Raw genomic sequence first — 115,343 nt, 5'->3', positions numbered from 1 at the left:
CGTTGTAGCTGTCGACCAGCGCCTTCTTGCCACGGCTCTCGAACCAGTCGACGGTGGCGCGCAGCAGCCGGCGGGACTCGGTGTCGAGGTGGGCGGGGTCGTAGGTGCGCGGGTTGAGCAGCGGGTCGGCCATGGGGGTCCCTTCGGCGAGGTGGGGGTCAGCGGTCGAGGTCGCGCAGGGTGGTGAGGACGTCGTCGAGCCAGGCCAGCACCATCCGCTCGTAGGCGATGCCGCCGCGCAGCACGACGTGCTGGAGCGACGCCACCGGGTCGGCGGGGCGGGGGGCGGGGAAGTCGCGTCGCTCGCCGGTGAGGTAGCTGGCGAGCACGGCCTCGTGGTCGGCGCGGTAGCGCTCGACCTCGGCGACCAGCGCCGCGCGGCCCGCCCGGTCGGTGAAGGCGGCCCCGCGGATCTTGACGGCCAGCTCGTGGCGGACCGCCTCGGGCTGCACGGGCGCGCGCAGCCAGTCGGCGAGGGCGGTCCGGCCGGGGGCCGCCGCCGACCAGCACCGCTTGTCGGGGCGGCCGTCCTGCCCGACCTCCTCGGCGGTGACCCAGCCGTCGGCCTCCATCCGCTTGAGCACGCGGTAGATCTGCTGGTGGGTGGCGGTCCAGAACCGGCCGATGGACCGGTCGAAGCGACGGGCCAGCTCGTATCCGGACGCCGGCCGCTCCAGCAGGGAGACCAGGATCGCGTGTTCGAGGGCCATGCGGGCATCTTGCTATGCAACGAGTTGCATAGCAAGGGCGGACGTCACGCCGGCAGGTGCTCGCGCAGGGCGGCGTACTCCTCGACGGTCAGCCAGGACGGGTTCGCTCCCTGCGGCTGGCGGAGCACCTCCACGCCGGCCAACCGGTGGTCGGCGCGGAGCACCTCCCGGGGCACCCGGTCGCCCACCGGCAGCACGGTCAGCTCCAGCGGCACCGTCCAGGGCTCGCCGGGCCCGCCCGGCACCGGCGCGGCGGCGACCCGGCCCACCCCCCAGATCCCGTACGGCAGCCGGCGACGGCTGCCGCTGGCCCAGAGCAGCACCGGCTGGCCGGCGCGCATCAGCCGGGTCCGGTAACCGGGGCGGACGCACCAACTGGTCACCTCCGGGTCGGCGGCGAAGCGGGCGGCCAGGTCGACCGCGTCGGCGTTGCCCTTCACCAGCCAGGCGCCCAGCGCTTCCGGGGTCACTCGTCGCTGCGTCATCCGACCAGGGTGCCCGCGGTGGGCGGGTCGAACCCGCACAGTGGCGTTGGCCACTCCGACCAGGGGTTTAGCGGGTGCGTGGGTGGAGACTTTCTCCTCTGCACCGACCGAGGGAGACACCGTGTCCGAGACCGACCGACCGCAGCCGCGTGACGCGGGCATCGCGCCCGCCGGAGTGACCGACCCGCTGCTGTGGCGGCTCGCCGTCGACGTGGTCGACGCGCACCAGCCGGACGCGACCGGGCGCTGCGACAACCTGCTCTGCGGCCACCAGGAGTGGCCGTGCGACGCGGCGCGCAACGGCCGGCGGGCCCTGGAGCTCTCCGGCGGCGCGCCGGAGGAGAGCGCCGCCCCGCGTCGGGACGACCCGCGGGAGTCGCTGCCGGGCCTGCCGGGCCGCCGCCCCCGGCCGGCCGCTGAGGCCGCCTAGCCTGCTCCCGCGCTCGCCTCCCGCAGCTCCTCCTCCGAGACGCCGCGCCGCCAGTAGCCGGCGAAGGTCACCCGCCGCCGGTCCAGGCCACGTTCGGCGACCAGGTGCCGGCGGACCGCGCGCACCGTCGCGGACTCGCCGGCGATCCAGGCGTACGGGACGCCGGCGGGCAGCCGGGCCGCCCGGACCGCCTCGACCAGCGGGCCGCTGCCCGGCGGGGTGCTCCCCCGGACCAGCCAGCGCAGCTCGGCGCTCGCCCGCGTGGGCAGTTCCCGGATGTCGGCGGCCGCCGGCACCTCCAGCCACGCCCGGACGGTGGTGCCGGCGGGCAGCCAGGCCAGGATGCCGGCCGCCGCGGGCAGCGCCGTCTCGTCGGCGGCGAGCAGCACGTGCTCGGTGCCGGGCGGTGGCCGGAAGCAGACGCTGCGGTTGTCCGCCACCGCCGGGCCGAGCAGCACCACCCGGTCCCCCGGCCGCGCCCGGCTAGCCCAGCGGGAGGCCGGACCGGTGTCCCCGTGGTGGACGAAGTCGATGTCCACCTCGGAGCGCTCCGGCCGCTGTCCGCTGATGGTGTAGGACCGCATCACCGCGCGGACCGCCGGGTCGGCGGCCCGCCAGTGGGCGTACCAGTCCTCGCCGGCGTCGAGCGGGAGGACCGGCTCGGGCTGCCCGGGGTGGGGCAGGAAGAGCGAGACGCTCTGGTCCCGGCCGCCACCGGCGAAGCCGGCCAACTCCTCCCCGCCGAAGGTGACCCGGATCAGCGAGGCGCCGATCCGCCGGGCCGCCAGGACCCGGGCGCGGTAGAAGCGGTAGCGCAGGGCGGGGGCGACGGTCGCGGTCGTCACCGGCGTCAGCCGAGCCGCTTGGCGGAGCGGATGGCCGCGGCGAGGTTCTCCAGCAGCGGCGCCGCGCCGGCGTACGAGAAGCGGGGCACCGCGTCCCAGCCGGTGACCTGGTTGGCGCGCACGGCCGGGAGCTGCTGCCAGGTGGGCTTGGCGGCGAGGTCCTTCGGCTGCAACGCGGTGGCGCGGTTGTCCAGCAGGATCAGGTCGGCGGGGAACTTGCCGGCGTTCTCCCAGCTCAGGCTCTCGAAGTAGTCGCCGGAGGCGAGCTTGTTCGGCACCACGATGTCGACGCCGAGTTCGGCGAAGTACATCAGGTCGGTGCTGACCTTGGGGTTGGAGACGTAGAACAGGTCGGGGCTGCCGGAGGCGGCCAGCACCCGGATGCCGGGGTTGGCCTTGACCGCCTGGCGGACCGACTCGGCGGCGGCGTCGAAGCGGGCCTTGGCGTCGGTGACCTTCTTCGCGGTCAGGTCGGCACCGAGCGAGCGGGCCAGCTCGGCGTAGCGCTCGATCGGCCGGGTCATCGGCACCCGGGCGGTGGTGACGGTGACGCTGGGCGCCAGGGCGAGGATCTTGTCGCGGCTCTCGTCGGGGACGTACCAGAGGGCGCCGGGGTCGTACATGTGGGTGACCAGCAGCTCGGGGCGGAGGCCGGCGTACTTCTCGACGTTGAACTCGCCCCAGACGTTGCCGAGGACGGTGACCTGGTCGACGTCGAGGTCGCCGGCCTGCGGGTCGGCCGCGCCGCCCGGGCGGGTGGTCTCCCCGAACACCCCGACGATCTGCTTGTCGAGTCCGAAGTCGACCAGGGCGGCGGCCACCCCGGTGAAGGCCACCACCCGGGTCGGCGCGCTCGCCGCGTCGACCTTCCGGCCGCGGTCGTCGGTGAACGACCAGGGGCCGGAGGACGCCCGCGGAGCTGCCGCGTCCTCGGTGTCGCCGCACGCGGCGAGGAGGGTGGTCAGGGCGGCGGCACCGCCGACGGCGAAGAGGCCCCGGCGGGTGAGGCGGAACGGGGTGGAGGAGGAAGCAGGCATGGATGGCGTCTTTCGATCAGGCCCGGACCGCGATGATCCGCGACGGCTGGGTTAGGTTAACCTAACCTAAGACGCTGTCAACCGGCGGCGCGTCGTTTCGCACCAGAGTGGAGCCGACACTGTCCGTCACCACGCCCACCGCCACGGCGCCCCCGGTCACCCCCGCCCGCCACCGGGACGCCGCCCGCGCCGCCGGCCTGTTCGCCGCCGTACTGCTGCTGGCCGCCGTCGCCGGCCTGAGCATCGCGGTCGGCGCCAAGCAGCTCTCCCCCGTCGAGGTCTGGCACGGCCTGGTCTCCGCCACCTCCCCCGACCACGCGGTGGTGCACCGGATGCGGCTGCCCCGCACGCTGCTCGGCCTGCTCGCCGGCGCCGCGCTCGGCGTGGCCGGGACCCTGATGCAGGCGCTGACCCGCAACCCGCTCGCCGACCCCGGGCTGCTCGGCATCAACGCCGGCGCGTCCGCCGCCGTCGCCACCGCCACCGCGCTGCTCGGTGTCGGCACCGTCCAGGGCTGGCTGTGGTTCGCCCTGCTCGGCGCGGCCACCGTCGCCGCCCTGGTGTACGCCGTCGGCGGCGGCCGCCGCGCCACCCCGGAACGCCTGGCGCTGGCCGGCGCGGCGCTGAACGCGGTGCTCTACTCCTACGTCAGCGCGGTGATGCTGCTCGACGCCGCCTCGCTGGACCGGCTGCGGTTCTGGACGGTCGGCTCACTGGCCGGCGCCGAGTTCGCCACCGTCCGCGCCGTGGCGCCCTTCATCGCCGCCGGACTGCTGGTCGGGCTGGCGGCCGCACGCCCGCTCAACGCGCTGGCCCTCGGCGACGACGCCGCGCGGGCGCTCGGCGCCCGACCCACCCTGCTCCGCGCGGCGGGCATCGTCGCCGTCACGCTGCTCTGCGGAGCCGCCACCGCCGCCTGCGGCCCGATCGTCTTCGTCGGGCTGCTGGTGCCGCACCTGGTCCGCGCGCTGACCGGCCCGGACCTGCGCTGGCTGCTGCCCGCCAGCGCGGTGCTCGCGCCGGTCCTGCTGCTCGGCGCCGACGTCCTGGGCCGGGTGCTCGGCCGGCCCGGCGAACTCCAGGTCGGCCTGGTCACCGCCGTGCTCGGCGGCCCGCTCTTCCTGCGGCTGGTGGTCCGGCGATGACCGTACTGCGCACCCCCGGCGGGCTCTCCCTGCGCTGGCGCGCCCGGTCGCTCGCCGTCGGCGCCCTCGGCACGCTGCTCGTCCTCACCCTCGCGGTGCTCGCCGTCGGCGGCGGCGACTACCCGATGAGCCCGGCCGACGTGCTGCGCACCCTCACCGGGCAGGGCAGCCCCGCCGAGACGTTCATCGTCCGCGAGCTGCGACTGCCTCGGCTGGCCACCGCCCTCGGCGCCGGCGCGGCGCTGGCGCTGGCCGGGGCGGTCGTCCAGTCCCTGCTGCGCAACCCGCTCGGCAGCCCCGACGTGCTCGGCATCACCCAGGGGGCGGCCACCGGCGCGCTCGTCGTGGTGGTGGCCGGCGGCAGCAGCCTCGCGCTCTCCGGCGCGGCGGTGGCCGGCGGCGTCGCCAGCGGACTGCTGATCCGGGCCGTCGCCGGCCGGCACGGACTCGCCGGCCACCGGCTGGTCCTCGTCGGCATCGGGGTCATGGCGATGCTCACCGGCGTCAACGGCTGGCTGCTCACCCGGGCGCCCCTGATGGACGCCGCGCGGGCGGTGCTCTGGCTAACCGGCAGCCTCGACGGGCGCGGCTGGGCCCAGGCCGGGCCGCTGCTGGCCGTCCTCGCGGCGCTGACGCCGGTGGTCCTGCTCGGCGGCCGGGCACTGTCGACCATCGAGCTGGGCGACGACTCGGCCACCGCGCTCGGGGTGCCCGTGTCCCGGGTCCGGCAGCTGCTGCTCGGCACGGCGGTGCTGCTCGCCGCGGCGGCGGCCGCCGCCGCCGGGCCGGTGTCGTTCGTGGCGCTCACCGCGCCGCACCTGGCCCGGCGGCTGACCCGCGCGCCCGGCCCGAACCTGGTGGCCTCCGCGCTGACCGGGGCGGCACTGCTGCTCGCAGCCGACCTGGTCGCCCAGCGCGCGATCGCCGGGCAGCAGCTGCCGGTCGGCGTGGTGACCGGCGCGCTGGGCGGGGCGTACCTGGTGTGGCTGCTCGCCGCGCAGCGGCGCGCGGGACGGATCTGAGGAGGGGCACGTGTCCGGAGGAACGCGGCTGGGCGGGGTCGACCTGACCCTGGCGTACGAGCGGCGCACCGTCGCCGAGGGGCTGACGGTCGACGTGCCGGACCGGTCCTTCACGGTGGTCATCGGGCCGAACGCCTGCGGCAAGTCCACCCTGCTGCGCGCCCTGGCGCGGACGCTGCGCCCGCACGCCGGCACGGTGCTGCTGGACGGGCGGGACATCCACGCGCTGCCGTCGCGGGCGGTGGCCCGTACCCTCGGGCTGCTGCCGCAGTCGGCGACCGCGCCGGACGGCATCACCGTGGCCGACCTCGTCGCCCGGGGCCGGTACCCGCACCAGGGGCTGCTGCGGCAGTGGTCCCGCGAGGACGAACGGGTGGTGGCGGAGTCGATGGCCGCCACCGGCGTCGCCGCGCTGGCCGGCCGGCCGGTCGACGAACTCTCCGGCGGCCAGCGGCAGCGGGCCTGGATCGCGATGGCGCTGGCCCAGCAGACGCCCCTGCTGCTGCTCGACGAGCCCACCACCTGGCTGGACATCGCCCACCAGATCGAGGTGCTGGAGCTCTGCGCCCGGCTGCACTCGGAGCAGGACCGCACGGTGGTGGCGGTCCTGCACGACCTGCACCACGCGGCCCGGTACGCCACCCACCTGATCGCCATGCGCGACGGCCGGGTGGTCGCCGCCGGTGACCCGAAGCAGGTCGTCACCGCGGCGCTGGTCGAGGAGGTGTTCGGGCTGGCCTGCCGGATCGTCGAGGACCCGGAGACCGGCACCCCGCTGGTGGTGCCCGCCGCCCGGCGCTCCGGTGACCGGCTTCACCAGGCCGACCGCGCCGGGTAGGTCGGCGGCCGGGCGGCGCACGGACCGCCGCTGAACCGTGCGCGCCCCGCCGCCGTGTCTATGATCGACGCCCCCCGACGGTGCACCCGCACCGCGGGGCGTACGGTCCGCTGCCCGGCCAGATGAGGAGAGAACTCCCCGTGACCCGCGACGCCCGCGCCTTCTGGCTGCGCTCCCCGGGTCTCGGTGAGATCCGGTCGGTGACGCTGCCCGAGCCCGGCCCCGACGAGGTGCTGGTCCGCACCCTGCACAGCGGGGTCAGCCGGGGCACCGAGACGCTGGTCTTCACCGGTGGCGTGCCGGAGAGCCAGCACGCCGTGATGCGCGCCCCGTTCCAGGAGGGCGACTTCCCCGCCCCGGTCAAGTACGGCTACCTCAACGTCGGGGTGGTCGAGGCGGGCCCGGCGCGGCTGCGCGGGCGGACCGTCTTCTGCCTGTACCCGCACCAGACCCGGTACGTCGTACCGGCGGAGGCGGTGACGCCGGTGCCCGACGGGGTGCCGGCGGCGCGGGCGGTGCTGGCCGGCACCGTGGAGACCGCGGTGAACGCGCTCTGGGACGCCGCGCCGATGGTCGGCGACCGGATCAGCGTGGTCGGCGGCGGCATGGTGGGCTGCGCCGTCGCGGCGCTGCTCGCCCGCTTCCCCGGGGTGCGCGTCGAGCTGGTCGACACCGACCCGGCCCGGGCGGCGGTGGCCGCGGCGCTGGGCGTGGGCTTCGCGCCGCCCGACGCCGCGACCGGCGGACGGGACCTGGTGGTGCACGCCAGCGCCACCGCCGCCGGGTTGCAGCGGTCGCTGGAACTGCTCGCCCCGGAGGGCACCGTGGTCGAGCTGAGCTGGTACGGCGACCGGCCGGTGGAGCTCTCCCTGGGCGGGGCGTTCCACTCCGGACGGCTGACCGTCCGGGGCAGCCAGGTCGGCACCGTCTCGCCGGCCCGGGCCCGGCGCAGCTTCGCCGACCGGCTGTCGCTCGCCCTGGAGCTGCTCGCCGACCCGGCGTACGACGCGCTGCTCACCGGGGAGTCCCGCTTCGCGGAGCTGCCCGACGTGCTCGACCGACTGGCCACGGGGACCCTCCCCGCGCTCTGCCACCTGATCACCTACGACGGGGAGTGACGTGATGTTCAGCGTGACCGTACGGGACCACATGATGATCGCCCACAGCTTCCGGGGCGAGGTGTTCGGGCCGGCGCAACGGCTGCACGGGGCGACCTTCGTCGTCGACGCCACGTTCCGCCGGCCCGACCTGGACGCCGACGGCATCGTGGTCGACATCGGCCGGGCCACCGAGGAGCTGAAGGCCGTCCTCGCCGCGCTGACCTACCGCAACCTCGACGAGGAACCCGACTTCGCCGGCGTCAACACCACCACCGAGGTGCTGGCCCGCGCGGTCGCCGACCGGCTGGCCGAGCGGGTGCGCGCCGGCGGGCTCGGCGAGGGCGCCCGCGGCCTGACCGGGATCACCGTCACGCTGCACGAGTCGCACATCGCCTGGGCCAGCTACGAACGGTCGCTGTAGACCGTGCCGGTGGTGCACGTCGTCCTGCCGGGCGACATCGACGACCCGGCGACGCCCAGCGGCGGCAACCGCTACGACCGCCGGGTCTGCGCCGGGCTCGCCGAGGCCGGGTGGACGGTGCGCGAGCACGGCGTACCCGGGGACTGGCCGCGCCCCGACGGACCGGCGCGGACCCACCTCGCCGGGGTGCTGGCGGCCCTGCCGGACGGCACGGTGGTGCTGCTCGACGGGCTGGTCGCCTCGGTCGTGCCGGAGGTGCTGGCGGCGCACGCCGGCCGGCTGCGGCTGGTCGTGCTGGTGCACCTGCCCCGGGAGGACGCTGCCGAGGGCGCCGCGCTGGCCGGCGCCGCCGCGGTGGTGACCACCAGCGGGTGGACCCGGCAGCGGCTGCTGGAGACGTACCCGCTGCGCCCGGAGCGGGTGCACGTGGCTCGGCCCGGCGTGGACCGGGCCGAGCCGGCGCCCGGGTCGCCGGGCGGCGCGGCGCTGCTCTGCGTCGCGGCGGTCACCCGGCACAAGGGACACGACGTGCTGCTGCGCGCCCTCGGCGCGGTGGCCGACCTGCCGTGGACGCTGGACTGCGTCGGCGCGCTCACCCGCGACCCCGACTTCGTGGCCGGGCTGCGCCGGCAGGTGGACCGGGCGGGGCTGGCCGCCCGGGTCCGGCTCCGCGGCCCGCGCACCGGCACGGCGCTCGACGCCGCCTACGCCGCCGCCGACCTGCTGGTGCTCGCCTCGCGCGCCGAGACGTACGGGATGGTGGTCACCGAGGCCCTCGCCCGGGGCGTCCCGGTGCTGGGCACCGGGGTGGGTGGGCTGCCCGAGGCGCTGGGGCGGGCGCCCGACGGCGCGCGGCCCGGCCTGCTGGTGCCCGCCGACGACCCGGCCGCGCTGGCCGGGGCGCTGCGCCGCTGGCTCGGTGAGCCCGCCCTGCGGGACCGGCTGCGCCGCGCGGCGCGGGACCGGCGCGGCGAACTGACCGGCTGGCCGGCCACCTGCACGTTGATCGCCCACGTCCTGGACGGAGTGAGGGTATGACCACGCACGCGACCGACCCGTTCGCCGACTGGCTGCGGCTGCGCGAGCCCGCCGACGCCGCCGCCCGCGCCGGCGACCTCGTCGACCGGCTCCGCGTCCGGCTGCCCGCCGGCCGGCCACTGGTGGTCCACGACCTGGGCAGCGGCACCGGGTCGATGGCACGCTGGCTGGCCCCCCGACTGCCCGGCCCGCAGCACTGGGTCCTCTACGACCGGGACGCCGGCCTGCTGGCGCGGGCGGGCGCGCGACCGCCCGTCGCGGCCGACGGCAGCCCGGTGACCATCCGGACCCGGCGGTGCGACATCACCCGGCTGACCGACGCCGACCTGGCCGACGCCGACCTGGTCACCGCGTCGGCGCTGCTGGACATGCTGACCGCCGAGGAGATCGACCGGATCGTGGCGGCCTGCGTCGGCGCCGGCCGGCCGGTCCTGTTCACCCTCTCCGTGGTGGGGCGGGTGACGCTCGCCCCCGCCTACCCGCTGGACGCGGCGGTCGCGGCGGCCTTCGACGCGCACCAGCGCCGCACCGTCGACGATCGGACCCTGCTCGGGCCGGACGCCGCGGCCGCCTGCGCGGCGGCGTTCCCCCGGCACGGGGTGCCGGTCACCGTCCGGTCCAGCCCGTGGCGGCTCGGCCCGGAGCAGGGCGAGCTGATCGCCGAGTGGTTCACCGGTTGGCTCGACGCCGCCGTCGAGCAGGATCCCACGCTGGCCGACCGGGCGACCGAGTACGGCCGCCGCCGGCTGGCCGAGGCGGCGGCCGGTGAGCTGACGGTGACCGTCGGGCACGACGACCTGCTCGCCGGGGTGGAATGAACCGGCGGGCCGGCCGCTACGTGGAAGAGGATGACGATCTTCTCGAGGAGGCTCCGCGTGCCAGAGGCTGCCGGCGACCCGCCGCCCGCCCGCTCGGCCTGGTCCTGGGTGAACAACCTCGGCGGGGTCGCCCTGGTGGCGGCGCTGCTGTGGTGGCTGGGCACCGGCCCGTTCGTCGACGGGCTGCGCCGCATCGACGCCCCGGCGGTGCTGGCCGCGTTGGCGCTCGGCGCGCTCAGCACGATCTGCTGCGCCTGGCGCTGGCGGCTGGTCGCCGAGGGACTCGGGGTACGGCTGCCGCTCGGCGTCGCGGTCGCCCACTGCTACCGGGCGACCTTCCTCAACGCGACCCTGCCCGGCGGGCTGCTCGGCGACGTGCACCGGGCGGTGCGGCACGGCCGCGACGCCGGTGACGTGGGCCGGGGCATCCGCGCGGTGGTCTGGGAACGCGCCGCCGGCCAGGTGGTGCTGGTCGCCCTCGCCGTGGTGATCCTGCTGGCGCTGCCGTCCCCGGTGCGGCCGTACCTGCCGGCGGCGATCGCGCTGGCGGTGGCGGCGGGGGTCGTGGTGGTGGCGCTGGCCCGGGTGCTGCCCCGGTCGGGGCCGTCCCGGCGGGCGCGCGCCCTGCGGGCCGCCGCCGCCGACGTCCGGGCCGGTCTGCTGCACCGGCGCACCGGGCTGGGCGTGCTGCTGACCTCGGTCGTCGCGGTGCTGGGCCACCTGGCGACGTTCGTGCTCGCCGCCCGCGTCGCGGGCGCCACCGCGGCGCTGTCCACGGTGCTGCCGCTGACCCTGCTGGCGCTGCTGGCGATGGCGCTGCCCGCCAACGTGGCCGGTTTCGGACCGCGCGAGGGGGTGGCCGCGTGGGCGTTCGGAGCCGCCGGCCTGGGCGCCGCCCAGGGGGTTTCCACGGCGCTGGTGTACGGGGCGTTGGTGCTGGTCGCCGCGCTGCCGGGGGCCGCCGTGCTGGTGATCGGCCGACGTCCGGTCCGGGCCACCGCACGGTCGGCCCGTACGGTGGACCACCGTGGTTCCGCCGCGGTACCCGCTGCCGGGCTGGCCGGCGGCGCCTGACCGAGGAGACAAGTTGTACGAATCACTGCCGGTGGCGACGGTCCGCACGCAGGTCACGGTCCCGCTGCGCTTCCCCGACGGGTACGCCACGACAGCCCGGGTCTTCACCTTCCACGGGCTGGTCGACGGTCGGGAACACCTCGCGTTCGGGCTCGGCGACTGGGCGGCCGCGCAGCGCCGCGGCGCGGCGGGTGGGGCCGCGCCGCTGGTCCGTCCGCACAGCGAGTGCCTGACCGGGGACGTCTTCGGCAGCCAGCGCTGCGACTGCGGGCCGCAGCTGCGCGAGGCGGTGCAGCGCATCGCCGAGGCCGGCGGTTTCCTGCTCTACCTGCGACAGGAGGGGCGCGGCATCGGCCTCTACCCGAAGCTGGACGCGTACGCGCTCCAGGACGCCGGTCTGGACACCTACGAGGCGAACGTGGCCCTCGGGCACGGGGAGGACGAGCGGGACTACCGGGCCGCCGCGCAGATGCTGGCGGTGCTCGGGGTCGAGCGGCTGGCGCTGCTGAGCAACAACCCGGAGAAGGTCGAGCAGCTGGACCGGCTCGGGGTGACGGTGACCGAGGTGGTGCCGACCGGGGTGTACGTCTCCGCGGCCAACGCGGACTACCTGGCCGCGAAGGCCGACCGGGCCGCCACCCGCACCGCCGACCAGCCGTCGCTGACGTGACGGGCGGGTCGGCTCCCCCGCCCGCCGGGACGGGCGGCGCCCGCCCGTACGTGCTGCTCAGCTGCGCCACCTCGATCGACGGGTACATCGACGACGTCAGCGACCAGCGGCTGCTGCTGTCCAACGCCGAGGACCTGGACCGGGTCGACGGGGTCCGGGCCGGCTGCGACGCGATCCTGGTCGGCGCGGGCACGGTCCGCCGGGACGATCCGCGGCTGCTGGTCCGGGCGGAGTCGTCGCGGCGGGCCCGGGTGGCGCGCGGGCTGCCCCCGTCGCCGGTGAAGGTGACGCTGACCGTGCAGGGCGACCTGGATCCGGCAGCGCGGTTCTTCACCGCCGGCGACGCGGAGAAGATCGTGTACTGCGCCCGCCCGGCGGTGGAGAAGACCGCCGAGCTGCTCGACGGGCTGGCCACCGTGGTCGACGCCGGTGACCCGCCGGATCTCCACCGGGTACTGGCGGACCTGGCCGGCCGCGGGGTGCGGCGGTTGATGGTGGAGGGCGGCGGGACGGTGCACGCGCAGTTCCTCACCGCCGGCCTCGCCGACGAGCTGCACCTGGTGGTCGCGCCCTTCTTCGTCGGCGACCGTCGGGCGCCCCGGTTCGTCGGCGACGGCCCCTTCCCGTGGCATCCGGGCCGCCGGGCCCGGGTGGTCGAGGTACGCCAGATCGGCGACGTGGTGCTGGCCCGCTACGCCCTCTCGGAGCGCTGCCCCGAAGCGTGACCGTTGAACCGCGCGCCGTGTCGGGCCGTACCACCGGCCGAGACGAAAGAGCCGCCACCACGACCCGTCGTGGCGGGCGGGTGCCGGGACGGCGAGGAGGACGTGGTGGACCGGAACGACGCGCAGATCAACGCCTGGGCGCTCGCCGCCGGGCGGGGCGACCCGTTGGCGCTGGCCGCGTTCGTCCGGGCCACCCAGGCGCCGACCTGGCGGTTCCTGCGGCATCTGCTGACCGACGCCGAGACCGACGACCTGGTGCAGGAGACGTACCTGCGGGCGATCCGCGCGCTGCCCCGGTTCGCCGGTCGGTCCTCGGCGCGGACCTGGCTCTTCGCCATCGCCCGGCGGGTCGCCGCCGACCACCTCCGGTCGCGCCGGGCCGGGCCGGTGGCCGCGCCCCTGGACGTTTGGGACCCGCCGGCCACCGGCCGCTTCGAGAACACCGTCGTGCTCGACGCGCTGCTGCGGCAACTGCCGCCCGAGCGGCGGGAGGCGTTCCTCGCCACCCAGCTGCTCGGCCTCTCCTACGCCGAGGCCGCGCGGGTCTGCGACTGCCCGGTCGGCACCATCCGGTCCCGGGTGGCGCGGGCCCGGGCGGACCTGGTCGAGGCGATGGCGGAGCGGGTCTCCGCCCGGGCGGGCTGACTCCCTTTTGGAAGGCGGTGCTCCGGGGCGGGACGTAAGGGGATCGCAAGCTTCGCGGCGCCGCGCCGGCGGCGACCCGCCGCTACGCTGACCGGCACGAGGGGGAGGTCCGCGTGGCGCAACGGGTGCTGGTCGTCGACGACGACCGGACGGTCAGCGACGTCGTCTGCCGCTATCTGGCACACGCCGGCTACCTGGTGGACCACGTCTCCGACGGGGCCGCCGCGCTCGCCGCCGTCGCCGCGGCGCCGCCGCAGCTGGTGGTGCTGGACCTGATGCTGCCGGTGCTGGACGGGTTGGAGGTGTGCCGGCGGCTGCGGGAACGGCCGGACGGCGTACCCATCGTGATGTTGACCGCGCGCGGCGACGAGGCCGACCGGATCCTCGGCCTGCAACTGGGCGCGGACGACTACCTGAGCAAGCCCTTCTCCCCGCGTGAGCTGGTGCTGCGGGTCCGGTCGGTGCTGCGCCGGGCCGGCGGCGAGCCGGCCGCGGTGGACACCGAGGTGCTCACCGACGGTGGGCTCACCCTGCGGACCGGCCCGCGGGTGGCCCGGCTGCACGGCCGCGAGCTGGCCCTCACCCTGCGCGAGTTCGACCTGCTCGCCCACCTGATGCGCCACCCGGCCCGGGCGTTCCGCCGGGCCGAGCTGCTGGAACGGGTCTGGGGCTGGCACTTCGGGGACCAGTCCACGGTGACCGTCCACGTGCGCCGGCTGCGGGAGAAGGTCGAGACCGACCCGGCCACGCCCCGCCGGATCGTCACGGTCTGGGGCGTGGGCTACCGGTACGAGCCGGTCGATGGCTGACCTCGCACTGATCTTCGGCGCGGCGCTCGCCGCCGCGTGCTGCGTCGGGCTGCTCGGCGCGGCGGCGCTGCGGCTGCTGCGCGGCCGGTCGATCACCGTGCACATCGCCGTGCTGCTGGCCACGACGGTGGCCGCCGTGGCGGCCGGCGTCGCGGTGGTCGCCGAGGCGATGTTCCTCTCCCCGCACGACCTGGAGGTGGTGCTGATCACCGTCGCCGCGGCGGCGGTGGTCAGCCTCGCCGTCGGCTGGCTCTTCGGCCGCCGGCTCGCGGCCGCGGCGGTCTGGGCCGACCAGGCCCGGGAGCGGGAACGCCGGATCGAGAAGGGCCGCCGGGACCTGGTCGCCTGGGTGTCGCACGACCTGCGCACGCCGTTGGCGGGGCTGCGCGCCATGGCCGAGGCGCTGGAGGACCGGGTGGTCGCCGACCCGGAGACGGTCGGCGAGTACCACCGCCGGATCCGGGTGGAGACCGACCGGATGACCCGCCTCGTGGACGACCTGTTCGAGCTGTCCCGGATCAACGCGGGAGCGTTGCGACTGTCGCTGTCGGCCGTGCCGCTGGGCGACGTCGTCTCCGACGCCCTGGCGGGCACCGCGCCGGTGGCCGCGGCCCGCCGGATCCGACTGGTCGCCGCCGACTCAGGCTGGCCGACGGTGACCGCCAGCGAGCCGGAGCTGAGCCGGGTGGTGGGAAACCTGCTGCTCAACGCCGTCCGCTACACCCCGGAGGACGGCACCGTCCGGGTCGACGCCGGCCGCGACGGCGACCAGGCGTGGCTGGCCGTCGCCGACACCTGCGGCGGCATCCCCGAGTCGGACCTGCCGCGCCTGTTCGACGTGGCCTTCCGCGGTGAGCCGGCCCGCACCCCCCGGCCCGGCAACGGCGGCGACGAGGGCTCCGGCGGGCTCGGCCTGGCCATCGTGCGGGGGCTGGTCGAGGCGCACGGCGGTCGGGTCGAGGTACGCAACGTCGCCGACGGCTGCCGGTTCGTGGTGCGGCTGCCCCTGGCCGACGCGCAGCAGCGGCGGACCGCTACGGCGTGACGAGTTCGGCGAACCAGCGCCGGCCGGAGCGGAACACCTCGCCGACGACGAGGCCCGCCGGTGCGGCCCGCTCGTGCACCGCCCGGGTGTCCAGCCGCGCCCACCGGAAGGCCGGACCCCGGTGGCGCCCGGAGACCACGTGCGCCTGCCCCTGCCAGGCGCCGGTGCCCGGCGCGTCGAGTTCGACCAGGACGGTGCCCCGGGCGCGGAGCAGCGTCCGGCACCGGCGCAGCAGCGCCACCGGGTCACCGCCGATGCCGATGTTGCCGTCGAGCAGCACCACGTGCGCCCACCGCCCCTCCGCCGGGAGCGGGTCGAACAGGTCGGCCCGGACGGCGACCGCGCCGCGCGCCCGGGTCAGGTCGACCGCACGGGCCGACACGTCGACGCCCACGGTGGTCAGCCCGGCGCGGGCGAGCGCCACGGTGAGCCGGCCGGGGCCACACCCGAGGTCCAGCGTCGGGCCGGCGCACCGCGCGACGACCGCCTCGGCCGCCGGCTCGGCCGGCCCGTGCCACCGGTCCACCGGCAGCCGGCTGCGCGCCCCGTCGGCGTGCACCAGCCAGTGGGCGCCGACATCCCGGTCGCGCAGCGTCGTGCCGAAGGCGTCGGGGATCACCGCCGGCCCCCGACGACGAGACCGCGCCGGACCGCGGCGACCTCCCGGGCGAAACGGCCGCCCGGCACGGCCCGGGCCACCGCGCCGGCATCGGCCCAGTCGTCCACGTCGCGCAGCAGCGGCAGCGGCGCGACCCGCAGGCCGCGCTCGGTGAGCGCCAGCCAGGTGAGCCGGCCCGTGTCGGCGGTGGACATGGGCACCGCGCGCAGCGCGGCGGCGTGCCGGGGATCGCGCAGGCCCAGCGCCCACCAGCCGCCGTCGGCGGCCCGGCCCAGCACCGCGTCGGCCACCCCGAGCCGGCGTACGGCCGCGGCGAGCCGCACCGCGGTCAGCTGCGGGGTGTCCATCCCGACCTGGAGGACGGGCCGGCCGGGGTAGGCCGCCGCGACGTCGGCGTGGGCGTGGGCGAGCCGGGCGGCGAAGTCGGCGCCCCGCTGCGGCAGGACCGGCCAGCCGGCGACGGCGGCGGTCAGGTCGGTGGCGTCCTCGGCGTCGCCGAGGAGTCCGGCCAGCGCCAGCACCGGGGTCACGCCGGGGGTGGCGCGGACCGCGTCGAGGGTGTCGAGCAACGCGGCGGCGGCGATCCGGGCGGCCTGCTCCGGCGTGGCGGGCGGGCAGAGCCGGGTCTTGACCGCCCCGGGCACCGGCGCCTTCGCCACCACCAGCAGCACGGTCATCGCCGGCCGTCCACGGTGCGCAGCACGGCGGCGAAGTCGCGGGTGGCGCGCAGCGTGCCGCGTACCGAGCCGGAGACCTTGGAGCGGGTGCCGGCAGCGCGCGGCGCGTACGCCACGTCGTGCTCGTGGATCCGCCAGCCGGCGGCGGCGGCGCGGATCAGCAGCTCCAGCGGATAGCCGAAGGCCCGGTCGGCCACCCCGAGGGCGAGCAGCTCCTCCCGCCGCGCCACCCGGATCGGGCTGAGGTCCCGCAGCGGTACCCCCCGGTGCCGCAGCAGCGCGGCGACCAGGGCGGTGCCGGCCCGGGCGTGCCACGGCCAGACCCCCGCGCCGACCGGCCGGCGCCGGCCGACGGCGAGGTCGGCGCTGCCGTCGGCGACCGGGGCGAGCAGGGCGGGCAGCTCCCCCGGGTCGAACGAGCCGTCGGCGTCGAGCACGCAGACCAGCTCGGCGTCGGCGGCCTCGATCCCGGTGTGCACGGCGGAGCCGTAGCCGCGGCGGGGCTCGTGGACCACCCGGGCGCCGTGCCGGGCGGCCACCTCCGGCGAGCCGTCCCGCGACCCGTTGTCCACCACGATCGCCCGGTATCCGGGCGGCAGCGCGGTCAGCACGCCGGGCAGGGCGGCGGCCTCGTCCAGGCACGGCAGCACCACGTCGATCTGTGTCGGCATACCGCCGACGCTAGGTCCGCGGGGCGTGGCGCAGACCCCGTTCGGCCTTACGGAAACCTTACCGAGCAGGCATTTCTTACCGTCCGATGACAGAACGGCGGTTCGCCGGACGGGGGGCGGGCACGGCCCGTACCGTCCGGTCGTCATGAGACCCGCAACCACCGTGCCCCGCTCACCCGCCACGGACCGGGTCCCGGTCCGGGACCGGGGCGACCTGGTCGTGCTCGGCGTGGAGGCGGCGCTGCTCGCCGCGGCCGTCGCGGTCGGGGCGGTGCTCAACCGGCGGGGGGTCGGCCTGCACGCCGACGCCGCTCCCGTCTACGCCACCTGGCGGCCGCACGTCGGCTGGGGCACCCCGGCCGCCCTGCTGGTGGCCGTCGTCGTGCTCGGCCCCGGCTGGCGCTGGGCGCGGACCGCGCGGTGGGGCCCGCTGCTGGCCGCCGGCTGGCTGGCCGCGGTGGCCTGGACGCTCGCCCTGGCCCTGGTGGACGGCGGGTCGGCGGGGCTGACCCGGCGGCTCACCACACAGGCGGAGTACCTGCACGAGGTGCCCCGGGTGGTCGACGTCCGGCAGATGCTGGCCGGGTTCGCCGACCGGATCATCGACTTCCAACCCGACTCGTGGTCCACCCACACCGCCGGCCATCCGCCGGGCGCGCTGCTGGTCTTCGTGGGGCTGGACCGGGTCGGCCTCGGTGGGGGGACGGCGGCAGCGCTGACCTGCGTGCTGGTGGGGGCGACGGTGGCGGTGTCCGTCCCGGTCGCGCTGCGGGCGCTGGGCGCCCCCGACGCGGCCCGGGCCGTGCTGCCGTTCCTGGTGCTGCTGCCCGGCGCGGTCTGGGTGGGCGCCTCGGCCGACGGCATCTTCACCGGCGTGGTCGCCGCCGGGCTGGCACTGCTCGCGGTCCGGGGACCGGGGACGGCGCTGGTCGGCGGGCTGCTGCTCGGCTTCGCGCTCTACCTGTCGTACGGGTTCGTGCTGGTCGGTCCGCTGGCGCTGGTGGTGCTGGCGCTGCGTCGGGACCGCCGGGCGACCGCCCTGCTCGCCGGCGCCGCCGGGGTCGCCGCCGTGGCGGCCGTGTTCACCCTCGCCGGCTTCCAATGGTGGGAGGGGTACGACCGGGTGGTGGAGCGCTACTACCAGGGTTGGGCGGCCGACCGCCCGTACGGCTACTGGGTCTGGGCGAACCTGGCCGCGCTGCTGCTCTCAGCCGGTCCGGTGCTCGGGCCGGCCCTGCGCCGCACGCTGGTCGCCGCCCGCGCGGGCTGGCGGTCGACGGGGCCGGTTGCGCTGGCCCGGGCGACGGGGCCGGGTGCGCTGGTCCAGGCGACGTTGTCAGGCCGGGCGGCGGGGCCGGATCCGGCAGCGGCGGCGGGCCAGGCGGCGGCGCTCGCTGGACGGGTCCGGGGCCTCGGAGCGGTGGTGCTGCTACCGGCGGCCGCCGCGCTGGCGGTGGTCGCCGCCGACCTGTCCGGGCTGAGCAAGGCCGAGGTGGAGCGGATCTGGCTGCCGTTCGTGGTCTGGCTCCTGGTCGCCGCCGCCCACCTGCCCGCGCCGGCCCGGCGCTGGTGGCTGGGCGGGCAGGCGCTGACCGCCCTCGCCGTCAACCACCTGCTGTTCACGGTCTCCTGACCGTCAGCTGATAACGCAGCGTAACGTCCGTCCACCCGGATGTCGCGACGAGCGTGATGACTCTGAGGTATCAACATGCCTCACAGTCATCACGCTCGTTTTGAAATCCGCCCGGCGGGCGACACCGCTCCCGGGCTGCAGGCCGACCGGCGCTCACGCCCGCTCTCCGCCCGACGGCGGGGCGGCGGGCGGCGGTCAGACCGCCAGGGCGGCGGGCTCCCGCAGCGGATCGGTGGCGAAGGCGGTCACCCCGTCGACGAAGCGCACCCGCGCCGCGTAGCCCAGCAGTTCCCGCGCCCGGCCGGGGTCGGCGACGACGTGTCGTACGTCGGCCGCCCGGGCCCCGCCCACCACCTCCGGTTCCGGGCCGCCCATCGCGCGGGCCAGCGCCTCCGCCAGGTCGCCGACGGTGTGCGGTTCACCGGAGCAGACGTTCACCGGCACGAAGGCGTCCGGAGCGGGCGAGGCCAGCGCCAGCAGGTTCGCCCGGGCCACGTCGGTGACGTGCACGAAGTCCCGTCGCTGCCGGCCGTCCTCGTACACCCGGGGCGGCCGGCCGTCGGCCAGTGCCGACCGGAAGATCGACGCCACCCCGGCGTACGGGGTGTCGCGGGGCATCCGGGGGCCGTAGACGTTGTGGTAGCGCAGCGCCCACACCCCGCCCCCGGTCTGCCGGGCCCAGGCGGCGGCCAGGTGCTCCTGGGCGAGCTTCGTCGCCGCGTACGTGCTGCGCGGCTCCAGCGGGGCGTCCTCCGGGACGAGGGTGGGGGTGAGCGTGCCGGAGCAGTCCGGGCAGGTCGGGTCGTACCGGCCGGCGGCCAGGTCGGCGGCGCGTCGGGGGGCGGGCCGGACGACGCCGTGCCGGGCGCACTCGTAGCGACCCTCGCCGTAGACCACCATGCTGCTGGCCAGCACCAGGCGGGACACCCCGGCCCGGTGCATCGCGGCGAGCAGCACCGCCGTGCCGTAGTCGTTGTGGCTGGCGTACCCGGGGGCGTCCGACGGGTCCAGCCCGTGGCCCACCATGGCGGCCTGGTGGCAGACCGCGTCCACACCGGAGAGCAGCCGGTCGAGCAGCTCCGGGTCCCGCACGTCGCCGATCACCGGATCGTGCCGGCGCACCCACCCGGGCAGTTCCCCTCCGTGTGCCTGCGGCAGCAGCGCGTCCAGGCCGACCACCTCGTGTCCCTCGGCCGCCAGCAGGTCGGCGACCTGCGATCCGATGAAACCGGCCGCGCCGGTGAGCAGTACCCGCATTCCCGTCACGCTAGGACAACCCGGGACGCCCGCGGGCCGGTTCGGCTCGGACGTCAGCACTCCGTAAGGGGCCGGCGGTAAGCCTTCGGTAATGCGGCGAAGCGGACGCCCCGGAGGCGTCGGCGGCTAGCGTCCTGCACGAGGGCCCCGCCGCGCGGACCGTTCCGCCCGGCGCCCGGCCGGCCGCCGTCGTCCACAGGAGGTTCCGTGCCCGCCAGTTCCCCGCCGCCCCCGGCGGGCGATTCGACGCCCGTCCCGGCGCGGCTGTGGCGGGGACTGGACCGGCGCCGGCCACCCGGCGTCGACGCGGTCGCGGGCGCCTGGCGCAGCCCGGTCCGTGGCCCGTGGCTGACCTCGGTGTTCGGTGTGGCGCTGCTCGCCACGCTGCCCCTGGTGATCGTCACCGGCCTGTTGGACTGGATCGCCTACGGTCCCCGGTTCGGCCAGTCCTTCCCGCGCGACGTGGGCTGGCTGCGGCCGCCCGTGCCGGACTGGCCGACCCGACCTGCCTGGCTGTTCCGGGTCACCCAGGGTCTGCACGTCACGCTCGGCATCGTGCTGGTCCCGGTGGTGCTGGCGAAGCTCTGGTCAGTGGTGCCGAAGCTCTTCGACTGGCCGCCGGCCCGCTCGGCCGCCCAGGTGCTGGAACGGCTGTCGCTGCTGCTGCTGGTCGGCGGGATCCTCTTCCAGACCGTCACCGGCCTGCTCAACATCCAGTACGCCTACCTGTTCGGCTTCGACTTCTACACCGCCCACTGGTACGGCTCCTGGGTCTTCACCGCCGCCCTGGTCACCCACGTCTCGATCAAGCTGCCCCGGGTGTTCACCGCGCTGCGGGGGCCCGGCCACGCGCGTACCCCGCTGGAGCGGACCCGTCCGGAGCCGCCGGATCCGGACGGCCTGGTGGCCCGGCGGCCCGGCCCGGCCACCATCAGCCGGCGCGGGGTGCTGGCCCTGACCGGCGGGGGCGCGCTGCTGCTGGCGGCGCTGACCGTCGGGCAGAGCATCGACGCGCTGCGCCGCACGGCGCTGCTGCTGCCCCGGGGCCGGCAGCCCGGCGGCGGGCCGAACGGCTTCCCGGTCAACCGCACCGCCGCCGCGGCCGGCATCGCGCCCGCCGAGACCGGGCCGGACTGGCGGCTGACCGTTCGCGGCGCGCGGCGCACCGTCGAACTGGACCGGGCCGCGCTGCTCGCCCTGGCCCAGCACACCGCCCGGCTGCCGATCGCCTGCGTGGAGGGCTGGTCCACGTCGCAGACCTGGACGGGGGTCCGGCTGCGGGACCTCGCCGCCATGGTGGGGACACCCGACCCGGCGTCGGCACGGGTCCGGTCGCTGGAGCGGGCCGGCCAGTTCAACCAGGCGGCCCTCCAGGCCAACCAGGTACGCGACGGCGACTCGCTGCTCGCCCTGCGGGTCAACGGCGTCGACCTCTCCCCCGACCACGGCTGGCCGGCCCGGATCATCGTCCCGGCACTGCCCGGGGTGCACTGCACCAAGTGGGTCCGGGAGATCGTCTTCGAGGAGCGGTCCGGTGGCTGAACTCCGCCGCCGCTACGGCGCCGCCCCCTGGCACCTGCTGCTCCTGATGGGCTGCTTCACGGTGACCGGGTGGATCGTGCTGCGGCTGGCCGGCGAGCCGACGGCCGTCCGGATGCTGCTCTGGTTCCTCGGCGCGGTGATCGCCCACGACCTCGTCCTCTTTCCGGCGTACGCCGCCGTCGACCGGGGGCTGCGCGCCGCCCTGGTCCACCGGGACCGGACCGCCGCGGGCCGCCCGCCGGTCCCGTCGGCGCTGAACCACGTCCGGGTCCCCGCGCTCGCCGCCGGGCTGCTCCTGCTGGTCCACCTCCCCGGCGTGCTGGGTCTGGGCGACGACACCTACGAGGCGGCGACCGGCCTGGCGCCCCGGCCGCTGCTCGGTCGCTGGCTCGCGGTGACCGGGGTGCTCTTCGCCGCCAGCGCGCTCCTCTACGGCCTGCGCCGGCTGCGACGCGCCGGCGCCCCCACCCGCCCCCGCGGCTGACGTCCGGTCACCCGGGCCGGCCACCACGGGATGCGGCAGGTCGCAGCCGTCCACCCGCCCGGACACCCCGACCTGCCGCATCCCGGTGGATCAGGCGGTCAGGAACCCACCCGCGCCGGCTCGGCGGCCGGCCGGTCGCCGACGCTCGCGGCGTCGTCGGCGGTCGGGGCATCGTCGGCGCCGTGGTCGTCGTCGACCATCGTGGTCTCGTCGAAGGGACGCTCGCCGGCCAGCACCGCCCGCGCCTGCTCCCGGTCGAACTCGCCGGTCCAGGTGCCGACCAGGACGGTGGCCACCGCGTTGCCGGCGAAGTTGGTCAGCGCCCGGGCCTCGGACATGAACCGGTCGATGCCGACGATCAGCCCGACCCCGTCGACCAGGTCGGGCCGGTGCGACTGGAGACCACCGGCGAGGGTGGCCAGGCCGGCGCCGGTGATGCCGGCGGCGCCCTTCGAGGCGATGATCATGAAGACCAGCAGCGACACCTGCTCGCCCACGGAGAGCGGGTCACCCATCGCGGAGGCGATGAAGAGCGAGGCCATGGTCAGGTAGATCGCGGTGCCGTCCAGGTTGAAGGAGTACCCGGTGGGCACGGTGATGCCGACGACCGGCCGGCTCACCCCGACGTGCTCCATCTTCGCGATGAGCCGGGGCAGCGCCGACTCCGACGACGAGGTGGAGACGATCAACAGGAACTCCCGGCCCAGGTAGCGCAGCAGCGAGAAGATCGAGATCTTGGCGACCAGCCGGAGCAGGAGACCGAGCACCACCACGACGAAGACCAGGCAGGTGGCGTAGAAGCCGAGCATGATCTGGACGAGGCTCTTGAGCGCGTCCAGGCCGGTCGCGCCCACCACGGCGGCGATCGCGCCGAACGCCCCGATCGGGGCCAGCCACATGATCATGGCGAGGATCTTGAAGACCAGCCGCTGGATCACGCCGACCGCGCGCAGCACCGGCTCACCCCGGCTGCCCATGCCCTGCACCGCGAAGCCGACCAGCAGGGCGACCAGCAGCGTCTGGAGCACCTCCCCGCCGGTGAGCGAGGAGAGCAGCGACGTCGGGATGACACCGAGGAGGAAGTCCACCGTCCCCTCGCTCGACCCGCCGGCCGCCTCCTGTCCCGCCCCGGCCAGCTCGGCGTTGAGCCGCAGGCCGGCCCCGGGGTGGATCAGGTTGCCGACGACCAGCCCGATCGCGAGCGCGACCGTGGACATGACCAGGAAGTAGCCGAGCGCGAGGCCGCCGACCTTGCCGACCTTGGCCGCCTGCCGTACCGAGCCGACGCCGAGCACGATGGTGCAGAAGATGATCGGGCTGATCATCATCTTGATCAGCGCGACGAACCCGGTGCCGAGGGGCTTGAGCTCCTTGGCCAGCTCCGGGACGGCGAAGCCGACCACGATGCCGGCGAGGACCGCGACGATCACCGCGAGATACAGGTAGTGGGTGCGGTCCCGGCGGGGCCGCACGGCAGGTGTGGTGGTGGAGGTCTGCATGGGTGAGACTGTGGCCCAGGTCTCAGCCGGAAGCAGCCTTGCGTTCATTCTGTTCACCGCAGTGAAGTGTCGACGTGACGACGACCTGATCAGAGGGGACATGACCGCACGGAAGTGGAGCATCGCGGCACAGCTCTTCGCCCTGCAGGCGCTGGTCGTCACCCTGCTCGTCGCCGCCGGCGCGGTCGGCGCCGCCCTCCTCGCCCGCGCCGACGCCCGGGAGGCCGCCACGGACGAGGTGCTCGCGGTGGCCGAGACGGTCGCCCGGTCGCCCGAGGTGATCGCCGCGCTGCGCGCCCCCGACCCGGCGGCCACGCTCCAGCCGTACGCCGAATCGGTGCGGACCGGGACGGGCACGGACTTCGTGGTGGTGATGGCACCGAACCGGACCCGGTACTCCCACCCGGACCCGGCCCGGGTCGGCCAGCCGTTCATCGGCGACATCGGCCCGGCCCTGGCCGGCCGCCCGCACACGGTGGTCAACACCGGCACCCTCGGCGAGTCGGTGCGCGCAGTGGTGCCGGTACGCGGCACGGACGGCGCGGTGACCGGGCTGGTCTCGGTCGGCATCACCACCGAGTCGATCAATCAGAGGCTGCTGGGTCGGGCGCCCGCCCTGCTCGCCGTCACGGCGGTGGTGCTGGCCCTGGCGGGGCTGAGCTCCTGGCTGCTGAGCCGGCGACTACGGCGGCAGACCCACGGCCTCGGCCCGGCCCAGATGACCCGGATGTACGAGTACTACGACGCCGTCCTGCACTCGGTCGGCGAGGGACTGGTGGTCGTCGACGCCGGTGGGCGGATCGCCCTGGTCAACGACGAGGGGCGCCGCCTGCTGGGGATCGACCCGGACGCGTCGGTGGTCGACCGGCCGCTCACCGGCCTGGGCCTGCCCCCGGCGCTGGTCGAGCTGGTCACCTCCGGCCGGGCGGCACACGACGAGCTGATCCTCACCGGCGACCGGGCGCTGGTCGCCAACCAGCGTCCGACCGCGCTCGACGGCCACGCCCAGGGCAGTGTGCTGACCCTGCGCGACCACACCGAGCTGCGCGCGCTCAGCAGCGAGCTGGACTCGGTGCGCGGGCTCACCGAGGCGCTGCGCGCCCAGGCGCACGAGGCCGCCAACCGGCTGCACACCGTGCTCACCCTGGTCGAGCTGGGGCGGACCGACGAGGCCGTCCGGCTGGCCACCGAGGAGCTGGCCCTGGCCCAGCAGCTCACCGACCAGGTGGTCGGGGCGATCGCCGAGCCGGCGCTCGCCGCGCTGCTGCTCGGCAAGTCCGCCCAGGCGGCGGAGCGGGGCGTCGAGCTGAGCGTCGACCCGCAGTCCCGGCTCGACGTGGGCGCGCTGCCCACCGCCGACCTGCTCACCGTCGTGGGCAACCTGGTCGACAACGCCCTGGAGGCGGTCGCCACGGCGGAACCACCCCGCCGGGTACGCGTCCGCGTGGTCGCCACCGACGGGGAGGTCGTCGTGGAGGTGGCCGACAACGGTCCCGGACTGCCCCCGGGCCAGGTCGCCGACGCGTTCCGCCGCGGCTGGTCGACCAAGCGCGCCGGCCGAGGGCTGGGGCTGGCCCTGGTCGGGCAGGTCGTCGCCCGGCACGGCGGCCGGTACGAGGTGGGCCCCGCGCCGGAGGGCGGCACCGTCTTCCGCATCCGGCTGCCGGTGCGGCTGGAGACCCCGGCATGAGCGACGAGATCCGGGTGCTGATCGTGGAGGACGAGGAGCTGATCGCGCAGGCGCACCGGGTGTACACCGAGCGGATCCCCGGGTTCCGGGTGGTGGCGGTGGTGCCGACCGCCAGCGCGGCGATGAGCGTGCTGCGCTCCGGCGACCAGGTGGACCTGGTGCTCCTCGACTTCAACCTGCCGGACCTGCACGGGCTGGAGGTGTGCCGGGCGATGCGGGCCGCGGGCAGCTCCGCCGACGTCCTCGCGGTCACCTCGGCCCGGGACCTGAGCATGGTCCGCGCGGCGGTCGCCCTCGGGGTGACGCACTACCTGCTCAAGCCGTTCACCTTCGCCGCCTTCCGCGACAAGCTGGAACGGTACGCCGCGTACCGGGCGCAGGCGTCGGGCGGTGGCGCGGTGGCGGCGCAGCACGAGGTGGACCGGATGCTCGCCACGCTGCGCGGGACCGCGCCGGGCACCCTGCCCAAGGGGCTCGTCGCGCCGACCCTCGACGCGGTGCTGGAGGCGCTGCGCAGCCGTCCCGGGCAGTCGGCGTCGGAGGTGGCCGAGCGGACCGGCATGTCCCGGGTCACCGCCCGGCGTTATCTGGAGCACCTGGCCGACACCGGCCGGGTGGTCCGGAGCCCCCGCTACGGGACGCCGGGACGCCCGGAGGTCGAGTACCGGCCGATCTGACCGGCGTCGCCTCAGCGCTGGCCGGGCGTGAGTCGGACCCGGCGCAGCAGTTGCGCGTTGAGCGCCACCACGATGGTGGAGGCGGACATCAGCACCGCCCCGACGGCCGGGGAGAGGGTGATCCCGGCCCAGGCCAGCGCGCCGGCCGCGAGCGGGATCGCCACCACGTTGTACCCGGCCGCCCAGGCCAGGTTCTGCACCATCTTCCGGTACGACGCCCGGGACAGCCGGATCACCGCGGTGACCCCGCGCGGGTCGGAGGAGGCCAGGACGACCCCGGCCGACTCGATCGCCACGTCGGTGCCGGCGCCGATGGCCAGACCGACGTCGGCGCGGGCCAGGGCGGGTGCGTCGTTGACCCCGTCCCCGACCATCGCCACGGTCAGCCCCCGGGCCCGCAGGTCGGCGACCACCCGGTCCTTGTCGGCGGGGAGGACCTCGGCGAAGACCTCGTCGACGCCGGGGCGGAAGCCCAGGTCGGCGGCGACCGCCTCGGCGACCGGCCGGGCGTCCCCGGTGATCATGGCGATCGTCCGGACGCCCTGCGCGCGCAGCTCGGCAATGGCCGCGCGGGCCTCGGGACGTACCTCGTCCTCCAGCGCGAAGGCGCCGACCGCGGTGGGCCGTCCGGTCTCCGGCCGGCGGACCAGGTGCAGCACCACCGCGCCCCGGGCCGACCAGTCCCGGGTGACGCCGGCCAGCTCGTCGCCGACGGTGGCGTCCAGTTCCCGCAGCAGGGCGGGGCCGCCCACCGCCCACGTGGTGCCGTCGACGACGGCCTGTACGCCCCGGCCGGTCAGGGACCGGAAGTCCCGGGCGACCGCCCGCAGTCCCCGGTCGTGCGCGACCGTCGTCAGGGCCTTGGCGAGGGGGTGTTCGCTGTCGGCCTCGACGGCGCCAGCGACGCGCAGCACCTCCTCCTCGCTGACGCCCCGGGCCGCGGCGGTCCCGGTGACGGTGTGCCGGCCCAGGGTCAGGGTGCCGGTCTTGTCGAAGAGCACCGCGTCCACGGTGCGCATCCGCTCCAGGGCGAGCCGGTCCTTGACCAGGATGCCGGCCCGCGCCGACAGCGCGGTGGAGAGCGCGATGACCAGCGGGATGGCCAGCCCGAGGGCGTGCGGGCAGGCGATCACCAGCACCGTCACGGTGCGGACCACGGACTGGTCCGGGTCGCCCAGCGCCCACCACAGCCCGAAGGTGACCAGCGCGGCGGCCGCGGCGACGTAGAAGAGGGTCGCGGCGAACCGGTCGGCGAGCACCTGGGCGCGTCCGCTGGAGGCCTGCGCCTGGGCGACGAGCCTCCCGATGCCGGCCAGGGCGGTCTCCTCGCCGACGGCGTCGACGCGTACCCGCAGCGAGGAGTCGGTGGCCACGGTGCCGGCCACCACCCGGTCCCCGACGGCCCGCGGCACCGGGCGGGACTCCCCCGTGATCATCGACTCGTCCAGCTCGGCGCCGCCGTCGACGATCACGCCGTCGGCCGGCACCCGGCCACCGGGACGGACCAGCACCACGTCGCCGACCCGCAGCTCGGCGACCGGCACCCGGTGCACGCCGCCGTCCTCGGCGATTCGTTCGGCGTCGTCGGGCAGCAGGGCGGCCAGCGCGGCGAGCGCGCCGTGGGCCTGGCCGAGGGCCTTCATCTCCTGCCAGTGGCCCAGCAGCATGATGGTCACCAGGGCGGCCAGCTCCCACCAGAAGTCCAGGTCGAAGGCGCCGACGCTGGTCGCCAGCGAGGCGAGCCAGGCCACGGTGATGGCCATCGAGACCAGCAGCATCATGCCCGGGGCGCGGTCCCGCACCTCGCGGACGCCGCCGACCAGGAACGGCCATCCGCCGTAGCAGAAGACGACCGAGCCGAGGACCGGGCCGACCAGGTCGACTCCCGGGAAGTCGAGGGAGTAACCGAACCAGTCCATCACCATGTGACTGGTCGCGATGATCGGCAGGGTGAGGGCCAGGCTCAGCCAGAACTTGCGACGGAACTGCTCGGGGTCGTGACCGGCGTGCTTGTCGTGCCCGGCGGGTTCGTGTCCCATGCCGTCCACCTCCGCCGCCGCCGTCCACCCCCCGAGGGGGGTAAGGGATCGCACACCCGCCCGCTCATGATGCTGCGCCCCGCCGGCCGGCACGGCGGAATCGGCGCGGACGACCCCGGCGGCGGTGCTCAGGCCCGGCTCGGGGCGAAGCGGGCGAGGGGGTTGACCAGGGTGCCGACGAGTTGCAGGGCGCCGGCCGGGTCGGCGAGGTCGACCATCTGCTGGTTGTCCCGCAGCTGGAGCCGGTTGAGGCAGGAGAGCGCGAACTCCGGGGCGAACAGGTCGTACCGGCGCAGCCGGTCGGCCAGGTGCGGCACCCGGTCGGCGTAGTCGGCCGCGCACCCGGCGACCGTCCGCCAGAAGGCCTCCTCGTCCAGGACGCCCTCGGTAACCAGGATGGCGCCGAGGTGGCGCAGGAAGCCGTCGAGGACGTCGGTGAAGATCGACAGCAGCTTCATCTCCTCGGGGACGTCGGCCCGGATCCGTCGCACCGGCGGGGGCAGGTCGGCCTGCGGGTCCATCACCACGATCTCCTCGGCGATGTCCTTGAAGATCGCCCGCTCCACCGTCGCGCCGTCGAGGACCAGGATGACGTTCTCGCCGTGCGGCATGAAGGCCAGGTCGTGGGCGTAGAAGCTGTGCAGCAGCGGGGTGAGGTAGGCGTCGAGGTAGCGGCGCAGCCACGCCTCGGGGGTCAGCCCCGACCGGGCGATCAGCGCGGCGGCCAGCGACCGGCCGTCGGCGTCCGCGTGCAGCAGGGCGGCCATGCTGGCCAGCCGCCGGCCCGGCGCCAGGCCGGGGACCGGACTCTCCCGCCACAACGCGGCCAGCATCTTCCGGTACGGGGAGTACCGGTCGGTCGCCGCCTCGTACTGCCGGTGCCGGTAGCCGATGGCGGCCCGCTCCCGGATGATCGTCAACCCGGTCTCCCGGAGCACCTCGTCGCCGGCGATCAGCGCGGCGAGCCAGTCGTTGATCGCCGGGGTGGCCTCCATGTACGCGGCGGAGAGCCCGCGCATGAAGCCCATGTTCAGCACGGAGAGGGCGGTCTTGACGTAGTGCCGGGTCGGGTCGGTCAGGTTGAAGAAGGTGCGGATGGACTGCTGGGCGAGGTGTTCGTCCGGGCCGGGGCCGAGGCAGACCAGCCGGCGCTGCGCCACCTCGGCGGCGAAGGTGACGGCGAGCTTGTTCTCCCACTGCCACGGGTGCACCGGGAGGAACAGGTAGTCGGCGGGGTCGAGGCCGAGCCCGGTGAGGGTGTCGGTGAAGCCGGCGACGGTGTCGGCGCCGAGTTCGCCGCGGATCAGGCTGTCGTGGTCGAGCTCCGGCGAGCAGGTGAAGGTGGTGTGGTCGCGGTGGGCGGCCAGCCAGACGAGGCGTACCGGGTGGGCCGCCTCCGGGGCGTACCGGTGGTAGTCGTGCAGGCCGAAGCCGATCCGGCCGTTGTTGGCGACGAAGCCCGGATGACCCTCGGTCAGCCGCGTCTCGATGGTCTGGAAGTCGGCGCGGGCCAGGTCGGCGGCGGCCACCGCCGGCCGGGCCAGCTTGTACGCGGTGCTGGCGAGGGTGGAGCTGATCTCCTCCAGGTAGACGGGGAGGACCCGGTCGCCGAGGCCCAGCGCGCCGCGCAGCTCGACGCAGAGGTCGAGGGCGTCCAACGGCAGCTCGGTGTCGCCCCGGTGGCGGGTGATGCTGTCGGCGTCGATCCACCAGTGGTCCAGGGCCAGCAGCCGGGCGGCGAACCGGTACGCGACCGTGCCGTCGTCGCTGCGTACCTGGTAGCGGCGCTGCTCCGGCGGCGGGCCGGACGGCTCCGGGGCCAGCGGTTCGGGGGTGAGCAGCCGCTCGTGGGCGAACTCGGCGAGGGCCTTGCGGACCAGCAGCCGGTTGACCCGGGCCCAGGTCTCCGGCGTCAGGTGGTCGAGGGGTGCGAGCGGGTTCACGCGGGTACGTCTCCTCGGGTGGCGGCGTGAAACTGGTCCCGGGTGCAGACGCTGAGCAGCGCGTCCTTCTCGGGCTTGGCGACGGTGCCGACGACGGTGAAGCCGACGGCGGCGTTGAGCCGGTGCACGGCGGTGTTGCGGACGTCCGGCTCGACCACCACGCGACGGGTCGCCAGGTCGGCGAAGAGCCACGCCACGACGGTGGTGATCACGGCCCGGGTGAAGCCGTGCGCCGGGGTGTCGGTGGGCGCGCAGAGGAAGTGCATGCCCACGTCCCCGGGGCGGGCGTCGTGGAGTCCGACCAGCTCGACGTGCGCGGGGTCGTAGCGCTCGGCGAGGAAGGCCGGTCGGCCGCGCCAGAGCCCGACGAAGGCGTCGTGGTGCGGGTGGGCGGCGATCCGCCGGTACTCCTCGGCGACCCGGGCCACGTCGGCGTCGCCCATCAGCCAGAACGCGGCCTTCGGGTGGGTCACCCAGCCGTGCAGCAGCGCGGCGTCGGCGTCCGGGTCGAGGGTACGCAGGGCGAACTCGCCGAGCCGGTCGTCGACCCGGCGGTGGACGGTGGCGGTCACGAGGCGGCTCCCACCGGCGCGCCGAACTCCTGGAAGGTGATGCTCTTCTCGATCGGGTAGTACTCCCGGCCGAGCAGCTCGCGGATGATCCACGAGTTGCGGTACGGGCCCATGCCCAGGTCGGGTGAGGTGATGCTGTGCGTGTGGGTGCCAGCGTTCTGGAGGAAGATGCCCCGCCCGGTGTGGTCGATGCTGTAGTTGCGGGCCACGTCGAACCGGCCGCGCGAGTCCCAGCGGATCCGGTCGCGGACCGGGGCGAGGAACTCGGGCACCCGGTAGCGGTAGCCGGTGGCCAGGACGAGTCCCTCGGTCTCCAAAATGAAGTCGCGGCCCTGCTCGACGTGGCGCAGCCCCAGCGTGTACGTCCCGCGGGCCGCGTCGTGGGCAGCGCTGGTCAGCGCCGTGCCGGTCAGCAGCCGGGTCGGCACCGGGCCGTGCACGCTGCGGGCGTAGAGCAGGTCGTAGATGTCGTTGATCAGGTCGGCGTTGATCCCCTTGAACAGCGGCTTCTGCGCGGACTCCAGCTCGTAGCGGGTCGCCTCGGGCAGGGCGTGGAAGTAGTCCACGTAGTCCGGCGAGGTCATCTCCAGGGTGAGCTTGGTGTATTCGAGGGGGAAGAAGCGCGGTGAGCGGGTGACCCAGTTCAGCTGGTAGCCGTGGGCGTCGATGTCGGCGAGCAGGTCGTGGTAGATCTCGGCCGCGCTCTGCCCGCTGCCGACCACGGTGATGCTCCGCTTCGCCCGCAGCGCGGCCCGGTGCTCCCGGTACCGCGAGTTGTGCAGCACGTCGCCGCCGAGCCCCCGACACGCGTCGGGCACGTGCGGCGGGGTGCCGGTGCCGAGCACCAGGTGCCGGGCCCGGTGGGTGACCGGCTCCCCGGCGACCGTGGCGTGCACGACGTACCGGTCGTCGGCCGGGTCGTGCACGACGGCGGTGACCTGGTGGCCGAAGCGCACGGTGGGCAGCTTCGCGGCGGCCCACCGGCAGTAGTCGTTGTACTCGCCGCGCAGCGGGAAGAAGCTCTCCCGGATGTAGAACGGGTAGAGCCGTCCGGTCTCCTTCAGGTAGCTCAGGAAGGAGTACGGGGAGGTGGGGTCGGCGAGGCTGACCAGGTCGGCGATGAACGGTGTCTGCAGCCGGGTCGACTCCAGCAGCATGCCGGGGTGCCAGTCGAACTCGGCCCGGGCCTCCAGGAAGAGGCCGTCGAGGTCGTCGACCGGCGCGGTCAGGCAGGCCAGCCCGAGGTTGTACGGGCCCAGCCCGATCGCGATGAAGTCGTGCGTCGACACGGAGTTCTCCATGGTGCTCAGGCGACCGGGCAGGACAGCTCGGCGGCGGTCCGGGTGCGCACGTACCGGCTCGCGTGCCCGGCGATCAGGTCGAGGACGTGGGCCACGTCGTCGAGAGTGGTCTCGGGGTTGAGCAGGGTCAGCTTCAGGTGGTGGGCGCCGTCCACCCGGGTCCCGGCGACCAGGGCGGCGCCGGAGGCGGCCAGCGCCTCCCGGGCGTACAGGTTGGCCTCGTCGGCGAGGAGCCGTCCCGGCCCCGCCGGCAGGTAGCGGAAGACCACCGTGCTCAGCGGCGACCGGGTCACCACCTCGAAGCGGGGATCCTCGGTGAGCAGCCGCCAGACGTCGGCCGCCCGGTCCAGGACCTCGTCGAAGAGCGCGCCGACCGCGTCCGGCCCCATGACCCGCAGGGTGAGCCAGAGCTTCAGGGCGTCGAAGCGCCGGGTGGTCTGAATGCTCTTGTCGACCTGGTTGGGGATCCGCTGGGTGACCGCCCGGGCCGGGTTGAGGTAGTCGGCGTGCCAGGTGGCGTGCCGCAGCACCCGCCGGTCGCGGACCAGCAGGGCGCTGGAGCTGACCGGCTGGAAGAAGGACTTGTGGTAGTCGACGGTCACCGAGTCGGCCCGCTCGATGCCGTCGAGCAGGTGCCGCCGGGTCGGCGACACCAGCAGCCCGCAGCCGTACGCCGCGTCGACGTGCAGCCACACGCCGGCGGCGGCGCAGCGCTCGGCGATCGGCGGCAGCGGGTCGACGGTGCCGAAGTCGGTGGTGCCGGCGGTGGCGACCACGGCCATCACCAGCAGGCCGTCGCGCCGGCACCGGTCGAGCTCCCGGCTCAGTTCGGCGACGTCCATCCGCCGGTCGGCGTCGGTGGGCACGGTGACGACCGCGTCCGCGCCGAGACCGAGCAGCTTCGCCGCCTTCTGGACGCTGAAGTGCCCGGCCGCCGAGGTGAGGATCCGCAGCCGGGAGAGCAGCTGCGGGCGGGTCGGCCGGGCGCCCGGGGCGCCGGCGGCCCGGGCACAGGCCTCCTCGCGGGCCAGCAGCATCGCCTGGAGGTTCGACTGGGTCCCGCCGCTGGTGAAGATTCCGTCCGCGTCGGGTCCGAGGCCGATCCGCTCGGCCGTCCAGTCGACCAGCCGCCGCTCGATCAGCGTGGCGCCGGCGCTCTGGTCCCAGGTGTCCAGCGAGGAGTTCACGGCGCTGAGCACCGCCTCGCCGAGCAGGGCGGGGATCACCACCGGACAGTTCAGGTGCGCCAGGTAGCGGGGATGGTGGAAGTAGACGGCGTCGCGCAGGTAGACGTCCTGGAGTTCGTCGAGGGCCGCCTCGGTCCCGCCCAGCGGCTCGTCCAGGTCGATCCCGGCGATCCGCGGGGCCAGCTCGTCCGGGGTGACGCCGGTGAACGGCCGGTCCGCGCCGGCCACCCGGGTCGCCACCCGCTCGATCCCGTCGGCGAGCACCCGCCGGTACCGCTCGACCGAGCCGCTGGTGAACAGGTGGGCGCGGGCGGACGACCCGGGTGTCACCCGGGTCGGAGGTGTGTCGACGGTGCTGCCGGGCAGGCTCATGGCGGTCCTCATCGGTCGGGAGTGGACACAGTGGACGGCGTCCTCGGCTCGAACGATCGAGCCAAGTTAGGTTAGCCTAACCTACGGAAGCGGGTGTCATCGCCGCGCCGATCGCGGGAACCAAACCGCCGGTACGCGCCTCAGCGCGGGCCCGAGTTGCGCAGCACGATGCGCAGGTTCTCGCCGATGTCCTGGGTGAGCGGATCACCCGGGCCGAACCTGCCCACCGCCGCCTGGTAGGCCGGTTCGAGGATGTCCAGGGCGGTCGGCACGTCGCCGACCATGAAGAGCGAGACACCGAGGGTCTTGGCGGTGGCCAGGGTGTCCGGGTGGGCCGCGCCGAGCTTGCGGCGCTTGCGGGCCACGGTGTCCCGGAGGACCGCGAGCCCCTCGTCCCACTGATGTGCCACGGCGAGCGCGCAGCCGAGGTTGTGGGCGTACATCAGCGTCGCGGGATGGTTGCGGCCGAACGCGTCGACCGCCCGGCGGTGCGCCCGGCGGTGCTGGTCGGCCGACTCGCCGAGCCGGCGCAGCCGGAACAGGGCGGACCCGAGCCGGTCCAGGGTGGTGATCGTCTCCGGATGGTCGGGGCCGAGTTCGCGCTCGCAGTCGACCAGCAACGCCCGCCAGGCCCGTTCGGCGGGCGCGTACTGGCCCGCGTCGAACAGCGCCAGCGCGCCGCGTGCGCGCCGGTCGAGGTCGGCGGGCAGGGGTCTGGGCCGGGGCCTCGGAAACCTCATCGGACCGTCCCTCCGGGTTGTCGGACCTACACGGGACCGGCCTTGCCGAGCCGGTCGTCCAGTGCCCGCCCCTCGGCCACGCTCATCTCGGCCCCGGCCACCGGCAGTCCGAGCGCCGCGGCGAGGTCGCGCAGTCGCAGGTCGATGGCGGACTCGATCAGCTCGGCCAACTCGGCGAGCGTGTCGCGGGCGCGTCGCCAGGCCGTGAGCAGCATGCCGGCCCCGACGAGCAGTGCCGGCCACCACCGCGCGCCGAGCGCCAGGTAGAGCGTCGCCCAGCCGACCAGCGTGACCGCCTCGGTGTACCGGGTCCGCGCGTCGCTGATCGGCCGGCGCGCGTCCTCGTCGAGGAGCAGCCACAGCCGTGGCCACACCAGCGCCGCGCTGACGTGGTACTGCGCCCGCACGCGCGCCTCGACCAGCCGGACGCGGTCGCCCAGCCACGTCGGCCGCTGCGGCAGGTACGCGGCGACGGCCGGCACGTCCGCGCGGCGGGCGGCGGCGAGCAGGCGGGAGCGGCGCGACCACCGGGAGCGGGTGATCAACTGACCGGTCAGGAACCGCTCGCGCAGCCACCACCGCTGTGCCAGCCGCCCGAGTCCGGTCGCGGCGGTCCCGGCCAGGCCGGCGGCGGCGACGACCGCGGCGACGGCCACCACCAGCCGTCCCGGTCGCGCCGCGAGGGCCCGGCCGGCGCGGTCGGCCGCCGCCGCGAGGTGTTCGAGGTCGAACGCCCGGGCGTGACCGAGCGCCACGGCGACGGCGGCGACGGCGACCAGGAGCAGGCCCGGCAGGAGGATCGCGGTCACCCAACGGCCACTGACGCGCTTGCCGACCTCGGTGAGGACTCCGATCATGCGGGCCGCATCGGCGCGTCGAAGGCGGTGCACCGGGGCGGGTGCCCCTGTTCGTCGCGGAACCCACGGCGCGGGCACCGCTCCTGCGGGCAGGTGTACTCCCCCGCGCCGACGCCCGGCGGTCGGCTTGTCCCAGGGAGTCCGGCCAGCCCGACGGTGGGCCGGTCGGACCAGCCGCGGTGGTGGACGTCGGACTCGGGGGGCCACCACTTGAGCAGGGCCCGCCGCGCCGACCCGCCGGCCCGGACCCGGTCGGCGTCGCGGTCGAGCCGGTCGAGAACCCCGTTGCTGCGGGCCTGGTCGCGCAGCGCGGGCAGCACGGTGCACCACGCGGCCAGAATGTCGGCTTCGGTCTCCACCTGCGCGGCCTCCAGGTCCTCGGCGGGCCCTCGATTGTATCGACCATCCTCTACTGTGGGTGCCGGGCCGACCACCGGGAGGTGTCGACGTGTTCAGGCGGCATCGGGGGCCGAGGACCACCGACGACCGGGTCGGCGCGGTGCTGCGGGAGGTCCGAGGGTGGCTCGCGCACCACGACGAGTCCGGCGAAGTGGCCAGCCTCGACGAAGCGGTCGCCGCGGGCCACCACGCGCTGGCGCTCTGCGGCGCCGACGCGCCGGAACGGTTCGCGGCCCTGCTGGTGCTCGGCGAGGCGCTGGCCCTGCGCGCTGAGGCCAGCGGCTCTTCGCAGGACCTCGCGGAGAGCGTCGAGGCCTACCGGGAACTGGCCCGGCTGGCGCCGACCGAGCAGCCCGACATGACGGGATCCGCCCTGCGCGCCTTCGCCGGCCTGTCCCTGCGGCTCGGCCTCGTCACGGGCGTCCAACGGCACGTGGTGGAGGCCGTGCTCGCGGCCCGGGAGCTCCACGACCTCGGCTCGTCGACCGGTGCCGCCGTGCTCCACTCCGCCGCCGCGGAGCTCCTCGGGCACGCGGTCCTCCTGCTGCCGCCCGACCACGCCGACCGCGCCGCGCTGGCCGCCCTGCGCGGCGCCGCCCTGATCAAGTGGACGGAGCTGACCGGGGACCCGGCGCGGCTCGACGAGGCGACCGAGGAGGTGGAGCGGGCCGTCCGGCTGTGCCCGTCCGACGACCCCAACCGCCGGCACTTCCTGGCCCTGCTCAGCGAGGTCCGCCGGTTCCGGTACGAACGCGACGGCACCCTCGACGCGCTCGACGCGGCGCTGGCGGCCGCGCGTGACGTGCTCGACCTCTTTCCGGCGGGCCATCCCGTGTCGACGGCCATGCTCCACAACCTCGGCCTGCTGCACCGGGACCGCCATGACCTGACCGCCGACATGGCCGACCTCGATACCGCCACGCGGTACCTGCGGCTGGCCGCCGATACCGCCGCGGACCCGGCGACGCGGGCCTCCGCCGAGCACGCCCTGGCGGTGGTGGCCGACCTGCGTGGCCCGCTTCCGCCGGTCCACGTCCCACCCGGCCTCGAATTCGTCGCCGGGCCGGGCACGATTCCGCGCCGGCCCCCGGCCGAGGTCGGCGACGACGTGAACGAGCTGGCCCGACACGCCGCCGCCCTCTCCGACCTGCTCGAGGAGTACGAAAGCAACGGGGACCCCGCGGTGCTGGAGCGGATCCGCGACGACGGGCACACCCTGCTGGCCCGGCTGCCCGCCGGGCACCCCGGTCGGTGGATGGTCGGCATCCCGCTCGGTCCCGCGCTGATGCGCCGTTTCGAGACCCACGGGCAGGCGGCCGACCTGGACGAGGCGATCGAGCTGCTCCGGGAAGCGCTCGGACGCCCCGTCCTCAGCCCCGCCCACCTCGACGGCGAGCTGGTGAACCTGGCCGCGGCCCTGATCAACCGGTTCCTGCGGGACCGCAGCGGCGCCGACCTGGACGAGGCGATCGCCCACACCCGTCGCGCCGTCGAGCTGACCGACGGGGACGAGCCGGAACACGCCCGCTACCTGCTCACCCTGGGCAGCGCGCTGGTCTACCGGTTCCAGCATTACGGGCGACGGTTCGACCTCGACGAGGCGATCGGGGTCGGGCAGGCGGCGCTCGAGTCGGCCGGCACGGCGGCCGACGCCACCCTCGCCCGGGCGAACCTCGGCAACCGGCTGCGCGAACGCTTCCTCCTCGACCGCGACCCGGCCACCCTGGACGCGGCCGTGGCGCACCTGCGCGCGGCCGTGACCGTCGACGGCGGCCCGTCCCTGCGGCTCAACCTGGCCCTGGCCCTGCGCGACCGCGGGACCGGGCCGGGGAGCGTCGACGATCTGGTCGACGCGGTCGCGCAGTACCGGGTGGTGCTCGCCACGGCACCGGAGCGGTCGCCGGTCCAGGTGACCGCCCGGTTGGGCCTGGCCCAGGTGCTCGCCGACCTCGACCGGGTCCACGAGGCCCTCGACGTGCTCGACGGGGTCGCCGGGAGCGGTGCGGGTCGGTCCTTTGAGCGGATGGACGCGCTGGTGATGCGGGCCGGGCTGCGGGCCGAAGTCGCCGCCGGCGGTCGCGGCGACTGGAGCGCCGCGGCCGGGGCCTACGCCGACGCGGTGGACCAGTTGCAGCTGACCGTGTGGCGCGGGCTGGACGCCGCCGACCGGGACCGGCTGGTCGGCCGGTGGGCGAACGTGGCGTGCGACGCGGCGGCGGCGGCCGTGGCGGCGGGCCGACCGGAACGCGCCGTGGAACTGCTCGACCACGGCCGGTCCCTGTGGTGGGGGCAGGTGCTCGACACCCGGGGCGACCTGACCGCGCTGCAGGTGGCACACCCCGACCTCGCCGAGCGGCTGGCCGCCCTGCGGACGGCACCCGACCCGCCGGCGTCGTCCGACGCGCGGGGAGCCGCCGAGCGCAGGCGGCGGCAGGCCGAGGAGTGGGACGAGGTCGTCGCGGCCGTCCGCGCCCGGCCCGGCTTCGCGCACTTCCTCCGGCCCACCCCGTTCGCCGACCTGGCCGCGATGGCGGCGGACGGGCCGGTGGCGCTGGTGAACGTCAGCCGCCACCGGTGTGACGCGCTGGTCCTCACCGCCGCGGGCGTACGCGTCGTGCCGCTGCCCGACCTGACCGTGGAGCAGGCGTACGAACGGACCCGGGGGTACCTCGACGCGGTGGCCCGGGCCGGCGTGGGTGGCGCCTCGTCGGGGCCACGCGAGCAGCTGCTCCTGGCCTACCTGGAGTGGCTGTGGGAGGTGGTGGCGGCGCCCGTGCTCGCCGCGGTCCCGACCGGCGGGCGGCTGTGGTGGTGCCCGACCGGGCCGCTCGCCCTGGCCCCGCTGCACGCGGCCGGCTACCACGACCCGGAGGACGCGCCCGCCGGGCGTGCCGTACTCGACCGCGTGGTGTCCTCGACGACCCCGACGCTGCGGGCCCTGCGGCACGCCCGCCGCCCCTCGACCGCCCGGGTGCACCGGCCGCTCGTGGTCGCCTGCGACCAGCGGCCCGGCTACGTGGCCGGGTTGCCCGACCTGCCCTCCGCGGCCCGGGAGGCCGCTCTGCTACGCGCCCGCTTCCCCGACGCCACCACGGTGACCGGGTCGTCGGCGACCAGGGCGCGGGTCATGGAGCTGCTGGCCGGGCGGAGCTGCGTCCACTTCGCCTGCCACGGTGAGACCGGGGCGGGGGGCCGGGCCGCGCTGTATCTCGCCGACGCCCCGCTGACCATGACCGACCTCAGCCGGCTCGACCTCGGCGGCGGCCATCTGGCGGTCCTCCTCGCCTGCCACACCGCCATGGGCGGCCACGATCTGCCCGACGAGGCCGGTCACCTCGCCGCCGCGCTACAGATCGCCGGCTTCCGGCACGTCGTGTCGACCCTCTGGGCCGTCGGCGACGAGACCGCCGCCGCCGTCGCCGACGACCTGTACCGGGAGATGACCGCACCCGACGGCGCCCTCGACCCGTCCCGGGCGGCGGACGCGCTGCACGCCGTCACGCGGGACCTGCGGCGGCGGCACCCCTACCAGCCCAGCAGGTGGGCGCCGTTCGTCCACCACGGGTGACCCTCGACGCCGGTCCGCCGGTGGTCGGCCGTGCGCCGGGTCGTCCGCCTCCTCCCTCGGTAGGAGATGCGCTCCGACCGCCGGCCGCGACCGGGGCCTCCGGTCGGACGCGGCCGGGCGGGCGGCTCAGCAGCATCTACAGATATGACTACCGCACTGCACCGGGCGGCACACTGGCACCGCCCACTGATGCTCCTCGTCGCGGCGATGGCGGTGCTCGCCGTCGTCTGCGCGGTCGGCCTCGTCGCCGACCCGCGCGTCCTCACCAGCGCGCCGATCTGGCTCAAGCCGTTCAAGTTCTCCGTCTCCTTCGTGCTGTACGGCGCCACCCTCGCCTGGATGCTCGCCCTGCTGCCCCGGCGCAGCCGGATCGCGGAGTGGGCGGGCACCGTCATCGTCGCGTCGTCGCTGATCGAGATGGTGGTGATCGTCGGGCAGGTGCTGCGCGGCACGACCAGCCACTTCAACGGGACGACCCCGCTGAACGCCGCCCTGTTCACGGCGATGGGTGCGTCGATCGCCGTGCTGTTCGTCGCGCACCTGGTCATCGGGATCGTGGTGTTGCGACGGCGGATCGCGGACCGGGTCGCCGCGCACGCGATCGGGTGGGGGCTCGGCCTGTCCCTGCTGGGCATGCTGGCGGCGGTGCCGATGGTGCTGCCCGCCCAGGAGCCCGGGATCGATGGGATCAGCGGGGCGCACAGCGTGGGCGTACCGGACGGCGGACCCGGGCTGTCGCTGGTCGGCTGGAGCACCACCGGCGGGGACCTGCGGATCGGGCACTTCGTGGGACTGCACGCGCTGCAGGCGCTGCCGATCCTGGCGATCCTGTTGAGCCGGTTCCTCGGCACCCGGCTGGACGAGCGCACCCGGGTACGGCTGCTGGGCGTCGCGGGCGGCGCCTACGGCGTACTCACGGTGCTGTTGACCTGGCAGGCCCTGCGCGGGCAGCCGCTGCTGCGTCCGGACGCGGTCACGCTGGCCGCCGGGGCGGCCCTGGTGGTCGCGACGGCGACCGCCACGGGCGCGGTGCTGGCCCGGCGGCGCAGGCCGGAACTGGCGCTGGCCGCATGACCGCCGCGCTGTTCTCGCTGACCTTCACGCTGGCGGCACCGTTCTGGGCGCTGATGATCGTGCTGCCGCGCTGGTCCTGGACCGCCCGGATCGTCTCCTCCCCGCTGATCGTGCTGCCGGTCCTGGCGATCTACGCGCTGCTGGTGGTTCCGGCGTTCGACGAGGTGCTGCCGGTCGTCACGGCGCCGACCCTGGTGGGCGTGCGCGACCTGCTCGGCACCGCGGACGGCGCGGCGGCGGCCTGGGCGCACATGCTCGCGTTCGACCTGTTCGCCGGTCGGTGGGCGTGGCTCGACAGCCGGGAACGGGGGGTGCCGGCGCTGGTCATGGCCCCCGTGCTGGTGCTGACGATCCTGCTCGGGCCGCTCGGCCTGGCCGCCTACCTGGGAGTCCGGACCTGGTGGGTCCGCCCGGCGGTGGCTCCTGCCGCCGAGCCGCAGCGCCTAGGCTGACCGGCGTGGGGTGGACGGGGCGGCTGTTCGACGCGCGCGACACGTTCGTGCGGATGCTGCTGCTCGACCTCAGCGGCGTCGGCTACCTGGTCTTCAACGTCCACGAGGGACGCGGAGCGACGACGACGCAGTGGGTCCTCGCGACGGTCGCGTTCGCCGCCGCCCTGGTCCTGCACCGCCGGCCGCTGGTCAACCTGGTGGCGCAGGCCGCGCTGCTGGCGGTCGCGATCGCCCTGATCGACGACACCACGATCAACCAGGTGGGCGCCAGCTGGGCGTTGCTGGAGCTGACCATGTGGGCGCGCCGGCCACGGACCATCTGGCTGGCCGCCGGACTGCTGGCCACGGTCGACCTCGCCGACTCGATCGGCGATCCGTTCCGACGGTTCGCCTCCGGCGTCTTCGGGCTGACCGTGGAGGTCGGCCTGCCGCTGCTGCTCGGCATGGTCATCCGGACCACCCGGGAGCTCGGCCGTCAGGCCGAGCAGCGGGCCGCGGAGGAGCAGCGGCGGCGCGAGTCGGAGAGCCGCGCCGCGCGCGCCGACGAACGCAGCGCCATCGCCCGCGAGCTGCACGACGTGGTCGCGCACCACGTGGCGTCGATGGTGCTGCGCGTCGGCGTGGCCCGGCACGTGCTGACCGGCCTCGACCCGCGGGTGGGCGAGGTCTTCGACGACGTGCACGGCACCGGGACCGCGGCCCTGGCGGACCTACGCCGGCTGGTCGCGGTCCTGCGCGACCCCGACGGGGTACGCGGCGACGCGGCGTTGACCGCGATCGAGCCGGCGGCGTTGCCGGCGGCGCTCGGCGCGGCGGTCGACCGGGCCCGTCAGGCCGGGGTCACGGTGGAGGCCGACATCGACCCGGCGGTCGGTGCGCTCGACGCGGTCCGGGGGCTGGCGGTGCTGCGCCTGACCCAGGAGGCGCTGACCAACGTGGCCAAGCACGCGGGTACGTCCGCACGGGCCCGCCTGACGGTCGCCGTAATGGACGGGGACGTCCACTGGGAGGTCTCGGACGACGGGCGCGGCTCGGTGTCGGTGGCGGTACCGCCCGGCGGCGGTCACGGCCTCACCGGCATGCGCGAGCGCGTCGAGGTGCTCGGCGGTCGACTGGAGGCCGGCCCGGCCGGCGCGGGTTGGCGGGTCCGCACCGTCCTGCCGTCCGGGGTCCGCGGGTCCGACCCGGCGCTGGCGGCCGCCCCGCCGGCACCCCGCGCCGGCGCGGCCACGGCCGCGCCGCACCCGCCGGAGCTGCGATGATCCGCGTCCTGCTGGTCGACGACCAGCACCTCATCCGGGCGGGCCTGCGGATGCTCTGCGACGCCCAGCCCGACCTCGAGGTCGTCGGCGAGGCCGACAACGGGCGGGACGCGATCAGCCTCGCCGCGCGGCTCGTCCCCGACGTCGTCGTCATGGACCTGCGGATGCCCGGCGTCGACGGGATCACCGCGACCAGCCGCATCCTCGCCGACCGGCCCGCCACCCGCGTCCTGGTGCTGACCACGTTCGGCGACGACGACCACCTCTATCCGGCGCTGACCGCCGGCGCCTGCGGTTTCCTGCTCAAGGACGCACCCCCCGCCGACCTGCTCGACGGCATCCGCCGGGCCGCCGCCGGTGACAGCCCCTTCAGTCAGGAGGTGCTGCGACGGCTGGTCCAGCGCGCGGTGCACGCCCGCGTCGAGGCGCCGCGACCGGCCCCGGGACTGACCGCCCGCGAACAGGACGTGCTGAACCTGGTCGCCGAGGGGCTGTCCAACACGGAGATCGCCGACCGGCTCCACATCGGCGTCACCACGGTCAAGACCCACATCACCAGCCTGATGACCAAGACCAACAGCCCCAACCGGGTACGCCTGGCCCTGTTCGCCCGGGGTGCCTGAACGGCGCGGTCTCCGTCGGGTCAGGCGGCCACGGTGCGGGCCTCGCGGTCCTCAACCTTCGTCGCGGCCAGCCGCCGCGCCCGTTCCTGGGCGCCGATCAGGTCGTCGGGCAGCGAATCGGGCACCTCCGTGTCGAATCGACGCAGCGCCCGGATCAGGAACCCGCCGCCGGTGATCAGCGCGAGCACGGACCCGAACACCAGGTACGCGAACCCGATGCCCCGTCCGGGGCCGACCCCGATGACCGCGCCGACCGAGCCGGCGAGCGTTCCGCCGGGGGCGAGCATCGGCTCGAACCACACCGTCGCCATCGGCGCGAGCAGCGCGAACCCGACCGGCAGGGTCGACCAGGAGATGGTCTGGTTCAGCGCGAACACCCGTCCGTGATAGCGCTGCGGCACCTTGACCTGCACGATGGTGGCGTAGATGTCCTGCGCCGTGGCCATCGCCATGGTCATCAGGAACAGCCCGACCGTGACCACGACGATCGAGGGTCGGACGCCGACCAGCGCGCAGCCCACGGCGGTGCCGAGGTTGCCGATCAGCACCCCGATCATCCGGTGCCGCCTCGGGCCGCCCCAGACCGTCATCAACGTGCCGCCCGCGATGGCGCCGAGCGCCTGCGCGACGGCGACCTGGGCCACCTGGGTCACCGTCCCGAAGGACAGCACCAGTGGGGTCGCCAGCACCAGCGCCGGCGCCAGGAAGACGTTGCCGAGCGCGAAGTAGCCCAGCATCAGCCGGAACCCGCGATGGTTCCACGAGTAGCGCAGCCCGTTGACGATGGCCACCGGCAGCGGTTCCCTGGGCCGCCAGCCCAGCGTGTCGGGGAACCGGACGCAGAGCAGGGTCAGCACCGCGACCAGGTAGCTCGCCACGTCGATCAGCAGGATGCCCTTGAGCTCGATCGCGGCGAGCAGGCCGGCCGCGAGCACCGGCATCAGCAGCAGCGCGAAGCCGTTGCTCAGCTGGGTGATGCCCATCGCGTGGCCGAGGTAGCGCTTCGGCACCAGCTGGGGCACCGCCGACTGCAACGCGATCCGCTGGAACGCGGCGGCCACCTGGCTCAGCGCCACCAGCGCGTAGATCTGCCAGAGCGCGAGCTGCCCGGACCAGAGCAGCCCGGCCAGGATCAGCTGGAGGGCGCCGGCGACGCAGCTCGCGGCCAGCATGATCCGTCGCCGGTCGACCCGGTCGACCAGCGCGCCGGCCAGCGGCAGGGTGAGCACCCCGCAGAGCAGCGCCAGCGCCCAGAGCAGGCCGAGGTCGGCGACGGACCCGGTGCGGGTGTAGAGCCAGATCGGCAGCGCGAAACTGGTCAACGCCGAGCCGGTGGTCGAGACGAGCTGACCGAGGGAGACGGCCAGGAACCGGCCCATGCTCGGCGTGACGGTCGGCGCGACCCGGTCGGCGTCGGGGCGCTGCCAGTCGCGCAGCGCCCAGGCGGCGTCCGCCCCGCGCGCCTCCGGTTCCAGCGCCGTGGTGTCGCCGGCCAGCGCCGGGTGGGTCGCGGTGACGATCTCGGCGAGTTCGTCGGCCCGGTGCTTGAGGAAGAAGTGACCGGCCTCGTCCAGCACCACCAGGGCGACGGTGTCGCTGAGGAACTGCCATTCCGCGTACCGCTCGGCGTGGTACTCGGTGACCGGGTCCGCCGAACCGACCACCGAGACGATCGGCGCCCGCAGCTTCGCCACCCGCCGGTCCAGCAGCCCGGTGAAGTACTCCTCGGAGGCCCGTGAGTCGGCCCGCATGTTGCTGATGATCCGGTCGGCCTGCTCGGGGTCCAGTTCGTCGGTGTCGACGCCCATGCCCTTCAGCCAGCTCGCGAAGTGCTTGTTGCTCCGCCACGCCTCCAGCCGGGAACGCAGCGCCGCGAAGGCGCCCCGGGGGCGGGCGAACGGGAACATCGCGCCGATGTACACCGCTTCCAGGTCCCGGCCGGCCGCCTCGACCTTGCGGGCGACCTCGGCCACGATCGCGCTGCCGACGCCGCAGTGCCCGTAGAGCACGAGTGGACCGGGGATCCGCTCCAGCACCTCCGCCGCGATCCGACCGGTCAGCTCGGCCAGGGGCACCGCGTCCTCGTCGAGGCCGACGTCGTGCCCGGGGATGGCCACCGAGTAGAGCGCGACGCCGTCGGGCAGCGCGTCGGCCAGCGGCTGGTAGACGATGGCGCTGCCGCCGCCGTAGGGCACGCAGACGTAGGTCAGCGTGCGCCGGTCCGGCGGGGCCGGCCTGGTCAGCTCGTAGAGCAGCCGGCGCGGCCCGTCGTCCTGCGCCGGTCCGTCGACGAATCCGGCGAGGTCGCGGATCGTCCGGTGCTGGAACAGGTCCATCACGCCGACCGGGCGGCCGGCGAGCGCGGCCTTGCGGATCCGCGCGACGACCTGGGTGGCCAGCATCGAGTGCCCGCCCAGGTCGAAGAAGTCGTCGTCGATGCCGAGCGTCGGCACGCCGAGCAGGTCCGACCAGATCCCGGCCAGCGTCCGTTCCGTCGCGGTCCGGGGCTCGACGAGCGCCACCTCCGCCGCGCGGGCGGCCACCGGGGCGGGCAGTGCCCGGCGGTCGAGCTTGCCGTTCGAGGTCAGCGGCAGCGCGTCCAGCGACACGAAGGCCGCCGGGACCATGTACTCCGGCAGCCGCCGCTTCAGCGCCGCCTTCAGGTCGGTGGCCGACGCCGGACCCACCAGGTAGGCGGCCAGCCGTTTGTCGCCCGGGGTGTCCTCGCGGACCACCACCGCGGCCTCGTCGACGCCGTCCTGCTCGCGCAGCGCGCTCTCGATCTCGCCGAGCTCGATCCGCAGGCCGCGCAGCTTGACCTGGTGGTCGATCCGGCCGAGGAACTCGATCACCCCGGCGGCCGGGCCGTCGGCGTCCGCCGGGGACGCCCCGGCCGGACCGGTGGGCGGCCGCCAGCGGACCAGGTCGCCGGTCCGGTACAGCCGGGCTCCCGGCGTCGGGCCGAACGGGTCCGGGACGAACCGCTCGGCGGTCAGCGCGGGCCGGCGGTGATAGCCCCGGGCCACCCCGACCCCACCGATGTACAGCTCACCGCTGACCCCGGGTGGCACCGGGTCGAGCCGGTCGTCGAGCACGTACAGGCGCAGGTTGGCGATCGGGCCCCCGATCGGCACGCTGGTCAGCCCGGCCAGCTCCGCCGGCCGGCAGTGCCACCGGCTGACGTCGATCGCCGCCTCGGTCGGCCCGTACAGGTTGTGCAGTTCGCAGTCGGGGAACCGGTCGGTGAACTCGACGGCCGAGGCCAGCGGCAGCTCCTCGCCGCTGCAGATCACCCGGCGCAGGCCGGTGCACGCCTCGACGCCCTCCTCGGCGAGGAAGGCGGTCAGCATCGACGGCACGAAGTGGGTGGTGGTGACCCGCTCGGTTACCAGCAGGTCGCGCAGGTAGCCGGCGTCCTTGTGCCCGCCGGGCCGGGCCAGCACCAGCCGGGCGCCGGTCTGCAGCGGCCAGAAGAACTCCCACACCGACACGTCGAAGCTGGCCGGGGTCTTCTGCAGCACCGCGTCGTCCGCGCCGAGCCGGTACGTCCGCTGCATCCAGTCCAGCCGGTTGACGACGCCCCGGTGGGTGTTGGCGACGCCCTTCGGCCGCCCGGTGGAGCCGGAGGTGTAGATCACGTAGGCGACGTCCCCGGCGGTGGCGGTGGGCGACGGGTCGTCCCCGGCCGCACCGCGCCACTCCGATTCGTCGTCGAGCGCCAGCACCGTCGCGCCGGTCTCCGGCAGCACGCCGCGCAGCAGGTCCTGGACCAGCACCACCGGCGCGGCGGCGTCGGCGAGCATGAACGCCAGCCGGTCGGCCGGGTACTCGGGGTCCAGCGGCAGGTAGGCGGCGCCGGCCTTGAGCACCCCGAGCAGCGCCGCGACCAGCTCGACCGACCGCTGGGCACAGACCCCGACGAGGGTTTCCCGCCCCACCCCGGCCCGGCGCAGCCGGTGCGCGATCCGGTTGGCCATCGTGTTCAGCTCGGCGTAGGACACCGAACGGCCGTCGAAGCGGACCGCGACGGCGTCCGGCGTCCGGGCGACCTGCTCCTCGACCAGCCCGTGCAGCGTCGCCTGATCGGGAAAGGGGGTGGCGGTGGCGTTCCAGGTGTCGAGCACGAGTGTGCGCTCGCCGTCGGCCAGCACGTCCAGCCCGGAGACCGGCGACTGCGGCGCGGCGACGGCGGAGCGCAGCAGCGCGCCGAACCGGGCGGCCATTTGCTCCACCGTGGACCGATGGAACAGGTCGGTGTTGAAGACCAGCTTGCCCCAGAGGCCGCTGCCCACCTCGACCAGGTGCAGTTCGATGTCGAACCGGGTGGCCGGCAGCTCCATCGGGGTCCAGTCGAACGCCACGTCGGCCCGGCCGGAGGCCGCCTCGAACCGCCCCATCTCGTAGTTCTGCAACACGAACATCGCCTGGAACACCGGCGAGCGGCTGACGTCGCGCGGCACACCCAGCTCCTGCACCACCCGGGCGAACGGCACGTCGGCGTGCTCGAAGGCGTCGAGCACGGCCGGGCGGGTCCGGGCGAGCAGCTCGCCGAAGGTCGGGTCGCCGGCCAGCTCGGCCCGCATCGGCAGCATGTTGATGAACATGCCCACCACGTTCTCCAGCTCCGGGGCGGAGCGGCCGGCGACCGAGACGCCGACCGCGAAGTCCTCCTGGCCGCTGTGCCGGGCAAGCAGGACCTGGTACGCGGCCAGCAGCGCCATGAACAGCGTCCCGCCGGCGCGACGGGCCAGGGCGGACAGTCCGTCGACCACCTCCCGGTCCACCCGGAACTCCACGACGTCGCCGTGGTAGGTCTGGGTGGCCGGGCGGGGGGCGTCCAGCGGCAACTCCAGGGCGGGCACCCCGGCCAGCCGCCCGGTCCAGTAGTCGAGGTGCCGCCGCACCTGCGGGCCGGCCACCGTCCGGGCCTGCCAGTACGCGAAGTCGCCGTACTGGACCGGCAGCTCGGGCAGCCGCGCCGAGCCGTGGTACAGGGTGATCAGGTCACGCAGCAGCACGTCGACCGACCAGCCGTCGGAGGTGATGTGGTGCTGGGTCAGCAGCAGCACGTGGTCGTCGACGGCCACCCGGACCAGCAGGGCCCGCAGCAGCGGGCCGGTGGCCAGGTCGAAGGGTTCCACCGCGAACCGGTCGACCAGGGCCTGCGCGGCGCTCTCGTCGGCCGCCTCGACGATCCGCAGCGGCACCTCGACGGCGTCGCCGACGAGCGCCAGCGGACGGCCGTCGGCGTCGGACGGGAACCGGGTACGCAGCGACTCGTGCCGCCGGATGAGGCCGTCCAGCGCCGCGCGCAGCCGGTCGGTGTCGAGCGGGCCGCGCACCCGCAGCGGCACGGCCATCAGGTACGCCGCCTCGCCCGGGGCGATCTGCTCCATGAACCACACCCGCTCCTGCGCGAACGACAGCGGCGGGTCGGCACCGTCGGGCCGGCGGGGAATCGCGACGGCGGGTGCGGCCCCGCGACGGCGCAGTCGCCGGGCGATCAACGCTTCGCGGCCGGCGTTGCGGTCGGCGGCCTCGGTCCCGGCGGTCATCGGCTCGGCCCCTCCTCGGCGAGCAGCGTGGCCACCTCGGCGTCGGAGAGGTCGTCCACCTCGGCGGCGATCAGCTCCTCGATGCGGGCCGCCAGGTCGGCGACGACCGGGTGGCTGAACAGCGACCGCATCGGCACGTCGAGGTCGACCTCGGAGCGGATCCGGGCCATCGCCCGCATCCCGCGCAGCGAGTTGCCGCCCAGGGCGAAGAAGTCGTCCCGCGCGCCGACCTTCTCCACTGCGAGGATGTCGGCGAAGACCTCGGCCACCAGCGCCTCGGCGTCGGTGCGCGGCGCGACGTAGGCCGAGCCGACCTGCTCCGGCGCCGGCAGCCGGTCCCGGTCGAGCTTGCCGTTCGGGGTCAGCGGCAGCTCGTCGAGCACGACGATGGCCGCCGGCACCAGGGGGGCGGGCAGGGTCCGGGCCAGGTCGGCGGTGAGGACGTCCCGCTCGGCGGCGCCGACGACGTAGCCCACCAGGTACGGCTCGCCCTGGTCGTCGTCGCGGACGGCCACCACCGCCTGCCGCACGTCCGGCCGGGCCAGCAGGACCGACTCGATCTCGCCGAGCTCGATCCGGTGGCCGCGTACCTTCACCTGACGGTCGGTGCGGCCGAGGTACTCGATGGTGCCGTCCGCCCGCCACCGGGCCCGGTCGCCGGTGGCGTACATCCGTCGACCTGGCGCGCCGAACGGGCAGGGCAGGAAGCGCTCCGCGGTCAGCGCCGGCCGGCGCAGGTAGCCGCGGGCCATCTGGTCGCCCGCGACGTACAACTCGCCGGGCACCCCGATCGGAACCGGCCGTAGCGTCGGGTCGAGCAGGTACACCTGGACGTTCCACCCGGGCCGGCCGATGGCGACCGGGCCGCCCGGCAGCGGCTCACCGGGCGGGATCCGGGCGGCGACGCAGCCGACGGTGGCCTCGGTCGGCCCGTACTCGTTGGTCACCGTGACCCCGGGGTGCGCGGCCCGCCAGGCGGCGAGCGGCTCGCCGGCCAGCGCCTCACCGCCGATCACCAGGTCAACGGTCGGTGACAGCTCGCCGTCGAGCAGCGGCAGGTGGCTCGGGGTCACCTTCAGGAAGGTGGGGCGGCCGCCGGCCCGGGCGGCGGGGGCGTCGATCGCGGCCAGCCGGATGGCGCCACCGGCGGTCAGCGGGCCGAGCAGCCCGGTCACGCTGAGGTCGAAGGAGATCGGCGAGGGCAGCAGGGCGTTGCCGGCCAGGCCGGGATAGCTGTGCCGGGCCCAGGCCAGGTAGGCGGCGACCGACCGGTGTTCCACCACCACACCCTTCGGCCGGCCGGTCGACCCGGAGGTGTGGATGACGTACGCCGGGTGCGCCGGTCGCAGCGGCGCGAGGCGCTCGGCGTCGGTCACCCGCGCCCGGTCGGCGCCGGTCGGCGCCGCGTCGAGGTCCGCGGCGCCGGGCAGCACCAGCGCGTCGCCGGGGACCAGCGCGGCGGTGGCCGCCGTGGCCAGCACCAGCGCCGGCGCGGCGTCGGCGAGCAGGGAGGCGATCCGCTCGGCCGGGTGGTCGGTGTCGATCGGCAGGTACGCCGCGCCGGCCTTGAGCACCGCCAGCACCGCCACCACCAGCTCCGCGGAACGCGGCAGCGCCAACGCCACCAGCGACTCCGGGCAGGCGCCCCGGGCGATCAGCGTCCGGGCGAGCCGGTCGGCCCGCGCGTCGAGCTGCGCGTACGTCAGGGTGACGCCGTCGCAGACCAGCGCGGTCGCCTCCGGCGTACGGTCGACCTGCTCCTCGATCAGGGCGGTGACGGTGCGCTCGGCGGTCGGGTGCGCGGTGCGGTTCCACTCGCTGACCACCTGCTCCCGCTCCGCCCCGGTGAGCAGCGGCAGCTCGGAGACCCGCAGCCCCGGGTCGGCGACCGCGGCCCGGAGCAGCCGGACGTACCGGTCCACGATCGTCTCGGCGGTGGACCGGTCGAACAGCGCGGTCCGGTAGAGCAGCCGGCTGACGTCGGTGGCCAGGTCGAACGCGAGATCGTCCTTGGTGGTGCCGAGCGGCACCCGATCGAAGCCGGTGTCGGGCACGTAGTTGATCGCCGCCTGGAAGATCGGCTGCACCGCGGGGTCCCGCACCGGCGCGACCGCCTGGACCACCAGCTGGAACGGGGTCTGGCCGTGCTCCATCGCGTCCACCACCGCGTCTCGGACCCGGCCGAGCAGCTCGGCGAAGGTGGGATCCCCGGCGAGGTCGCAGCGCAGCGCGACCGGGTTGACGAACATCCCGATCAGCGGGATCAGCTCGGGCCGGTCCCGGCCGGTGGTGGAGACGCCGACCACCACGTCGGGGCTGCCGGAGAGCCGGGACAGCAGGGCGCAGAACGCGGTCAGCAGCACCATGAACGGGGTGGCGGACGCCCCCCGGCCGAGCGCCGAGACCCGGTCGAGCAGCCCGTCCGGGAGGGTGAAGTGGACCTCGTCGCCGGCGAAGCCGAGGGCGGCCGGCCGGGGGCGGTCCAGCGGGAGGTCCAGCACCGGCGGGACGTCGGCGAGCCGGTCCCGCCAGAAGGCGAGCCGGCTCTCCAGCTCGGCGCCGGTCAACTGCTCGCGCTGCCAGGCCGCGTAGTCGGCGTACTGGATGGGCAGCTCGGGCAGCACGGCCGTGGTGCCGGAGAGCGCGGCGCGGGACAGGGCGTCCATCTCGCTCCGGAAGACGGTCACCGAGTGCGCGTCGAAGACCGCGTGGTGCAGCACCAGCAGCAACCGCCACGCGGTGTCGCCCAGCCGCAGCAGCCGGGCCCGCCACAGCGGCGGCCGGTCCAGCGGGATCGGGGTCCGGGCCAGCTCCCCGGCGAGCTCCGCGGCCCGGCCGGCCCGCTCACCGTCGGGCAGCCCGCGCAGGTCGTCGACCGGCAGCGCGATCGGCTCGACCGCCCGCACCACCTGCCGCAGGGCGCCGTCGTCCAGGCGCAGGCAGGTACGCAGCGCCTCGTGCCGGGCGACGACCTCGGCGAACACCGCGGTGACCTGCTCCCGGGTCAGGCCGTCGGGGAAGGTCCACGGGCTGGACACGTTGTGCACCGGTGAACCGACGTCGTGCTGGTTGGCGAACCAGACCCGTTCCTGGGCGTACGAGGCCGGGAAGCTCCACTCACGGGTCTCGCTCATCGGGTCGACTCACGCAGCGACCGCGGACGCATGTCCGTCCACACCTCGTCCACGTGTGCCAGGCAGTCGGCCCGGGGGCCGGTGAACCCGGCGTCGTACCAGCCGGCCGGTAGTTCGCGGTCGGCCGGCCAGATCGAGTACTGCTCCTCGTCGTTGCGCACCACGACGAAGCGGTCTTCGGCCATCACTGCTCCCGCTGTTCGATCGGATCCTGCTGGTGGGTGGGGCGGTACGGCTCGGCCATCGCGACCGCGATCCGGCGGGGCCCGGTGAACGGTTCCCGGCCGTGCGCGACGGTCATGTTGTCGACCACCAGGACGTCGTCCGCCCGGTAGTCGAAGCGCACCGTGGCGGCCCGGTAGGCGGCCCGGAGGTGATCCATCACGTCGGTGGGGATCGGTTCGCCGTCGCCGTAGTAGGTGTTGGTCGGCAGTCCCTCCTCGCCGAACATCGCCAGCAGGGCCTCCTGGAGGTCCTTGGCCAGCGTGGACACGTGGAAGAACGTCGCGTGGTTGAACCAGCTCGGCACGTCGCTGCCGGGCCGGTGGTGCACGGCGTCGCGGACGGACCGGGTGCGCAGGCCGTCCCGGCCGACCCACTGCGCCTCGATCCCGTTCGCCGCGCAGTAACGCGCCACCTCGTCCCGGTCGTCGGTGTCGAAGACCTGCCGCCAGGAGGTGCCGAAGTCGCCGTGGAAGTTGCGGACCAGCATCCAGCGCCGCCGTTCGAACTCGACCCGGACCGCCGGGTCGATCTCCCGGTACACCCGGCGGACGTCGGCCAGCGGCGTCGCCCCCAGCGACGTCGGCGGCCGGACGCAGTGGAAGAAGAGGGTCAGCGGCCAGCTCGCCTGGTACGAGTTCTCGTTGTGCAGGAAGATCTCCTCGTCCGCGGGATAGTCGGTCGACGTGTAGACCCGTCCCTTGATGGTGCTGCGCGGCGACGAGCGCTCGGTGTAGGTGAGCGGTTCGCCCGCCAGCGCCCGCACCACCCGGTCGAACCCGTCGACGCCGCCGACGTCGAAGCCACGCAGCAGCAGCGCGCCGTGTGCGACCAGGGCCGCACGCAGCTCCGCGCGTCGGGTCTCGACCAGCTCCACGAGGGGCGTGCCGTCGTTCTCGATCGTCACCGGCAGCCCGGCTGCGGCCGGATCGGTCACCTGGTCCTCCTCCTGTGCGCTCATCCGCGGGGCAGCCGCGGGATGGTGGTGGCCGCCGGCTCGGCGGCGGGAGTCTGCGGGGCCGCCGGCTCGGCGGCGGGAGTCTGCGGGGGCGCCTGGGCCCGCAACTGTTCGACCAGCGCGGCCAGCCCGGCGACGGTGGGCCGTTCGAAGAGGCTGCGCATCGGCAGCCGCACCCCGACCGCCTTGCGCATCGCGGCGATCAGCTGGACGGCCACCAGCGAGTTGCCGCCGAGTTCGAAGAAGTCGTCGTCCACCCCGATGTCGTCCACGCCGAGGTTGTCCCGCCACACCGCGGCGATGGCGGCCTCCAGCCCTCCGCCCGGGCCGGCCGGGCCGCCACCTGCGGCGGCCGGCGCGCCGGCGGTGTCCGGCTGGTCCGGGTCGACGTCGGTGGCCCGCTGCCGGGTCCGGCGCAGGATGTCCTCCACCGGCCGGGTGGTGATCACCACCTGCGGTCCGAGGCCCGCGGCCAGGCTCCGGCGGAACGCCTCGGCCCCGTCGGCCGGCCGGATCTCCGGCGACGGGCCGGCCGGCGCCGGGTCCGTCCGCTCGGTCGTCGTCGCGGCGGCCGGCGCGGCGAGGTCGCCGGTCACCGCCGCCTGGTCCACCCGGCGCAGGACGAACTCGCTGATCGCGACGAGTTCCCGACCGTCGAGGTCGACCAGCGACAGGTCGGCCACGACGAGGTCGTCGGTGGTGGTGCCCCGGTGCCGCAGGTGGCTGTAGAAGGTGGCCGGCAGGTCGCCGCGCACCACCACCCGGCCGTAGGACAGCGGCAGGTAGCTGCCCTCGCCCCGGCCGCGACCGAACGCGGTGGCCACGTCCAGCAGCGCCGGGTGGAGCCCCCATCCCGGCCCGTCACCGGCGGCCCGCTCGGCCGCCTCGATCCGGGCCAGTTCCTCGCCGTCGCCCACGTGGTGCTCGCGCAGCACGTCCCAGCGCGGACCGAAGCTGACCATCCCGGTCCGGGGCTCCGGCCGGCCGTCGTCGACCCGCCGGCACCGGGCGATCACCGCCGCGAGGTCCAGCACCGGGGCGTCGCCCGCCGCGGTCCAGCCGGCCGATCCGCGTACGTGGGTGCGCGCCCGGCCGCCGGCCAGGCTGCGGATCTGGAACGTCCCGTCTGCGGTGGAGAGTTCGACCCGGTACTGCGCCACCGAGCCGTCCGGCACCGCGAAGGGCTCCAGGAAGGCCACGTCGGTCAGCTCGACCACCTGCCCGGCGCCCGGCGCCGGAACAGCGTTGGCGACGGCGGCGCGGGCGCACTCCAGGTGTCCGGTGCCCGGCACGACCGGTACGGCACCGATCCGGTGCTCGTCGAGCATCCAGTGGGTGGCGGCCGAGACCACCCCGTGCACGACGATCCGCTCCCCGGCGCTGACCCGGGTGGTCAGCACCGGGTGGTCGACCGGCCCGGTGACGCTCTGCCCGCCCGTCGGGCGGAGGGTGGCCGGGGTGGTCTCGACGGCCATCCCGAGCTCCGCCCAGCCGCCCCAGTTCTGCGCCACCACCGGGGCGCGCCACCCCAGCCCGGCCCGGGCGTACGCGTCGAGGGCGGCGTTGGCCGCGCAGTAGTCGACCTGGCCGAACCCGCCGGCCAGCGAGGTGACCGACGAGCAGAGCGCGACGAAGTCCAGCGGCAGGTCACCGAAGACCTGGGCCAGCGCGAGGGTGCCGGCGAGCTTCGGCGCCAGCACCCGCTCGGCCTCGGCCCGCTGCTTGATCTCGACCACCCCGCCACCCGGCAGCCCGGCGGCGTGCACGACGCCGTCCAGCCCACCGAAGGTCGCCTCGGCCGCGTCGCGTACCCGGCGCAGGTCGGTCGGGTCGGTCACGTCGCCGGCCAGCACCAGCACCTCGGCCCCGCCGCTCTCCATCCGGCGGATCGCGGCGATCGCCCGCCCCACCCGGTCGGCGGGGTCGCTGCCGTACACCGCCAGGTGGCTGTCCCACTCCTCGCGCGCCGGCAGCCCGGAGCGGGTCAGCAGGACCAGCCGGGCCCGCAGCCGCGCGGCGAGATCCTCGGCCAGGGTGATGCCGATCCCACCGAGCCCACCGGTGATCAGATAGCGGCCGCCCTCGCGCAGCACCCCGGGCTGCGCCGCACCGTCCAGGCTGACCTGCTCGAAGCCGGTGACCCAGCGGCGTGCCCCGCGCAGCGTCACCTCGGCGGGCCCGCCGTCGGCCGGCCGGCACAGCTCGCCCAGCAGCGCCGCCGGGTCGGTGGCGGCCGGGTCGGCGTCGACCAGCCGGACGTGCAGCCCGGGCTGCTCCACCGGCAGCACCCGAGCCAGCCCGGCCAGGGTGGCGTGCTCGGGGCGGACCAGGTCGCCGCCGGCGGGATCGCCGACGCCCGAGGCGACCAGGTCCAGCCGGAGCGGCCCGACGCTCCCCTCACCGGCGGTCAGCCCCGCCCCGGCGAGCGCCTGGACCAGGTGCAGCACACCGAAGAAGCCGCGGTCCTGGGCGGCCCAGGCGGCGGCGATGTCGGTGCCGGCGGGTTCGCCGTCCAACGCCCAGGCGTGCACGATCCGCGCCGGCACACCGGCCGCGGACACCGCGGCGAGAAGGGCGTCGTGGTCCTCGCGGACGTCCGGCCGCAGTTGGTAGCCGGACGGGGTGGGACCGAAGGCCGGCCCCGGCCGCACCCGCACCACGTCGGCGCCGGCGTCGCCCAGCGCAGCGGCCAGCGCGTCGCCGCGGGGCCCGTCGACGAAGGCCAGGCACCGGCCGATCGGCCCGGTACGCGGATCGGGCGCGGCCTGGCGCCAGGTCGGCACCGCGAACCACTCCGCGAGCCGGCGGGGCCCGCCGGGCGGGACGAGCGCCGCGGCCGGCTGCTCCGGGTCCGGCTCCACCCAGTAGCGCCGGCGCTCGAACGGGTGGACCGGCAGCGGCACCCGGAACAGCGCGGGCGGGCCGTCCCCGGGCTCGCCGCCGTCGTCGCCGGGCAGCGGGCGTACCGGCACGCCGCGCACCCAGAGGGCACCCATCGCGCCGGAGAGGGTGGCCACGTCGCCGGTCGACTCGGCCGGCCCGGGCAGGCTCGCCAGCGGGGTGAGCGCCCGCTGCGCCGGCGCGGCGGCCCGGGCCACCTGCATCCGCGCCAGGCCGGCCAGCTGCCGACCGGGACCGCACTCGACCAGCGACCAGCGTCCCTCGGCCAACAGGGTGGCGACGCAGGTGCCGAAGCGGACCGGCTGGCGCAGGTGCGTCGCCCAGTACCCGGGGTCGGTGGCCTGCTCGTCGGTGATCCAGGTGCCGGTGACGTTGGACAGGAACCGCATCCGCGGCCGGCCGAGCGGGACCCCGGCCACCACCTGGGTGAACTCGGCCAGGATCGGATCCATCATCGGGGAGTGGAACGCGTGCGAGGTCCGCAGCACCTTGCTCTTGCCGGGCAGGCTCTCGGCGAACGCCGCGATCGCCGCGGTCGTACCGGCCACCACGCAGGCGCCCGGCCCGTTCACCGTGGCGATGGTGACCCCGTCCGGTAGCAGGGCGGCCACCTCGGACTCGTCGGAGGCGACGGCGAGCATCGCACCGGCCGGCATCGACTGCATCAGCCGGCCCCGGGTGGCGACCACCCGCAGCGCGTCGGGCAGGGTGAAAACACCGGCCAGGGTGGCCGCGACGTACTCGCCGACGGAGTGCCCGATCATCGCCGCCGGGCGTACGCCGAGCAGCTCCCAGGTGGCCGCCAGCGCGTACTCGACCGCGAACAGCGCCGGCTGGGTGTAGCGGGTCTCGGTCAGCCTCTCCTCGACCCCTGGGTCCCGGCCGAGGACCAGGTCGCGGAGGTCCAGGCCCAGGTGCGGTGCGAGCAGCTCCGCGCAGTCGTCCAGCACCCGGGCGTAGGCGGGCTCCTCGGCGTACAGCTGGGCGCCCATGCCGGCGTACTGGGCGCCCTGGCCGGAGAAGAGGAACGCCACCGGCGGCGCGGCCCCGTCGACGACCCCGGACTGCCGGCGGCGCCGGTCCCGCAGGGCGGCGGCCGCCTCCGGCAGGTCGTCGGCGACCACGCTGATCCGGTGCGGATACTCCGGGCGCCCGACGCGCAGCGTGTGGGCCACGTCGGCGAGGTGTCCGGGAGGTGCGTCGGTGACCGTCTCCAGGTGTTCGGCGAGTTGGTCGGCGGCGCGCTCCAGCGCGGTCGCCGTCCGCGCCGAGACCCGCACCGACCGGGTACGGCGGACCGGCCGCCGGGCGACGGGCGCCGGCTCGGGCGCCTCCTGGAGGATCACGTGGGCGTTGGTGCCGCCGATGCCGAACGAGCTGACCCCGGCCCGTCGGGGCACCCCGTCGGTGTCCCACTTCGCCAGGGCGTTGGCCACGTGGAACGGCGTGTCGGCGAAGTCGATTGCCGGGTTGGGCCGCTCGTAGTTGATGGTCGGTGGGATCAGCCGGTGTTCCATCGCCAGCACCGTCTTGATCACTCCGACGATGCCGGAGGGCTGGCTCAGATGGCCGATGTTGGACTTCACCGAACCGATCGCGCACCACCCCCGATCGCCGGTGTGCTGCCCGTACACGGCGGAGAGCGCGGCCACCTCGATCGGGTCGCCCATCGCGGTGCCGGTCCCGTGCGCCTCGACGTACGTGATGGTCCTCGGGTCGATCCCCGCCGTGCCGACCGCCTGGGCGACGGCCGCCATCTGTCCGTCCACGCTGGGGGCGGTGAAGCCGGCCTTCTGCGCGCCGTCGTTGTTGATCGCGTTACCGAGCACCAGCGCCCGGATCGTGTCGCCGTCGGCGACCGCGTCGGCGAGCCGCTTGACCAGGGTGACCCCGACCCCGCTGCCCCACACCGTGCCGTTCGCCCCGGCGTCGAACGGACGGCAGTGCCCGTCGGGGGAGGTGAAACCGTCCATGCCCAGGTAGCCGATGCCGTGCGGCATCTCCAGGTTGACCCCACCGGCCAGGGCCATGTCGCACTCCCCGTTGCGCAACGCCTCGCAGGCCAGGTGGAAGGCGACCAGGGAGGTCGAGCACGCGGTCTGCACGGTCAGGCTGGGACCGCGCAGGTCCAGGCGGTACGAGGGGGTGGTGGTCACGTAGTTCGGCGAGTTGCCGGTGTTGATGGAGACCACGCTGCTCGGAGACCCACTGACCCGGCGGTTGCGGAAGATGTTGTCCCGCAGGTAGTTCTGGCTGCCGGTGCCGGCGTACACACCGATCGACCCGGCGTAGCGGGCCGGGTCGTAGCCGGCGTCCTGCAACGCGGCGTAGCACGACTCCAGGAAGAGCCGGTGCTGCGGGTCCATCACCTCGGCTTCCCGGGCCGTCACCCCGAACAGCCCGGCGTCGAACTGGTCGAACCCCTCGATGATCGGCGCCCGGGACACCCAGCCCGGATCGTCCACCTCGGTGAGCTTCGCGCCCCGGGCCAGCTGCTCCTCCCGGCTGAACGAGGTGACCGACTCGACCCCGTCCACGAGGTTGCGCCAGAACTGCCGGACGTCGTCGGCGCCGGGCACCCGGGCGGCCAGCCCGACGATGGCCAGCGGTTCGACCCCGTCCTCGGGCAGGATGTCGGAGCGGTACTGGAGGACCACGCTGACTCCTCTATCTCGCGGTGCCGCTGACGCGGCGGGACGATGGACGACGGTTGTCGGGGGCCCGGGCCGGCGGGGCGGAGGCGGTCACGGGTCCGCCCGCCCGGAGGCGCCGGTGGGCCGCCGCTGCTGACGGCCGCGCGAGCGGGCCCGACGATCGGCGGCCCGCCGCAGGGCCAGGTCGATCGCGTCGCTGTTCTCCGCGCCGTCCAGGAACGCGGCCAGGGCCCGGATGTTGGCGTGCCGGAACAGGTCCACCAGGGCGATCTCACGCCCGGTCGCCTCGGCGAGCCGGTGCTGCGCCTCGGCCATGGCGATCGAGTGCCCGCCGAGGTCGAAGAAGCTGTCGGTGGCACCCACCCGGTCGACGCCCAACGTCTCCCGCCACACCCGGGCCACCAGCTCCTCGGTCGGCCCGGTCGGCGCGGCCGGGCCGGCGCCGGTCGCCGGGGCGGCCGGGGCGCGGCCCGGCGGCGGGGTCGACGGAACCGCGCCCGCCCGGGCTCGCGCCAGCGCGGCGGGCGCCGCGACGGCCTCCGCCGGCCGGGTGGGCGCGGCGGTCAGCGCGTCGAGCACCGCCAGGTACCCGTCGAGCAGGTCGGCGATCCGGGCGGCGGCGAAGAGGTCCGGGTTGTAGACCGCGTCCAGCGCCAGCACGCCGCCGCGCTCGACCAGGTAGAGCGTCAGGTCGAACGGCGAACCCGGCAGACCCGCCGGCACCCGCTCGGCGACCAGGTCCGGCAGCGCCAACGACGGCTCGGCGAAGTTGAAGACGTTGAACAGGACCTGCACCAGCGGTGGGCGGGCCGGGTCGCGCGGCACCGACAGCTCCTGGACGATCCGCTCCAGCGGCGCGTGCGGATGGGCCAGCACGTCGAGCAGCTCCTGCCGGCAGGCCAGCACCTGCTCGGTGAAGCTGCGCGCACCATCGGGGCGCAGCCGGACCGGCATGACGTCCACGAAGAACCCGACGAGGTCCGCGACGGCGGCCAGCCGGCGATCGGCGACCACGACGCCCATCACGTGGTCGGTGCGGTCGACCAGTCGACGCAGCACCTCACCGAAGGCCGCCAGCAGGACGGTGGACGGCGTCGCGCCGAGCCGGGCCGCCAGCTCGCGTACCCGGGCGTCGAGCCGCGGCGGGAACGGCGCGCCGGCGAACTCGCCGCGGTAGGTCTGCGCGGCCGGGCGTACCCGGTCGGCGGGCAGCTCCAGCACGGTCGGGGCGCCGGCCAGGTGGGCGGTCCACCAGGCCAGGTCGTCCGGCCCGTGCCGCCGGTCCCGGGCGGCCCGCCAGACCGCGTAGTCGGCGTAGGTCGCCGGGAGCGGGCCCAGCGCGGCCGCACCGTCGCGGGCCGCCCGGTAGGCGGCGGCCAGCTGGTCGTACAGCACCGCCTGCGACCAGCCGTCGAACACGGCGTGGTGGAACGTCAGCGCCAGGACGTGCTCGTCGGCGTCCAGCCGGTACAGCTCGGCCCGCCACACCGGCCCGGTGGCCAGGTCGAACCGGGTCGCGGCGCCGGCCTGCAGCCGGGCCCGCAGGGCGGTCTCCCGGTCCGCCGGGTCCACGCCGGACAGGTCGACGACGGTCAACGGCACGTCACCGGGCGGTTCACAGCTGACCTGCGGGGCGCCGGCGACCCGGGTGATCCGCCAGCGCAGCACCTCGTGCCGGTCGGCGACGGCCCGCAGCGCGGCGCGCAGCGCGGCCGGTGCCAGTGGGCCGCGCAACCGCTCCGCCATGGCGGTGTTGTAGGCCGCCGAGTCGGGGGCGAGCTGGTCCAGGAACCACAGCCGGCGCTGCGACGGCGACAGGGTCGGTGGCTGGCCCGGGGTCAGTTCCGGCTCGGTGAGCCGGTCTGCGGCTGCCACCCGGGCGGCGAGACCGCCGAGGGTACGGCCGTCGAAGACGTCCTCCACGGAGACGTCGCGCCGCAGCTCGGCGCGGAGCACGGCGACCAGGCGCATCGCCGAGAGCGAGGTGCCTCCGACGGCGAAGAAGTCGTCGGCCGGGCCCGCCGCCGGCACGCCGAGGACCCGCCGCCAGACGTCGGCGACCACAGTTTCGTCGGGGGTGCCGGTGGCACCGGCGCTGCCGTCGGCTCCGCCGGCCGGCGGACCGTCGAGCCGCGTGCCGGGGGACGACATCGCGCCGGACGGTCCGGAGGACGTCCCACCGGACCGGCCGGCCGGCGCGGCGAAGGCGGCCACGGCCAGCTCGGCGAGCCGCGCCTGGTCGCGCTTGCCGGACGGGGTGAGCGGGAACTGGTCCAGCCGGAGCAGCCGCCGGGGCACCATCGCGTCCGGCAGTCGCTGCCGCAGGAGTTCGACCAGCTCCCCGTCCGGCGGCGACTGGGCCGGCGTCACGACCGCGACCAGTTCGGTGCCGGCCGGACCGTCGACCGGCACGACGGCGACGTGCCGGACCCGCGGGTGCTCGCCCAGCACCGCCTCCACCTCGCCGAGCTCGACCCGCTGGCCACGGACCTTGACCTGGCGGTCGATCCGGCCCAGGAAGAGCAGCTGCCGGTCGGGCAGCCAGACGGCGCGGTCGCCGGTGCGGTACAACCGCGCGCCCGGCTCGCCGGAGAACGGGTCGGGGACGAAGCGCTCGGCGGTCAGCCCCGGCCGGCCCAGATAGCCGCGCGCCAGGCCGACGCCGCCGATCAGCACCTCGCCGGGCGTACCGGGCGGCACCGGGTCGCCGTCGGCGTCGACCAGGTGGATCCGGTGGTTGGCCAACGGCCGGCCCATCGGCACCGGGCCGTCCCAGGAGCCGCTCGCCAGGTAGCCGGTGACGCAGACGGTGGCCTCGGTGGGGCCGTAGCCGTTGGAGAACCAGCGGGTCGGGCGCTCCGCCGGCCCGGCCCAGCGCTCGACCTGTTCGGGAGCGGGCGCCTCGATCCCGGTGAACACCGTCCGCCAGTGCGGCAGCCGGTCGGGTTCCAGCAGCGGCAGCAGCGCGGCCGGCAGGCAGCCCCAGGTCACCCGGTGCGCCTCGGCGAACCGCTGGAGCCGGACCGGGTCGACCCGGTCGGCGTCCGGGACCAGGGCGATCTCGCCACCGGCGGCCAGCGGGATGAACAGGTCCTGCACCGACGCGTCGAAGCCGAGCGGGGCGAACCCGAAGGCCCGGCAGTTCTCGTCCGCGCCGCTGTACGCCCCGAACGCCGTCACGTGCGCGACGACGCTGCGGTGACTGACCACCACACCCTTGGGCCGGCCGGTCGAACCTGAGGTGTAGAGCACGTACGCGGCGTTGTCCGGCCGGGCCGGGCAGGTCACGGCGGCCGGCGGCGGGCCGACCGACCCGGTGGCGAGGTCCACCAGCCGCAGGTCCAGCTCCGGCAGCGCCTCGCGGCCGGCCTTGTCGACCACCACGACGGACAGCCCCGCGTCCCGGGCGATCTCCCGGGTCCGCCGGTGCGGGTGGGCCCGGTCCAGCGGCACGTAGCACCCGCCGGCCAGCAGCACCCCGAGCACCGCGACGAGCAGCTCCGGCCGCCGTTCGGCGCAGATGCCGACCCGGCTCTCCGGGCCGACGCCGTGGCCGCGCAGGGTGGCCGCCAGCGCCCCGGCCCGGTCGACCAGTTCGGCGTAGCTGAGCACCTCGTGCCACTGTCGTACAGCGACCGCCGGGCCGCGGCGGGCGGCGGCGGCGAGGACGAGGTCGGCCAGGGTGGTCTCCGGGTAGTCGCGGTCCGGTCCGACGGCGTACGTCGGCACGCCGTCCGGACGGGGGGCGGCGGTGCTCGCCTCGGGCACCGTCATCGGGTCACCTCCGTCGTCGCGGGCAGCGCCGGATCGACCACCTGGATCCGCAGCTCCGACTGGTACCGGCGGCCCTGGCCGTCGGGCACCCAGGCCTGTTCCGGGCCGGGCAGCGCCTCGCTGACCACGATCGCCGCCGCGCCGCCGGCCCGCTGTCGGGCCGCGCGGACCATCGCGCAGAGCGACGACGCGTAGAGCGTGCTGGACAGGTCGACGTAGCACGGCTTCGTCTCGGTGGTCAGCTTCACGTAGACGCGCTCCGGCAGCCCCAGCGAGCGGCGCCAGCGCCGCGCGGCGAGGTAGCGGCCGAGGTTGCCGGTGGCGTCGGCCAGGCCGGACTCGTCGATGCTCGTCCGCCAGGTCTCCCGCACGGCGACCAGCCGGTCGATCACGATCCGAGGGGTGTGCGGGCGGGCGGTGACCAGCTTGAACCCGTCGGCCGCGTGCATCGAGAGCAGTTCGCTGAAGACCTCCAGCAGCGGCCAGGGCCCGTGCCCGGCCCCGTCGACCACCAGCTGTCCGCCGCTCGGGCGCACCCGCAGGGCGGTGATCGGCACGCACCGCGGCTCGGCGCCCGGCGCCGGCACGAAGGCGAGCTGGACGTCCGTGCGGTGCCGCAGGCCGAAGGTCACCCGGGCGGTGTGCCGGGGCATCGACGGCGGGAAGAGCAGCCGTACCCGGCCGGGGCCGAGGTCGGCGGCGAGCTGCTCGGCCAGCCGCCCGGGCGCGTCGTGGCCGGCGGCGAAGACGGCGTTGTCCAGGGTGGACCAGGCGGTGTGCAGCTCGCCGAGCACGGCAACCGCCGCACCCCGGTCGATCTCCTCGACGTCGGCGGCACAGATCTGCAGGTCCGGGCTGTGGATCCGGCCCGCCGACCAGCCGGGCCGCTCGGCCGGGAAGATGTCGTCGACCCGGGCGGCCAGCTCGACGGCGGACAGCCGCACCGGCCCGGTGTCCCCGCTCGGGTGGTCGTCCAGCCCGGTCAACCGGGCGAACCGGGCCGCGAGTTCGGCCGAGACCGCGTCGATGGGCCGCTCCACGGTGCCGAAGAGCGGCCCCTGGGCCAGGTACCAGAAGTCGGCGAAGGCCACCTCGGGGTCACCCGTCTCGGCGGCGAGCTCCTCGTAGAGGGCACGGAACGCCGCCCCGTACGCCTCGGCGATCGCCACGGTCAACCAGCGGGCCGCGCGCAGCAGCACGTCGAGCGGCGCGGCCACGGTGTCCAGCACGGCCGACCCCAGCACCACGTCGAGGTCCCGGACGGTGTCCTCGTAGCAGACCGTCCGGCCGGCGTACGTCTCCCCCGGCCGGTGCGTGGCGGGCTGACCGGTCAGCTCGGTGAACTCGGCGTGCAGCGACCGCAGCGCCCGGTGCAGCCGGTCCGGGTCGCCGGCCGCCGCCGCGACCTCGTCCCGCGCCGCACACAGCCGGGCGAGGTCCGCCTCGACCGACCGCCGCAGGTCCGCCTCCCCGATCCCGCCGATCACCTCGCGGAGTCGCTCCTCCGCCGCGCCGCTCATCGGCAGGGAGACGCCCCACCAGACCAGGGCGCGGTCGACCAGCCGGTCCAGCACCAGGTGGACGGAGTCCTCGTTGCGCAGTCCGCGCTGCGCGGTCGGCTCCTCCGCCACCAGGCGCCGGGCGACCTCGACCACCGGCGTGCGGCCGTCCAGCCGGGCGACCACCGCCGCCTCGGCCGGGCTGAGCACGACCGGGGGTGCGGCGGGGCGCGACACCCGCCGCTCGGCGGTGAGCCGGAACGGCGCGTGCAGCCCGGCCGGCAACCAGCGGCGCACGGCCGGGTCACCGGCGATCCGGTCGCCGAACGCCGACAGCGCCCGCCATTCGAAGGCGACCATCCGACGCCGGACCAGCGCCGGGCCGGCCGTGACGGTGGTCGTCGGGGTGCGCCGGGTGAGGGTCGCCCAGCAGATCGGCCCGAAGAAGCCGATGGTGTCGTTCTTCGCCGTGTACCGCTGCCAGTACCGGCCGATCACCTGCTCGCGGGCCCGCCGCTTGTCGTGGCTGCGCTCGTCCGGGCCGCCCCGGCGCACCGCGTCCAGCGCGGTCAGCGCGTTGAGGTTCTGCCAGGTCACCGCCTCCCGGAACAGCGGATCGCCGGCCAGCGAGTAGACCGTCCTGCTGGTCTCGGCGACGGCGGCGGCCAGCACCGGCAGGAGGTCGGCCTCGGTCACGGCGCCGTCCAGGTGGGCGTCGGCCACCGCCGCCAGCTCCGGCGCGGCCAGCCGCAGCACACCGTCGGCCGGGAAGCCGGCGGCGCGCAGCACCCCCTCGTGCCACACCCGCCAACCGCCGCTGCCCAGCGGGACCAGGTGCCCGGCCGTCGTCGCGGGGCGGGCCGTCGTCGTGGCGCCGGTCGCGGTGAGCAGGTCGGCGCCGACCAGCGCGGCCACCTTGGCGGCCCGCTCGGTGACGAACAGGTGTCCCCCCTGGACCGTGCGCAGGGTGCAGCCGAGCGCGGTGTGCGGTGCCCAGTGCGCCATCGTCGCCGGGCCGGCGTCCCGGTCGCCGGCGCCGGCCAGGCAGACCAGCGGCACCGGCACCGGCTCCTCCGGCCGGAACCGGTACCGGTTGAGCCAGTCGAAGTCGGCGCGCAGCGCCGGGAGGATCAGCTCCAGCAGTTCGGGCACCTCACGAAGGCCCGGCGGCAGGCCGCCCAGCTCGGCGATCCGGGCCAGGAACTCCTCGTCGGGCAGGTCGGCGATCCGGGCCAGGGCGTCCGGCAGCTGCGGCGGCCGGCTCCCGCCCAGATAGAGCCGGACCGGCAGCCGGGCCCCCCGGCGGCGCAGTTCGCGGACCACCTCGAAGGCGAGCAGGCCGCCCATGCTGTGCCCGTACATCGCGTACGGCCGGTCGGCCCGCCGCCGGACCGCCTCGACCACCTGGTCGAGGTGGAAGGCCGGTGGTTCGGTGATCCGCGCCTCCCGCCCGGGCAGGGCCAGCACGGCGAGCCCCACCCGCGGGGGCAGGGCCGCGGGCCAGTCCCGGAAGCTGCTCGGGCCGGCGCCGGCGGGCGGCAGGCAGAGCAGCAGCGGTCCGGCGTCGACCGCGCGGCGCAGGTCGACGAACCACTGTGCCGACCGGGCCGCCGGGCGGCCCGTCGTCCCGGTCGGGGCGTCGGCGCGGTTCATCGCCGGCTCCCGGGTGGCTCGATCCAGTGCCGGTCGCGTTGGAACGGGTAACCGGGCAGCGGCGTCCGCCGCCCGGCGGTCGCCGGCACCGCGCCGCCGCGCCGCCACCCGGCGGCCTGATCGCGCAGCTCGTCGGGGGCGTCCCCGGGCACCGGCCGGGCGCCCTCGGACTCCGGCCCGCCGGCCACCGAGCGCAGCGCCGCCACCGCCTGGGACAGGTCCCGGGCCACCACGGCGGCGCGGTGCGGCAGCCGAGCCCGGCCGGTGGCCAGGGTGTACGCCGCGTCGGTCAGCGAGGTGCCGGCCCGGCTGTCGAGGTGCTCGGCCAGTCGTCCGGCGAGCTGCCGCAGCGCCCGAGGGTCGGCCGCGCTCAGCGGCAGCAGCGCCCAGGGTGGCTCCGCGTCCACCACCGGGCGCACCGGCGGCTCCTCGACCAACACGTGCGCGTTGGTGCCGCCCAACCCGAAGGAGCTGACCCCGGCCCGCCGGGGACCGGCCCACTTCTGCTCGGTGGCGGTGACCACGAACGGGGTGGCCGCCAGGTCGATGTCCCGGTGGGGACGCCGGAAGTGCAGCGTGCCGGGGATGACCCCGTGCCGTACGGCGAGCACCGCCTTGATCAGGCCGACCACTCCGGCCGCGGCGTCCAGGTTTCCGACGCCGGACTTCACCGAGCCGAGCACGCAGTACCCGGACCGGTCGGTCCGCATCCGGTAGGCCCGGGTCAGGGACTCGATCTCCAGCGCGTCGCCGATCGCGGTGCCACTGCCGTGCCCCTCGACGAAGCCGACGTCGGCGGGCTGCCAGTCGGCCGCGGCGAGCGCCTCGGCCACCACGGCCGCCTGACCGGTGAAGCCCGGTGCGGTGAACCCGGCCCGGTCGGCGCCGTCGTTGTTCACCGCCCAACCGGCCAGCACCCCGTGGATGTGGTCGTCGTCGGCGACCGCGTCGGCGAGCCGCTTGAGCAGCACCGCTCCGGCGCCGTTGCCGAAGACCTGGCCGGAGGCGTCCGCGTCGTACGGCCGGCAGGCGCCGTCGGCGGCGAGCGTGCCACCGGGACGGTGCCGGTAGCCGGCCTGCCGGGTGGACACCACCGCGGCGCCCCCGGCGATCGCCAGGTCGCACCGGTAGTCGAGCAGGCTCTGCGCGGCCTGGCAGACCGCCACCAGCGACGACGAGCAGGAGGTCTGCACGGCGACCGCCGGGCCCTTCAGGTCCAACGCGTACGCCACCCGGCTCGGCAGGTAGTCACAGGTGCCGCCGGCCAGCAGGTCGTCCCAGTCCTCCATCAGACCGCCGGCCGGCTGGACGGCCGGGTTGCCGAGCAGGTGGTGACGCAGGTAGCGGTTGGCGCCGCAGCCGGCGAAGACACCGACCTGGGTCTCCGGGTCGGTGCGGCCGTAGCCGCCGTCCTCCAGCGCCCACCAGGCCACCTCGAGGAAGAGCCGGTGCTGCGGGTCCAGCAGGGCGGCATCGGCCGCGGAGTAGCCGAAGAGCGCCGCGTCGAAGTCGGTCAGCCCGGCCAGCCAGCCGAACGCGGGTACGAAGCCGGGGTCGGTGACCGTCTCGGCGGGCAGCCCGGCCGAGGTCAGGTCGGTGGCGGAGAGGCGCCGCACGGCGTCGACACCGCCGGTGAGGTTCGCCCACAGCTCGGCCGGTCCCTCCGCGCCGGGCACCCGGCAGGCCAGCCCCACGATCGCGATCCGGTCGTCGTCGGTCATTCCGCCTCCCCCGACCGCGCCCGGCGGCGGCGGCGCATCCGACCGGCGGCGCGCAGCAGCACCCCGTCCTGCCCTGCCGGCCCGTCGACCGGTTCGCCGGCGCGCAGCTCGGCGGCGAGCCCGGCGACGGTGGGAAACTCGAAGAGCCGCACCAGCGGGATCCGCCGGTTCAGCGTCACCTCCAGGCGCTGCTGCACCAGCGCCATCAGTAGCGAGTGGCCACCCAGGTCGACGAAGGCCGTCTCCCGGCCGACCCGGTCCAGGCCGAGCACCTCGCACCAGGTGGCGGCGATGACCGCCTCCAGCGGGTCCGGGCCGGCCGCGTCGACGACCGGTCCCGGTGGCGGTGGCGGCAGGGCGGCCGGGTCCAGCTTGCCGGTCGTCCCGATCGGCAGGGCGTCCACCGTCACCATCGCGCGCGGCACCATGAAGTCGGGCAGCCGGATCGCCAGCCCGGCCCGCAGCGCGGTCGGGTCGACCGGTGCGTCGGACGTCGGCACGACGTACCCGATGATCTCCTTGTCGCCGGTGCCGGCGCCGCCGGCCCGGCCCCGGGCCACGACGGCGGCCTGCCCGACCCCGGGCAGGGCCGCCAGAGCGGCCTCCACCTCGCCCAGTTCGACGCGGTGGCCGCGGATCTTCACCAGCCGGTCCGCCCGGCCGAGGAAGACCAGGCGCCCGTCGGGCAGCCGCCGGGCCAGGTCCCCCGTCCGGTACGTGCGCACCCCGGCGTGGTCGCCGAACCGGCCGGCGGTCAGCTCGGGCAGCCGCCAGTAGCCGAGCGCCACGTGCGGCGAGCGGACCACCACCTCGCCGGTCAGGCAGGTGGGCCGGCCCGCCGGGTCGAGCAGCAGCACGTCGATGCCGTCCAGCGGATGCCCCACCGGCACGACCGCGTGGTCCAGCGGCGCGTCGGCCGGCAGGTGGTCCTGCGCGGCGAAACTGATCTCGGTCGTGCCGTAGCCGTTGACGAACACGGCGTCCGGGGCGAAGTGGCGACGGGCCAGCTCGACGTCGTGCCGGGTCACCTCCTCGCCGCCGAGCAGCACGGCGCGGATGTCCGGCAGCACGCCGTCCGGGCCGAGGCCGGCGCAGAGGTAGCGGTAGACGGTCGGCGTCGAGTGGTAGACGGTGACGCCCCCCGCGGCCAGGGTGCGGGCGAGGTGGCCGAGGCCCTCGCTGCGGATGTCCACCGGCACGACGGCGGCGCCGCAGAGCAACGCGCTGAACGTGTCGGTGACCGCCATGTCGTACCCGAACGAGGTGAGCACGCTGGTGCGGTCGGCGGGGGTCAGGGCGAAGTTGCGGATGTGGTTGCCGACGCCGAAGAGCACGTTGCGGTGGCTCTGCACCACCCCCTTCGGGGCGCCGGTCGACCCGGAGGTGTAGAGCAGGTACGCCGGGTCGTCCGGGCCGGCCGGGGTGGCCAGCCCGGCGGCCAGGTCGGCCGGGTCGGCCGGTGCGACCGCCGACGCCACCGGCACGACGCGCAGCCCGGGCCGGCCGGCCAGCTCCCGCAACCGGCCCGCCCACTCGGCGTGTCCGGCGTCGGTGAGCAGCACGTCCGCGTCGCTGTCGGCGAGGATGTGGGCCAGCCGGTGCGCCGGGAAGGTCGGGTCGAGCGGGACGTACGCCCGGCCGGCCGCGAGCGCCGCGAGCAGCGCGACCACCGTGCCGGCGCCGTGCCGGCAGAGCAGCGCGACCTGGCCCCCCGCCCGGGTTCCGGCCGTGGACCGTACGACGTCGGCGGTCGCCACCACCGCGGATGCCAGCTCCCGGTAGCTGACCCACCCGTCGTCGGTGAGCACCGCCGGGTGGTCCGGTGTCCGGCGCAGCTGCGCGGCGAACGCGTCCACGATGGTGTCCCCCGGCGCGCGTTCGGCCGCGGCACCGACGGCGCCGTGCAGTTCGGCCCACCGGGACGCCCGGCGCCGCTCGTAGGCCGAGACGGGCAGCAGGTGCGCGGTGGAGACCCCGTCGTCGCCGGCGAGCGTGGTGAGCAGGGTGACCAGGTCGGCCAGGAGCGGCTCGGCCAGCTCCGCCGGGCAGTCGCCGAGCTGGATCTCCCACCGGGCCACGTCGGTCCGGGCCAGCAGCTCCACCCCGCCGGCGAACGGCTCGACCGGGGCCGGCGGGTCGGCGCGCTCGGCGGTGCGGCGCGTCCGCCCGACCGGCCCGGTGGCGGCGAGCACCTCCCGGGCCGGGCGGTCCTCGGTGAGGTCCAGCAGGTAGCCAGCGTCCGGGCAGTGCACCGGGACGGTGGCCCGGCCGGTCCAGCGGCGGGCCAGCAGGGCCGCCGCGACCACCGCCACGACCTCCGGGCGTACGCCGTGGCGGGCGGCGAGCGCGGTCAGCCGCTCGCTCAGCCCGGCGTCGAGTACGACCGACGGGGCGTGCTCGGGCGGCTCCGACCGGGCGGCCGCGACCGGGGCCGGCACCAGTGCGGTGGGGGTCGGCGCCATCAGCGGTGACCGAGGACCATGGCGGCGATCCCCTCCACCGTGGACACCTCCGCGTCCGGTTCTGCGGTGCGGTAGTCGGCGCCGCTGTAGCAGCCGGACCCGTGCAGCACGATCTCGTGGCCGGCCGGCACGATTCCCCGGTCGATGGCGTTGAGCACGCCGGTGAGGGCCATCACGATGGACCATTCGCGCAGCTGCGCGGGGTCGGCCGGGAGCGGGCGGGCGCTGCCGGCGAACCAGTCCCGCAACATCGGGTACCGCCGTACGCACTCGCGCCGGGACACCACGATGCCGTCGCCCCCGAACCGCCGGATCAGGTCGTTCATCGCCGGTGAGGTGACCGGCTCGTGGGTGTAGAAGGTCGGGTCGAGGACCTCGTCCGGGTCGTCGGTGACCTCGGGGAAGTGCGGATCCTCCCGCTGGCTCCACCCGCCGTCGGCCTGGTCCCGCCGGTAGCGGGGCAGGTGGGAGCGGGAGAAGCTGCCGTGGCGCAGGTGCAGCACCATGTCGGGGGTGCCGAGGTGCTGCACCAGCAGGAAGCCGGGGCGGTCCGCCGGCGCGGCACGGCCGGTCGCCTCCAGCACGTCCCGTCCGAGGTTGTAGCCGAGCAGCCCGTACGCGCTGGAGACGGCGTGCGCGTGCCAGCGCGGTCCGGCCGACGAGGTCGGTGAGGCGTCGGCCTCGAACGCCGCGCGGGCCGCGTCGGCCACCAGGTAGTTGCGCAGGTCGAGGGAGTACCAGAGGTTTAGTCCGTACTTGTCGTGCGCCTCGGCGGCGTACTCGTCGACGAACGCCCGGCCGAGCGCCTTGACGCCTTCGGCGGCGCCGCCGGTGAACCGCAGCAGCGGGTTCAGCGGGCGCAGGGCGGGGTCAGCGGCCAACCGGTCGGACCGGAACTTGTGCCGGGTGGACGCCGGGGCGAGGACGGCCACCGACAGCTGGTCGGGTTTGACCAGGCCGGCCGCCAGAGCCCGCCCGACCGCGTCCCGCAGGGCGATCCCCTTGTTGGCCGAGGTGGGGGTGAAGATGCAGATCGACTCCCCGGTGCGCCGGATGTGCTCGACCGCGCGCGCCACGATGAGCATCGAGGCGAAGGTCTTCGTGGTGTGCGTGCCGGGATTGCCGGTCAGGTCCAGGAACTGGACCGGGTGCCCGTGGTACTCCCCCAGGGGCCGCCAGGTCGCGGTGGCCGCGGCGAAGAACTCCCGGATGTCGTCGGTCAGCGCCGGCAGGTCGAAGGCGGGCGCGAAGCCCGGCGTTCCGGCCGCGGCGCCCGGGGCGGCGCCGCAGCGGGCGACCGCGGCCGGGATCAGGTCGTAGTAGTCGGTGATCAGGTTACGGGCGTTGACCATGGGCGGCGTGGACAGCATCTGGTCTCCTTGTCAGGCCAGCCGGGCGGGGGCGGGCGCGGTCGGCGCCAGCCGGAGCCGTCCTCGTAGCGCGGTGAGTTCTTCGGTGACCTGGTCGAGGGCCGAAGGCGTCCACCCGTCGGCGATGCCGGGCAGGTGGTCGGCGATCGCGGCGGCGGCGGCCGGTGGGTATTCGATCCGCCCGTCGCGCACCTGCACACCGTCGCGTCGCCCGACCCGGAGGTTCCAGTCGACGGCGGCGTCGCGGGTGAGGCCCGGGGGGAGGTCCAGGGCGATCGTGCCGGCGGTGATCCGGACCGGATACCCACCGGGCAGTCCCATCGGCCCGGGCAGGTTGGCGTGGATCTCGACGCCGGTGACGAGGTCGAGCAGCATCCGGGCGGCCGCGTGCCCGGCGATGGCGTTGAGGTCCCGGCGCGGCAGCGCCCGGTCGGCGGCGAGCAGCGTGGTGACGCCGGGCACCGGGGTGTCGTCGCGCCAGGCTCGTACCTCGTCGTCCGGATCGGCCGGCGCGGCGAGGTGCACGTGGTGGCCGAGCACCGCGAGTCGGTCACCGGCGCCGAGGCGCAGGCCGGCCCGCAGGCAGGCCGCCAGGGTGGCCACGTTGCCGATGCCGCACAGCACCGGCAGGTCCAGGGCGGACAGCAGCGGGTTCACCCCGTCCGGGAAGGCGCCGTTGACGAACCGGGTGCCGGGACTCACCCGGGCCACCGCGCGGGCCAACCGCACGGCGATCGTGGCCTGCAACGGGAGGGTGAGCCCGAACCCGGCCTCGGCGACGAGGCTGGTCCAGGCCGAGGGCGCGGTCACCCGCTCGTACGGCGACTGTGCCGAGGCGCAGCAGACCAGCACGTCGGGCCGGAGCCGGTCCAGCGCGTCGGCCTCGTCGGCCAGCGGCTCGGCGGTGAAGGAGACCTTGTTGCCGCTGACCGCGGCCCGGGCCCGGCAGCTCCGGGCGAGTGCGGCGACCCTCGCGCCGTCGCGGGCCAGCAGGCTGACCGTGACCGGCACGTCGGGTCGACCGGTGGGGTGCGACGGCGCCAGCGCCGCCAGCGAGTGGCAGAGCGCGCGGGCGAGGGCTCCGCTGCCGACGACCGCGATACGCCCAGGGGTGACAGGCAGCACGACGGATCGCCTCCCCCCAGCGACGGACGCACGCCCGCTGCATCGCGGACCGCATCGAGACACGTACATTGATCAAATCGACCAGGCGGCATCTCTGCGGGGGATACTGCCACGGAATCCCATGGGTGGGTAGCCCACCTCCGGCCCAATCCCGGTCAGGAATCCGACCTGCTCAGCCGCCTGGAGAGGAGCATCGGGGCGGACCGATGGGCATTCGCCTGGTTCGATCGGATGCACACCTCCGGCACATCGGACAGTAGCGTCGGCGGCATGGATGAGCAGAGGATGGCCCGTGGTGGCAGCGGCGCGGAGAGGCTGATCGGGGCGCCCGGGGCCGTCGCGCGGGCCTCGTGCCGGTGACGCGCCGCCGTTGACGGCGCACGGCATGGTGGACCGCGGCGCGTCGTAGCGAACGGCGCGGTCGTGGTGGGCCCGGCGCGGCTCGCTCCCCCTCAACGGATCCGGCCGCGTACGGACGCGGACGTCACGGCGAAAGGCTCATGACACGTGTTCAGGTCCATGATGAAGTCGAAGATCCACCGGGCCACGGTGACGCAGGCCGACCTGCACTACGTCGGCTCCGTCACCGTCGACGCGGATCTCCTGGAGGCGGCCGACCTGCTGCCCGGCGAGAAGGTCGACATCGTCGACATCGACAACGGCGCACGGCTCTCCACCTACGTCATCGAAGGGCCCCGGAAATCCGGGATCATCGGCATCAACGGGGCCGCGGCCCGGCTGATCAACCCGGGGGATCTCGTCATCCTGATCGCCTACGCGCTCGTCGAGGAGTCGGCGGTGCGCGACTTCCAGCCCCGGGTCGTGTTCGTGGACGACGGGAACAGGCTGGTCAGTCGGGGACACGACGCGGCGGAGGTGCCGGACGGCCACGGCCTGCTCTCCGGCGCGGTGCCGCGCGGCGCGGCGGGCTGAGGCGGCTCCGGCCGACGTCGCGGCGGCGGTCCGTCGGCGGCGCGTGGGCCGCCGGCCCGGGGCGGTGGCGGGATCACCGACCGGTCATCGGCGCTCCCTACGCCGGGCCACGGCGGTCCGGGGCGCAGTTGTGGCTCCTCCGCTCGACCGTCTGTTCGGTGTCGTCGACGGTGATGCCCGACGGTGCGCCGTCGAACCAGGTCTCGACCTTCTCCCAGCCGCGGCGCTGCTCGTAGTGCAGGTGCGGTGCGCCGGAGTTGCCGGTGCTGCCGACCCGGCCGAGCTGTTCGCCCTGGGCGACCCGCTGACCGACCCGGACCAGCGGCGGTTCGAGCAGGTGCAGGTACTGCGTCTCCCACCGGCCGCCGTGGTCGATCTTCACCCAGTGACCGCCGCCGAGGCCACGCGGCCCGTCCGGGTCGTCCGGGGTGCGGCCGCCCAGCGACCCGTTGATTCCCGCCTCGGTGACCGTGCCGGCGTAGGACGCCAGGACCGGCCGTCCCCATGCCTCACCCGTGGCGGGGAAGAGGTCGACGTCGTAGTCGTCGTGGCCGGGGTAGGTGCTCAGCCGCCAGGTCTCACCGCAGGGCACGGGGAGTTGGAAGAGCGGGCGCGGACCCGGTGGCCGCAGGAGCGGCACGACGACCAGCGCGACGGCGAGGAGGGCCGCGACCGCGCCGACCACGAGGAGGGTACGGACCGCGGGGCTGCGGCCACGCCGGTGGGTGCGTGTTCTGGCGGGCGAGCCGGTGGTCACCGGACCGAGCGTGGCACATGCCGGCAAGGCGCCGCCTCGCCGGACGCCACCCGGGGCCCTCGGCCGGGGTCAGCCAGGATCCCGCCGGCCCGGGCCCACGGTGACCGGTGGACCGAACCGGACCGGGACGCCGGGCGAGTAGAGCACGCTGACCGGCGGTCCGGCCGGCGCCGGCAGCCCGGCGGCCGTGACCAGCTCGTCGTCCAGGTGCAGCAGCTCGGCCCGGTGCAGCGGCCAGCGGGGATGCCAGTTCGGCAGGTGCAGCGTGCGTCCGTACGCCCGGGTGTGCAGCCCCCACCGGGCGGTGACGAAGTGCTCCAGCGGGGTCGGCTCGGCGATCGGTGCGCCCACCCGGACCTCCATCCGGCTCGCGGTACCGGTCGGGCCGGGCCAGCGACGCCGGCACCGGTAGGTGAGGCGGTCACCGTCGCGGTCCAGCCGCATCGCCGACCACAGGTACGGCAGCCGCAGGGTCACCCGGGCGACCAGCACCGGGACCAGCCGGGACGCGTCCAGCGAGCGGAACACCACCGCGCGCCGGCCGGCGCCGTCGACCGAGTAGAGCCGGACGTTGGTCTCCCAGAAGCTGCCGAGGTAGGGCACCCCCGGCCCGCGGCCGAGGCCCAGCCCGACCATGCGGAAGCCGATCAGGCCGACGTGGCTGAGTCCGTCGAGGGTGTCCGGGCGGGTGCCGGCGGGCAGCAGGGGCGCGACCAGCTCCGGTGCGACCGCCCAGTGCAGGAAGGTGAGGTCCTCCCAGCGTTGCCGCAGGAACGCGCGCGGGAACGCCTGCCCGGGTGCGGCCTCGACCGGATCGATGTCCACGTGCTCATCCTGCCCGATGCCGGCGGGACGGGCCGGTCATCCTGCTCCGCCCGCGCGGCGACGGTGGCGTCCGACAGTGCCATCGGCGCACTGACTGTTCAGTCAGGGATTGCGTCGAATGACGTTGCACGGGCAGTCGGTTCTCTACGCTTCGAACTCAGTCCGACAGCAGCGGCGCAGCGCCCGCGGCCCCTCGCCCCTCCGCTCCTCCCCCGTTTCCCAGTGCGGCCGACATCTCGACGTGACTGACAAGGAAGACGCAGTGGATGCAGACAGCGGCACCTGGCTCGTCCGCAGGACGGTCCGCCAAGCGGTCACCAACCTCCGGCGGGACCCGGACGCCCCACCGGGCCTCACCGAACACGCCGACGCCGTCGGCGCCCTCCTCAACGACCTCATCAGCTGCGTACTGGCCGCGGAGACCTGGCCGGGGCCGCTGGTGCTCGTCTCCCTGTGCAGGACACTGCGCATCGACCGCGCGGGGCTGGACGTCCTCGCGCACCACACCCTCACCGCGCTCCTCGCCCAGCAGCCGGGCCCGGCGGCGCTCGTGCGGGCCGGCGCCACCTTCGCCGCGGCGAACTGCCACCTGCCCCCGACGGACCTCTCCGACGCCCCACCGGCGACCTCGGCCCTCCCCGACGAGCCGGGCCGGCCCAGGGCCCACCTGCCGATGCCACCCACCTGGACGTGCAGCGGCTGCGCCGGGGAGTGGCCGTGCGCGACGAAACAGCGTCATCTCCTGGCCGAGTTCGGCGGATCCCGCCCCGCTCTCGGGATGTATCTCGGCTCGTGCTTCAGCGCCGCGCTGTTCGACCTGCCGGCCGTCGACCGACAACACCTGCGACACCGCTTCCTGGGCTGGCTTCCCCGGGGACCACGTGGGTGACCTGCCGGCCACGCCGTCGCCGCCGAGCGCGACCGCGCCGACGGGTGGTACGGGCCGGCGACCGGGACGGCCGCCGGCCCGCCCGTCTCAGCCGCCGCTCACGGTGAGCGTGTCGACGTCGAAGAGGGAGCCGGCGCCACCGGTGAAGACCAGGTGCAGCGGTCCCGTGCCGGTGCCGGTGAGCGTCGTGTTGACCGTCTGGAAGCTCTCCCAGCCGCCGGTGTTCGGTACGGTCACCGACCCGAGCAGCGGCCCGGTCGACGAGCCGGACCGGATCTGGATGGCGCCCCCGGCGCCGCCCGACGAGATCCGGGCGGAGAAGCCCGTCCGGCCGGCCGTGCTCACCTGGGCGTACCCGGCCCAGTCGCCGTTGTTGATGTAGCCGAGGGTCCGGCCGCCACTGGCCGGGGCGTGGTTGGCGATCTGCACCCCGGCCGAGGAGGTGTAGGACTCCCCTTCCACGGTCACCGGGGACCCGGTCAGCTCCTTGATGCGGATGTTGCGGAACGAGACGTCGTCGCCGGTGCCGTGGTTCTGGATGCCGATGTGGCCCTGTTGGAGGCTGCGGGTCGGATCGGTGTTGGTGAAGTCGTTGACCCGTACCCCGTTGAGGAACACCTGCACCCGCTCGCCCTGCACCAGCAGCTCGTAGGTGTTCCAGGCGCCGGGCGGGTTGACGGCGGCGTCGCGGGCGGCCACGTCGGGTGCCTTGACCGCGTAGACGGCGCCCGTGGTGCGCTCCGGCACGTCGGTCGCGTCGAGCTGGATCTCGTAGCCGTCCCGGGTGCCGGACCAGGGTGACGAGGAGGGCGGATAGCCGATCAGCACGCCGGAGTTGTCGTCTCCGGCGAGCCGCCAGTCCAACTTCAGCGAGTACGACCGGAACTCCTTGGCCGAGTACCAGAAGGTGCCCAGGCCTCCGAACGAGCTGAGGGTGGCGTCGGTGTTGGTGAACCCGCCCGGTCCGGCCTGGGACCATCCGGTGGTGGAGCCGTCGTAGAGGGTGGTGTAGCCGGTCTCCGGGCGGCAGTCGGCCTTCGCCCAGCCGGCCGCGTACCGGATGCCACCCAGCAGGTGCGCCCGGAACGCCGCGTCGGCGTACGACGCCTGGGTGTGCCCGCCGCCGGTGTAGAACGCCCGGCCGGAGGACTGCGGGTGGCACCAGGCGATGGGGTGGTCGCCCATGGTCCCGCCGGAGTAGCTGGCCTCGTCGAGGCTGGCCAGCACCCGCGCCGAGGACCGGGGGTTGGTGCGGTAGTTGTACCACTCGTCGGTGCGGGTCCAGCTGCGCGGCAGGTGCGCGGTGGCCGGGTGGGCGCGGTTCTCGACCCGTACGGTGGCCTGCTGGATGGCGGGGTGGGAGGCGAACCAGGCGCCGACGAGCTGGCCGTACCACGGCCAGTTGTACTCGGTGTCGGCGGCCGAGTGCACGCCGACGAAGCCGCCCCCGCCGTTGACGTACGCCTCGAACGCGCTCTGCTGGGTGGCGTCGAGGACGTCGCCGGTGGTGTTGAGGAAGACCACCGCGCGGAACCGGGCGAGGTTCGTGGTGGTGAACGCGGCGGCGTCCTCGGTGGCGGTGACGGTGAAGTTGTTCGCCGCGCCCAGGTCCCGGACGGCCTGGGTGCCGACGGCGATCGAGTCGTGCCGGAAACCGGCGGTCTTGGAGAAGACCAGCACCTGGTAGGCCGGGTCGGCGGCCAGCGCCGGCGGTGCCGGGGCGAGGCTGCCGGCCAGCAGCGCGGCGGTCAGGGCCGCGACCATGCGGCCTGCTCTGGAGAAGATCATGACGGTCCCTTCAGGACAGGGTGAACGAGTCGACGTCGAACAGGAACCCGGTGCCGGCGCCGGTGTAGACCAGGAACAACGGACCGGAGCCGGCGGCCGTGAGGGTGGTGGAGACGGTCTGGAAGGTGTCCCATCCGCCGGTGGACGGCACGGTGACCGACCCGAGCAGGGTGCCGGTCGACGAGCCGGCGCGCACCTGGATCGTGCCGCCCGCCGCGCCGGAGGAGATCCGCGCGGCGAACTTGGTCCTGCCGGCGGTGGGGACCGTGGCGTATCCGGTCCAGTCGCCGTTGTTGACGTAGCCGACGGTCCGGCCGCCGTTGGCGTGGGGATGGCTGGCCACCTGCACGCCGGACTGGGAGCTGTACGACTCGGCCTCGACGGGCGGGGTGAAGGTGAACGCGTCGAGGTCGAAGAGGTTGCCGCTGCCACCGGTGAAGACGAGGAAGAGCGGGCCGGAGCCGCTGGGAGCCGCGGCCAGCGCCGTACTCACGGTGGTGAAGCTCTCCCAGCTTCCGGTCACCGGCACGGTGACCGACCCGAGCAGGGTGCCGGTGGACGAGCCGGCGCGCACCTGGATGGCGCCGCCGGCCCCGGCGGAGGAGACCCGCGCGGTGAAGGTGGCGGCACCGCTGAGCCGGTACGGCTGGAAGGAGATCCAGTCACCGTTGTTGACGAACCCGACGGTCTTGCCGCCCTCGGCGTTGACGTGGTCGACGACCTGGATGCCGACCTGCCCGAAGTGGTGCTCGGCCTGCCGGTGCCGCGGTTGCAGCACCGCCCGCGCGTGGGTGGTCAGCCCCCCGGCGTCGGTGTACTCGGCGTCGAAGACGCCGTAGAGGTTGGCCGAGGCGTCGTGCTCGCCGTCGACCGGAACGGTGATCGACCCGGTGCAGCCGGTCTTCGAGGTGAGCGCGTGGTCGTGGCTGTCGTGGCCGATCAGGTAGGTGACGGTGACCTTGGCGCAGTCAACCGTGCCGTCCTCGGCGTCGGTCACGGTGACGGTGAACGGCACCGTGTCGCCGAAGGCGAAGAGTTGGCCGGCGGCCGGGCTGACGAGGGTCACCACGGGCGCGGTGTTGCCGACGGTGATCGGCACGCTGGCGGTGGCGGTGAGCCCGGTCGGGTCCGTCACGGTCAGGGTGGCGGTGTACTGGCCGTTGGTGGTGTAGGTGTGCGAAGGGTTCGCCGCGGTGGAGGTGCCGCCGTCGCCGAAGGTCCACCGGTGGCTGAGCGTGCCGCCCTCGGGGTCGGAGCTGCCGGCGGAGGAGAACGTCACGGTCAGGGGCGCCGCCCCGGAGGTCCGGTTCGCCGAGGCCTTGGCCACGGGCGCCTTCGGGCCGGGCTTGTACTCGACGCGGTAGAGCGCGACGTTGGTCGAGGAGGTGCCGTAGTCGAGCACGTACAGCGCCCCGTCCGGCCCGAACGCCATGTCCATCACCTGGGTGCCCTGCCACGGGAAGGAGGCGATGGAGCCCGGCGACCCGTCGGCGTTGACGTCGATCGCCTTGATCCACTTGCGGCCGTACTCGCCGGCGAAGTAGTGGCCGTCGAGGTCGGCCGGGAACTTGACCGACGAGTTCAGGGCCGCGTTGTAGCGGTAGACCGGTCCACCCATCGGGGACTCGGAGCCGCTGCCGAACTCCGGGGGTGAGCCGGCCGAGCCGCCGTACCGGATCCAGGACGCCTTGGCCGGCGGCAGCGTGGTGAGGCCGGTGTTGCGGAACGAGTTGTTGGTCGGGCCGGTCGCGCAGGCGTACTTCGCCCCACCGGTGCCGGTGGCGAAGTCCCACTCGTGGTAGGTCTCCTCGGGGGTGTTGGTGCCGGTGCAGTACGGCCAGCCGTAGTTGCCGGGCCCGGGGATGCGGTCGAACTCCACCTGCCCGGCCGGGCCCCGGCCGGTGATCGCGCCGCCGTCCGGCCCGTAGTCACCGAGGTAGACCACGCCGGTGGCCCGGTCCACGCTCATCCGGAAGGGGTTGCGGAAGCCCATCGCGTAGATCTCCGGCCGGGTCTTCGCGGTGCCGACGGGGAAGAGGTTTCCCGACGGGATGGAGTACGAGCCGTCCGCGTTCACCTTGATCCGCAGCAGCTTGCCCCGCAGGTCGTTGGTGTTGGCCGAGGTGCGCTGGGCGTCGAACTGCGGGTTGCGCTCGGTCCGCTCGTCTATCGGTGAGGAGCCGGCGGACTCGAAGGGGTTGGTGTCGTCGCCGGTGGTCAGGTAGAGGTTGCCGGCGGCGTCGAAGTCGATGTCCCCGCCGACGTGGCAGCAGAGGCCCCGGTCGGACGGCACCTTCAGCACCACCTTCTCTGAGGCGAGGTCCAGCGTGCCGGCGGTGGTGAGCACGAAGCGGGACAGCCACAGCTCGCCCTTCCAGGCGGTCCAGTCGGTGGCGGTGCCGGTCTTCGGGGCGTCTCCCGCCGGGGTGCTCAGCTTCGGCGAGTAGTAGAGGTAGACGTGGCGGTTGCTGGCGAAGTTGGGGTCGACCGCCACGCCCTGCAGGCCCTCCTCGTCGTGGGTGTAGACGGTCAACTTGCCGGCGACGCTGGTGTTGCCGGCGGCGTCGGTCAGCCGCACCGTGCCGTCGCGGGCGGTGTGCAGCACCGACCGGTTGGGCAGCACGGCCAACGACATCGCCTGGCCCAGCTCGGCCGAGCCGATCGCCAGGGTGACCTGCTGGTAGTCGGCCGGGTCGATGGTGGTGTGGGCGGTGGCGGGGGTGGTGGCGCCGGTGACGGCGACCACACTGCCGGTGACGCTGAGCAGGGCGGCGTGCAGCAGCCGCGACCAGCGCCTCCGTGGGGACGGGGACATGGGCGTCTTCCTCTCCTGAGCTGGGGGTCAGCCAGGCAGAGCGCGCGCCGCCGCGCTGGATGCCGGTGGTGGTTGGCGGTGGTGGTGGGGCGGTGTCGGGCTGGCGGGTGCCGAGGCCGCCAGCGGGCGGGCGGGGGCTATCCGGTACGCGCCGACGGGCCGCGCGGGGCGGCCGACGGTGACGTGCCGACGGTGGTCGGGTCGGCGAGTACCCGGTCGACGACCACGCCCGCCGCGCCACGCGCGGCGGCCGTGAAGCCGAGGTTCGAGGCGACGAAACGGCACCGGGCGGCGGGCCCGGCGACGGCGAGGCGGTCCAGTTCCCGCTGCGCGGTGGGGACCAGCCGGTCCGCGAGGGTGGCGAAGTAGCCGCCGAGCACGATCACCCGCGGGTTCACCAGGTTGACCAGGATCGCCCCGCCCAGGCCGAGCCAGCGCCCCACCTGCGCGACGGCGGCCTCGGCGGCCGGCTCGCCGGCCGACAGCCACCGCCCGATCTCGCGCAGCCGTTCCTCCGGGTCGCGGACCCGGTCGGCGTGCGGGTGGTCGGGGGTGATCAGGCGGACCAGTTCGGCCAGCCCGACCTTGGTCTCCCAGCATCCGGTCCGGCCGCAGCCGCACCGGCGTCCGGCCGGGTCGACCGGGAGGTGGCCCACCTCGCCGGAGAAGCCCTCGGCGCCGCGCAGCAGCCGTCCCCCGACGATCATGCCGCCGCCGACGCCCACCTCGCCGGTGAGGTAGACGAGGTCGTCGGTGCCGGCCGCGACGCCGTAGGTGTACTCGGCGAGCGCGGCGAGGTTGGCGTCGTTGTCGACCCCCACCGGGAGATCCGGCGGCAGCGCGGCGCGGAGCCGTTCGGCCAGCGGCAGCTGCCGCCAGCCCAGGTTCGGGGCGAGGACGACCAGGCCGCGTTCGACGTCGATCAGGCCGGGCACCGCGACGACCACGCCGGCCGCCGGCGCGTCCCGCCGCCGCAGGTCGCGCAGCGCGTCGCGGATCACCTCGACGAGCTGGTCCACCGCCCCGTCGGGGCCGCTGCCGGCGGCGTCGATGGCCGTCCGCCGCTCGATGACCGGCCGGCCGGCCAGGTCGATGCCGTGCACGCCCAGGTAGTCGACGTTGATTTCCACGCCGAGCGCGCCCACCGTGGCGCCGTCGAGGGCGAGGACCCGCCCCGGCCGCCCGGCGGCGCCCGAGCGTTGCAGGCCGACCTCCCGTACCAGCCGGCGGGTCAGCAGCTCGTCGACGAGGCTGGACACGGTGGCCTTGTGCAGGCCCGTGCCGGTGGCGATGGTCGCCCGCGACCGGGGGCCGTGTTCGCGCAGGTGGACCAGGACGCGGCTGAGGTTTGCCCGGCGCAACGACAGCTGGTCGGTGGGCGTTGTGGTGACCGGTGGCACCGCGGTGCGCTCCCGGCCCGTCATCTCCGCCCCATTTCGTCTGGTGGCCAGACTAATCAAGCATGGCGATGCATCGATGGCAACAGGCGTCCTGCGCAGTGGGCGGTGCGGGCGCCTCTGCCTCCACGGGCGTCGATTTCTTCGCGTCGATCGTGGAACATCGGGTCGGTAGGCGTCGCGGAGCTGACCCGCGCCCGCGAGGGGGTAGTCACGTGACCGATCGACCGGCCGGCGGACCGCGCTTCGGCGTCAACTACGTGCCGAGTGGGAACTGGTGGCACTGCTGGCTCGACTGGTCCGGCGGCGTATCGCGCTGGTGCTCGACGAGCCGCACCGGGTCGCGCAACACGCCTGGTCAACGGATTGCTGAAGGCGGTCGGATCAAAACCGGCGAGCCCAGCGGGACGGGCGGGCCAGGCACTGGAACACCGCCCACGCCCGTTGACTCAGGGCTGGCCGCTTCTGGCATGCGTTGTCGGACCCGCCCGCTAGCATCGCCGCGACCGTCCACGGGAGGGAGGGTGTCGTGGCCCAGGGCAACGTCACCACGTTCGTCGACAGGGACCTGCGGGGCGCGCGGTTCACCAGGTCGACGTTGGCCGGTGCGGTGATGCGCGGCGTCGATGTGCGCGGGCTCGATGTCGATTCGCCGTGGCTGGCGGACGGCGCACTGCTGGTCAACGGTGTCGACGTCGTGCCGCTCGTCGAGGTCGAACTCAACCGGCGGTTTCCCGGGCGCGAGCTGAAGCATGCCGAGGATCCCGATGGCCTGCGCACGGCGTGGGCGGCGCTCGAACGCGCCTGGGCGGGCGCGGTCGAGCGGGTCGAGTCCATGCCCGAGGGCGCCGCCGACGTCTCGATCGATGGCGAGTGGTCGTTCGCGCAGTCCCTGCGCCACCTCGCGTTCGCCACCGACGCATGGCTCGGCAAGGCGATCCTGCGCCTGCCGCGGCCCTTCCATCCGCTCGGGCAGCCGCACGCCGAGGACGAGACGGATGGATTTGACATGTCGGTCTTCGCCACGGGGCAGCCGAGTCTCGCAGAGGTGCTCGATCTGCGGGCCGGGCGGCAGGCCATGGTGCGGGATTTCCTCGCGAGCGTCACGCCGGAGCTGCTCGCCGAGCCTCGACCGACCGCGTGGTCACCCGAACACGAGGAGCCGGTCCTGCACTGCCTCCACGTGATCTTCGACGAGGAGTGGGAACACCTCCGCTTCGCACTACGCGACCTCGAGGCGCAGGAACAAGGCCCGGCGTAACCGTGGACAGACCTCGGCTGATCATTGAGCGGTGATGAACCCTGCCGTGCTGCCGGCCGACCCCGGTGCGTTCTCGTTGGCCGTTCCGCCGCTGTTCGCCGCGCTGGCTCCGGCGCGGAGCATCCTCATCGCCGGAGCGGGCGGTGGGTTCGACGTGTACGCCGGCCTGCCCTTGGCGTTCGCCCTGTGGCGCGGCGGCGCACAGGTGCACCTGGCCAGCCTGTCCTTCTCCCAACTCGAACTGATCGACCGGGACGCGTGGGTGGCGGAGCACGTCGCGGCGGTGCAGCCGCAGACCACCAGCCCGGACTGGTACTTCCCCGAGCGGACGCTGGCCCGGTGGCTGGCAGCTCAGGACCTGCCGTCGACCGTGTACGCCTTTCCGCCGCTCGGTGTCCAGCCGTTACGGGCGGCCTACCGGCACCTGGTCGAACAGCTCGACATCGATGCGGTGGTGCTGGTCGACGGCGGCACCGACGTCCTGCTGCGCGGCGACGAAACCGATCTCGGCACCCCGGTGGAGGACATCACCAGCCTGGCCGCCGTGACCGCGCTGGACGTGCCGGTCAAGCTCGTGACCAGCCTCGGCTTCGGCATCGACGCCTACGACGGCGTCAACCACGTCCAGGTGCTGGAGAACCTCGCCGCACTCGACCGCGACGGCGGCTACCTCGGCGCCCTGTCCATCCCCGGTTCCAGCCCGGAGGCGGCGCTGTACCGCGACGCTGTCGCCGACGCCCAGGCCGCCACCCCGGACCGGCCGAGCATCGTCCAGGGACAGATCGCCGCCGCCACCCGCGGCGCGTTCGGAGACGTCCGGTTCACCCGGCGCACCGGCGACGGCGACCTTTTCGTCAACCCGCTGATGGCCATCTACTTCACCGTCGACCTCGACAAACTCGCCGCCCGATGCCTGTACCTCGACCGCATCGAGAACACCATCGGCAGGCGACAGGTCATCACGCGCATCCAAGCGTTCCGCGACGAACTCCTCAGCGCACGCATCCCCCGCGCGTTCCCCCACTGAACGCCCGGACGGCGGCAGATCCGGATAGTCGCCCGGCGACAATCACCCGAACTTCGTCCATTGCCCTTCGGAGACCACCTCGACTGAGCCGTCGACGACCTTGATGGCCGTCTGTTCGTCGATGGCGTAGGCCGGGACGCCGATGTCGGCGGCCCATCGCTCCGCGTCAGCCATGGTGTTTGTCGGGAAGAGGTTCAGGTGCGGGAAGATCGAGAAGTCGACGACTCCCAGGGTGCGGTCGTCTGGTGCGGACGGCCACTCGACGAAGTAGTCCCCGATCCGGGGCGTCATCACCATGCTTCCGGCGCTTACTCCCACCCAGACCTTGTCGGGCAGCGAAGGCAGCAGATCGGCTAGCCCGGACTCGCGCATCCAGTGGCACAGGTATGTCGCGTCGCCTCCGTCGACCAGGAGCACGTCGGCCTTCCGGACCCAGGGGACCCATCGCTCCGCGCCGATGGTGGGCAGTGCGGTGAGCTCGAGGACACCGAGCGACGCCCAGCCCAGGCCGGACATGTACTGCCAGTCAGGCTTGGGCTCGGCGACGACGAAGTCCCGTACCGATGTCGGGCCGCACATCGGGTGACCCCACTGTGCTGTCGGGACGCAGAGGGCGTGGCACTCATCGATCGGCTTGCCGAGCAGCTGCACGAGCACCGAGTGGATGCTCGGGTTCGTGACGCCGCCGGAGGTAAGCAAGAGCTTCACGATGCCTCCGAATTCACGCGCGAAGGAGAATGTGCCTGATGACCAAGGGCCGCGCCGGCACTCATTGTAGTTTCGGGCGTTCACTTTCGGAGGTCCCTCAGTTGGCGGGGCGACTACCCTCCACCCGGTCCTACCTCGCCCAACACGTGCACCCGACCGAGGCGCGCGGGACGCGCATGTCACGGCGACCGCACATCGGCATGAGTGCATTTCTGATCATTCGGTTGGAACGAGAAGTTCGGTGAAGCGCTGGGCACGGGGTGTCCCAGCCGAGAACCTTGCGTGGTCGGTTGTTGAGTTCGGCGGCCACGGCCGTGAGGCGCGAGCCGGTCACCACCGTGCCGGACCCGGCGCGGAATCCGCGAGCCGCCCCGCGACGGCCCGCCGGCGGTCAGCCGGCCCCGCCCGGCACCGGATCGAAGACGAGCACGTCGGCGTCGGGCGCGTGCGACCAGCCGATCTCGACTCCTCGGGCGGCCAGCACCGCCCCCGGCGCCGTCAGCCCGGTGCCGCGCACCACGTAGCTACGGCCCGGATCGAGCCGCTTCGGATAGACCCGCCACCTCTGGTGAATTTGGTTGCCGCCCACCTGACCCGGATCGGCGGGACGTCGGCCCGCCGTGTCCCACACCAGCAGGCAGACCCGGCCGTCGGCGTCCGGACCGTCGGAGTACTCCCGGGCGTACGGGTGGTCCGCCGGGGTTCCGTGCACGGTCAGCTCGCCGAATTGGAGCAGCGGGCGCAGTTCCCGGTACAGGGCGACGAAGGCGGCGGCCTGCCGGCGCTGCTCGGCGTCCCAGGACAGCAGGTCGGCACCGACACCGAGCACGCCGGACATCCCCACCACGAACCCGTAGCCGAACGACACCGGCGCCGGATGGCGCATCCCGGGCAGACCGGTGACCAGCGAGTTCATGATGTGCGGCGGGAACGCCCGCAGGAAGCCGTGCTGGATCTCCAGCAGGTCGCGCGCGCCCACCTCGTCGGTGGGCCAGACCAGGTCCGACAGGCCGAGCACCGCCGCGTCGACGCGACCGCCCCCACCCGCGCACACCTCGACGGTGACCTGGGGGAACTCCTCGCGGAGCAGGCGCAGCAGCTGGTGGAAGCCGGCCGCGTGCTGTAGCGGCCACTCACCGCCGCGCGGGTCCCCCGGCCGTCCCCCGTCGGTGATCGGCCGGTTCATGTCCCACTTCAGGTAGGTGATCGGGTAGCGCGACAGCAGGTCCCGCAGCATGCCCGCCAGCCAGTGGCGTACCTCGGGTCGCCCGAGGTCGAGCACGAACTGGTGGCGGGAGAGGACCGGTCGGCGATCGGGGGCGCGGTAGATCCAGTCGGGGTGCCGGCGGAAGAGGTCGCTGTCCGGGTTGACCATCTCCGGCTCGATCCACAACCCGAAGCGCATGCCACGGGCGATCACGCCGGCCGCGAGCTCCTCCAGGCCGTGGGGGAACTTCTCGTCGTCGACCCGCCAGTCGCCGAGCCCACCGGTGTCGTCCTTGCGCCCGGCGAACCAGCCGTCGTCGAGCACGAACACCTCGGCGCCGACCCCGGCGGCGATGTCGGCCAGGGCCAGCTGCTGGGTGACGTCGACGTCGAACTCGGTCGCGAACCACGAGTTGTAGACCACCGGATGGTGGTACGGGTCGGTGGACCGGGCGAGCGTGTGGCGCTGGTAGCGGTGCCAGGCCCGAGCGACCCCGTCGACGCCGTCGGCGCTGTACACGCCGAGGGTGGCGGGGGTGACGAAGGTCCGGCCGGGGTCGAGGACCACGGTGACGGTGTCGTCGTCCACGCCCATGGATATCCTCGCCCGGTCGCCGTGCGGGACCGCCTCGACGAGGGCCCGCCAGGATCCGGTCCAGGCGAGCTGCACCCCCCAGGCGCCGGGGGCGTCGGCCGCGATCGGCGTGACGGTCACCGCCGGGGCGAACAGGTGACCGGTGACGCCTTGTCTGCTGCCGATGGCGAAGCTGCCCAGCGTCAGGTCCAGCTGGTGCTCGCGGAACTCCTGTCCCCACGCCCCGGCGAGGTAGCGCACCCGGACGCCGCCGCGGCCCGGCACCGTCCAGCCGCCGCTGAACACCCGGTCCAGGTGGACGGTGGTGGTGCCGCGATTGGTGATCTCGATCCAGCGTTCCACCACGTCGTGGTCGGCGCAGGCACGGATGTGCTGGACCAGCCGCAGGGCTCCGGCGTGGTCGTCGAAGGTGACCACCAGTTCGACCCGGTCGCCCTCGCGACGCAGTTCGTCGGCGACGTGCGCCCATCCGGCACCGAACCAGCCGTCGCCCCGGACGAGGTGCATCTCGCACTGGTGGACGTGCCGGGTGCCGTCGGTGGCGTACTCGACCGGCGCGACGTCGGCCACCGTCTCGAAGGGGGGCAGCACCGCCGGGCGCCACGGGCCGACCGGTCCGTCCGCGCTGGGTCCCCAGTAGTCGGAGACCAGCACGCTGTCGTCGAGGGCGAGGCTGACGGCGTAGGTGGTGTGGGCGGTCTGGAGCCGCCACTGCCGCGTCACACCGCGCTCCTCGCCACGTCGGGGATCCCGGGTCACGACTTGACCGCTCCTTCCATGATGCCGGCGACGATCTGCTTGCCGGCGACGACGAAGACGATGATCAGCGGAAGGGTCGCCAGCAGCGCGCCGGCGAGCAGGCGGGAGTAGACGATGAACTGGCCCGAGGCGAGGTTGGAGAGGGCCACCTGCACGGTCGGGTACGCGGAGCCGCTCAGCGTGATCAGCGGCCACTGGAAGTCGTTCCAGGTGGCGGTGAAGGTGAACAGGCCGAGCACGCCGAGCGCGGGCCGCAGCGCGGGGACCACCACGCCGGCGAAGATGCGCAGGGTGGACGCGCCGTCGATCCGGGCGCACTCGATCAGCTCGTCCGGCACCGCGCCGAGGATGAACTGACGCATGTAGAAGACGCCGAACGCGGTCACCAGCCCGGGGATGATGACGGCGGGCAGGGTGCCGTTGAGGCCGAGCTTGCCCATCAGGATGTACAGGGCCACGACGCCGAGCTGGTTGGGGACGGTCATCGTCAGGACGAGGAACAGCATGAGGATGTTGCGTCCCCGGAAGCGGAGCTTGGCGAAGGCGAACCCGGCCAGGGAACAGAAGAACAGCACGGAGGCGGTGACGACGAGCGCCACGATCAGGCTGTTGAGCAGCGCCGCGATGAAGAAGACGTTGTCGGCGGCGAAGACCGCGCGGGCGTTGTCGGCGAGGTTGTCCCGCGGCACCACCGACGGTGGGATCTGGAAGACCTGCTCCTCACTGCTCGACCCGACCACGAACATCCAGTAGAGCGGGAAGGCGGACAGCAGCAGCGAGAGGACGAGCAGGGTGTAGGTGAGGGGTCCCGCCGGGTTGTCCGACGAGGCGAGGCCGGGCGACCGGCGCCGGGTGGCGGATCGGGTCGAACTCATCGGCGTCCTCCTCCGCTGAGACGGTTGGTCAGTACGGTGTTGACGACGGCCAGGCCGACGATGACGAGGAAGAGGACCCACGACATCGCGGCGGCGCGACCCAGGTCGAGCTCCTTCCACCCGGTGCGGTAGATGAGCATCGCGATGGTCTGGAACTGGCCGTCCGAGCCGCCGGTGGCCTCCCGGGGCTTGGTGTCGAACAGCAGCGGTTCGGTGAACAACTGCATGCCGCCGATGGTGGACAGGATGATGGTGAAGAGAACGGCGGGCCGGATCATCGGCACCGTGATCCGCCACAGCTGCTGCCACTGGCTCGCGCCGTCGAGCGCGGCCGCTTCGTAGAGGCTCTTCGGCACGGCCTGCATCGCCGCCAGGTAGATCAGCGCGTTGTAGCCGATGTACCGCCAGTTGACCATGGTGGCGACCGCCAGCCAGGAGGACCACTTCTCGGCCCGGAAGTCGACCTGCGCCAACCCGACGCTGGCGAGCCCGTTGTTGACCAGGCCGAACTGCTGGGCGAACAACGCCCCGAAGACCACGGTCGAGGCGGTGATGGGGGTGACGTACGGCAGCAGCACCCCCATGCGCAGTCCGGTACGCATCCGCAGCCGGCGGTTGAGCAGCGCCGCCAGCAGCAGGGCCAGAACCAGTTGCGGCCCGGACGAGAGCACGAAGATCCCGATGGTGTTGCCCATCGCGTTCCAGAGCCGGTCGTCGGCCAGGACCGCCCGGTAGTTGTCCAGGCCGGTCCAACCGTCGCGGGTGGGGTCGTCGAGGCGCCAGGTCCGCAGCGAGACCACCGCGTTGTAGAGCAGCGGGAAGAGCCCGAAGACTCCGAAGAGTACGAAGAACGGCGCGATGAGCAGGTACGGGGTGTAGTTGATGTCCCATCGGCTGAGCCGTATCCGCCACCCGGGCCGACCGGGGGACGCCGGCGGTGGAGCGCGGTGCGACGCGGACCGTCGGACTGCCGTCATGGGGGTGGCGGGCATGCGGACTCCTCGAACGGAATGGACGTGGCGGGCGACGACCGTGCCTCAGCGGGCGGCCCGTTCCGCTTCGGACCTGGCCTTCTCCCAGGCCGCGGGACCGCTGATCTTGCCCTGCTGGACCTGGTCCAGCACGTTCGACACCGCGGTGCGGACCTGGTCGGTGAGTCGCCCCTGGTACTGCGGGGTCACCTTCCGGGCGGTGTCCGGGAAGATCCTGCCCACCGGCGCGTCGTTAAAGAAGGGGTTCCGGAAGTCGCGGATGGCCGGGTCGTCGTAGAGCGCCGGCTGGGACGGCAGGTTGCCCACCTTCTTGAAGATGGCGATCTGCTGTTCCGGTTGGATCAGCCACTCGACGAACCTGTACGCCTCGTCGGTGTGCCGGCCCTGGGCGGGGATGCTCCAGAACGAGCCGCCCAGATTTCCCCCGCCCCCCGGCGGATAGGCGATGTCCCACCTGCCCTTGGTGTTCGGCGCCTGGCCCTGGATGTAGCCCTGCATCCAGGCCGGGCAGGTCAGGGCGGCGAATCCGCCGTTCTTCATCGCGGCGTTCCATTCCGGGGTGAAGGGTTGCAGGTTGGCCGACAGCCCTTCGGCGACCAGGGCGGTGGCGAGCTCCCAACCGACGCGGGGACCGCCGTCCATGGCCAGCTTCTCGTCCGGGCCGAAGTAGCCGACCGGCTGCTGCCGGATGACCATCTCCAGGAAGAGGCCGGCGCCGTCGACGAACTTCTTGCCGCCCGAGCCCTGCTCGTACCGCTTGCCGGCAGCGAGGAACGCCTCCCAGGTCGGCCAGAGCGCGGAGACCTTCTCCCGGTCGGTCGGCAGCCCGGCCGCCTCGAACAGGTCCGTGCGGTAGCAGATGGCCTGTCCGCCGACGTCGGTGCCGAGGCCGACCTGCCGTCCCTCGGGCGAGCGGAGCAGCTGCCAGTTCCACGGCAGGTAGTCGTCCTCGTACGCGCCGGCGCCCTTGTCGAGGAGGTTGACGAACTTCGACGCCTGGTTGCGGAACTGCACGGCCTGACTCTCGTCGATGGCGGCGATGTCGGGAGCGCCCGAGCCGGCGACCAGGAACTTCTGCAGGTCCTCGTGCTGCTGGCTGTAGTCACCGGCGTTGAGCTGGATCCTGATGTGCGGATGGGCCGCGGTGTATCGCGGGACCAACTCGTCGAGGCCGAAGTCGCCCCAGTAGTTCACCCGCAGCGTCACGGTGCCCTCCGGTGAACCGCCGTCACCGTCGTGGGTGCCAGCGCACGCGGTCAGCACCAGGGCCGCCGCCACACCGGCGGCCAGCGCGCGAACGGATCGGGATCGGAGTGTGAACATCTTCTCGCCTCCAGATGGTGACCGTTCGTGGCTGCGCCCGCCGAGGGTGGCGGAGCACGAACGGACCGTGGACATCGATGTCTCGCTGTGGTTCGGAACCGGCTGTCGATGGTGTCCGCGGCCGACCGCGGACACCATCGACCGGTGCCGGGCGGCCTCGGTCACCTGACGTGTTCGAGGGCGCCCCGGTCGTGCGCGGCCCCGTACGGCCGCCGGGTGCCGAAGTAGTCGCGCTGCACGGCCCGGAAGGTGACGCCGCTGTCGATCGCCGGTGACGTCGGCCGGAGCCAGAAGTTGGCGCTCGCCGGCTCGGTGCTCGGGCTGACGAACTGCGGATCGACGATCAGGTCCCGGGGCCCCCGGACCTGCGGCGGCAGCCCGCCGTAGTAGATGTTGTAGTCGTGCCGGACGTTGACGTTCCGGTAGGTGAAATTGGTGGCCTTGCCCGGCCGGGCGTAGGAGATGTTGTTGAGGATGTTCACGTTGGTGCTGTCCCAGGCGCCGATGTTCGGGTTGCTCAGTGCCGGGCTCCGGGAGTTGAGGTAGGCGGTGTTGTGGACGATGTCGACGTCCCTGCTGAGATAGGAGTGGATTCCGGACCCACCGTTGTCGAAGACGATGTTGTTGGCGACCAGGATCCGCCCCTCGTACGGCCGTTTGTCGCTCTGCTCGTGTTTGGTGTCGTCGACGATGATGCCGTTGCCGTCGGAAATGCAGCCGCAGGCGATCCACTCGACCTTGTTCTCATTGTCGTAGGAGATGTTGTTCCTGATGACCACCTTGTATTCCTGCCCCGGCGCGGGCGGAGCGACGTCGACCGGCTCGTAGACCGAGATGCCACTGGTGGCGAACACGGTGTACCACGAGGTGGAGTGGACCCGGTTGTACTCGATCAGAACATGGTCGGCGTAGAGGACGCCGATGCCGGCGCCCGGGCATTTGTGCAGATAGTTGTTGCGGATGACCAGGTGGTGCGAGAGCGCTCCGGTGACCCGGTCCTCGCGGGTGTTGATGCAGTTGGTGTTGAATCTCGGCCGCTCGGCGCTGGCACCCTTCTTGGCCTCCGCCAAGGTGATGCTGTCGCTGTCACCCTTGATTTCCAGGCCTTGAATGGTGATGTGGGACGCCCCGATGAGCACGATTCCGTTCCATCCCGTCACCGGCTTGAGCACCGGGCGGTGCCCGGGCAGCGCCTGGTATGTGATGCTCCTTCCCGGCGCGCCGGAACGGGTGATCTGGACGACGCCTTCGGTCGATGTGTCGCCGTAGGTGCCGTTCATGATGTTCACCGTGTCGCCGGGGTTGGTCAGGTTGGCCGCGCGCTGGATGGTCCGGAACGGCGACGTGACGGAACGCCCGCTGTTGCTGTCCGAGCCGTACGCGCTCACGTAGAACGTCGTCGCCTGCCGGGGGCCGACGGCGTGGGCCGCGCCGCCCGGCAGGGTGATCAGCACCGCCAGCACTGACGCGGTGCCGTACACCTGGGTTCGTCGCATGGCTTCCTCCTCGAGACGGACCGCGCCCGGGACATCGTCGAAATGGAGCGCGATCGGTGCGTCGCCACGGAGCTGCCTGATTCGGAAACCGCGATCGAGTGTCGTCCGGGTGCTCATCAAGTGCTCCGCAACATGTTTCGAGGACGTTACCACATATTAACGTCTATATATCTGTTGAGATTGCGTCGAACAACTGACCCGGGTGCCACCCGAATGGCGCAACACATCGCCCGGCGACCGTTGTGAAGAATCGTCGCAGCGATGCCGGCGTCACCATCTTCGGGATGCGTATTCCGCTATCCGGACCAGTACACGCCGACCTCCCCGGCCGGCGCAGGCCGAGCGGAAATTCGGTCGCACCGAGCCCTGAGGCCCGTTTCGTCGAGGCGTCGGACATCGCCGTCGGTCGAAGTTCGTGACATCGCCCCTCCACCGTCCATGACTCAATCTTGTTTCGTATCGGGAGCGTATGCTGAGACGGCAGGTAAACCTTCGCCGCAGATCATCACTCTTTCCCGGATGCTCAGATGACCAGTTCGCTGTTGGAGCACGACCTCGGCCTCTCCTGCTGGGAGGGCACGCCGGGGGTCATGAGCCGGGCCCACCGGCACCAGGACATTGAGATCAACATCGTCGAGGAGGGCGGCCTGGCGTACCTGTTCGGCGGGCGCTACGTCGAACTGGGGGCGGGTACGACGGCGCTGTTCTGGGCGGCCATCCCGCACCAGGTCCTCTCCGCGACACCCGATGCGCACGTCTGGTGGCTCAACCTGCCGCTGGACACCGTGCTGTCCTGGGGCCTGGACCGGGCGGGGCTCGACCGCTCGCTCCGCGGCTGGCCGGTGGTGGTGCCGCAGGATTCCTCGACCGGGCGGTTCCGACAGTGGTCGACCGAGCTGGCCGGCGGGGACGCCGAGCTGCGTGCCATCGCCCTGCTGGAGACCCAGGCGTACGTCCGCCGGCTCCTGTACGCCCGGGAGACCGGTCCGCCCCCGGTCACCCAGCGGCAGGAGGACGGCGCGGTCGGCCAGGTCACCACGATGGCCCGCTACGCCGCCCGGCACTTCGCCGAGCGGATCAGCGTGGCCGACGTCGCCGACACGGTCCATCTCCACCCGCGCTACGCGATGACCATCTTCCGCCGGGTGACCGGCCTGACCATCGGCCGCTACCTGGAGCAGTGTCGGGTGGCCGAGGCCGAGCGGTTGCTGCTCACCACCGACGCGACCGTCACGGAGGTCGCCCACGCGGCGGGCTTCGGCTCGGTCAGCCGCCTCTACGCCAGCTTCACCGCCGCCTGCGGCCAGTCGCCGGCGGCCTACCGTCGCACCTACCGCCTCCCGCCCGGCTGACCGGGCCGATCCCCCGCCGCGTGGTCAGGTACCCACCCCGCGCCGGGCTTCCTTGGCCACCTTCGCCATCGTGGCGCGCTGCCGCTGCCGCACCCGGTCGAGGGCGGCGGCGGTCTTCGCCCTCGCGGCGCCGGGGACGAACTTCGCACCGTTGAGGAGATCCAGGGTCTTCTGGTCCGGATCGCTGAGCGTGATCCCGTAGGCGCCGTAGGGCTTCCCCGTCCGCGCGCGCCACCTCGCCACGTCGTCGGCCGCCACCAGGTAGGGCCCGGATCCGTGCGGGAGGAAGTCGTTGTGGGCGAACGCCGCCTCGAGCCCGGCGGCGGTCCGGTCGATCACCGTGACCTTCGGGAACCGTCGGCGCAGCATCGCCGCCACTCCGTCGCCGAGGCTGCTGGGCCACAGCTGCACCTCGGCGTCGGGGATGTGCTTCTCGATCAGGGCCGGGACGCCCGGGGTGTGCGCCACGTCGCCGATGTTGACCGTCTGCCAGGAGGACCGGAGCAGGATGCGCGGCCCCCGATCCCCGGCCCCGGCCGGCCCGGCGGAGGTGGCGCCGTCGCCGCCGGCCGTACCCGAGCCCAGGTGCGTCACGAGTCCGGTCGCCGTTGCCGCCTCCAGAAAGGCGCGTCTACTCAACATGAACCCATTAACTGTCGCCACTCAGCGGGGCGTCAATAATGCCGCATCGGGTTTTGCCATGTTCTTTTCGACATGAATGGAAAGGCCTATCGGGACTACGAGGCACCGCCGCGCCGCGACGTGACATTCCCGTCGGTCTCCGCCTACACTTTTCACCAGCCGATCTCCGGGCGGGTGCATGGCTGGTCCTTGGTACCGCGATCTCCGACGCCTGGTCGCCGTGCTCTGCCTGGTCTGCGTCGCGGCGGTGCCGGCCGGTTCCTCGGTCGCGGGGACGACCGGGTCCACGCCGTTGCGGGTGCTCCAGATGAACCTGTGCAACAGCGGCCTGGCCGGCTGCTACACGGGCCGCTCGGTGCCCGAGGCGGCCCGCGTGATCCGGGCCGAGGCGCCGGACCTGGTCACCCTCAACGAGGTCTGCCGGGACGACGTGTCCACGCTGGAGCGGACGATGGCGGACGTCCACCGTGACGGGACGGTCGTGGGAGCCTTCGAGGCTGTCGGCGACCGCCGCACCGGCCGCGCCCTCCGGTGCCGCAACGGCCAGCCGTTCGGTGTCGGGCTGGTGGTGCACATCCCGGCGCCCTACCGTGGGCACGCGGTGCACGGCGGCCTCCACCCCACGCAGGACCTCGCCGACCCCGAGGAGCGGGCCTGGCTCTGCGTCGACGCCACCGTCGTCCGCGCCTGCACCACGCACCTGGCGAACACCAGCCCGGCCGTCGCGCTCGCCCAGTGCGTCCACCTGCTCGGTACGGTCGTCCCGGCCCTGCGGCTGAACGCCCCCCGGCAGCCCACCGTGCTGGGCGGCGACCTCAACCTGCGACACGGCGGCTCACCCGACGTGCGGTCCTGCGTACCGTCGGGCTTTCTGCGGGTCGACGACGGCGCCGTGCAGCAGGTCGTGGCGACGGCCGACGTCGTGGTCCGGTCCCGCCGGTCGATCGGCATGGGCGGGACGACGGACCACCCCAGCTTCCTGGTCACCCTCACGATCGCCCATCCGCCGACCGCCTGACACCTTCGAGCCGCGGACGGTCCGGCTCAGCGCCCGACCAACTCGGCCAACGACCGTCGGTCACCGAGTTACGCGCGTACGACCAGCAGGGCGTCGCGCCTGGTCCGCTCCACACCGTCTCCCGTCCGCCGGTCTGCCACACCATGGCAGTCGCGCCCGGCGGCGTGGAGGTTCACGGCACACCGTCACGGTCCGCCCAACGGGTCCGTCGGCACAGCCACCGCGCCGGGTCCGGTCCGGCTCCGGAGCACCCGGAGCCGGGCCGGTGAGTCGACGTTCAGCGGGAGCGCCCGGCGCTAGGGGCACCACCCCGGCCTGGCGACCGGGCGGCCAGGAGCTCAGACGGCTTCCCGCACGGACGACCGGTCCCCGGTCGCCGCTGCCGTGCGCTGGATCATGCGGGGGGTCACCCTCCGGTAGGAGCGCGGGTCGACCGGCGCCAGCCACTGTCGGGCCCGGGCCAGGCGGCCGAGGTTGAGCCCGAGCTCGTCGAGCACCTCGTCGATGTTGTGCATCGAGAAGGGGATGATGTTCGTGCCCCGGGCGTGGTGTCCCTTGGTCCGCGCCGTCATCCACTCCAGGCGCGTGCGCACCTCCTCCCGCATCCGCTCCCGGGACGGCAGCGTGATCCCTCCCCGCAGGTGGGCGGCCGTCCAGACCGCGGCCATCTCCGCGCCGAGCGGGCTGAAGAACGAGGAGTTGTAGCCGGCGAAGGTGAGGTGCGGGACGTCGATCGGCAGGATCTGGCGGTAGAGCATGAAGTTGCCCGAGCCGTCCTCCAGACGGGCGTGCAGCGCCGCGTCGAAGAACGGCACGTGCTGCCGGAAACCGGTGCCACAGATCACCAGGTCCGCGGGGAGCACCGTGCCGTCGGCGAGGCGGGCGGCCGTGCCTCCGTCGTCGACCAGGAGTTCGCTGATCACCCGGTCGCGGTGGACGACGATCCGGCCCTCAGCGACCCGCTCGAAGAATCCGTCCGTCGCGAGGCTGACGGTGCTCCGGGCGATGTCCTCGAAGGTCCCGTTCGGCACGAGGCCCAGCTCGCGCAGCTTCAACTGCCGGGTCGCGACCGACCCGACGCTGTCGAGCATGCGGCGACGCAGACCGTTCCCGGGACCGTGCAGGAACCGCTCGAAGCCCTTCGGGCTGAGGTACCGGAACAGCGCCTCGCCCATCCGGGTGAGCAGCAGGTACTTGTAGTTGACGGCACCGGCGAGCTTCTTGGGCATCTTCCAGAGCAGCTCCCGCGCCACGAGGTGGGTCTGGGCGGCGACGTCGCTCAGCGGGATCGCCACGTCACAGGACGACTTGCCGTAGCCGACGACGACGACGTTCCTGCCCCGGGCCGTCTCGAGGTCGTGGAACTCCCCGGAGGCCAGGACGCGCCCCCCGGCGGCGGTGAATTCGGCGCGGCCGGGGAAGGGCGGGACGACGGGATCGCTGAAGATGCCGTTGGCGACGACGAGGTGGTCGTACCGCTCCCAGGTCGGCGGGTCCTGGCTGCCCGTCGGCCGCGACGCGATCAGCCACTCGGTCTCGCCGTCCACGAGCTCCGCGGACAGCACCTCGGTGGACAGGCGCAGGACGGCGTCGAGCCCGAACGTGTCCACGTAGCTCTCAAGGTAACGCTGGACCTGCTCACCGGTCGGCCACTCCGGGTAGTGCGCCGGCATGGGCAGGTCGGAGAGGTGGTAGGTGCCCTTGTTGTTCTGGGTGCGCAGGCCGGGGTAACGCCGGGTACGGCTCCACACCCCGCCGACGTCGGGCGTCTTGTCGAACACGGTGACGTCGAAACCACTCTGCCGCAGCACCTTGGCGGCGCTCAGTCCGGCGAATCCGGCACCGACGATGGCGATCCTCATGGCAGCCTCCCAGGGAGTGTGACCCGCTGACGGGGCCGCGGCGGGGAATGCCGGCGGCGTTCGCACGCTAACCAGCAGCCCGCGGAGGTCGCTATCCGTCGTATGCGGGCGGTGTCCGCTGCGCGCGACCGGTCGGCGCCGGTGGTCCGGTGCCCGACCACCGCATCCGCTTCCTGTCGGGTCTGCGGCTCTGCCACCCTGTCGACCCCGGCCACGGCCTAGGGTTGGCGCGTCAGGGCGCCCGGCCGCCGGGCCTTCCCGGGGCAGACGGTCGTCCGACGAACGTCCCCGCTGGTGCGCAGCCACCTCAGCCCGCTCGGAGGTGCCGGATGGACGCCGCGACGGTCAGGACCGACGACGTCGAGCACGCTCGCGCGGAGGTGGGCCGGGTCTTCTGTCCACACCGGCTCACTCCCCAGTCCGGCGTCCGCGACGTCCGACTGCGGATGGAGGCCCGCCGGGTCGGCGGCGTGGGCGTCATCGACCTCGACTACGGGCGGGCGGTGCGGATCCAACCCGCCGCACTGGAGGACTTCTACCTGGTGCAGATTCCCCTCGGCGGCGGCACGGTGGTCCGGCACGCCGGCCACACCGTGACCTCGACGCCCGGCGTCGCCTCGGTCCTGTCGCCCTACGACGTCTCGGACATGCAGTGGTCCGAGGGGTCGCCACACCGGATCTTCTACGCCGACCGGCGCGCCGTCCACCGGGAACTCACCCGTCTGCTGGGTCGCCCGGTGGACGGCCCGGTCCGCTTCGACGTCGGCATGGCCATGGGCACCCCGGCGGCGCGTGCGTGGCTGCGCGGGCTGCACTTCCTCGCCGACGAGCTGGCTCAGCCGACGAGCGCGTCCCTGCTCGACCACGCACAGGTCGCCGGCCGCTTCGAGCAGGCGCTCATCGGCAAGCTGCTGCTGGCCCACCGCCACACCCACACCGAGCTGCTCGCCGATCCGGCGCCCCACCCGAGTCCGGGGCGCGTGGTCCGGCGGGCCTGCGCGCTGATCAGGGACCACCACGGCGAGGCGCTGACCGTCGGCGACGTCGCGGAGGCGCTCGGGGTGAGCGTACGGACGCTGCAGGAGTGCTTCCGCCGCGAACTGCGGACCACGCCGACGGCGTACCTGCGGGCGTGCCGGCTCGACGCGGTCCACCAGGCGCTGCGCGCCGCAGGTCCGGGGGCGTCGGTGACGGCCGTCGCCCTGCGGCACGGCTTCGCCCACCTCGGCCGCTTCGCCGGCGAGTACCGGGCCCGCTTCGGCGAATCGCCGTCGGCGACCCTGCGTCGCTGACGACCGTCGGGCCTCGGCCGCGGTGGCTCCGGGGATCCTCGCTCAGGGCGTGACCGCGGCGGGCTCCCTCCGGCGGGTGACGAGGCGACCGAACGCCGCCGCGGTGAAGAACATGACGATGCCGTACACGGCGGCCGGGATGGCGATCCGGGTGCTGTCCAGCAGCGACGGGCTGATCGCCACGGCGATGGCGAGGGTGCTGTTGTGGATGCCGATCTCCATCCCCGACGCGATGGACTCGGGCCGTCCCACTCCGAGCAGCCTCGGCACGCCGTACCCGATGACCAGGCTGATGACGTTGAAGACCAGGACGACGGCGCCGACGGCGATGAAGTAGTCGGCGAGGTTGGCGCGCTCCTTGAGGACGGCGCCGACGATGACCGCGACCAGCACGGCCACCGACAAGATCTTGACCGGTCCGGCGAGCCGGTCGGCGAGGCCGGGGAAGCGCGTCCGGACGGCCATACCGACCGCGACCGGGACGAGGACGATCGCGAAGACCTGGAGCACCTTGTCGAACTGGAGGCCCACGGACTCGCTGTCGGGCAGGAAATAGTCGGTCGACAGGTTGACGACCAGCGGCAGGGTGACCACCGCCAGGACCGAGTTGACGGCGGTCAGCGTCACGTTGACCGCGACGTGGCCGCCGAAGAGATGACTGTAGAGGTTGGCCGTGGTGCCCCCCGGCGACGCGGCGAGCAGCATCATCCCGACCGCCAGCTCCGGCCGGAGGTCGAAGGCGAGGACCAGCCCGAAGCAGATCGCGGGCAGGACGACGACCTGGCAGCCGAGGGCGACGAGCATGAGCAGGGGGTACGTGGCGACGCGTCGGAAGTCGGCCGTCGTCAGCCCGAGCCCGAGGCCGAGCATGACGATCGCCAGGGCGACGGGCAGTCCCACGGTGGTCAGCCAGGAATCCATGCGCGGATTCTGGTCGGTGCGGGCGCCGGGCGACATCCACTTGATCGGCAGATTCAGATGCCTTACCCGTCCCGCCCGGCGGCACCGCCCGCGGCCATACGAGACGGGCGGTGCAGCCGAGGCCGGTCAGCGACGGTCGGCGGGCCGCCGGGTCAGCACGATCCCGAGGGCGATCATGCCCAGGCCGAGGAACAGGTGCAGCCAGTCGTCGGCGTTGTTGAGCGGGACGAAGTTGGCCCCGCTGTCGTGGTCGACGACCAGCCCGTAGAGCCAGAGCACCAGGTAGATGGCGCCGCCGCCGATCAGGTACGTCCGCGCGCTGGAGATCGTGCGGGCCAGCGCGAGGCCGGCGACCCCGAACGCCAGGTGGACCAGGTTGTGCAGGATCGACACCTGGAACAACCCGAGCAGCTTCGCCTCCGACTCGTGCCCGGCGAACTGCATGGTGTCGAAGTTGGTGGTGATGCCGGGGATGAACCCGAGCACGCCGACCAGCACGAAGACCGCACCGACCACCTGGGCGGCGGTGCGGACGGGGTGCTTTCCCGTGGTGCCGCCGGAGCGGGATCTGTTGACCATGGTTACCTCCATCGAAGACCGTGTGCTTGATGTCCCCCGACGAGTCGGGCCGAAACCGGACAGTCGGTCACCGCTGTCGCAGCCGCCGGGCGAGTTCGACGCGGAGGTGGTCGATGCCCGCGCCGGTCCGCGCGGAGACCGGCACGGCCTCGGGGTGGACCCGGCACAGCGCGTCCACCCACTCCGACGGGGCTACGTCGATCTTGTTGAGGACCAGCAGCTCGGGGACGTCCCGGGCGCCGATCTCGTGCAGCACGCCGTGCACGGTGGTGATCTGGTCCAGGGCGTCGGGCGCGGCGGCGTCGACCACGTGCAGGGTCAGGTCGCTGCGGGTGACCTCCTCCAGCGTCGACCGGAACGCGTCCACGAGCTGGTGCGGCAGGTGCCGGACGAAGCCCACCGTGTCGGTGACGGTGTAGGTGAGCTGGCCGGTGCTGATCCGTCGCACGGTGGGGTCGAGGGTGGCGAACAGGACGTCGCGCACCTGGGCGTCGGCGCCGGTGAGGCGGTTGAGCAGGGCGGACTTGCCGGCGTTGGTGTAGCCGGTGATGGAGACCGACGGCACCTGGTTGCGGGCCCGCCGGCTGCGGGTGCGCTCTCGTCGCCGGGCCAGCTCCGAGGCGTTGCGGCGCAGCCGGGTGGCCCGCTGCCGCAACGTGCGCCGCTGGCTCTCCAGGCGCATCTCACCGGGACCACGGACACCCATTCCCGCTCCGCCGGCCATCCGGCCGCCACCCACCCGTGACATCGAGCGGCCGTCGCCCCGCAGGCGGGGCAGTTGGTACGCGACCTGCGCCAGTTCCACCTGCACCCGCCCCTCGCTGGTGCGGGCGTGCTCGGCGAAGATGTCCAGGATCAGCGCGGTGCGGTCGACGACCCGCACGCCGACCCGCTCCTCCAGGTTGCGCACCTGGCCGGGGGTCAGCTCGCCGTCGGCGATCACCAGGTCGGCGTGCGACCGCTCGGCGAGGGCGGCCAGCTCGTCGACCTTGCCCGAGCCGACGTAGGTGGCCGGGTCGGGCGTGGGCCGGTTCTGCACCAGCTCGTCGGCGACGGTCAGGCCGTCGGTGTCGGCGAGCCGGCGCAGCTCCGTCAGGGAGGTCTCCGAGCCCGGTCCGCTGTCGGCGGCGCCCTCCTGCCCGCGGACCGCCACCAGCACCGCCGTCGGCCGCTCCCCCGGCGTGCCGGCGTCCGGGCCCAGCAACCACGATCCCGCCATCGTCCACCTCACCTCGTCTCGGGTGGTGTCCGCCTACCCCTGCCCCGGCCGACCATGCCGACGACCGTCGGTGACGCGCAGGTGTAGGGCCGGTTTTCCGGGGTAGGGAAATCTGCGGGTCAAGACATGCGCCCTCCAGCCCCCGCCGCGCGGTCCGCGCGTGCACGGGACGGGCGATCCCCCGGTCCACGGCGGAGGGCGTCATGTCGACAGCTCCGGTCCCCACGACGAACCGAGCCGGTCCCGCCTGCCGGGGCAGCGGCCGGCTCCGCGCGCCCATCGTGTCGGCCTCCGCGCTTTCTCACTAAGACAACCCATTTGGGCGGTTCCTCGCCGGATCTGCGGGTAGGAACCAGCTGCGCACCCCCCGACGCGAATGGAGAGACGATGTTCAATCCACTGGATCACAAGGGAATCCCCCTGGAGAGCCAGATCCGCAACTGGCGCGAGCTGAACGTCGAACCGACCGACCCGGAGGCGGTCGACCCGTACACCCGGTGCCGGATCATCACGATGAACGGTATCGAGGTCGAGGCGATCAACTTCCAGCACCAGTTCGCCCGCAACTGCCCCGACCAGGAGGTCCGCCGGCAGTTGGCGTACGTGCGGTACGTGGAGAGCCAGCAGCAGCGGGTGGTGAACTGGCTGCTGCCCGGCGTGGCGAGCGTGCTGGAGACGACGCTCGGCTACGAGCAGGTCGCCGTCGACCTCACCGCCTGGGTGGCCCGGCACGAGCCCGACCCCTACCTGAAGCAGGCGTACGAGTTCGGCGTGCTGGAGGACTTCGACCACCTGTACCGCTACGCCAACCTCTACGAGATGGTGGAACGGCGCAAGGCCGAGAAGATCGTTGACGGGCTGACCGAGGTCATGCCGGGCCGGCCCACCGTGCAGGAGCACCGGCACCCGTTCGACGAGGTCCGCACCCCGTACGACCGCAACTCGGTCGACCCGCGCTCCAAGCTGAACGCGCTGACGATCCTCTCCGCCGAGCAGCAGGTGATGTTCTACTACATGAACGTCGGCCCGCAGTACATGGAACCGATCGCGCGCCAGCTCTACCAGGAGATCAGCCTGATCGAGCAGGAGCACGTCACCCACTACGAGTCGCTGCTGGACCCGGGCGAGAACTGGTGGGAGCGGCTGCTGACCCACGAGTACAACGAGTGCTGGCTCTACTACTCCTTCCTCCAGCAGGAGACCGACCCGAAGGTCAAGGCGGTCTGGGAGCTGCACCTGCAGATGGAGCTGGCCCACCTCCAGCAGGCGGCCGACCTCCTGCGCCGCCACGACGGCCGGGAGCCCGAGCAGGTCGTCGGCAGCGCCGGCCTGCCCGAGCCGCTGACCTTCGAACCCAACAAGGACTACCTGCGCCACCTGCTGGCGACCCAGGTCGACCTGACGAAGCTCGGTGAGGGCTACGTACGGGAGGCGCACGAACGCTTCGAGTGGATGCAACGGCAACTGCACGACGGCCAGCAGCCACCGAGCGAGCAGGTCATCGAACTGCACCGGGAGCGCTTCGGCGACGAGTACCGCATCGAGACCGAGGGGCCGCACCCGGTGGAGGGGCTCCGCGCGCGAGGTGGCAGCCATGCCTGACACCGACGCGCCGGCCACCCCGGGCCCCGAGGAGGACGTGGTCGACCTGCTGCTCGCCCAGCACGCGCAGGTCGAGCAGCTGTTCCTGCTGGTCATCGGCAGCACCGGCGACACCCGCCGGGAGGCCTTCGACGACCTGGTCAAGCTGCTCGCCGCGCACGAGACCGCCGAGGAGGAGGTGATCCACCCGCTCGCCCGGACCCTGCCCGGCGGCAACGACGCGCTGGTCGACGACCGGCTCGACGAGGAGCGGCAGGCCAAGGAGACGCTGCGGACCCTGATCGCCGGCGGCGTCGACGCCGACGGCTTCGACACCGGCATCATCCTGCTCCGCGACGCGGTGCTCACCCACGCCCGCTACGAGGAGCGCTACGAGTTCCCCCAGCTGCGCCAGCACGTGCCGGCCGGTCGGCTGCGGGCCCTGGCAGCCACCGTACGTGCCGCCGAGGCGACCGCACCGACCCGGCCACACCCGGGCGCCCAGTCGGCCAAGGGCAACCTGGCGGCCGGTCCCGCCCTCGCGGTCATCGACCGCGTTCGGGACGCGATCCGAAAGCCCTCGGACAGCTGACCCCGACCCGGCCCGCGGAAACACCCAGGAAGGACAGGACATTGAGCGGCAACCAGTACCAGGAGCAGGACCCGAAGGAGCAGTACCGCGGGCCCGACGAGCAGACCGGCGGCCAGCAGTCGGCCCCCGGCATCACGAAGGAGATGCCCGACGAGCCGGACCACGGTGAGGAGAGCTACCAGGGCACCGGCCGGTTGACCGGCAAGCGGGCGGTGATCACCGGCGGCGACTCCGGCATCGGCCGGGCGGTCGCGATCGCCTTCGCCCGCGAGGGCGCCGACGTGCTCATCGCCTACCTGCCGGAGGAGGAGGACGACGCACGGCAGACCGCGCAGCTGGTCGAGAAGGCCGGCCGCAAGGCCGTCACCGTCCCCGGCGACATCCGCGACGAGGCGCACTGCGGCGAGATCATCTCGCGGGCGGTGAGCGAACTCGGCGGTCTGGACATCCTGGTCAACAACGCGGCGTACCAGATGTCGCAGCCCGGTGGGATCATCGACATCACCACCGAGCAGTTCGACCAGGTGCTCAAGACCAACCTGTACGCCATGTTCTGGCTCTCCAAGGCGGCGGTGCCGCACATGGAGCCGGGCTCCACGATCATCAACACCGCGTCGATCCAGGGCTACCAGCCCTCCCCCGACCTGCTCGACTACGCCACCACGAAGGCCGGCATCATCGCCTTCACCAAGGGCCTCGGCGAGGGCCTGGCCGCCCAGGGCATCCGGGTCAACGCCGTCGCCCCCGGACCGATCTGGACCCCGCTGATCCCGGCCACCATGGCGGAGGAGAAGGTCGAGTCGTTCGGCAAGGACGTGCCGCTGGGCCGCGCCGGGCAGCCGGCCGAGGTGGCGCCGGCGTTCGTCTTCTTCGCCTCGCAGGAGTCCAGCTACATCACCGGCGAGGTGCTCGGCGTCACCGGCGGCAAGCCGCTGGCCTGACCCTCGTCCGCCGCCTCCGACGGGTCGCCCACGCGGTGTCGTGGGCGACCCGTCAGGCCGTTGCGGGTGCGTTGGATCAGCACGACGCAGCCCAGCACCACCAGCGCCGCCGCGACCGAGGCGGGGGTGACGCTCTCGCCGAGCAGCAGCGCCGCCCAGCCGAGGGTGAGCACCGGCTGCGCGAGCTGGACCTGACCGATCCGCGCGATGCCGCCCCGGGCCAGGCCCGCGTACCAGGCGAAGAAGCCCAGGAACATGGAGACCACGGTGAGGTAGCCGAACGCCGACCAGGCGGCGGCGTCGGCGCGCGGCGGGTGGGCCGCGGCGGCGACGACCGTGGTGGGCAGGGTGACCGGCAGCGAGAGCAGCAGCGCCCAGCAGATCGTGCGGGCGCCGCCCAGCTCGCGGGCGAGCGCGCCGCCCTCGGCGTACCCCAGGCCGCAGAGCACGACCGCCGCGAGCAGGAACAGGTCGGCCGGGGCGATGGCGCCGCGTACCGCACCGCTGGCGCCGAGGAAGGTCAGCACGGCCAGCAGCCCGCCGGCGCTGGCGACCCAGAACAGCGGCGGCGGGCGCTCACCGGCCCGCAGCACCGCGAACACGGCGGTCGTGGCGGGCAGCACGGCGATGACGACCGCGCCGTGGGCGGAGGTCTGGGTGAGCAGCGCCAGCGAGGTGAACAGCGGGAAGCCGGCGACGACGCCGAGGGCGACGATGGACAGCCGCCGCCACTGACCGCGGGTGGGTCGCGGCGCGCCGGTGAGACGCAGGTACGCCCCGGCCAGCAGCGCCGCGCCGACGGCCCGGCCGAAGGCGACGAACCACGGGTCGAGCTGCTGCACGGCGACCCGGGTGGCGGGCAGCGACATGCTGAAGGCGAGCACGCCCAGCGCGCCGAGGGCGAGGCCGACCAGGCGATCCGCTGTTACGGGGGTGGTGACGATAGCGCTACTCTGCCTTCTCATGGATAACGGTAACGCAGCCGAACGCGTGATCCAAGATCTACGCGGGCTCGTGGCCGTCGCGGCTCCCGGCGCGCGACTGCCCTCCGTACGCCAGCTGACCGCCCGGCACCAGGCGTCGCCGGTCACCGTCGCCGAGGCGCTCCGGCAGCTGGTGGCTCAGGGGCTGATCGAGACGCGCGCCGGCAGAGGCACCTTCGTGGCGGCGCCGCCGGACGAGCGGCGCGTCCCCGACCTGTCCTGGCAGACCGTCGCGCTCGGCCCTCGCCTGCCGGGCGAGGACGAGATGCAGGCGCTACTGGCGTTACCGCCCTCGGGAGCGATCCCGCTGTCCGGCGGCTACGTGGACGCGGAGTTGCAACCGGCCGCCGCGCTCGGCGCCGCGCTCACCCGGGCCGCCCGGCAGCCCGCGTCCTGGCAGCGCGGGCCGGCCGAGGGGCGCGAGGATCTGCGCGCCTGGTTCGCCCGTGAGGCCGGGGCCGGGCTGCGCGCCGACGACATGGTGATCTGCCCCGGCGGGCAGGCCGCGCTGTCGTCCGCGCTGCGGGCGCTCACCGCCCCCGGCGACACCGTGCTCGTCGAGTCCCCGACCTACCTGGGCGCCCTGGCCGCCGCCCGGGCCGCCGGACTGCGGGTGGTGCCCGTGCCCGCCGACGCCGACGGCGTACTCCCCGACCAGCTCGCCGCCGCGTTCGCCCGCACCGGCGCGCGGCTGTTCTACTGCCAGCCACTGCACGCCAACCCGCACGGCGCGACCCTGGCCGGCCCCCGCCGGGCCCCGGTCGCCGAGGCGGTCCGCGACGCCGGGGCGTTCCTCATCGAGGACGACTACGCCCGCGACCTCACCATCGACGGCGAGGCCCCGCCCCCACTGGCCGCCGACGACCCCGACGGGCACGTCGTCTACCTGCGCTCACTGACCAAATCGGCCGCTCCCGGGCTGCGCGTCGCCGCGATCGGCGCCCGCGGCCCGGCCGGCGCCCGCCTGCGGGCGGCCCGGCTGCTCGACGACCTCTTCGTGGCCGGCCCTCTGCAACAGGCGACGCTGGAGTTCGTCACCGCCCCGGCCTGGGCACGCCACCGCCGGGCCCTGCGCACCGCGCTGCGGACCCGGCGCGAGGCGCTGCTGACCGCGCTCCGCCGGCACCTGCCGGAGCTCGTCCCGCAGGTCGTCCCCCGCGGCGGCCTGCACCTGTGGACCCGCCTACCCAACGGCACCGGCGACGTCGCGCTGGCCGCCGCCGCGGCCGCCGAGGGCGTCGTCGTCTTCCCCGGCCGCCCCTGGTACGCCGCCGAACCACCGGCCCCGCACCTGCGCCTGACGTACGCCGCCGCCCCGGCCGACCTCATGGACGAGGCCGTCCGTCGCCTCTCCCGCGCCCTGCGCGGCGCGACAGCGTCTCGTCAGCCCGGCGGGTGACGTATCGGGTTCGCCGCTCGGCACCGACCACGCCCACCTAGCATCAGGGTGCCGGCCGGCGACCCGCTGCGGTCTCGTGGGCCGGGCATGCCTCCCCCACCCGCGTCGCTCGCGCCGCGGGCCCTCAGCGCCGCGCTCCTGGTCGACGGGAGCTCCGCCCGACCCGGCGCAGCCGTCCCCGGCCTTCGTTCCCCCGGTCGGTGCACGGCCTGCCCCTGCTGCGAACACCCGTCCGCGGGGACGCGTCCTCGTTCAGAAGGAGAACCACCATGCCTGACAGCGAACTCGTCCTCATCCCCGGAGCCGGTGGGGTGGGCCGCGCGGTCCTCGACCACCTGCGGGCGCAGGACGTGCCGGTGCGCGTGATGGTCCGCCGCGAGGACGACCGCTCGGCCGAACTGCGCGCCCTGGGAGTGGATGTCGTCCTCGGCGACCTGACCCGGCCCGAGAGCGTCGCGGCCGCGCTGGAGGGGGTGGGACGGATGTACTTCGCGATGCCGGTGTCACCGGACCATCTGCTGGCGGCGACCGTGGTGGCCACCGTGGCGCGGGAGCACGGGCGGCTGGCGGCCCTGGTGGCCATGTCGCAGATGACCGTGTCCCAGATGACCGCCACCAGCACCGCCGAGTCGCACCAGCAGCGGCTGCACTGGCTGGCCGAGCAGGTGCTGAACTGGTCGGGTCTGCCGGTGGTGCACATCCGGCCCACGTCGTTCCTGGACAACCCGCTGTTCACCACCCTGGCGGCGCACTCGATCCGGGCCAGCGGCACGATCGCGCTGCCCTCGGCACCGGACGCACCTCGCCGGTCGCCGTGGCGGACGTCGCCCGGGTGGTCGCCACGGTGCTCGGCGACCCGGCTCCGCACATCGGTCACGTCTACGAGCTGACCGGTCCACGCGCGATCGACATGACGCAGATGGTCGAGGAGTTCTCCCGGGCACTGGGACGCCCGGTGTCCTACGTGGACGTGCCGCTGGACCGGTGGGAGTCCGAGACGCTCGCGAAGGCCGGCCTGCCGTCGCACACCGAGAAGCACATCGCCACCATGGCCCGCCTGCACCGGGAGAACCGCTACGACCGCGCGACCGACGACGTCGAACGCCTGACCGGGGTGCCCGCCCAGACGGTCGAGGCGTTCGTGGCCGCCCGCCGGGACTTCTACCTGGGCTGAGCCCGCCCCTCGCCGGGGCCGACGGTCAGACCACCGTGAGCAGCAGCCGGCCCGTGAAGGAGGTCTGCAGCCGACGGTGCGCCTCCGCCGCCTGCCCCAGCGGGAACTTCTCGGCGACGTGCACCTCGAACGGTCCCGCCTCGATGAGTTCGTTGAGCCGCTGCAACTGCCGGGGGCCGGTCTCGCCGTCGTACGCCCGGACCGTCACGCCGGGCCGCTCGCCCGGTTCCGGTTGCACCCCGTGCGGATACGCGAGCACACCACCGTCGCGCAGCGCCTCGGCGAGCTTGTCCAGCGTCCTGCCACCGACCATCGCCAGCAGCCCATCGACGCCCTCCGGCGCCACCTCCCGGATCCGCGCGAGCACCTCGGCGGGGTCACCGTGGCCCTCCAGGGCCAGGTCGGCGCCGAGCCGGGTCACCAGTGCCACCCCCTCCGCCCGGGACGCCACGGCGATCACCTTGAGTCCCTGCCGCTTGGCCAGCTGCAGAGCCAGGTGTCCCTGTCCGCCGCTCGCGCCGAGGATCAGCACCCACGCGCCGGCGGGCAGGCCGAGCGTGTCCAGGCCGGACAGGGCGGTCAGCGCGTCGGTGGGCATGGCCCCCGCGTGCTCCACCGGCAACCCCGCCGGCAGCTTCGCGACGTACTCCGCCTTCGTCGCGGCGTACTCCGCGTAGAACCCGCCCTTCGGCCGGGTGTAGCCGTACACGTAGACCACGTCGCCCACGGCGACGTTGGTCACCTGCTGTCCGACGGCGGCGACGCTGCCGACGGCCTCGGCGCCGGGCACGATCGGGAACGCGCTTCCCTCGGGCACCAGCTTGCCCTCCCGGGTGAGGGCGTCCCACACGCCCACGCCGGCGCTCCACACCTTGATCAGGACCTCGCTGGTGGCGATCTTGGGCACCGGCAGGATCCGCAGGGTGATCACCTCCGGGCCGCCGAACTCGTCGAAGGCCGCGGCCTGCATCCGCTCGGGCACGTCGCCGTCTGCCATCGGAATTCCTCCCTGCCCCGGTGTCGTGCGGGCACCGGCGGCGTCGAAGGCAGCATGCCGTGCCCCCGTCGCGGTCGGTCCCGGCCCACGCACCGTTCACCCGGTCGGGCTACCGGCCGCGCACCCACGGGCGCGGCGCCGGACGCGGCGCGGGTGATCGCGCGGGCCGGTCGGCGGCGGCACCGCGCCGGTCAGGCCGGTCGGGCGAACGCGGCCACCGCCGTCCGGTGGAGCAGCTCCTCCGCCGCCTCCCAGCTCCAACCCGACTCGTGCACCAGGGTGTGCCAGCTGTTCGGCCCGAAGAGCAGCCAGAGCAGGTCGGCTGTCTGCTCCGGGTCGAGCCCGGGCGGGAGTTGGCCGAGGGCGTGCAGGTGTCCGGCGACCGCGCGCAGTGCCTCGCGGTAGACCTCGGTGGCCCGGCGCCAGAGGTCCTCGCCCGACTCGTGGACCGGGAGGGCCTGGCGGACGGCGGTCAGGGCGGTCTCCTGACTCCGGTTGCCCGCACCCGTGCCGCGCGCGAGGAGGCGTAACGCCTCCTCCGGCGAGTCGGTGCGCGAGATCTCCTCGACCGTGCGGCGGTAGCCCGAGGCCGCCACGGCCTCGTCGACGATCCGGTCGAGGATCTCCGCCTTGTTGCCGGCGCTCGCGTACACCGTCCGGACGGCGACTCCGGCGGAGGCGGCAATGTCGGCCACCGTGATCCGGGCGTACCCGTGCTCGGCGAAGAGCGCCGTCGCGCAGCGCAGGATCGTCTCGCGGGTCGCCGCCGCTGCCCGGTCCCGGTACGGGGAGACGTAGCTGCGCTTCTCGGACATGACGGGAAGCTACCGCACCCGCCGCGGGGCGCCGGCGCCCTGGACGGCCGGGCCGGTCGGCCGGCGCCCGGCGCCACCTCCGGTTTGGCTCAGATGCTCTGCTTTCATTGCATGTATCCTTACCTCAAATTACCGACGCTCGGATAGGGGCACGCCCGATGCAGATCGACGAGACAGCGCCGCGGGACCGGCCCGAGGTGGCGCAGATGATCGTCATCCACAAGGCGCTGCGTCGGGAGTTCCGGCTGCTGCCGGGCATCGTGGCCGGGGTCCGCGCCGGCGACCGGAGTCGGGCGGCCTTCGTCGCCGCCCACGCCCGCCTCCAGTTGATGTTCCTGCACGCCCACCACGACAGCGAGGACCGGCTGATCTGGCCGATCCTCGCGCAGCGGACGACGGTGACCGAGGACATCCTCGACGTCATGCAACGCCAGCACCACGCCGTCGACGAACTCGTCACCGAGGTGCGGCCCCTGCTGGCCGACTGGACCCGCCGGGCCGACGCCCCCACGCAGCAGCGGATCATCGCGGTGCTGGAGACCCTGCACACGGCGCTCGAGGAACACCTGGACGTCGAGGAGACCACGGTCCTGCCCCTCATCCAGCGGCACCTGACCGTGGCCGAGTGGACCGCCACCGTCAAGGACGCCGAGAAACACCTCCCGAAGAACCCCCGGTCCGGACTGCTGCTCGCCGGGGCCGTGCTGGAGGACTCCACCCCCGCCGAGCGGCGGTGGTTCCTCAACGAGTTGCCCGGCCCGGCCCGGCTCATGTGGCGACTGCTCGGCGACACCCTGTACCGCAGCCACCTCCGCAGGACGCGCGGCCCCGCCGCCGCGTGACCGGACTCCCCACCAGCGATCACGCGAGGCGTGTCGCCACACAGTGGACAACCGCCGGCCGGACCCACACCCGGCGCCGGCAGCGAAGTGATCGCGCCGATATGCTCTCCGGTCTGGCTCGGGGAGGAGATCGACATGTGGCCGTTCAAGAGGCGCCGGCAGCCCGCCGGCCTGGTGATCGACCCGGCGTACGGTGACCCGCAGGCGCGGGCGATCATCGACGCGCTGGAGGCCCGGGACTGGCGTACGACCCGGGACATGCTCGCCGCCACCACCGATCCGGACAGCCGCGCCTACCTGATGGAGGCCGTGGCCGGCGTCGACGGCGTGCAGGACTGGATCGACGAATGGGTCTCCGCCGAACCGCACTCGACGCTTCCGGTGCTGGTCCGCGGCTGCCACGCGGTGTTCTGGGCCTGGGAGGCTCGGGGCGGCAAGCGCGCCGAGCTCACCAGCCAGGACCAGTTCCGGGAGTTCCGCCGCCGGCTGCGGATCGCCGAGAACTCGCTGGACGAGGTCGTCGACCGGGACCCGGACGACGTCACCGCCCGGACCTGGCTGGTCACCTCCTCGCGGGGCCGGCAGGTCGACCACGACGAGGCCCGCGCCCGCTTCGACGAGGTGGTGAAGCGACACCCGGGTCACGTCGTCGCGCACGAACAGCGGCTGCAGTACCTGTGCCCCAAGTGGTTCGGCGACGAGGAGCAGATGTTCGGCTTCGCCCGGGAGACCACCGCGGCCGCACCCGAGGGCAGCCTGCTGCCGGAGTTGCTGGCCGTCGCGCACGTCGAGAAGTGGCTGCGGGTGCCGGTCGAGGAGAGCGACGCGTACATGCAGTCCGACGAGGTACGCGCGGACCTGTTGGCCGCGGCAGAGAAGTCGATCTTCAATCCGGCGTTCCGGCCCACCTTCGGCTGGGTCCCCCGGGCGAGCGTGTTCGCGCTGGGTCTGGAGCTGGCCCACGAGTTCGAGGCCGCGGCGCGGGTGTTCGAGCTACTCGGTGACCACGTCAGCCAGTGGCCCTGGAACTACGTGGACGAACCCGTCACGGCCTTCACGAGGTCGCGGGACTGGGTGTACGAGAACCTGTCCTGACCCCGTACCTCAGCCTCGGCCGGAACCGGTGCGGCCCGTCGCGGGCGGTCTTTCCGACGGTGGTGTCGGGCCCGGCCCACGGGCGCACCGTGGGCCGGGTGCGACACCGGAACCCCGGCGGACGTCCGTCAGCGCAGCCGCCGGGCGGTGAACCGGGCCGGCGGCGCGGCGATCGCGTCCTGGGCCGCGATCAGCTGGAGCTCCCGGGTGCCCGCCGCGAGGGTCGCCTCCAGGACGGCGAAGACGCTGCCGACGGTGCGTTCCAGCGCGGTCGCCGGTGAGCCCGTCGTCCGCAGGTGCGCCAGGTACAGCGCCGCGGTGATGTCGCCGCCGCCGTTGGGGTTGATCGGCAGCAGCGGCGTGGTCACCGCCCAGGCGCCCTCGTCCGAGACGGCCACCACCTCCAGGGAGCCCGCCGGCACGTCGCCGTGCAGCACGCTGGTGACCAGGACGTGCCGCGGTCCTGTCTCGCGCACCGCGTCGACCGCCGCCAGCACCTCCGGCAGCGAGTTCGTCGCACGGCCGGCGAGGAAGTCCAGCTCGAAGTGGTTCGGCGTGATGATGTCCGCGCGCGGCACGACGACGTCCCGCAGGTACTCGGGGATGCCCGGTCGGACGAAGATCCCGCGGTCGACGTCGCCCATCACCGGGTCACAGCAGTACACCGCGTCGGGGTTGGCCGCCTTGACCTTCTCCACCGCGTCGAGGATCACCGCGCCCATCGCCGGGTCACCCTGGTAGCCCGACAGCACCGCGTCGGCGCTGCCGAGGACCCCGCGGTCCGCGATGCCCGCGATGACCTCGGCCACGTCGGCCGGCGCCAGCAGCGGCCCGCGCCACGCGCCGTACCCGGTGTGGTTGGAGAAGTGCACGGTCAGTACCGGCCAGACCTCGTGCCCGAGCCGCTGGAGGGGGAAGGCGGCCGCCGAGTTGCCGACGTGGCCGTAGGCGACCGAGGACTGAATGGACAGGATCTTCACCGGCCCATCATGGCGGTTCCCGCCGGTGCCGCGCGTACCGCCCGCCGTTTCTGTCGGGTCACCCACTCCGCGCCCCCACGAGGCCGGGGCCACGCACCGCACGGTGGTGGCCCCGGATCCAGGGCCGGCTCCGGTCAGGCGCCGACGTAGGCGGCGAGGTGCTCGCCGGTGAGGGTGGAGCGGGCGGCGACGAGGTCGGCGGGGGTGCCCTCGAAGACGATCCGGCCGCCGTCGTGACCGGCGCCGGGACCGAGGTCGATGATCCAGTCGGCGTGCGCCATCACCGCCTGGTGGTGCTCGATGACGATGACCGACTTGCCGGAGTCGACGAGCCGGTCGAGCAGGCCGAGCAGGTGCTCGACGTCGGCCAGGTGGAGGCCGGTGGTCGGCTCGTCGAGGACGTAGACCGCGCCGTCGGTGGCCATGTGGGTGGCCAGCTTGAGCCGCTGCCGCTCGCCGCCGGAGAGCGTGGTGAGCGGCTGGCCGAGGCTGAGGTAGCCCAGCCCGACGTCGGCGAGCCGGTGGAGGATGGCGTGCGCGGCCGGCGTACGCGCCTCGCCGGCACCGAAGAACTCCTCGGCCTCGGTCACCGACATCGCGAGCACCTCGCTGATGTTCCGGCCGCCGAGGTGGTAGTCGAGCACCGAGGCCTGGAACCGCCGCCCCTCGCACTCCTCGCAGGTGATGGCGACGCCGGCCATCATCGCCAGGTCGGTGTAGATGACGCCGGCGCCGTTGCAGCTGGGGCAGGCGCCCTCGGAGTTGGGGCTGAACAGCGCCGGCTTCACGCCGTTGGCCTTGGCGAACGCCTTGCGGATCGGGTCGAGCAGGCCGGTGTACGTCGCCGGGTTGCTGCGCCGCGAGCCCTTGATCGCTCCCTGGTCGACCGAGACCACCCCGTCCCGGCCCGAGACCGAGCCCTGGATCAGGGAGCTCTTGCCTGATCCGGCCACACCGGTGAGCACCACCAGCACGCCGAGCGGGATGTCGACGTCGACGTCCCGCAGGTTGTGGGTGCGGGCGCCGCGCACCTCCAGCACTCCCGACGCGGTGCGCACCGACGGCTTCAGGGACGCCCGGTCGTCCAGGTGCCGCCCGGTCAGGGTGCCGCTGGCCCGCAGCCCGTCGACGGAGCCCTGGAACACCACCTCACCACCGGCGGTGCCGGCGGCGGGGCCGAGGTCGACGACGTGGTCGGCGATCGCGATCGCCTCCGGCTTGTGCTCCACGACGAGCACCGTGTTGCCCTTGTCCCGCAGCCGCAGCAGCAGGCCGTTCATCCGCTGGATGTCGTGGGGGTGCAGGCCGATGGTCGGCTCGTCGAAGACGTAGGTGACGTCGGTGAGTGACGACCCGAGGTGGCGGATCATCTTGGTGCGCTGCGCCTCGCCGCCGGAGAGGGTGCCCGACGGCCGGTCGAGCGAGAGGTAGCCCAACCCGATCTCCACGAACGAGTCGAGGAGATGTTGCAGCCCGGTCAGCAGCGGGGCCACCGACGGCTCGTCGAGGCCCCGGACCCAGTCGGCCAGGTCGCTGATCTGCATCGCGCAGACGTCGGCGATGTTCTTCCCCTCGATCTTCGAGGACCGGGCCTCCTTGCCGAGTCGGGTGCCGTCGCAGTCGGGGCACGTCGTGAACGTCACCGCCCGCTCCACGAAGGCGCGGATGTGCGGCTGCAACGCTTCGACGTCCTTGGACAGGAACGACTTCTGGATCTTCGGGATCAGCCCCTCGTACGTCAGGTTGATCCCGTCGACCTTGATCTTGGTCGGCTCCTTGTGGAGCAGGTCGTACAGTTCCTTCTTCGTGTACTTCCGGATCGGCTTGTCCGGGTCGAAGAAGCCGGCGCCGCGGTAGATCCGGCCGTACCAGCCGTCCATGGTGTAGCCGGGGATCGTCAACGCGCCCTCGTTGAGCGACAGGCTGTCGTCGTAGAGCGCGGAGAGGTCGAAGTCGGTGACCGAGCCCATGCCCTCGCAACGCGGACACATGCCGCCGAGCCGGGTGAAGTTCGCCTTCTCCGTCTTCGTCCGGCCGGCGCCGCGCTCGACGGTGATCGCGCCGCTGGCCTTCACCGAGGGGACGTTGAACGAGTACGCGTTGGGCGAGCCGATGTGCGGCTTGCCGAGCCGGCTGAAGAGGATGCGCAGCATCGCGTTGGCGTCGGTGGCGGTGCCGACGGTGGAGCGCGGGTTGGCGCCCATCCGCTCCTGGTCGACGATGATCGCGGTGGTCAGGCCGTCCAGCACGTCGACCTCGGGCCGCGCCAGCGTCGGCATGAAGCCCTGCACGAAGGCGCTGTAGGTCTCGTTGATCAACCGCTGCGACTCCGCGGCGATCGTGCCGAACACCAGCGAGCTCTTGCCCGAGCCGGAGACGCCGGTGAAGACCGTCAGCCGGCGCTTCGGGATCTCGACGCTGACGTCCTTGAGGTTGTTCACCCGCGCGCCCTGCACGCGGAGCACGTCGTGGCTGTCGGCACCGTGCGGCGCGGGCGACCCGGTGCCCGTCCTCGTGGCCATGCTCATCTGTCTCCCCCTGTGAGGCGGGGCCGCCCCCGCGTCCCCGTCGGCGTCGCCGGGCTCGATCTAACCAGCTTCGCGCGGGCTCGCGTGCACCTCCTCGCCGGCACCACGTCGGCGGCGCCGGTCGCTGTGGATCGGACACCGCCGACATCTCACCCGTCCGGCGCCTCGGTGGCCGTCAACACCGTCAACGAGACGGGCCGACCCTGCGTGTACCGCGGTTCGGCCAGCGTAGCGGCGACGTCGGCGAGCACCTCCCGGGCCCGCGGTGGGTCCGCAGTATCACAGGTGGCCTCGCCCACTGCCCTCACACCTTGGCGGTACGCACCTCACCCGCGCGGTGCAGGACGAAGGCGGTGACCACTCCCACAGCGACGATCACGGCGAGCAGCGCGAACGTCACGACCGGGGGCAGGCCGGGCAGCAGGACCGCGACCACGGCCGGCACCCCCAGTCCGGGCCAGATCACCGCCGCCCGGATCCGCCGGCTCAGCGACGCCAGCATGACGGCGGAACTGAGCAGGTAGCCACCCAGACCCACCGCGAGGACCCCGCGGGTACCGGCCGACAGGTGGTCGTCGGCGGCGTGCCCGATCGCGTGTTCCAACCCGACCGCCACGGCGGCCAACGAGATGGCGATCGGCAGGTGCAGGTAGACGTAGACGTCGTGGACGCCCTGCCGGGTGGGCTCGCCGCCCTCCTCCACCAGGCGCCGTTTGGCGGCACCGCCGGAGAGGTCGAAGTAGGACCACCACAGGCCGGCGACCACGATGAACGCGCACGTCGCGGTGAGCACCACCGAGGGCCGCCAACCCCCGTCGTGCACGCCGGTCACGGCGGCGCCGACGGACTCCCCGAGCACCAGGATGACGAAGAGGGCGAAGCGTTCCGGCAGATGCTCCAGGTGCAGCGGCGCGGCGTCGCGCAGCCAGGAGACGGCGAGCGGCCCCACCTGGTCGACCAGGACGCCGACGCCCCACAGCACGTACCGGCCGGGCGCCGCGACGGCCACCGAGGCCAGCCAGATCAGCGCGCCCACCGCGTGGGAGAACAGGTACGGCCGGATGGTGGAGCGGGAGTCGGCGACGTGCCGCCAGGCCCGCAGGTAGCCGACGATGAGCACCAGCCGGACCAGCGCGTACGCCAGGGCGAACCACCGCCCGGTCTGCTCGTCGATGCCGTCCACCGAGGCCGCCATCCCCACCACCCCGGCCATCGCGGTCAGGGTGAGCAGCCGGAACACCGCGTCGTCGGTGTCGAAGCGGTTCGCGTACAGGGTGGTGCTGGCCCAGGCCCACCAGCCGATGGTGAGCACCGCGGCGAACTGCAGCCCACCGGTCCACGTCTCGTCCGCGGCCAGCAGGTCGGCGCAGCGCGCCACGAAGAGCACGAACGCCAGGTCGAAGAAGAGCTCCAGTTTGGTGGCCGAGCGGTTGGACGCCCGGTTGAGGCCGGGCGGGCGTAACGGCTCGATCTGCTCGGCCTCCTCCTCGTCGAGGCGTCGGCGTTCCTCGCCGTCCCGGTCCTGCCGTACGTCGCCCATCGCGCTCTCCCCAGCCTCCACGTCCCCGCGGTCAGTGGATCACGGCAGCGGACCGGCCGCCCGACGGTCGCCGGGACCGAGGAGGTCCGCGATGGCGGCGATGCCGGACCGGATGGCGTGTTCGTTGAGGTCACCGAAGCCGAAGACGATGGCGGGACGGTCGTTCGTGCCGTGGGCCCGGTACCCGATGTCGGGCGGCTGAACGCGCCGGCCCACGACCGCCTCCGCCCCGGTTGAGGGCCCGCCGACGGACCGCCGGGGCATGGTCGCGGTGGTAACGGGAAGGGCAGTGCCGCCAGCGGGACGACCGAGGAGGCGGTGC

General features: G+C 74.2%; 91 protein-coding genes (1 of these 91 running past the window's edge). 39 read left to right on the top strand and 52 right to left on the bottom strand.

The genetic code is table 11. The features are described 5' to 3' along the window. The 3 genes in view from V6U79_RS09510 to V6U79_RS09500 are tightly spaced (at most 44 nt apart) and all read right to left on the bottom strand, a layout consistent with a single transcriptional unit that may run on beyond the window. A protein-coding gene (locus V6U79_RS09510; protein ID WP_334614297.1) for an acyl-CoA dehydrogenase family protein crosses the window boundary here: on the bottom strand, positions 1–133 show its 5' portion. Its footprint begins 1,586 nt before the window's first position; only the first 133 of its 1,719 coding nucleotides appear in the window; its start codon is at positions 131–133; its stop codon lies off the left edge, out of view. Positions 134–158: 25 nt separating this feature from the next. After that, a complete protein-coding gene (locus tag V6U79_RS09505) occupies positions 159–710 on the bottom strand; it encodes a PadR family transcriptional regulator (protein WP_334522371.1) in 552 nt (183 codons plus the stop codon). 44 nt (positions 711–754) lie between these two features. Further along, positions 755–1,195, bottom strand: a complete 441-nt coding sequence (locus V6U79_RS09500) for an EVE domain-containing protein (protein ID WP_334614295.1) — start codon at positions 1,193–1,195, stop codon at positions 755–757. Between the two features lie 121 nt (positions 1,196–1,316). On the opposite strand from V6U79_RS09500, the gene V6U79_RS09495 reads away from it, so the two are divergent. After that, positions 1,317–1,625, top strand: a complete 309-nt coding sequence (locus V6U79_RS09495) for a hypothetical protein (protein ID WP_334614294.1) — start codon at positions 1,317–1,319, stop codon at positions 1,623–1,625. Here the strand turns inward: V6U79_RS09495 and V6U79_RS09490 are convergent. Both V6U79_RS09490 and V6U79_RS09485 read right to left on the bottom strand, forming a co-directional pair. Continuing rightward, positions 1,622–2,470 (bottom strand): siderophore-interacting protein, encoded by an 849-nt coding sequence (locus V6U79_RS09490; protein ID WP_334614293.1) that lies wholly within the window; start codon positions 2,468–2,470, stop codon positions 1,622–1,624. The genes V6U79_RS09495 and V6U79_RS09490 overlap by 4 nt on opposite strands. Before the next feature lie 5 nt (positions 2,471–2,475). Continuing rightward, positions 2,476–3,507 (bottom strand): ABC transporter substrate-binding protein, encoded by a 1,032-nt coding sequence (locus tag V6U79_RS09485; protein ID WP_334614292.1) that lies wholly within the window; start codon positions 3,505–3,507, stop codon positions 2,476–2,478. Between the two features lie 74 nt (positions 3,508–3,581). Here V6U79_RS09485 and V6U79_RS09480 point away from each other — a divergent pair, with 74 nt between their 5' ends. The 13 genes from V6U79_RS09480 (at position 3,582) to V6U79_RS09420 (ending at position 14,857) form a co-directional block, all read left to right on the top strand. Further along, the gene (locus V6U79_RS09480; protein ID WP_334614400.1) at positions 3,582–4,652 is read left to right on the top strand and encodes a FecCD family ABC transporter permease; all 1,071 of its coding nucleotides are present in this window, start codon (positions 3,582–3,584) and stop codon (positions 4,650–4,652) included. Then, complete coding sequence (locus V6U79_RS09475) at positions 4,649–5,674, top strand: FecCD family ABC transporter permease (RefSeq protein WP_334614291.1); 1,026 nt, start codon at positions 4,649–4,651, stop codon at positions 5,672–5,674. The genes V6U79_RS09480 and V6U79_RS09475 overlap by 4 nt, the downstream gene beginning before the upstream one ends. A 43-nt stretch (positions 5,675–5,717) precedes the next feature. Continuing rightward, a complete protein-coding gene (locus V6U79_RS09470; RefSeq protein WP_334614399.1) occupies positions 5,718–6,512 on the top strand; it encodes an ABC transporter ATP-binding protein in 795 nt (264 codons plus the stop codon). Positions 6,513–6,652: 140 nt separating this feature from the next. Continuing rightward, positions 6,653–7,630 (top strand): zinc-dependent alcohol dehydrogenase, encoded by a 978-nt coding sequence (locus V6U79_RS09465; protein WP_334522388.1) that lies wholly within the window; start codon positions 6,653–6,655, stop codon positions 7,628–7,630. A gap of 4 nt (positions 7,631–7,634) precedes the next feature. After that, positions 7,635–8,033, top strand: a complete 399-nt coding sequence (locus tag V6U79_RS09460; RefSeq protein WP_334522391.1) for a 6-pyruvoyl trahydropterin synthase family protein — start codon at positions 7,635–7,637, stop codon at positions 8,031–8,033. Between the two features lie 3 nt (positions 8,034–8,036). After that, positions 8,037–9,071, top strand: coding sequence for a glycosyltransferase family 4 protein (locus tag V6U79_RS09455; RefSeq protein WP_334614290.1), 1,035 nt, complete (start codon positions 8,037–8,039; stop codon positions 9,069–9,071). Continuing rightward, positions 9,068–9,889 (top strand): class I SAM-dependent methyltransferase, encoded by an 822-nt coding sequence (locus V6U79_RS09450; RefSeq protein ID WP_334614288.1) that lies wholly within the window; start codon positions 9,068–9,070, stop codon positions 9,887–9,889. Before V6U79_RS09455 ends, V6U79_RS09450 begins: the two co-directional genes overlap by 4 nt. Before the next feature lie 30 nt (positions 9,890–9,919). Next, entirely contained in the window at positions 9,920–10,963 is a 1,044-nt protein-coding gene (locus tag V6U79_RS09445; RefSeq protein WP_442933757.1) for a lysylphosphatidylglycerol synthase domain-containing protein, read from the top strand. Between the two features lie 13 nt (positions 10,964–10,976). Continuing rightward, complete coding sequence (locus V6U79_RS09440; RefSeq protein ID WP_334614283.1) at positions 10,977–11,633, top strand: GTP cyclohydrolase II; 657 nt, start codon at positions 10,977–10,979, stop codon at positions 11,631–11,633. After that, positions 11,630–12,358 (top strand): RibD family protein, encoded by a 729-nt coding sequence (locus V6U79_RS09435; RefSeq protein ID WP_334614282.1) that lies wholly within the window; start codon positions 11,630–11,632, stop codon positions 12,356–12,358. Before V6U79_RS09440 ends, V6U79_RS09435 begins: the two co-directional genes overlap by 4 nt. Before the next feature lie 102 nt (positions 12,359–12,460). Then, positions 12,461–13,003: a sigma-70 family RNA polymerase sigma factor gene (locus V6U79_RS09430; protein ID WP_334614398.1), complete on the top strand. Its 543-nt coding sequence runs from the start codon at positions 12,461–12,463 to the stop codon at positions 13,001–13,003. Positions 13,004–13,116: 113 nt separating this feature from the next. Next, positions 13,117–13,812: a response regulator transcription factor gene (locus tag V6U79_RS09425; RefSeq protein ID WP_334614280.1), complete on the top strand. Its 696-nt coding sequence runs from the start codon at positions 13,117–13,119 to the stop codon at positions 13,810–13,812. Continuing rightward, the gene (locus V6U79_RS09420) at positions 13,805–14,857 is read left to right on the top strand and encodes a sensor histidine kinase (RefSeq protein ID WP_334614279.1); all 1,053 of its coding nucleotides are present in this window, start codon (positions 13,805–13,807) and stop codon (positions 14,855–14,857) included. The genes V6U79_RS09425 and V6U79_RS09420 overlap by 8 nt, the downstream gene beginning before the upstream one ends. Here V6U79_RS09420 and V6U79_RS09415 read toward each other — a convergent pair. Genes V6U79_RS09415 through V6U79_RS09405 form a run of 3 tightly spaced genes read right to left on the bottom strand, consistent with a single transcriptional unit; the run spans position 14,847 to position 16,824 of the window. Then, positions 14,847–15,473: a class I SAM-dependent methyltransferase gene (locus V6U79_RS09415; RefSeq protein WP_442933287.1), complete on the bottom strand. Its 627-nt coding sequence runs from the start codon at positions 15,471–15,473 to the stop codon at positions 14,847–14,849. The genes V6U79_RS09420 and V6U79_RS09415 overlap by 11 nt on opposite strands. Further along, positions 15,473–16,153, bottom strand: a complete 681-nt coding sequence (locus tag V6U79_RS09410; protein WP_334614278.1) for a TIGR04282 family arsenosugar biosynthesis glycosyltransferase — start codon at positions 16,151–16,153, stop codon at positions 15,473–15,475. The genes V6U79_RS09415 and V6U79_RS09410 overlap by 1 nt, the downstream gene beginning before the upstream one ends. After that, on the bottom strand, positions 16,150–16,824 hold the full coding sequence (locus V6U79_RS09405) for a glycosyltransferase family 2 protein (protein ID WP_334522416.1): 675 nt from the start codon (positions 16,822–16,824) through the stop codon (positions 16,150–16,152). The genes V6U79_RS09410 and V6U79_RS09405 overlap by 4 nt, the downstream gene beginning before the upstream one ends. Before the next feature lie 145 nt (positions 16,825–16,969). Between V6U79_RS09405 and V6U79_RS09400 the strand changes: the two genes are divergently transcribed. Continuing rightward, on the top strand, positions 16,970–18,457 hold the full coding sequence (locus V6U79_RS09400) for a hypothetical protein (RefSeq protein ID WP_334614277.1): 1,488 nt from the start codon (positions 16,970–16,972) through the stop codon (positions 18,455–18,457). 195 nt (positions 18,458–18,652) lie between these two features. Here the strand turns inward: V6U79_RS09400 and V6U79_RS09395 are convergent, their stop codons facing one another. Continuing rightward, the gene (locus V6U79_RS09395; RefSeq protein ID WP_334614276.1) at positions 18,653–19,714 is read right to left on the bottom strand and encodes an NAD-dependent epimerase/dehydratase family protein; all 1,062 of its coding nucleotides are present in this window, start codon (positions 19,712–19,714) and stop codon (positions 18,653–18,655) included. A gap of 207 nt (positions 19,715–19,921) precedes the next feature. Between V6U79_RS09395 and V6U79_RS09390 the strand changes: the two genes are divergently transcribed. Continuing rightward, positions 19,922–21,256 (top strand): molybdopterin-dependent oxidoreductase, encoded by a 1,335-nt coding sequence (locus tag V6U79_RS09390; protein ID WP_442933756.1) that lies wholly within the window; start codon positions 19,922–19,924, stop codon positions 21,254–21,256. Next, a complete protein-coding gene (locus tag V6U79_RS09385; protein ID WP_442933755.1) occupies positions 21,249–21,740 on the top strand; it encodes a hypothetical protein in 492 nt (163 codons plus the stop codon). Before V6U79_RS09390 ends, V6U79_RS09385 begins: the two co-directional genes overlap by 8 nt. Positions 21,741–21,838: 98 nt before the next feature. On the opposite strand, the gene V6U79_RS09380 is transcribed toward V6U79_RS09385, so the two are convergent. After that, a complete protein-coding gene (locus V6U79_RS09380; RefSeq protein WP_334614275.1) occupies positions 21,839–23,239 on the bottom strand; it encodes a cation:dicarboxylate symporter family transporter in 1,401 nt (466 codons plus the stop codon). A gap of 100 nt (positions 23,240–23,339) precedes the next feature. Here V6U79_RS09380 and V6U79_RS09375 point away from each other — a divergent pair, with 100 nt between their 5' ends. After that, a complete protein-coding gene (locus V6U79_RS09375; protein ID WP_334614274.1) occupies positions 23,340–24,929 on the top strand; it encodes an ATP-binding protein in 1,590 nt (529 codons plus the stop codon). Beyond that, positions 24,926–25,606 carry a response regulator gene (locus tag V6U79_RS09370; RefSeq protein WP_334522433.1) on the top strand — a complete coding sequence of 227 codons (681 nt, stop codon included), beginning with the start codon at positions 24,926–24,928 and terminating at the stop codon, positions 25,604–25,606. Before V6U79_RS09375 ends, V6U79_RS09370 begins: the two co-directional genes overlap by 4 nt. A gap of 11 nt (positions 25,607–25,617) precedes the next feature. Here the strand turns inward: V6U79_RS09370 and V6U79_RS09365 are convergent, their stop codons facing one another. From V6U79_RS09365 to V6U79_RS09330, 8 genes are all read right to left on the bottom strand, one after another. Continuing rightward, positions 25,618–27,645: a heavy metal translocating P-type ATPase gene (locus V6U79_RS09365; protein WP_334614272.1), complete on the bottom strand. Its 2,028-nt coding sequence runs from the start codon at positions 27,643–27,645 to the stop codon at positions 25,618–25,620. 128 nt (positions 27,646–27,773) lie between these two features. After that, positions 27,774–29,588, bottom strand: coding sequence for an IucA/IucC family protein (locus tag V6U79_RS09360; RefSeq protein WP_334614270.1), 1,815 nt, complete (start codon positions 29,586–29,588; stop codon positions 27,774–27,776). Beyond that, positions 29,585–30,160 carry a GNAT family N-acetyltransferase gene (locus V6U79_RS09355; protein ID WP_334614268.1) on the bottom strand — a complete coding sequence of 192 codons (576 nt, stop codon included), beginning with the start codon at positions 30,158–30,160 and terminating at the stop codon, positions 29,585–29,587. The genes V6U79_RS09360 and V6U79_RS09355 overlap by 4 nt, the downstream gene beginning before the upstream one ends. Next, positions 30,157–31,449 (bottom strand): lysine N(6)-hydroxylase/L-ornithine N(5)-oxygenase family protein, encoded by a 1,293-nt coding sequence (locus V6U79_RS09350; protein ID WP_334614394.1) that lies wholly within the window; start codon positions 31,447–31,449, stop codon positions 30,157–30,159. Before V6U79_RS09350 ends, V6U79_RS09355 begins: the two co-directional genes overlap by 4 nt. Positions 31,450–31,466: 17 nt before the next feature. Then, a complete protein-coding gene (locus tag V6U79_RS09345) occupies positions 31,467–33,020 on the bottom strand; it encodes a pyridoxal phosphate-dependent decarboxylase family protein (protein ID WP_334614392.1) in 1,554 nt (517 codons plus the stop codon). Positions 33,021–33,160: 140 nt separating this feature from the next. Next, a complete protein-coding gene (locus V6U79_RS09340) occupies positions 33,161–33,760 on the bottom strand; it encodes a tetratricopeptide repeat protein (protein ID WP_334522448.1) in 600 nt (199 codons plus the stop codon). Positions 33,761–33,786: 26 nt separating this feature from the next. Next, positions 33,787–34,617, bottom strand: a complete 831-nt coding sequence (locus V6U79_RS09335; RefSeq protein ID WP_334522451.1) for a hypothetical protein — start codon at positions 34,615–34,617, stop codon at positions 33,787–33,789. Beyond that, the gene (locus tag V6U79_RS09330; protein ID WP_334522454.1) at positions 34,614–34,976 is read right to left on the bottom strand and encodes a hypothetical protein; all 363 of its coding nucleotides are present in this window, start codon (positions 34,974–34,976) and stop codon (positions 34,614–34,616) included. Before V6U79_RS09330 ends, V6U79_RS09335 begins: the two co-directional genes overlap by 4 nt. An 89-nt stretch (positions 34,977–35,065) precedes the next feature. Between V6U79_RS09330 and V6U79_RS09325 the strand changes: the two genes are divergently transcribed. The 5 genes from V6U79_RS09325 (at position 35,066) to V6U79_RS09305 (ending at position 41,995) form a co-directional block, all read left to right on the top strand. After that, the gene (locus V6U79_RS09325; RefSeq protein ID WP_334614266.1) at positions 35,066–38,584 is read left to right on the top strand and encodes a CHAT domain-containing protein; all 3,519 of its coding nucleotides are present in this window, start codon (positions 35,066–35,068) and stop codon (positions 38,582–38,584) included. Between the two features lie 144 nt (positions 38,585–38,728). Further along, positions 38,729–39,658 carry a hypothetical protein gene (locus V6U79_RS09320; protein ID WP_334614264.1) on the top strand — a complete coding sequence of 310 codons (930 nt, stop codon included), beginning with the start codon at positions 38,729–38,731 and terminating at the stop codon, positions 39,656–39,658. Continuing rightward, positions 39,655–40,110, top strand: coding sequence for an ABA4-like family protein (locus V6U79_RS09315; protein WP_334614262.1), 456 nt, complete (start codon positions 39,655–39,657; stop codon positions 40,108–40,110). The genes V6U79_RS09320 and V6U79_RS09315 overlap by 4 nt, the downstream gene beginning before the upstream one ends. A 5-nt stretch (positions 40,111–40,115) precedes the next feature. Next, on the top strand, positions 40,116–41,372 hold the full coding sequence (locus V6U79_RS09310; RefSeq protein WP_334614261.1) for a sensor histidine kinase: 1,257 nt from the start codon (positions 40,116–40,118) through the stop codon (positions 41,370–41,372). After that, positions 41,369–41,995 (top strand): response regulator transcription factor, encoded by a 627-nt coding sequence (locus tag V6U79_RS09305; RefSeq protein ID WP_334522469.1) that lies wholly within the window; start codon positions 41,369–41,371, stop codon positions 41,993–41,995. Before V6U79_RS09310 ends, V6U79_RS09305 begins: the two co-directional genes overlap by 4 nt. A gap of 20 nt (positions 41,996–42,015) precedes the next feature. Here V6U79_RS09305 and V6U79_RS09300 read toward each other — a convergent pair whose 3' ends face one another. The 11 genes from V6U79_RS09300 to V6U79_RS09250 form a co-directional block, all read right to left on the bottom strand. Further along, positions 42,016–47,550, bottom strand: coding sequence for a non-ribosomal peptide synthetase/MFS transporter (locus V6U79_RS09300; RefSeq protein ID WP_334614260.1), 5,535 nt, complete (start codon positions 47,548–47,550; stop codon positions 42,016–42,018). After that, positions 47,547–50,684, bottom strand: coding sequence for a non-ribosomal peptide synthetase (locus V6U79_RS09295; protein ID WP_334614259.1), 3,138 nt, complete (start codon positions 50,682–50,684; stop codon positions 47,547–47,549). Before V6U79_RS09295 ends, V6U79_RS09300 begins: the two co-directional genes overlap by 4 nt. Further along, complete coding sequence (locus V6U79_RS09290) at positions 50,681–50,869, bottom strand: MbtH family protein (RefSeq protein ID WP_334522478.1); 189 nt, start codon at positions 50,867–50,869, stop codon at positions 50,681–50,683. Before V6U79_RS09290 ends, V6U79_RS09295 begins: the two co-directional genes overlap by 4 nt. Beyond that, positions 50,869–51,867 carry a TauD/TfdA family dioxygenase gene (locus V6U79_RS09285; RefSeq protein WP_334614257.1) on the bottom strand — a complete coding sequence of 333 codons (999 nt, stop codon included), beginning with the start codon at positions 51,865–51,867 and terminating at the stop codon, positions 50,869–50,871. The genes V6U79_RS09290 and V6U79_RS09285 overlap by 1 nt, the downstream gene beginning before the upstream one ends. Next, the gene (locus V6U79_RS09280) at positions 51,864–57,422 is read right to left on the bottom strand and encodes a type I polyketide synthase (protein WP_334614256.1); all 5,559 of its coding nucleotides are present in this window, start codon (positions 57,420–57,422) and stop codon (positions 51,864–51,866) included. The genes V6U79_RS09285 and V6U79_RS09280 overlap by 4 nt, the downstream gene beginning before the upstream one ends. An 87-nt stretch (positions 57,423–57,509) precedes the next feature. Next, positions 57,510–61,193 (bottom strand): non-ribosomal peptide synthetase, encoded by a 3,684-nt coding sequence (locus tag V6U79_RS09275; RefSeq protein WP_334614254.1) that lies wholly within the window; start codon positions 61,191–61,193, stop codon positions 57,510–57,512. Continuing rightward, a complete protein-coding gene (locus V6U79_RS09270) occupies positions 61,190–64,345 on the bottom strand; it encodes a thioesterase domain-containing protein (protein WP_334614252.1) in 3,156 nt (1,051 codons plus the stop codon). The genes V6U79_RS09275 and V6U79_RS09270 overlap by 4 nt, the downstream gene beginning before the upstream one ends. Further along, entirely contained in the window at positions 64,342–66,066 is a 1,725-nt protein-coding gene (locus tag V6U79_RS09265; RefSeq protein WP_334614251.1) for a beta-ketoacyl synthase N-terminal-like domain-containing protein, read from the bottom strand. The genes V6U79_RS09270 and V6U79_RS09265 overlap by 4 nt, the downstream gene beginning before the upstream one ends. Next, positions 66,063–68,528 (bottom strand): non-ribosomal peptide synthetase, encoded by a 2,466-nt coding sequence (locus V6U79_RS09260; RefSeq protein WP_334614250.1) that lies wholly within the window; start codon positions 68,526–68,528, stop codon positions 66,063–66,065. Before V6U79_RS09260 ends, V6U79_RS09265 begins: the two co-directional genes overlap by 4 nt. Continuing rightward, complete coding sequence (locus V6U79_RS09255) at positions 68,528–69,898, bottom strand: DUF6002 family protein (RefSeq protein WP_334614248.1); 1,371 nt, start codon at positions 69,896–69,898, stop codon at positions 68,528–68,530. The genes V6U79_RS09260 and V6U79_RS09255 overlap by 1 nt, the downstream gene beginning before the upstream one ends. 12 nt (positions 69,899–69,910) lie before the next feature. Beyond that, positions 69,911–71,023, bottom strand: coding sequence for a potassium transporter TrkA (locus V6U79_RS09250; protein ID WP_334614247.1), 1,113 nt, complete (start codon positions 71,021–71,023; stop codon positions 69,911–69,913). A gap of 507 nt (positions 71,024–71,530) precedes the next feature. Between V6U79_RS09250 and panD the strand changes: the two genes are divergently transcribed. Beyond that, positions 71,531–71,956 carry an aspartate 1-decarboxylase gene (gene panD / locus V6U79_RS09245; protein ID WP_334522086.1) on the top strand — a complete coding sequence of 142 codons (426 nt, stop codon included), beginning with the start codon at positions 71,531–71,533 and terminating at the stop codon, positions 71,954–71,956. A 97-nt stretch (positions 71,957–72,053) separates the two neighbouring features. On the opposite strand, the gene V6U79_RS09240 is transcribed toward panD, so the two are convergent. Both V6U79_RS09240 and V6U79_RS09235 read right to left on the bottom strand, forming a co-directional pair. Beyond that, the gene (locus V6U79_RS09240) at positions 72,054–72,713 is read right to left on the bottom strand and encodes a M23 family metallopeptidase (RefSeq protein ID WP_334614245.1); all 660 of its coding nucleotides are present in this window, start codon (positions 72,711–72,713) and stop codon (positions 72,054–72,056) included. Positions 72,714–72,782: 69 nt separating this feature from the next. Next, a complete protein-coding gene (locus V6U79_RS09235; RefSeq protein WP_334614244.1) occupies positions 72,783–73,538 on the bottom strand; it encodes a YqjF family protein in 756 nt (251 codons plus the stop codon). 262 nt (positions 73,539–73,800) lie between these two features. Between V6U79_RS09235 and V6U79_RS09230 the strand changes: the two genes are divergently transcribed. Beyond that, positions 73,801–74,427, top strand: a complete 627-nt coding sequence (locus tag V6U79_RS09230) for a hypothetical protein (protein WP_334522077.1) — start codon at positions 73,801–73,803, stop codon at positions 74,425–74,427. Between the two features lie 87 nt (positions 74,428–74,514). Here the strand turns inward: V6U79_RS09230 and V6U79_RS09225 are convergent, their stop codons facing one another. The 3 genes from V6U79_RS09225 to V6U79_RS09215 form a co-directional block, all read right to left on the bottom strand. Then, positions 74,515–76,191 carry a ThuA domain-containing protein gene (locus tag V6U79_RS09225; protein ID WP_334614243.1) on the bottom strand — a complete coding sequence of 559 codons (1,677 nt, stop codon included), beginning with the start codon at positions 76,189–76,191 and terminating at the stop codon, positions 74,515–74,517. A 34-nt stretch (positions 76,192–76,225) separates the two neighbouring features. Then, positions 76,226–79,030, bottom strand: a complete 2,805-nt coding sequence (locus V6U79_RS09220) for a carbohydrate-binding protein (protein WP_334614242.1) — start codon at positions 79,028–79,030, stop codon at positions 76,226–76,228. A 137-nt stretch (positions 79,031–79,167) separates the two neighbouring features. Further along, a complete protein-coding gene (locus tag V6U79_RS09215) occupies positions 79,168–80,454 on the bottom strand; it encodes an ROK family transcriptional regulator (RefSeq protein ID WP_334614241.1) in 1,287 nt (428 codons plus the stop codon). Between the two features lie 502 nt (positions 80,455–80,956). Between V6U79_RS09215 and V6U79_RS09210 the strand changes: the two genes are divergently transcribed. Together V6U79_RS09210 and V6U79_RS09205 are read left to right on the top strand one after the other, a co-directional pair. Further along, the gene (locus V6U79_RS09210) at positions 80,957–81,688 is read left to right on the top strand and encodes a DinB family protein (protein WP_334614240.1); all 732 of its coding nucleotides are present in this window, start codon (positions 80,957–80,959) and stop codon (positions 81,686–81,688) included. Between the two features lie 34 nt (positions 81,689–81,722). Then, positions 81,723–82,715, top strand: a complete 993-nt coding sequence (locus tag V6U79_RS09205) for a DUF1152 domain-containing protein (protein WP_334614390.1) — start codon at positions 81,723–81,725, stop codon at positions 82,713–82,715. Between the two features lie 42 nt (positions 82,716–82,757). Here the strand turns inward: V6U79_RS09205 and V6U79_RS09200 are convergent, their stop codons facing one another. The 6 genes from V6U79_RS09200 to V6U79_RS09175 all read right to left on the bottom strand — a co-directional run bounded on the left by V6U79_RS09200 (position 82,758) and on the right by V6U79_RS09175 (position 90,669). Continuing rightward, entirely contained in the window at positions 82,758–83,423 is a 666-nt protein-coding gene (locus V6U79_RS09200) for a Type 1 glutamine amidotransferase-like domain-containing protein (RefSeq protein ID WP_334522060.1), read from the bottom strand. 391 nt (positions 83,424–83,814) lie between these two features. Next, positions 83,815–85,947 carry an alpha-galactosidase gene (locus V6U79_RS09195; RefSeq protein ID WP_334614239.1) on the bottom strand — a complete coding sequence of 711 codons (2,133 nt, stop codon included), beginning with the start codon at positions 85,945–85,947 and terminating at the stop codon, positions 83,815–83,817. Positions 85,948–85,979: 32 nt separating this feature from the next. Next, complete coding sequence (locus V6U79_RS09190; RefSeq protein WP_334522054.1) at positions 85,980–86,858, bottom strand: carbohydrate ABC transporter permease; 879 nt, start codon at positions 86,856–86,858, stop codon at positions 85,980–85,982. Beyond that, positions 86,855–87,850, bottom strand: a complete 996-nt coding sequence (locus V6U79_RS09185; protein WP_334614237.1) for a carbohydrate ABC transporter permease — start codon at positions 87,848–87,850, stop codon at positions 86,855–86,857. Before V6U79_RS09185 ends, V6U79_RS09190 begins: the two co-directional genes overlap by 4 nt. Before the next feature lie 45 nt (positions 87,851–87,895). After that, entirely contained in the window at positions 87,896–89,173 is a 1,278-nt protein-coding gene (locus tag V6U79_RS09180; RefSeq protein ID WP_334614235.1) for an ABC transporter substrate-binding protein, read from the bottom strand. 161 nt (positions 89,174–89,334) lie between these two features. Beyond that, positions 89,335–90,669 (bottom strand): right-handed parallel beta-helix repeat-containing protein, encoded by a 1,335-nt coding sequence (locus V6U79_RS09175; RefSeq protein ID WP_334614234.1) that lies wholly within the window; start codon positions 90,667–90,669, stop codon positions 89,335–89,337. Between the two features lie 527 nt (positions 90,670–91,196). On the opposite strand from V6U79_RS09175, the gene V6U79_RS09170 reads away from it, so the two are divergent. Beyond that, positions 91,197–92,021, top strand: coding sequence for a helix-turn-helix domain-containing protein (locus tag V6U79_RS09170; RefSeq protein ID WP_334614233.1), 825 nt, complete (start codon positions 91,197–91,199; stop codon positions 92,019–92,021). A 24-nt stretch (positions 92,022–92,045) separates the two neighbouring features. On the opposite strand, the gene V6U79_RS09165 is transcribed toward V6U79_RS09170, so the two are convergent. After that, complete coding sequence (locus tag V6U79_RS09165; RefSeq protein WP_334614232.1) at positions 92,046–92,663, bottom strand: hypothetical protein; 618 nt, start codon at positions 92,661–92,663, stop codon at positions 92,046–92,048. A 178-nt stretch (positions 92,664–92,841) separates the two neighbouring features. On the opposite strand from V6U79_RS09165, the gene V6U79_RS09160 reads away from it, so the two are divergent. Further along, on the top strand, positions 92,842–93,681 hold the full coding sequence (locus V6U79_RS09160) for an endonuclease/exonuclease/phosphatase family protein (protein WP_334614231.1): 840 nt from the start codon (positions 92,842–92,844) through the stop codon (positions 93,679–93,681). Between the two features lie 338 nt (positions 93,682–94,019). On the opposite strand, the gene V6U79_RS09155 is transcribed toward V6U79_RS09160, so the two are convergent. After that, positions 94,020–95,543 (bottom strand): flavin-containing monooxygenase, encoded by a 1,524-nt coding sequence (locus V6U79_RS09155; protein ID WP_334614230.1) that lies wholly within the window; start codon positions 95,541–95,543, stop codon positions 94,020–94,022. A gap of 329 nt (positions 95,544–95,872) precedes the next feature. Between V6U79_RS09155 and V6U79_RS09150 the strand changes: the two genes are divergently transcribed. Next, positions 95,873–96,835 carry an AraC family transcriptional regulator gene (locus tag V6U79_RS09150; RefSeq protein ID WP_334614228.1) on the top strand — a complete coding sequence of 321 codons (963 nt, stop codon included), beginning with the start codon at positions 95,873–95,875 and terminating at the stop codon, positions 96,833–96,835. Between the two features lie 42 nt (positions 96,836–96,877). Here V6U79_RS09150 and V6U79_RS09145 read toward each other — a convergent pair whose 3' ends face one another. From V6U79_RS09145 to hflX, 3 genes are all read right to left on the bottom strand, one after another. Next, positions 96,878–97,756: a bile acid:sodium symporter family protein gene (locus V6U79_RS09145; RefSeq protein ID WP_334614227.1), complete on the bottom strand. Its 879-nt coding sequence runs from the start codon at positions 97,754–97,756 to the stop codon at positions 96,878–96,880. Between the two features lie 126 nt (positions 97,757–97,882). Next, entirely contained in the window at positions 97,883–98,335 is a 453-nt protein-coding gene (locus V6U79_RS09140) for a DUF4383 domain-containing protein (protein ID WP_334522025.1), read from the bottom strand. Positions 98,336–98,402: 67 nt separating this feature from the next. After that, positions 98,403–99,554, bottom strand: coding sequence for a GTPase HflX (hflX, locus tag V6U79_RS09135; protein ID WP_334522022.1), 1,152 nt, complete (start codon positions 99,552–99,554; stop codon positions 98,403–98,405). A gap of 387 nt (positions 99,555–99,941) precedes the next feature. On the opposite strand from hflX, the gene V6U79_RS09130 reads away from it, so the two are divergent. The 3 genes from V6U79_RS09130 to V6U79_RS09120 are packed head-to-tail and all read left to right on the top strand — an operon-like array spanning position 99,942 to position 102,668. Next, complete coding sequence (locus V6U79_RS09130) at positions 99,942–101,156, top strand: hypothetical protein (protein ID WP_334614226.1); 1,215 nt, start codon at positions 99,942–99,944, stop codon at positions 101,154–101,156. Then, positions 101,149–101,727: a hemerythrin domain-containing protein gene (locus tag V6U79_RS09125; protein WP_334614225.1), complete on the top strand. Its 579-nt coding sequence runs from the start codon at positions 101,149–101,151 to the stop codon at positions 101,725–101,727. The genes V6U79_RS09130 and V6U79_RS09125 overlap by 8 nt, the downstream gene beginning before the upstream one ends. A gap of 41 nt (positions 101,728–101,768) precedes the next feature. Beyond that, a complete protein-coding gene (locus V6U79_RS09120) occupies positions 101,769–102,668 on the top strand; it encodes an SDR family oxidoreductase (protein WP_334522017.1) in 900 nt (299 codons plus the stop codon). On the opposite strand, the gene V6U79_RS09115 is transcribed toward V6U79_RS09120, so the two are convergent. Beyond that, a complete protein-coding gene (locus V6U79_RS09115) occupies positions 102,617–103,633 on the bottom strand; it encodes a DMT family transporter (RefSeq protein ID WP_334614224.1) in 1,017 nt (338 codons plus the stop codon). The genes V6U79_RS09120 and V6U79_RS09115 overlap by 52 nt on opposite strands. Here V6U79_RS09115 and V6U79_RS09110 point away from each other — a divergent pair. The 3 genes from V6U79_RS09110 (at position 103,632) to V6U79_RS09100 (ending at position 106,224) form a co-directional block, all read left to right on the top strand. After that, on the top strand, positions 103,632–105,050 hold the full coding sequence (locus V6U79_RS09110; RefSeq protein ID WP_334614222.1) for an aminotransferase-like domain-containing protein: 1,419 nt from the start codon (positions 103,632–103,634) through the stop codon (positions 105,048–105,050). The two genes, V6U79_RS09115 and V6U79_RS09110, sit on opposite strands and share 2 nt — an antisense overlap. A 269-nt stretch (positions 105,051–105,319) precedes the next feature. Then, positions 105,320–105,940, top strand: coding sequence for an NAD(P)H-binding protein (locus V6U79_RS09105; RefSeq protein WP_334614221.1), 621 nt, complete (start codon positions 105,320–105,322; stop codon positions 105,938–105,940). After that, on the top strand, positions 105,865–106,224 hold the full coding sequence (locus V6U79_RS09100; protein WP_334614220.1) for an NmrA family NAD(P)-binding protein: 360 nt from the start codon (positions 105,865–105,867) through the stop codon (positions 106,222–106,224). Before V6U79_RS09105 ends, V6U79_RS09100 begins: the two co-directional genes overlap by 76 nt. A 25-nt stretch (positions 106,225–106,249) precedes the next feature. Here V6U79_RS09100 and V6U79_RS09095 read toward each other — a convergent pair whose 3' ends face one another. Further along, positions 106,250–107,221, bottom strand: coding sequence for a quinone oxidoreductase family protein (locus V6U79_RS09095; RefSeq protein ID WP_334614219.1), 972 nt, complete (start codon positions 107,219–107,221; stop codon positions 106,250–106,252). A 191-nt stretch (positions 107,222–107,412) separates the two neighbouring features. Then, the gene (locus V6U79_RS09090; protein ID WP_334614218.1) at positions 107,413–108,036 is read right to left on the bottom strand and encodes a TetR/AcrR family transcriptional regulator; all 624 of its coding nucleotides are present in this window, start codon (positions 108,034–108,036) and stop codon (positions 107,413–107,415) included. Positions 108,037–108,194: 158 nt separating this feature from the next. On the opposite strand from V6U79_RS09090, the gene V6U79_RS09085 reads away from it, so the two are divergent. Both V6U79_RS09085 and V6U79_RS09080 read left to right on the top strand, forming a co-directional pair. Then, positions 108,195–108,878: a hemerythrin domain-containing protein gene (locus V6U79_RS09085; protein WP_334522003.1), complete on the top strand. Its 684-nt coding sequence runs from the start codon at positions 108,195–108,197 to the stop codon at positions 108,876–108,878. A 135-nt stretch (positions 108,879–109,013) separates the two neighbouring features. Continuing rightward, positions 109,014–109,973: a DUF4034 domain-containing protein gene (locus tag V6U79_RS09080; protein WP_334522000.1), complete on the top strand. Its 960-nt coding sequence runs from the start codon at positions 109,014–109,016 to the stop codon at positions 109,971–109,973. Positions 109,974–110,101: 128 nt separating this feature from the next. On the opposite strand, the gene pdxY is transcribed toward V6U79_RS09080, so the two are convergent. The 4 genes from pdxY to V6U79_RS09060 form a co-directional block, all read right to left on the bottom strand. Further along, entirely contained in the window at positions 110,102–110,953 is an 852-nt protein-coding gene (pdxY, locus tag V6U79_RS09075) for a pyridoxal kinase PdxY (RefSeq protein ID WP_334521997.1), read from the bottom strand. 134 nt (positions 110,954–111,087) lie between these two features. Next, positions 111,088–113,481, bottom strand: coding sequence for an ATP-binding cassette domain-containing protein (locus tag V6U79_RS09070; RefSeq protein ID WP_334614217.1), 2,394 nt, complete (start codon positions 113,479–113,481; stop codon positions 111,088–111,090). 304 nt (positions 113,482–113,785) lie between these two features. Continuing rightward, positions 113,786–115,021 carry a low temperature requirement protein A gene (locus tag V6U79_RS09065; RefSeq protein ID WP_334521992.1) on the bottom strand — a complete coding sequence of 412 codons (1,236 nt, stop codon included), beginning with the start codon at positions 115,019–115,021 and terminating at the stop codon, positions 113,786–113,788. A gap of 39 nt (positions 115,022–115,060) precedes the next feature. Next, positions 115,061–115,237, bottom strand: a complete 177-nt coding sequence (locus V6U79_RS09060) for a hypothetical protein (RefSeq protein ID WP_334521990.1) — start codon at positions 115,235–115,237, stop codon at positions 115,061–115,063. Positions 115,238–115,343 lie beyond the last annotated feature (106 nt).

Origin of the sequence: Micromonospora psammae, assembly GCF_036902725.1 — a bacterium.
GTDB lineage: Bacteria > Actinomycetota > Actinomycetes > Mycobacteriales > Micromonosporaceae > Micromonospora.
Note: the sequence above shows the minus strand (reverse complement) of the source record. Positions and strands in the feature narration are given on the sequence as shown.

Bases quoted from the DNA above. Each gene is read 5' to 3' on its own strand.
- V6U79_RS09505 (WP_334522371.1), bottom strand. From the start codon at position 710: ATGGCCCTCGAACACGCGATCCTGGTCTCCCTGCTGGAGCGGCCGGCG.
- V6U79_RS09500 (WP_334614295.1), bottom strand. From the start codon at position 1,195: ATGACGCAGCGACGAGTGACCCCGGAAGCGCTGGGCGCCTGGCTGGTG.
- V6U79_RS09485 (WP_334614292.1), bottom strand. From the start codon at position 3,507: ATGCCTGCTTCCTCCTCCACCCCGTTCCGCCTCACCCGCCGGGGCCTC.
- V6U79_RS09475 (WP_334614291.1), top strand. From the start codon at position 4,649: ATGACCGTACTGCGCACCCCCGGCGGGCTCTCCCTGCGCTGGCGCGCC.
- V6U79_RS09460 (WP_334522391.1), top strand. From the start codon at position 7,635: ATGTTCAGCGTGACCGTACGGGACCACATGATGATCGCCCACAGCTTC.
- V6U79_RS09450 (WP_334614288.1), top strand. From the start codon at position 9,068: ATGACCACGCACGCGACCGACCCGTTCGCCGACTGGCTGCGGCTGCGC.
- V6U79_RS09445 (WP_442933757.1), top strand. From the start codon at position 9,920: ATGACGATCTTCTCGAGGAGGCTCCGCGTGCCAGAGGCTGCCGGCGAC.
- V6U79_RS09420 (WP_334614279.1), top strand. From the start codon at position 13,805: ATGGCTGACCTCGCACTGATCTTCGGCGCGGCGCTCGCCGCCGCGTGC.
- V6U79_RS09410 (WP_334614278.1), bottom strand. From the start codon at position 16,153: ATGACCGTGCTGCTGGTGGTGGCGAAGGCGCCGGTGCCCGGGGCGGTC.
- V6U79_RS09405 (WP_334522416.1), bottom strand. From the start codon at position 16,824: ATGCCGACACAGATCGACGTGGTGCTGCCGTGCCTGGACGAGGCCGCC.
- V6U79_RS09400 (WP_334614277.1), top strand. From the start codon at position 16,970: ATGAGACCCGCAACCACCGTGCCCCGCTCACCCGCCACGGACCGGGTC.
- V6U79_RS09395 (WP_334614276.1), bottom strand. From the start codon at position 19,714: ATGCGGGTACTGCTCACCGGCGCGGCCGGTTTCATCGGATCGCAGGTC.
- V6U79_RS09380 (WP_334614275.1), bottom strand. From the start codon at position 23,239: ATGCAGACCTCCACCACCACACCTGCCGTGCGGCCCCGCCGGGACCGC.
- V6U79_RS09375 (WP_334614274.1), top strand. From the start codon at position 23,340: ATGACCGCACGGAAGTGGAGCATCGCGGCACAGCTCTTCGCCCTGCAG.
- V6U79_RS09370 (WP_334522433.1), top strand. From the start codon at position 24,926: ATGAGCGACGAGATCCGGGTGCTGATCGTGGAGGACGAGGAGCTGATC.
- V6U79_RS09365 (WP_334614272.1), bottom strand. From the start codon at position 27,645: ATGGGACACGAACCCGCCGGGCACGACAAGCACGCCGGTCACGACCCC.
- V6U79_RS09345 (WP_334614392.1), bottom strand. From the start codon at position 33,020: ATGAGCCTGCCCGGCAGCACCGTCGACACACCTCCGACCCGGGTGACA.
- V6U79_RS09340 (WP_334522448.1), bottom strand. From the start codon at position 33,760: ATGAGGTTTCCGAGGCCCCGGCCCAGACCCCTGCCCGCCGACCTCGAC.
- V6U79_RS09335 (WP_334522451.1), bottom strand. From the start codon at position 34,617: ATGATCGGAGTCCTCACCGAGGTCGGCAAGCGCGTCAGTGGCCGTTGG.
- V6U79_RS09320 (WP_334614264.1), top strand. From the start codon at position 38,729: ATGACTACCGCACTGCACCGGGCGGCACACTGGCACCGCCCACTGATG.
- V6U79_RS09315 (WP_334614262.1), top strand. From the start codon at position 39,655: ATGACCGCCGCGCTGTTCTCGCTGACCTTCACGCTGGCGGCACCGTTC.
- V6U79_RS09305 (WP_334522469.1), top strand. From the start codon at position 41,369: ATGATCCGCGTCCTGCTGGTCGACGACCAGCACCTCATCCGGGCGGGC.
- V6U79_RS09300 (WP_334614260.1), bottom strand. From the start codon at position 47,550: ATGACCGCCGGGACCGAGGCCGCCGACCGCAACGCCGGCCGCGAAGCG.
- V6U79_RS09295 (WP_334614259.1), bottom strand. From the start codon at position 50,684: ATGAGCGAGACCCGTGAGTGGAGCTTCCCGGCCTCGTACGCCCAGGAA.
- V6U79_RS09290 (WP_334522478.1), bottom strand. From the start codon at position 50,869: ATGGCCGAAGACCGCTTCGTCGTGGTGCGCAACGACGAGGAGCAGTAC.
- V6U79_RS09285 (WP_334614257.1), bottom strand. From the start codon at position 51,867: ATGAGCGCACAGGAGGAGGACCAGGTGACCGATCCGGCCGCAGCCGGG.
- V6U79_RS09275 (WP_334614254.1), bottom strand. From the start codon at position 61,193: ATGACGGTGCCCGAGGCGAGCACCGCCGCCCCCCGTCCGGACGGCGTG.
- V6U79_RS09270 (WP_334614252.1), bottom strand. From the start codon at position 64,345: ATGAACCGCGCCGACGCCCCGACCGGGACGACGGGCCGCCCGGCGGCC.
- V6U79_RS09265 (WP_334614251.1), bottom strand. From the start codon at position 66,066: ATGACCGACGACGACCGGATCGCGATCGTGGGGCTGGCCTGCCGGGTG.
- V6U79_RS09260 (WP_334614250.1), bottom strand. From the start codon at position 68,528: ATGGCGCCGACCCCCACCGCACTGGTGCCGGCCCCGGTCGCGGCCGCC.
- V6U79_RS09255 (WP_334614248.1), bottom strand. From the start codon at position 69,898: ATGCTGTCCACGCCGCCCATGGTCAACGCCCGTAACCTGATCACCGAC.
- V6U79_RS09225 (WP_334614243.1), bottom strand. From the start codon at position 76,191: ATGGTCGCGGCCCTGACCGCCGCGCTGCTGGCCGGCAGCCTCGCCCCG.
- V6U79_RS09220 (WP_334614242.1), bottom strand. From the start codon at position 79,030: ATGTCCCCGTCCCCACGGAGGCGCTGGTCGCGGCTGCTGCACGCCGCC.
- V6U79_RS09215 (WP_334614241.1), bottom strand. From the start codon at position 80,454: ATGACGGGCCGGGAGCGCACCGCGGTGCCACCGGTCACCACAACGCCC.
- V6U79_RS09205 (WP_334614390.1), top strand. From the start codon at position 81,723: ATGAACCCTGCCGTGCTGCCGGCCGACCCCGGTGCGTTCTCGTTGGCC.
- V6U79_RS09190 (WP_334522054.1), bottom strand. From the start codon at position 86,858: ATGAGTTCGACCCGATCCGCCACCCGGCGCCGGTCGCCCGGCCTCGCC.
- V6U79_RS09185 (WP_334614237.1), bottom strand. From the start codon at position 87,850: ATGCCCGCCACCCCCATGACGGCAGTCCGACGGTCCGCGTCGCACCGC.
- V6U79_RS09180 (WP_334614235.1), bottom strand. From the start codon at position 89,173: ATGTTCACACTCCGATCCCGATCCGTTCGCGCGCTGGCCGCCGGTGTG.
- V6U79_RS09175 (WP_334614234.1), bottom strand. From the start codon at position 90,669: ATGCGACGAACCCAGGTGTACGGCACCGCGTCAGTGCTGGCGGTGCTG.
- V6U79_RS09170 (WP_334614233.1), top strand. From the start codon at position 91,197: ATGACCAGTTCGCTGTTGGAGCACGACCTCGGCCTCTCCTGCTGGGAG.
- V6U79_RS09165 (WP_334614232.1), bottom strand. From the start codon at position 92,663: ATGTTGAGTAGACGCGCCTTTCTGGAGGCGGCAACGGCGACCGGACTC.
- V6U79_RS09160 (WP_334614231.1), top strand. From the start codon at position 92,842: ATGGCTGGTCCTTGGTACCGCGATCTCCGACGCCTGGTCGCCGTGCTC.
- V6U79_RS09155 (WP_334614230.1), bottom strand. From the start codon at position 95,543: ATGAGGATCGCCATCGTCGGTGCCGGATTCGCCGGACTGAGCGCCGCC.
- V6U79_RS09150 (WP_334614228.1), top strand. From the start codon at position 95,873: ATGGACGCCGCGACGGTCAGGACCGACGACGTCGAGCACGCTCGCGCG.
- V6U79_RS09145 (WP_334614227.1), bottom strand. From the start codon at position 97,756: ATGGATTCCTGGCTGACCACCGTGGGACTGCCCGTCGCCCTGGCGATC.
- V6U79_RS09140 (WP_334522025.1), bottom strand. From the start codon at position 98,335: ATGGTCAACAGATCCCGCTCCGGCGGCACCACGGGAAAGCACCCCGTC.
- hflX (WP_334522022.1), bottom strand. From the start codon at position 99,554: ATGGCGGGATCGTGGTTGCTGGGCCCGGACGCCGGCACGCCGGGGGAG.
- V6U79_RS09130 (WP_334614226.1), top strand. From the start codon at position 99,942: ATGTTCAATCCACTGGATCACAAGGGAATCCCCCTGGAGAGCCAGATC.
- V6U79_RS09125 (WP_334614225.1), top strand. From the start codon at position 101,149: ATGCCTGACACCGACGCGCCGGCCACCCCGGGCCCCGAGGAGGACGTG.
- V6U79_RS09110 (WP_334614222.1), top strand. From the start codon at position 103,632: ATGGATAACGGTAACGCAGCCGAACGCGTGATCCAAGATCTACGCGGG.
- V6U79_RS09115 (WP_334614224.1), bottom strand. From the start codon at position 103,633: ATGAGAAGGCAGAGTAGCGCTATCGTCACCACCCCCGTAACAGCGGAT.
- V6U79_RS09105 (WP_334614221.1), top strand. From the start codon at position 105,320: ATGCCTGACAGCGAACTCGTCCTCATCCCCGGAGCCGGTGGGGTGGGC.
- V6U79_RS09095 (WP_334614219.1), bottom strand. From the start codon at position 107,221: ATGGCAGACGGCGACGTGCCCGAGCGGATGCAGGCCGCGGCCTTCGAC.
- V6U79_RS09090 (WP_334614218.1), bottom strand. From the start codon at position 108,036: ATGTCCGAGAAGCGCAGCTACGTCTCCCCGTACCGGGACCGGGCAGCG.
- V6U79_RS09085 (WP_334522003.1), top strand. From the start codon at position 108,195: ATGCAGATCGACGAGACAGCGCCGCGGGACCGGCCCGAGGTGGCGCAG.
- V6U79_RS09080 (WP_334522000.1), top strand. From the start codon at position 109,014: ATGTGGCCGTTCAAGAGGCGCCGGCAGCCCGCCGGCCTGGTGATCGAC.
- V6U79_RS09070 (WP_334614217.1), bottom strand. From the start codon at position 113,481: ATGAGCATGGCCACGAGGACGGGCACCGGGTCGCCCGCGCCGCACGGT.
- V6U79_RS09065 (WP_334521992.1), bottom strand. From the start codon at position 115,021: ATGGGCGACGTACGGCAGGACCGGGACGGCGAGGAACGCCGACGCCTC.